This is a genomic window from Trinickia fusca (assembly GCF_003628145.1).
Classification (GTDB): domain Bacteria; phylum Pseudomonadota; class Gammaproteobacteria; order Burkholderiales; family Burkholderiaceae; genus Trinickia; species Trinickia fusca.
The window spans coordinates 228,684-324,732 of the sequence record NZ_RBZV01000005.1 but is presented as its reverse complement, the minus strand read 5'-3'; the positions used below and the strand labels follow the sequence as shown (position 1 = coordinate 324,732).

General features: G+C 62.3%; 86 protein-coding genes and 1 pseudogene (1 of these 87 running past the window's edge). 40 read left to right on the top strand and 47 right to left on the bottom strand.

The annotated features are described in order from the left end of the window. Nucleotides 1-205: 205 nt before the first annotated feature. The 9 genes from D7S89_RS15530 to D7S89_RS15490 all read right to left on the bottom strand — a co-directional run bounded on the left by D7S89_RS15530 (nucleotide 206) and on the right by D7S89_RS15490 (nucleotide 14,870). Nucleotides 206-595: a hypothetical protein gene (locus D7S89_RS15530; RefSeq protein WP_147426669.1), complete on the bottom strand. Its 390-nt coding sequence runs from the start codon at nucleotides 593-595 to the stop codon at nucleotides 206-208. A 419-nt stretch (nucleotides 596-1,014) separates the two neighbouring features. Continuing rightward, nucleotides 1,015-3,189 carry a metallophosphoesterase gene (locus tag D7S89_RS15525; RefSeq protein ID WP_183085215.1) on the bottom strand — a complete coding sequence of 725 codons (2,175 nt, stop codon included), beginning with the start codon at nucleotides 3,187-3,189 and terminating at the stop codon, nucleotides 1,015-1,017. 370 nt (nucleotides 3,190-3,559) lie between these two features. Next, nucleotides 3,560-3,931, bottom strand: a complete 372-nt coding sequence (locus tag D7S89_RS15520) for a HEPN domain-containing protein (RefSeq protein ID WP_121278581.1) — start codon at nucleotides 3,929-3,931, stop codon at nucleotides 3,560-3,562. A 22-nt stretch (nucleotides 3,932-3,953) separates the two neighbouring features. Beyond that, nucleotides 3,954-4,247, bottom strand: coding sequence for a nucleotidyltransferase family protein (locus D7S89_RS15515; RefSeq protein WP_121278580.1), 294 nt, complete (start codon nucleotides 4,245-4,247; stop codon nucleotides 3,954-3,956). Between the two features lie 135 nt (nucleotides 4,248-4,382). After that, nucleotides 4,383-6,821, bottom strand: a complete 2,439-nt coding sequence (locus tag D7S89_RS15510) for a mechanosensitive ion channel domain-containing protein (RefSeq protein ID WP_121278579.1) — start codon at nucleotides 6,819-6,821, stop codon at nucleotides 4,383-4,385. Nucleotides 6,822-6,972: 151 nt separating this feature from the next. Next, complete coding sequence (selD, locus tag D7S89_RS15505; RefSeq protein ID WP_121278578.1) at nucleotides 6,973-8,067, bottom strand: selenide, water dikinase SelD; 1,095 nt, start codon at nucleotides 8,065-8,067, stop codon at nucleotides 6,973-6,975. A 4-nt stretch (nucleotides 8,068-8,071) separates the two neighbouring features. Beyond that, complete coding sequence (locus tag D7S89_RS15500) at nucleotides 8,072-12,937, bottom strand: NAD-glutamate dehydrogenase (protein ID WP_121278577.1); 4,866 nt, start codon at nucleotides 12,935-12,937, stop codon at nucleotides 8,072-8,074. 116 nt (nucleotides 12,938-13,053) lie between these two features. Next, a complete protein-coding gene (locus D7S89_RS15495; RefSeq protein WP_121278576.1) occupies nucleotides 13,054-13,833 on the bottom strand; it encodes an alpha/beta fold hydrolase in 780 nt (259 codons plus the stop codon). Next, nucleotides 13,830-14,870 carry a M14 family zinc carboxypeptidase gene (locus D7S89_RS15490; protein WP_121278575.1) on the bottom strand — a complete coding sequence of 347 codons (1,041 nt, stop codon included), beginning with the start codon at nucleotides 14,868-14,870 and terminating at the stop codon, nucleotides 13,830-13,832. Before D7S89_RS15490 ends, D7S89_RS15495 begins: the two co-directional genes overlap by 4 nt. Before the next feature lie 246 nt (nucleotides 14,871-15,116). Between D7S89_RS15490 and D7S89_RS15485 the strand changes: the two genes are divergently transcribed. From D7S89_RS15485 to D7S89_RS15470, 4 genes are all read left to right on the top strand, one after another. Beyond that, complete coding sequence (locus D7S89_RS15485; RefSeq protein WP_121278574.1) at nucleotides 15,117-15,953, top strand: EamA family transporter; 837 nt, start codon at nucleotides 15,117-15,119, stop codon at nucleotides 15,951-15,953. 184 nt (nucleotides 15,954-16,137) lie between these two features. Continuing rightward, nucleotides 16,138-17,421 (top strand): 4-aminobutyrate--2-oxoglutarate transaminase, encoded by a 1,284-nt coding sequence (gene gabT, locus D7S89_RS15480; RefSeq protein WP_121278573.1) that lies wholly within the window; start codon nucleotides 16,138-16,140, stop codon nucleotides 17,419-17,421. A gap of 42 nt (nucleotides 17,422-17,463) precedes the next feature. Further along, a complete protein-coding gene (locus D7S89_RS15475; protein ID WP_121278572.1) occupies nucleotides 17,464-18,933 on the top strand; it encodes an NAD-dependent succinate-semialdehyde dehydrogenase in 1,470 nt (489 codons plus the stop codon). A 154-nt stretch (nucleotides 18,934-19,087) separates the two neighbouring features. Next, nucleotides 19,088-20,896 carry an ATP-binding response regulator gene (locus D7S89_RS15470; protein ID WP_183085214.1) on the top strand — a complete coding sequence of 603 codons (1,809 nt, stop codon included), beginning with the start codon at nucleotides 19,088-19,090 and terminating at the stop codon, nucleotides 20,894-20,896. Here the strand turns inward: D7S89_RS15470 and D7S89_RS15465 are convergent. After that, nucleotides 20,823-21,455: a response regulator gene (locus tag D7S89_RS15465; protein ID WP_121278570.1), complete on the bottom strand. Its 633-nt coding sequence runs from the start codon at nucleotides 21,453-21,455 to the stop codon at nucleotides 20,823-20,825. The genes D7S89_RS15470 and D7S89_RS15465 overlap by 74 nt on opposite strands. 296 nt (nucleotides 21,456-21,751) lie before the next feature. Here D7S89_RS15465 and D7S89_RS15460 point away from each other — a divergent pair, with 296 nt between their 5' ends. From D7S89_RS15460 to D7S89_RS15450, 3 genes are all read left to right on the top strand, one after another. Continuing rightward, the gene (locus tag D7S89_RS15460) at nucleotides 21,752-22,960 is read left to right on the top strand and encodes a linear amide C-N hydrolase (protein ID WP_121278569.1); all 1,209 of its coding nucleotides are present in this window, start codon (nucleotides 21,752-21,754) and stop codon (nucleotides 22,958-22,960) included. Nucleotides 22,961-23,539: 579 nt separating this feature from the next. Continuing rightward, a complete protein-coding gene (locus tag D7S89_RS15455; RefSeq protein WP_121278568.1) occupies nucleotides 23,540-24,310 on the top strand; it encodes an ABC transporter substrate-binding protein in 771 nt (256 codons plus the stop codon). 188 nt (nucleotides 24,311-24,498) lie between these two features. Further along, the gene (locus tag D7S89_RS15450) at nucleotides 24,499-25,614 is read left to right on the top strand and encodes a succinylglutamate desuccinylase/aspartoacylase family protein (RefSeq protein WP_121278567.1); all 1,116 of its coding nucleotides are present in this window, start codon (nucleotides 24,499-24,501) and stop codon (nucleotides 25,612-25,614) included. Nucleotides 25,615-25,675: 61 nt separating this feature from the next. Here D7S89_RS15450 and D7S89_RS15445 read toward each other — a convergent pair whose 3' ends face one another. Further along, nucleotides 25,676-26,236 carry a DUF4189 domain-containing protein gene (locus D7S89_RS15445; RefSeq protein ID WP_121278566.1) on the bottom strand — a complete coding sequence of 187 codons (561 nt, stop codon included), beginning with the start codon at nucleotides 26,234-26,236 and terminating at the stop codon, nucleotides 25,676-25,678. Between the two features lie 180 nt (nucleotides 26,237-26,416). On the opposite strand from D7S89_RS15445, the gene D7S89_RS28380 reads away from it, so the two are divergent. The 4 genes from D7S89_RS28380 (at nucleotide 26,417) to D7S89_RS15425 (ending at nucleotide 28,137) form a co-directional block, all read left to right on the top strand. Then, entirely contained in the window at nucleotides 26,417-26,791 is a 375-nt protein-coding gene (locus D7S89_RS28380; protein ID WP_281273136.1) for a transposase, read from the top strand. Nucleotides 26,792-26,939: 148 nt separating this feature from the next. Then, the gene (locus D7S89_RS15435; RefSeq protein WP_121278564.1) at nucleotides 26,940-27,194 is read left to right on the top strand and encodes a DUF2866 domain-containing protein; all 255 of its coding nucleotides are present in this window, start codon (nucleotides 26,940-26,942) and stop codon (nucleotides 27,192-27,194) included. A gap of 95 nt (nucleotides 27,195-27,289) precedes the next feature. After that, nucleotides 27,290-27,685 carry a DUF6232 family protein gene (locus D7S89_RS15430; RefSeq protein ID WP_121278563.1) on the top strand — a complete coding sequence of 132 codons (396 nt, stop codon included), beginning with the start codon at nucleotides 27,290-27,292 and terminating at the stop codon, nucleotides 27,683-27,685. A gap of 110 nt (nucleotides 27,686-27,795) precedes the next feature. Further along, a complete protein-coding gene (locus D7S89_RS15425) occupies nucleotides 27,796-28,137 on the top strand; it encodes a hypothetical protein (RefSeq protein WP_147426668.1) in 342 nt (113 codons plus the stop codon). A 51-nt stretch (nucleotides 28,138-28,188) separates the two neighbouring features. Here D7S89_RS15425 and D7S89_RS15420 read toward each other — a convergent pair whose 3' ends face one another. Both D7S89_RS15420 and D7S89_RS15415 read right to left on the bottom strand, forming a co-directional pair. Further along, on the bottom strand, nucleotides 28,189-28,440 hold the full coding sequence (locus D7S89_RS15420; RefSeq protein WP_121278561.1) for a GlsB/YeaQ/YmgE family stress response membrane protein: 252 nt from the start codon (nucleotides 28,438-28,440) through the stop codon (nucleotides 28,189-28,191). Between the two features lie 235 nt (nucleotides 28,441-28,675). After that, nucleotides 28,676-31,129, bottom strand: coding sequence for a glycogen/starch/alpha-glucan phosphorylase (locus tag D7S89_RS15415; RefSeq protein WP_121278560.1), 2,454 nt, complete (start codon nucleotides 31,127-31,129; stop codon nucleotides 28,676-28,678). Nucleotides 31,130-31,472: 343 nt separating this feature from the next. Here D7S89_RS15415 and D7S89_RS15410 point away from each other — a divergent pair, with 343 nt between their 5' ends. Beyond that, nucleotides 31,473-32,954 (top strand): hypothetical protein, encoded by a 1,482-nt coding sequence (locus D7S89_RS15410; protein ID WP_121278559.1) that lies wholly within the window; start codon nucleotides 31,473-31,475, stop codon nucleotides 32,952-32,954. 160 nt (nucleotides 32,955-33,114) lie between these two features. Beyond that, on the top strand, nucleotides 33,115-33,354 hold the full coding sequence (locus tag D7S89_RS15405) for a hypothetical protein (RefSeq protein ID WP_121278616.1): 240 nt from the start codon (nucleotides 33,115-33,117) through the stop codon (nucleotides 33,352-33,354). A gap of 24 nt (nucleotides 33,355-33,378) precedes the next feature. Here the strand turns inward: D7S89_RS15405 and D7S89_RS15400 are convergent, their stop codons facing one another. The 15 genes from D7S89_RS15400 to D7S89_RS15330 all read right to left on the bottom strand — a co-directional run bounded on the left by D7S89_RS15400 (nucleotide 33,379) and on the right by D7S89_RS15330 (nucleotide 46,217). Continuing rightward, nucleotides 33,379-34,011, bottom strand: a complete 633-nt coding sequence (locus D7S89_RS15400; RefSeq protein ID WP_245982936.1) for a peptidoglycan DD-metalloendopeptidase family protein — start codon at nucleotides 34,009-34,011, stop codon at nucleotides 33,379-33,381. A 267-nt stretch (nucleotides 34,012-34,278) separates the two neighbouring features. Next, the gene (locus tag D7S89_RS15395) at nucleotides 34,279-34,620 is read right to left on the bottom strand and encodes a DUF4148 domain-containing protein (RefSeq protein WP_121278558.1); all 342 of its coding nucleotides are present in this window, start codon (nucleotides 34,618-34,620) and stop codon (nucleotides 34,279-34,281) included. Nucleotides 34,621-34,833: 213 nt separating this feature from the next. Then, nucleotides 34,834-36,243, bottom strand: a complete 1,410-nt coding sequence (gndA, locus tag D7S89_RS15390) for an NADP-dependent phosphogluconate dehydrogenase (protein ID WP_121278557.1) — start codon at nucleotides 36,241-36,243, stop codon at nucleotides 34,834-34,836. Nucleotides 36,244-36,307: 64 nt separating this feature from the next. After that, nucleotides 36,308-37,225, bottom strand: coding sequence for an NAD-dependent protein deacetylase (locus tag D7S89_RS15385; RefSeq protein ID WP_121278556.1), 918 nt, complete (start codon nucleotides 37,223-37,225; stop codon nucleotides 36,308-36,310). Nucleotides 37,226-37,401: 176 nt separating this feature from the next. Next, nucleotides 37,402-37,836: a CopD family protein gene (locus D7S89_RS15380; RefSeq protein WP_121278555.1), complete on the bottom strand. Its 435-nt coding sequence runs from the start codon at nucleotides 37,834-37,836 to the stop codon at nucleotides 37,402-37,404. 10 nt (nucleotides 37,837-37,846) lie between these two features. Then, on the bottom strand, nucleotides 37,847-38,179 hold the full coding sequence (locus D7S89_RS15375) for a DUF3817 domain-containing protein (RefSeq protein ID WP_220702158.1): 333 nt from the start codon (nucleotides 38,177-38,179) through the stop codon (nucleotides 37,847-37,849). Then, entirely contained in the window at nucleotides 38,179-38,442 is a 264-nt protein-coding gene (locus D7S89_RS15370; RefSeq protein ID WP_121278554.1) for a hypothetical protein, read from the bottom strand. Before D7S89_RS15370 ends, D7S89_RS15375 begins: the two co-directional genes overlap by 1 nt. 11 nt (nucleotides 38,443-38,453) lie before the next feature. Then, nucleotides 38,454-38,780, bottom strand: a complete 327-nt coding sequence (locus tag D7S89_RS15365) for an ArsR/SmtB family transcription factor (RefSeq protein ID WP_245982934.1) — start codon at nucleotides 38,778-38,780, stop codon at nucleotides 38,454-38,456. Nucleotides 38,781-39,060: 280 nt separating this feature from the next. After that, nucleotides 39,061-39,573: an outer membrane lipoprotein YfiB gene (gene yfiB, locus D7S89_RS15360; protein WP_121278553.1), complete on the bottom strand. Its 513-nt coding sequence runs from the start codon at nucleotides 39,571-39,573 to the stop codon at nucleotides 39,061-39,063. 83 nt (nucleotides 39,574-39,656) lie between these two features. Next, nucleotides 39,657-40,925, bottom strand: coding sequence for a diguanylate cyclase DgcN/YfiN (gene dgcN, locus D7S89_RS15355; RefSeq protein ID WP_121278552.1), 1,269 nt, complete (start codon nucleotides 40,923-40,925; stop codon nucleotides 39,657-39,659). Beyond that, nucleotides 40,922-41,620: a regulatory sequestration protein YfiR gene (gene yfiR, locus D7S89_RS15350; protein ID WP_121278551.1), complete on the bottom strand. Its 699-nt coding sequence runs from the start codon at nucleotides 41,618-41,620 to the stop codon at nucleotides 40,922-40,924. Before yfiR ends, dgcN begins: the two co-directional genes overlap by 4 nt. A gap of 492 nt (nucleotides 41,621-42,112) precedes the next feature. Next, complete coding sequence (locus D7S89_RS15345; protein WP_121278550.1) at nucleotides 42,113-42,586, bottom strand: hypothetical protein; 474 nt, start codon at nucleotides 42,584-42,586, stop codon at nucleotides 42,113-42,115. A gap of 132 nt (nucleotides 42,587-42,718) precedes the next feature. Next, nucleotides 42,719-43,210 carry a hypothetical protein gene (locus D7S89_RS15340; protein ID WP_121278549.1) on the bottom strand — a complete coding sequence of 164 codons (492 nt, stop codon included), beginning with the start codon at nucleotides 43,208-43,210 and terminating at the stop codon, nucleotides 42,719-42,721. Nucleotides 43,211-43,232: 22 nt separating this feature from the next. Then, a complete protein-coding gene (locus D7S89_RS15335) occupies nucleotides 43,233-44,234 on the bottom strand; it encodes a hypothetical protein (RefSeq protein WP_121278548.1) in 1,002 nt (333 codons plus the stop codon). Nucleotides 44,235-44,384: 150 nt separating this feature from the next. Beyond that, nucleotides 44,385-46,217 carry a hypothetical protein gene (locus D7S89_RS15330; RefSeq protein WP_147426667.1) on the bottom strand — a complete coding sequence of 611 codons (1,833 nt, stop codon included), beginning with the start codon at nucleotides 46,215-46,217 and terminating at the stop codon, nucleotides 44,385-44,387. 196 nt (nucleotides 46,218-46,413) lie between these two features. Here D7S89_RS15330 and D7S89_RS15325 point away from each other — a divergent pair, with 196 nt between their 5' ends. The 5 genes from D7S89_RS15325 (at nucleotide 46,414) to D7S89_RS28230 (ending at nucleotide 50,816) form a co-directional block, all read left to right on the top strand. Beyond that, nucleotides 46,414-47,052, top strand: a complete 639-nt coding sequence (locus D7S89_RS15325; protein WP_425470818.1) for a response regulator transcription factor — start codon at nucleotides 46,414-46,416, stop codon at nucleotides 47,050-47,052. After that, a complete protein-coding gene (locus D7S89_RS15320; RefSeq protein ID WP_121278546.1) occupies nucleotides 47,049-48,800 on the top strand; it encodes an ATP-binding response regulator in 1,752 nt (583 codons plus the stop codon). Before D7S89_RS15325 ends, D7S89_RS15320 begins: the two co-directional genes overlap by 4 nt. Nucleotides 48,801-48,950: 150 nt before the next feature. Further along, complete coding sequence (locus D7S89_RS15315; RefSeq protein ID WP_121278545.1) at nucleotides 48,951-49,940, top strand: PHB depolymerase family esterase; 990 nt, start codon at nucleotides 48,951-48,953, stop codon at nucleotides 49,938-49,940. A gap of 91 nt (nucleotides 49,941-50,031) precedes the next feature. Further along, nucleotides 50,032-50,358: a hypothetical protein gene (locus D7S89_RS15310; RefSeq protein WP_147426666.1), complete on the top strand. Its 327-nt coding sequence runs from the start codon at nucleotides 50,032-50,034 to the stop codon at nucleotides 50,356-50,358. Between the two features lie 83 nt (nucleotides 50,359-50,441). Then, the gene (locus D7S89_RS28230) at nucleotides 50,442-50,816 is read left to right on the top strand and encodes a response regulator transcription factor (RefSeq protein ID WP_121278543.1); all 375 of its coding nucleotides are present in this window, start codon (nucleotides 50,442-50,444) and stop codon (nucleotides 50,814-50,816) included. 88 nt (nucleotides 50,817-50,904) lie between these two features. Here the strand turns inward: D7S89_RS28230 and D7S89_RS15300 are convergent, their stop codons facing one another. Beyond that, the gene (locus tag D7S89_RS15300) at nucleotides 50,905-51,285 is read right to left on the bottom strand and encodes a hypothetical protein (protein ID WP_121278542.1); all 381 of its coding nucleotides are present in this window, start codon (nucleotides 51,283-51,285) and stop codon (nucleotides 50,905-50,907) included. Between the two features lie 391 nt (nucleotides 51,286-51,676). On the opposite strand from D7S89_RS15300, the gene D7S89_RS15295 reads away from it, so the two are divergent. Continuing rightward, a complete protein-coding gene (locus D7S89_RS15295) occupies nucleotides 51,677-52,786 on the top strand; it encodes a zinc ribbon domain-containing protein (protein WP_121278541.1) in 1,110 nt (369 codons plus the stop codon). A gap of 210 nt (nucleotides 52,787-52,996) precedes the next feature. Continuing rightward, nucleotides 52,997-54,973: a right-handed parallel beta-helix repeat-containing protein gene (locus tag D7S89_RS15290; RefSeq protein WP_121278540.1), complete on the top strand. Its 1,977-nt coding sequence runs from the start codon at nucleotides 52,997-52,999 to the stop codon at nucleotides 54,971-54,973. Nucleotides 54,974-55,018: 45 nt separating this feature from the next. Here D7S89_RS15290 and D7S89_RS15285 read toward each other — a convergent pair whose 3' ends face one another. The 5 genes and pseudogenes from D7S89_RS15285 to D7S89_RS15265 form a co-directional block, all read right to left on the bottom strand. Then, nucleotides 55,019-55,606, bottom strand: a complete 588-nt coding sequence (locus D7S89_RS15285; protein WP_121278539.1) for a hypothetical protein — start codon at nucleotides 55,604-55,606, stop codon at nucleotides 55,019-55,021. A gap of 31 nt (nucleotides 55,607-55,637) precedes the next feature. Then, nucleotides 55,638-56,213, bottom strand: coding sequence for a cupin domain-containing protein (locus D7S89_RS15280; protein ID WP_183085213.1), 576 nt, complete (start codon nucleotides 56,211-56,213; stop codon nucleotides 55,638-55,640). A gap of 114 nt (nucleotides 56,214-56,327) precedes the next feature. Further along, nucleotides 56,328-56,891 (bottom strand): DUF6891 domain-containing protein, encoded by a 564-nt coding sequence (locus tag D7S89_RS15275; protein ID WP_121278537.1) that lies wholly within the window; start codon nucleotides 56,889-56,891, stop codon nucleotides 56,328-56,330. 76 nt (nucleotides 56,892-56,967) lie between these two features. Further along, nucleotides 56,968-57,471, bottom strand: coding sequence for a GNAT family N-acetyltransferase (locus D7S89_RS15270; protein ID WP_121278536.1), 504 nt, complete (start codon nucleotides 57,469-57,471; stop codon nucleotides 56,968-56,970). Between the two features lie 147 nt (nucleotides 57,472-57,618). Continuing rightward, a pseudogene (locus D7S89_RS15265) lies at nucleotides 57,619-59,043 on the bottom strand (purine-cytosine permease family protein); the annotation flags it as partial. Nucleotides 59,044-59,324: 281 nt separating this feature from the next. Here D7S89_RS15265 and D7S89_RS15260 point away from each other — a divergent pair. Beyond that, entirely contained in the window at nucleotides 59,325-60,572 is a 1,248-nt protein-coding gene (locus D7S89_RS15260) for an RlpA-like double-psi beta-barrel domain-containing protein (RefSeq protein ID WP_147426665.1), read from the top strand. A 94-nt stretch (nucleotides 60,573-60,666) separates the two neighbouring features. Here D7S89_RS15260 and D7S89_RS15255 read toward each other — a convergent pair whose 3' ends face one another. After that, a complete protein-coding gene (locus tag D7S89_RS15255) occupies nucleotides 60,667-62,520 on the bottom strand; it encodes a M24 family metallopeptidase (RefSeq protein ID WP_121278533.1) in 1,854 nt (617 codons plus the stop codon). Nucleotides 62,521-62,783: 263 nt separating this feature from the next. On the opposite strand from D7S89_RS15255, the gene D7S89_RS15250 reads away from it, so the two are divergent. Next, nucleotides 62,784-63,593: a helix-turn-helix domain-containing protein gene (locus D7S89_RS15250; RefSeq protein WP_121278532.1), complete on the top strand. Its 810-nt coding sequence runs from the start codon at nucleotides 62,784-62,786 to the stop codon at nucleotides 63,591-63,593. Nucleotides 63,594-63,655: 62 nt separating this feature from the next. On the opposite strand, the gene D7S89_RS15245 is transcribed toward D7S89_RS15250, so the two are convergent. From D7S89_RS15245 to D7S89_RS15190, 12 genes are all read right to left on the bottom strand, one after another. Beyond that, a complete protein-coding gene (locus D7S89_RS15245) occupies nucleotides 63,656-65,920 on the bottom strand; it encodes a DotA/TraY family protein (protein ID WP_245982932.1) in 2,265 nt (754 codons plus the stop codon). Between the two features lie 49 nt (nucleotides 65,921-65,969). Continuing rightward, nucleotides 65,970-66,509, bottom strand: a complete 540-nt coding sequence (locus tag D7S89_RS15240; RefSeq protein WP_121278531.1) for a hypothetical protein — start codon at nucleotides 66,507-66,509, stop codon at nucleotides 65,970-65,972. Then, entirely contained in the window at nucleotides 66,506-69,556 is a 3,051-nt protein-coding gene (locus D7S89_RS15235; RefSeq protein WP_121278530.1) for a hypothetical protein, read from the bottom strand. The genes D7S89_RS15240 and D7S89_RS15235 overlap by 4 nt, the downstream gene beginning before the upstream one ends. Before the next feature lie 46 nt (nucleotides 69,557-69,602). Beyond that, entirely contained in the window at nucleotides 69,603-70,388 is a 786-nt protein-coding gene (locus D7S89_RS15230) for a hypothetical protein (protein WP_121278529.1), read from the bottom strand. Between the two features lie 25 nt (nucleotides 70,389-70,413). After that, the gene (locus D7S89_RS15225; RefSeq protein ID WP_121278528.1) at nucleotides 70,414-70,989 is read right to left on the bottom strand and encodes a hypothetical protein; all 576 of its coding nucleotides are present in this window, start codon (nucleotides 70,987-70,989) and stop codon (nucleotides 70,414-70,416) included. 15 nt (nucleotides 70,990-71,004) lie between these two features. Then, the gene (traQ, locus tag D7S89_RS15220; protein WP_121278527.1) at nucleotides 71,005-71,538 is read right to left on the bottom strand and encodes a conjugal transfer protein TraQ; all 534 of its coding nucleotides are present in this window, start codon (nucleotides 71,536-71,538) and stop codon (nucleotides 71,005-71,007) included. Next, the gene (locus D7S89_RS15215; protein WP_121278526.1) at nucleotides 71,538-72,812 is read right to left on the bottom strand and encodes a hypothetical protein; all 1,275 of its coding nucleotides are present in this window, start codon (nucleotides 72,810-72,812) and stop codon (nucleotides 71,538-71,540) included. Before D7S89_RS15215 ends, traQ begins: the two co-directional genes overlap by 1 nt. Nucleotides 72,813-72,877: 65 nt before the next feature. Beyond that, on the bottom strand, nucleotides 72,878-74,053 hold the full coding sequence (locus tag D7S89_RS15210; RefSeq protein ID WP_121278525.1) for a DotG/IcmE/VirB10 family type IV secretion system protein: 1,176 nt from the start codon (nucleotides 74,051-74,053) through the stop codon (nucleotides 72,878-72,880). Between the two features lie 2 nt (nucleotides 74,054-74,055). Next, on the bottom strand, nucleotides 74,056-75,045 hold the full coding sequence (locus D7S89_RS15205) for a DotH/IcmK family type IV secretion protein (protein WP_183085212.1): 990 nt from the start codon (nucleotides 75,043-75,045) through the stop codon (nucleotides 74,056-74,058). 10 nt (nucleotides 75,046-75,055) lie between these two features. Continuing rightward, a complete protein-coding gene (locus D7S89_RS15200; RefSeq protein ID WP_121278523.1) occupies nucleotides 75,056-75,316 on the bottom strand; it encodes a hypothetical protein in 261 nt (86 codons plus the stop codon). Between the two features lie 8 nt (nucleotides 75,317-75,324). Next, nucleotides 75,325-76,014 (bottom strand): DotI/IcmL family type IV secretion protein, encoded by a 690-nt coding sequence (locus D7S89_RS15195; RefSeq protein ID WP_183085211.1) that lies wholly within the window; start codon nucleotides 76,012-76,014, stop codon nucleotides 75,325-75,327. Next, nucleotides 76,001-76,366 carry a helix-turn-helix domain-containing protein gene (locus D7S89_RS15190; protein ID WP_121278521.1) on the bottom strand — a complete coding sequence of 122 codons (366 nt, stop codon included), beginning with the start codon at nucleotides 76,364-76,366 and terminating at the stop codon, nucleotides 76,001-76,003. Before D7S89_RS15190 ends, D7S89_RS15195 begins: the two co-directional genes overlap by 14 nt. A 416-nt stretch (nucleotides 76,367-76,782) precedes the next feature. Between D7S89_RS15190 and D7S89_RS15185 the strand changes: the two genes are divergently transcribed. The 18 genes from D7S89_RS15185 to pilV (D7S89_RS15100) form a co-directional block, all read left to right on the top strand. Next, nucleotides 76,783-77,208: a DotD/TraH family lipoprotein gene (locus D7S89_RS15185; protein WP_220702157.1), complete on the top strand. Its 426-nt coding sequence runs from the start codon at nucleotides 76,783-76,785 to the stop codon at nucleotides 77,206-77,208. A gap of 43 nt (nucleotides 77,209-77,251) precedes the next feature. Beyond that, nucleotides 77,252-78,085, top strand: a complete 834-nt coding sequence (locus tag D7S89_RS15180; protein WP_220702156.1) for a type IV secretory system conjugative DNA transfer family protein — start codon at nucleotides 77,252-77,254, stop codon at nucleotides 78,083-78,085. Then, nucleotides 78,082-79,197 (top strand): type IV pilus twitching motility protein PilT, encoded by a 1,116-nt coding sequence (locus D7S89_RS15175; RefSeq protein ID WP_183085209.1) that lies wholly within the window; start codon nucleotides 78,082-78,084, stop codon nucleotides 79,195-79,197. Before D7S89_RS15180 ends, D7S89_RS15175 begins: the two co-directional genes overlap by 4 nt. After that, on the top strand, nucleotides 79,194-79,463 hold the full coding sequence (gene icmT / locus D7S89_RS15170; protein ID WP_121278517.1) for an IcmT/TraK family protein: 270 nt from the start codon (nucleotides 79,194-79,196) through the stop codon (nucleotides 79,461-79,463). Before D7S89_RS15175 ends, icmT begins: the two co-directional genes overlap by 4 nt. Next, nucleotides 79,460-80,257 (top strand): toxin co-regulated pilus biosynthesis Q family protein, encoded by a 798-nt coding sequence (locus tag D7S89_RS27475; protein WP_220702155.1) that lies wholly within the window; start codon nucleotides 79,460-79,462, stop codon nucleotides 80,255-80,257. The genes icmT and D7S89_RS27475 overlap by 4 nt, the downstream gene beginning before the upstream one ends. Further along, a complete protein-coding gene (locus D7S89_RS15160) occupies nucleotides 80,254-81,981 on the top strand; it encodes a secretin N-terminal domain-containing protein (protein ID WP_121278516.1) in 1,728 nt (575 codons plus the stop codon). The genes D7S89_RS27475 and D7S89_RS15160 overlap by 4 nt, the downstream gene beginning before the upstream one ends. Nucleotides 81,982-81,992: 11 nt before the next feature. Then, on the top strand, nucleotides 81,993-82,562 hold the full coding sequence (gene pilP, locus D7S89_RS15155; RefSeq protein ID WP_121278515.1) for a type IV pilus biogenesis protein PilP: 570 nt from the start codon (nucleotides 81,993-81,995) through the stop codon (nucleotides 82,560-82,562). A gap of 1 nt (nucleotide 82,563) precedes the next feature. Continuing rightward, a complete protein-coding gene (pilO2, locus tag D7S89_RS15150; RefSeq protein WP_121278514.1) occupies nucleotides 82,564-83,847 on the top strand; it encodes a type 4b pilus protein PilO2 in 1,284 nt (427 codons plus the stop codon). After that, the gene (locus D7S89_RS15145) at nucleotides 83,847-85,631 is read left to right on the top strand and encodes a GspE/PulE family protein (protein WP_121278513.1); all 1,785 of its coding nucleotides are present in this window, start codon (nucleotides 83,847-83,849) and stop codon (nucleotides 85,629-85,631) included. The genes pilO2 and D7S89_RS15145 overlap by 1 nt, the downstream gene beginning before the upstream one ends. Next, the gene (locus tag D7S89_RS15140) at nucleotides 85,628-86,683 is read left to right on the top strand and encodes a type II secretion system F family protein (protein ID WP_121278512.1); all 1,056 of its coding nucleotides are present in this window, start codon (nucleotides 85,628-85,630) and stop codon (nucleotides 86,681-86,683) included. The genes D7S89_RS15145 and D7S89_RS15140 overlap by 4 nt, the downstream gene beginning before the upstream one ends. A gap of 34 nt (nucleotides 86,684-86,717) precedes the next feature. Then, entirely contained in the window at nucleotides 86,718-87,218 is a 501-nt protein-coding gene (locus D7S89_RS15135; RefSeq protein ID WP_121278511.1) for a type 4 pilus major pilin, read from the top strand. A 76-nt stretch (nucleotides 87,219-87,294) separates the two neighbouring features. Next, nucleotides 87,295-88,284: an ATPase, T2SS/T4P/T4SS family gene (locus D7S89_RS15130; RefSeq protein ID WP_121278510.1), complete on the top strand. Its 990-nt coding sequence runs from the start codon at nucleotides 87,295-87,297 to the stop codon at nucleotides 88,282-88,284. Then, a complete protein-coding gene (locus tag D7S89_RS15125) occupies nucleotides 88,285-88,764 on the top strand; it encodes a hypothetical protein (protein ID WP_121278509.1) in 480 nt (159 codons plus the stop codon). Between the two features lie 62 nt (nucleotides 88,765-88,826). After that, complete coding sequence (gene pilV / locus D7S89_RS15120) at nucleotides 88,827-90,155, top strand: shufflon system plasmid conjugative transfer pilus tip adhesin PilV (protein ID WP_121278508.1); 1,329 nt, start codon at nucleotides 88,827-88,829, stop codon at nucleotides 90,153-90,155. Nucleotides 90,156-90,426: 271 nt separating this feature from the next. Further along, nucleotides 90,427-91,662 carry a shufflon system plasmid conjugative transfer pilus tip adhesin PilV gene (gene pilV, locus D7S89_RS15115; RefSeq protein ID WP_121278507.1) on the top strand — a complete coding sequence of 412 codons (1,236 nt, stop codon included), beginning with the start codon at nucleotides 90,427-90,429 and terminating at the stop codon, nucleotides 91,660-91,662. Between the two features lie 394 nt (nucleotides 91,663-92,056). Beyond that, nucleotides 92,057-93,331 (top strand): shufflon system plasmid conjugative transfer pilus tip adhesin PilV, encoded by a 1,275-nt coding sequence (gene pilV, locus D7S89_RS15110; protein ID WP_121278506.1) that lies wholly within the window; start codon nucleotides 92,057-92,059, stop codon nucleotides 93,329-93,331. Between the two features lie 582 nt (nucleotides 93,332-93,913). After that, nucleotides 93,914-95,230, top strand: a complete 1,317-nt coding sequence (pilV, locus tag D7S89_RS15105; protein ID WP_121278505.1) for a shufflon system plasmid conjugative transfer pilus tip adhesin PilV — start codon at nucleotides 93,914-93,916, stop codon at nucleotides 95,228-95,230. A gap of 305 nt (nucleotides 95,231-95,535) precedes the next feature. Continuing rightward, nucleotides 95,536-96,049 carry the 5' portion of a shufflon system plasmid conjugative transfer pilus tip adhesin PilV gene (gene pilV / locus D7S89_RS15100; RefSeq protein WP_121278504.1) on the top strand. Its footprint extends 695 nt past the window's final position, so the window shows 514 of its 1,209 coding nt (coding positions 1-514); its start codon is at nucleotides 95,536-95,538; its stop codon lies beyond the right edge, outside the window.

The following is a 96,049-nucleotide window of genomic DNA, read 5'->3' as shown; positions in this document are numbered from 1 at the left end:
GTCTCGGTGTAGTAAATCCGCCGTCTTTGTTTCATTTGCAGCACCCCTCAGGCTCGCAAAGCCTTTAGTGTGTTGCATCGACCGGTTGAATCCGCAGTGCGGAACCGACGTTCGAATGGCCGTTCGATAGCATAGTCAAACGCCCGCAGTTGGCCGAAAAAGGACACGTTGGACAGTCTGCGTAGTTCGCGCCGACTAGCCGGAATCAATTCACATCGAGCACTATGATGACGCCGTCGGGGCCTGAGCCTTTCGGCTTGGTAGCTGGATCAAGCGGCAACGCGTCACGACGTACTAAGGAGAGATTGGACGCATCGGCATCGGCATCGGCTTCGGCTTCGGCTGGCCATATCACGGGGGCTTTTGCAGGTATGACGTAAAGACCAGCGTCGGTGCGTGTTCTGGGGTGTAGCTGGGCGACCTCAATATCCAGTCCCTCATACTTCTCCTGCAGGGCTTGGAGGTGTTTGATGTATTCAACAAGTTTCATTTTCATGTCCTGAATAAAGTGCCAGTGAGTAATATCGGGTTTCGCGTGGCGCTGGGTCGCGACTAGGCGGATGCTGAGGATTTTCAATGGCGCAAGCGACTTCAAGGATGACGTTTGTGAACGGGCCGTGCTCGAGCGAGTTCACGAAAAGGGTTGGCCGGCATTCGTCCATCCAGAGTCGACAAAGGCAAGGGTGCACACTTCTGTTTTCTGCGTCGCAGCTACGCCAGTATGGTCTTGATGTGGTGAATAGCCGCTGCAGGATGAGTCGCTCAAAGAAGGACGACCAACGACCGCTGATGTCCGGACTCGGCTAGATGCCTTCAGCCGGGTCCGCCCCTGAACGATCATACAGCTTACGAAAGCAGAGCCATCCGTTGATGGGTTGATTGCCGGCCAGTTCGTCGACCGCCACGGTATTTCGTGCAGCGTGGCGTTACGCGAACGCCGGCTTATGATATTGCGAACTCGCTATATCTATCGATGCCAGCAATTCCATTAGACAGTGAATACACCCTTGCCAATCAGGAAAGGCGGCCAACCAGAGGGAAAGTCTTCGGGGTACCTCTTTTCCATTCCCCGACTTCTGTATCGAGCGTGTAGCGCATCACAGAAATCAAGAGGTCACGTCCGGACGCTCTAAGTACAATCCGATTAAACTGAAGCGGTTGGGAGCCGCGCTCTTTGACGCCGACCCCCGTGCTTCCGCAGCCAACAACCACTAGGCTGTTGGTTCCATCGCCAACCGTCTCTTCGTGACCGTGATGTCGATGACCATGCAGGACAAGTGAGAAGCCACTCTCTAGCAAGCGCTTTTTTACCAACGCCGCGTCAGACATCAACTGATCCTGACCGAGTTGAGCTTCTATGCTGACCACAGGAACTATATGGTGATGAAACAAAGCTACTTTTATCCAGGCCCCATCGCCGCAGCGATCTGCCAGTTCATGGAGCGCATTGTTCAACTGGCTTGCACCTATATATCCGCGGCCATCCCCCTCTTTGATTAGCACAGCCGAATTAAAGGAAACAAAAGCTACTTTTAGCCCACCAAGTTCCAGAGCGAAGACTTCATACATTCGCTCTGGCTCCAGATTTGCCGCAAACTGTTGCCGCCGAACCAGGCTATTCCGGAAGGTTACGTAAGGTTGAAAGCCGATCGACTTTGATTCAGGGTCCGCATTCTGCAGAGCCCAGTTCACGTCATGGTTGCCCGGAACCAAAATTATTTCAGGCACTGAATCTTGCGTGACCCTTTTCTGAATTATCTCATTGACCGCACTGGCAGCCGATTTAAATTCAGAACTCAATCCGCGCTGAGTAATATCACCGGTGAGAGCGAATACGTCGAAATCAAATTTTTCGGTGTTTGCGACTAATTCGAAGCTGCCAGCCAGCTCAATTTTGTCGGCTTGAGGAATACCATCCCTTGCGTGCGGAATGTCCGAGAAATAGTGACCTTGCCCAAAATGAAGATCTGACATATGGATGATCTCCACGCAAGCGCTACTGTCTGCATTTTGTTCGTCCGTCAATGACTCCCGGTCCTTCGTTAGCCGGCGTGGGGTCGCAGCCACATACGCCTGGAACAACGGATCGCTGAAAGCGTAGTGGTGCTCCTTGACCTTTTTCAGTTCTTGCCCGTATGCGTCTTTCTGTAGGTCGGCAACCCAGTAGGATGGATTGGAAACGGCTTCGGCATCTGCCACCGGGTACACGACCGAAGTGTGTACTGTGGGCTTGCAGTGCTGGGCAAACAAGCGCAAGACAGTCTCTCGTTGCGTCGAATGCCCGATTGCTCGTAAGTAACGCTGCTCAAGCCCAGAATCAGCTTTTTTGAGTACAACGTCTGAAAGTGACCTCTGCAGATCACCTAGTTCAATAACTTTGTCCTTGCCATTGAACGCGGACAGCAGGGACGTTCGCCCAATGAGGTGCAGCAGGTAAGGTTGCCCACAAACAAGTCTTACCATGTCAGCTTTGGCGTCGCGAGAATAAACGATCTCATTGGCGATTGATCGTTCGGCCGTGTCGATTACTGTCAATAACTCGCTATTCTGCATTTTTTCTACAGGAAGCTTTCCCGTAGTTAATTGCCGATCGATAGAATTGTGGTCTCGAACCAGTTCGCGCTCAGTAGTCGCAATTCCTGTGATGACGAAAATAATTCCGGGCGGGCAGGCTTTCAACAGCGAGGAGAAACCCTCATGGTGGTCGATTAGTTCAAATTCGTCGATGAAAATTACAAGTCCATGCGATGCAGTTTTAGCTATCGACTTCGCGCGCGCCCAAAAATCAGAAACAAGTTTTGCATCGAGGCTTGGCCCAAGCACATATGAGCCTGGCTCACCGAACTCCAACAAGAGCTTTGAAAATTTCCCGAGTGCCGCGCTGTCTATGATCAATCGATACAGCAACTGATTGATGTTGTTGACAGACTCATCTCGGACCAAGTAGCACGTCACAAAGCTGAATACCTCATCGGCGAGGCCGGAGCCAATGTCTGCAAGGATGCCGACTTCCCCCCCCGCAATGATTTCAAGTTGCTTCGCCAGTGACGACTTGCCAATTCCTCGTGGGCCGTAAATGAAGATATGGTCTCTCGCCAGCAAAAGTTCCGCGCCCTTTTCTAGCTGTTCGCGCCTTCCTGCAAAGCGCTTCGGGTCGGAAATTTCCTTTGCCGGCTGGAATGCGGCCAAGATTTTCTCTCGTGTTATTGTCATCGAACGTGCTCTTGAAGATTATGCTCTGGGTCGTGACGCATTGTACGACAACGTCGTTGCTTAGCCGGGAGCAGCCCGTTCGGAACACGGTGACTACAACCAGTATGCTGTGTGACAATCGTTTCCTTTGGCGATCGCACCGGTCAGTGAAGTCCGTTCATGGCAGAACCCGGCCCGATGAAGAGGGGGCTCGGTAAGCCAACCGCTATGCTGCATGTGGAGCAGCCCCCTCGCCCCCACATACGGCACTATCCCACTATAGTGAGATCGGCGAGGAGCGCCTTTGCTCCCTCGTTACACGGCATCACATCGGGTGAGAATTTCTCTAACCGCAAGCTTGGCCGGCTCAGGGGTGCATGAACGTCGAGCGAATCATGGCGACGAAGGCGTCCGCCTGCTCAACCGCCCAACGGGCGTCTTCGTCGGCAATCGTCTCGCCCGTGTAATCTGCCAACCGGCGCAGTCGCTCTACCTTATTGATAGCGCTGCCAAATTCCGGCGCGACGAGGTTTGTCTTAACCAGCTGCAAACCGAATGCCGCGATCAATCCGCTGTGTTTTCTCAGCGACGATTCGGCCGAGAACGAAACTCCAGCAGCAAGAAGCGCAACATATGCCGCATAGAACATCGCGTAGTAAGCGCGATTACACGCGCCTTCAACGTCACCGCTATCCAACAGCAAATAAGCCGCTGCCAAAGCACGATCGTGCTTTGGCAAGATAAACCCCCTGCTGTCATGCTCATAAGCGAATACCTTCGCGGCGGATGTTTTCGATCAATGCGGGGTTGCTGAAATGCTCGGGGTGCTCCAATTCGTTTTCCCATATGGGCAGCGCTTCGACCAGTACTCCGGTATCGAGCAGCACATCGAATGCGATTCCGGCCAAATCGAGCGCAATGGACGTGCGCGCACCGTGCTCGCCGCGGATCACCACAGCGATGTCCGCGTCGCTATCCGGCCGATGCGTATGGCGCGCACGGCTACCGAAGAGGATCGCCTGACTAACGGCATAGCGGCCCCCGATGCGTTCCATGAACGCTCTCGCAGCTCGAGCCGTTTCGGCATCGACGAAAACAGATTTTCCCATTGCGATCTCGGACTGTCTTGGCGCTTCATGATGACTGACGAGTCTACGCTTGTCTGCCGTAAATGCGTAAGCGCCGATCCATCACCCGTGCGGTGCGTCGGATGCACCCTTACTATTGCTTTCGCCAATCACACCCGGCTGCGCCGCAGCCCCCGCATACGGCACCATCACACTGCGCAACGGATTCGCAATCTCGATCCCCCGTGCGCGAAACGTCTCGAGAATCCGCCGATTGAACTCGCGCTGCACAGGCCAGCGCGACGAATCCCGACATTGAATCTGCCCGACCAGCGCCACCATCGCGCCATCCACCTGATCGACGCCCCAAAAGCTGAAGTCGGACACGATGCCATCCTTGAACTGCGGATCCTCCCGCAGCGCCGCGCCGATCTCCTTCAGCGTCGCGATCGCGCGATCAACGTCCTGCCCATACGCGATTGACACCTTCACCGCCGCATTGCCAAGCCCGCGATTGGTGTTATTGACCGTCGAAACCGAACTGAACGGCACCGTATACAACGAACCATCACTCCCGCGCAAACGCACCGTGCGGATCGACAAATACTCGACGGTCCCCGACACACCCGCCACCGTCACCCAATCACCAACCTGCAACGCGTTCTCCATCAGCAGGAACATGCCGGTGATGAAGTCCTGCACGAGCTTTTGCGAGCCGAAGCCCAGCGCGACGCCGAAGATGCTTGCACCGGCCAGCAACGGCGCGATATTCACGCCGATTTCGCTAAGGCCCGTCAGCCCGACGACGAGCCCGATGCCGATCAGCAGCGTCGTACGGAACATCGGCAGCAGCGTGCGCAGCCGCGCCGCACGCGCGAGATCGCCGGCCGCCGTCCACTTATGAAGGCGCCGCTCGATCGACACGTTGATCGCCTCCCACAGCAGGAGCGCAGCCAACGTCGCGATTGCAATCGTCATGCATGCCGACACGAAGCGACGACCGACGCTCGTCTCAATCAAGCTCTGCCATACGTCGACACCCCACACGCCGAGCACGAAGTTCGCGGCCACGAGCACGATCGCGATCGAGATCAGGCGTCGCAGCAACGGGTAGTAGCGAAGCGCGCGTTGCACGGCAATCGAGCCCTTCTCGCTCTCGTCGTCGTCCGACTTGAAAATGCGTCCAAGCACGCCGAAGGTGACAATACCCGCGAGCCGCGCGCCGATCAGGATGAGCACCGACGTGCCGCCGTGATGCAGCAGCAGGCGATAGCCGTTGCGCACGTCGAGTGCCCACACGAACCACAGCGCGATCACGAAGAACACCGCGATGCCGGCCCACGCATCGGCCAGCCAGTTGACCATGAACGCGAACGGGCGCGAGCCTCCCGCCGAACCGCGCATCCACTCCGCCACAGGGCGGCGGATCTGGAGGATCAGGATCGTCACCATCACGTGGCCGGTCAAGGTAACGAGCTTGACGATGCCGAGGTGGGCATCGGGCGTGAGGCCGAGCGGCACGGGCGTGGCCGCCAGCACGGCGCCGATACCGAGCACCACGGCAAGCCGCACGATCCAACGCATGCCGAAGGCCGCCCATTGATCCGACAGCCGCAACAGACGCAGCCGCGCGGCATTCGGCGCGAACAGGAAGCTGCCCGCGAGGACCACGCCGCGTGCGATTGCATAGATCTCGATCAACGATTCGAGCACACTGGCCTCGGGCGTGCCGTCCTCGGTCAACATCGACATCGCCGTGATCGCGATGCCAACCGTAAGGGCCACTGGCAGCGCACGCAGGAAAACGTGCAGCAGCGAGAACGGCAACCGTTGCAGCAGCGACCAATGGCGCCCCGCATAAGCCGCATTGCGTTGTGCACGCTCTGCGCGTTCGGCGTCGATGTCGACACTGTGCTTCGGCGCTGCTTCGTCGGAATGGTTGGCTGTGGTACTCGCTGCCGCTGCCGCCTCGGCAGCCGCGGTGTCGGTCGCCTCGCTGCGGGCCGCAAGCAGTGCAATGCGCTTCTTGAGCGCGCGAGCCAGCACCGCGCCGACGAACCAAGCCGGAAACAGCACAGCCGGAAGCGTCCAGGCGAGCCGGCTCAACTGCGCGCGGCCCCACGGGCTGTGGATCTCGTAGATCCACCACGCGCGGGCCGAGGGCATGTCGAGCAGCGCAGAGGTCGAGCGGCGCACAGCCGCACCGACTTCGCGCAGGCCGCCGACGACTTGATGCGAAACCTGCGAAGCAAGGCCGTTCGCGGCGATGGCTCCCATGACACCCGAGGCGGCGCTAGCTGGCGTGGCCGCAGCGGCCCCTGAGGCCGGTGGCGCGCTCAACGCCCCAGCGGCGGCGATCGCGCGCAAGGTGTCGGAAAGCTGGGCACGGGCCTTCGGATCGTTGAGCACTTGCAGCGCGCGCCGCGCTTGCTCCGGTGTCAATGCGACGGGAGAAGGATTCGAAGCGGGCGCAGGCGCCGCAGCCCAAGCGGCCTCACGCGTCAAAAATGTCAAAGAAACAAAACAGAGGAACAGCAGACCAGCCAGAATGAGTTTGCGCATAGGACCGTGTAGAAGCGATGCAAAAGACGGAAGGCAAGCGGCCCGCCATGCCATGGCGGCGCCCACCCGATGTCGATATGACTTCGTTCACACGCGAAGGATTCCCTGCACCGGCATCTATACGGCGTCGCGGCCTCGGGGGCTCTACGGCCTAAGCCACCTCGATGCGCGGCTCGCCGGCCGTCATGCGTCCAATCACCGCCGCTTGCAGGAAGCCGTCGGCCCGGAAGCGTGCGAGCACGTCGTCGACGGCCTGCGGCGCGCACGCAACGAGCAATCCGCCCGAAGTCTGCGGATCAGTGAGCAATGCGCGTGCCACGGTCGGCAATGCGTCATCGAGCGTCACGTGCTCGCCATACGAGGCCCAGTTGCGCGCCGACGCACCCGTGACGATACCGCGCTCGGACAGCGCCTGCACGCCGGGCAGCCACGGCAATTGCGCATAGTGCAATCGCACGCCCAGGCTCGCGCCACGCGCAAGCTCCAGCGCATGGCCGAGCAAGCCGAAGCCCGTCACGTCCGTCATCGCATGCACGTCGTCGAGTTCGGCCAGCGCAGTGCCGGTTCGATTGAGCTGGGTCGTCGTCGCGATCATCGCCGCATAGCCGGCCGCATCGAGCTGGTCTTTCTTCAGTGCGGCCGATAGCATGCCGATGCCTAACGGCTTACCGAGCACGAGTACATCGTCGTGTCGTGCCGATGCGTTGCGCTTGACCCGCGACGGATGCGCAACGCCGATCGCCGCCAGTCCGTAGATCGGCTCGACCGAATCGATCGAGTGGCCGCCCGCGATCGGAATGCCGGCCTCGGCACACACATCCTCGCCGCCACGCAGCACTTGTGCGATCGTCTCACGCGGCAACACGCCGATCGGCATCGCGACGAGCGCGAGCGCCAGCAGCGGTCGCGCGCCCATCGCATAGAGGTCGGACAGCGCGTTGGTCGCGGCGATGCGGCCGAAGTCGTACGGATCGTCGACGATGGGCATGAAGAAGTCCGTGGTCGCGACGACGGCCTGCGAGTCGTTGAGCCGGTAGACGGCCGCGTCGTCGGACGTCTCCGTACCGACCAGCAAGTCGGGAAACGGCAACACGCTCCGGCCGGCACGCGCAAGCAGATCGGCCAGCACGCCGGGCGCGATCTTGCAGCCGCAGCCACCGCCATGCGACAAGCTCGTAAGACGTGGCGTCGCCGCGTGCGCACCGATCGCATTGGTCGCGTCGGCGGAAGTCGCTTCGGAATCCATCGCCTTACGCTCGCTCGAGCACCGCCATCTCGCGCACCAAGACGAGCAGCATCGAGAGACTCGCCCCGCCACTCGCACGCTGTTCGGTCAGCAATTGTCCGTAGCGCTCGAGCGGTGCCGTGCGTTTGTCGCGCCACGCGTGCGCGATCGCGTCGACCGTGCTGCCCGCCGACTCCTGCGCGAGCGCGCTGACCGTCAACGCGCGCTTCAAGCGTGCGAACTCGGCCAACGCTGCCGCGCGCGCGAGCAGGTCCCAATGCGTATGCGTCGGCAACGCGGCGGCGCGCTCGGCGATGAAGCCGTAGTTGACCACGGTGCCGAGCGCAAAGTACACGCCGGCGACGAGCTCGATCGGCTGCTCGGTCGTCGCAGCCACTTCGGCGATGTCGAGCAACGCGGCGGAAATGTCGCCGCTCGCCACGCGCATCGCCAGTTGCTCGTCGACGCCGGCCTCCTCCAACGAGCGGCGGCGCTCGGCCAGCGCATCGAGATCGGCGCTCGGCAACAGCTGCGGCAGTTGCGGCGCGAGACGTTCAGCCGCGTCGCGGCAGCGCGCGATGAGCGCGGTCACCCCGTCGCCGCCCGTGCGGTCGACGCCAACCATTTGCAAATGCCGCAAGAACCACAGCGCCGCGCGATCGACGAGCCGCGCGACCTCGACGAACATGCGCGCCTGCACGTCGTCGGCCACGCGGTTATCGAGCGCATCGATGCGGCGCCACACGTCGTCGATATCGAACACGTCCCGCGCCATGATGCATGCGCGCACGATGTCGCTAGGCTTGGCATCCGTCTCTTCCTGCAAGCGATGCACGAAGGTCGATCCCACGCGATTGATCAGCGCGTTGGCCAAATGCGTGGCCAGAATCTCGCGCTTGAGCGGATGGCGCGTGCTGGTATCGGCAAAGCGCGTCTGCAGCGGCTTCGGAAAATAGTCGCGCAGCATGTCGGCCACCAGCAAATCTTCAGGTACGTCCGATTCGAGCAGCTCATCGAACAGCCACATCTTGCTGTACGCGAGCAGCACGGCTCGCTCGGGCGAGGTCAAACCTTGTTTGGCCGCCTGGCGCTCGGCCACCTCTTCGTCGTTGGGCAGGAACTCGATCGTGCGATTCAAGCGGCCCATCCGCTCGAGCGAACGCATGAGCCGCACCTCGGCCTCGAACAGCTCGGGCGCGTAACGTCCCGCGATCGACAGCGCCTGCGTCTGTTGATAGTTGTCGCGCAGCACGAGCTGTCCGACCTCGTCGGTCATCTCGGCCAGCAACGCGTTACGCTGCTTCTCGGTCATCTCGCCGTCGGCCACCACGAGGCCGAGCAGGATCTTGATGTTGACCTCGTGATCGGAGCAATCGACGCCCGCCGAATTGTCGATCGCGTCGGTGTTGATGCGGCCGCCCTTCTGGGCATATTCGATGCGGCCGAGCTGCGTGAGGCCCAGGTTGCCGCCCTCGGCCACCACCTTCACGCGCAGGTCGGCGCCGTTCACGCGCACGCTGTCGCTCGCGCGATCGCCCACTTGCGCATGCGTCTCGCGCGTAGCCTTCACATAGGTGCCGATCCCGCCGTTGTAGAGCAGATCGACGGGCGCAAGCAGGATCGCGCGAATCAACTCGTTGGGCGGCAGCGTGGTCGCATGAATGCCGAGCGCCGCCTGCACGGCAGGCGAGATCGCAATCGTCTTGGCCGTGCGCGGGTACACGCCCCCGCCCGCCGAGATGCACGAGCGATCGTAATCGGCCCAGCTCGAGCGCTCGAGCGCGAACAGGCGCGTGCGCTCCTCGAAGCTCGTCGCAGGATCGGGATCGGGGTCGAGAAAGATATGGCGATGATCGAACGCCGCAACGAGCCGGATATGGCGCGACAGCAGCATGCCGTTGCCGAACACGTCGCCCGACATGTCGCCGATGCCGACGACGGTGAAGTCCATGGTCTGCGTATCGACGCCCATCTCGCGGAAGTGCCGCTTGACCGACTCCCACGCGCCGCGCGCCGTGATGCCCATCTTCTTGTGGTCGTAGCCGACCGAGCCGCCCGACGCGAATGCATCGTCGAGCCAGAAGCCGTAGTCGTGCGAAATCGCGTTGGCGTAGTCGGAGAACGTGGCCGTGCCTTTGTCGGCGGCCACGACGAGATACGGATCGTCAGGGTCGTGACGCACGACTTCGGGGGGCGGTACGATCCCCCCGCTCACGCGATTGTCGGTCACGTCGAGCAACCCGCGCAGGAACGTCTGATAGCACGCGATGCCCTCGCGCATCATCGCTTCGCGCTCGCCGGCGGGCGGCGGATTCTTGACGACAAAGCCGCCCTTGGACCCGACCGGCACGATGACGGTGTTCTTGACCATCTGCGCCTTCATCAGCCCCAGCACCTCCGTGCGGAAATCCTCGCGCCGATCGGACCAGCGCAGGCCACCGCGCGCGACGCGTCCGCCGCGCAGGTGCACGCCTTCGACGCGCGGCGAATAGACCCAGATCTCGAACATCGGCTTGGGCTCGGGCAGCCCTGGCACGAGCGTGGGATCGAGCTTGAACGACAGATACGGCAGCGGCTGCCCGTGCGCGTCGCGACGGAAGTAGTTCGTGCGCACGGTCGCATTGATGACGCCGAGGAATTGCCGAAGGATGCGGTCCTCGTCGAGATTCGGCACGGTGTCGAGCGCCGCTTCGATCTGCTTCAGCAGCGCGTCGGTGCGCGCGGCCTGCGCCGAGCCGACGGCCGGATCGAAGCGCGCGACGAACAGATCGACGAGCCCACGCGCGAGGCCCGGATTGCCGGTGACGGCACGCTCGATGTAGGCGTCGCTGAACGTCGAGCCGACTTGCCGCAGATACTTCGCGTACGCGCGCAGAATCGACACTTCGCGCGCGCCGAGCTGGGCGCGCAGCACGAGCCGGTTGAAGTCGTCGTTCTCGATCTCGCCGGCCCACATGCGCGCGAACGCTTCTTCGAACAGCGCCTTCACGTGCTCGATGTCGAACTCGTCCTCATCGGCGATCTCCAGCCCGAAGTCGTGCACCCATGCCGGCGCCTCGCCTTGCGGCTCGATCAGGTAGGGGCGCTCTTCGTCGACGCGCACGCCGAGGTGCTCGAGCATCGGCAACGAACGCGACAGCGCGATCGACTGGCCCGCGCGATAGACCTTGAACCTGAACGCGCGCGGCCCCGCTTCGATCGGTCGGTACAGGTTCATCGACAGAGGCTTGCCGCCGTAGGCCGCCTCCATGAGCTCGATGTCGCGCACCGCCGTGCGCGCCGCATAGTCCTCGCGATAGCCAGCGGGGAATGACTCGCCGTAGCGTTGCAGCAAGCGATTGCCTTCCTCTTCGCCGAAGCGTTCGAGCAGCGCGTCGGCCAGATCGTCCTGCCAACGCCGCGTGGCCTGCACGAGCCGCGCCTCGAGCTCGCGCGTATCGACTTGCGGCATCTCGCCGGGGCCCGTGCGCACGACGATGTGGATCCGCGCGAGCGGCGACTCCGACAGCAGTGGCGTGAACTCCACGCTCGTGCCGTTGAACGCTCCCGCCAGCAGCTTCGCGATGCGCCGCCGTAGATCGGTGTTGTATTTGTCGCGCGGCACGAACACGAGGCAAGACACGAAGCGCTCGAAGCGGTCGCGCCGCACGAAGAGCCGCGTGCGCTGATGCTCCTGCAGACGCAGCACGCCGAGCGCGATGTCGTAGAGCTCGTCCTGGTTCGCCTGAAACAGCTCGTCGCGCGGATACTGATCGAGCACGGTCACGAGCGATTTGTGCAGATGGCCCTTGGCGAGAAAACCCGCGCGCCGCACGATGTTCGCGCACTTGTGCCGCACGATCGGAATGTCGGCGTTCGAACCCGTGTAGGCCGTCGACGTATAGAGCCCGAGAAAGCGCCGTTCGCCGATCAGCTTGCCGTCGTCGCCGAACAGCTTCACGCTGACGTAATCGAGGTAGCCGGGCCGGTGCACGGTCGCGCGCGAATTGGCCTTCGTGAGGAACAGCGGCATCGGATCGTCGATGATCTCGGTGGCCGCGCGCGGCAGCGGCGTGTAGTCGGCCGCGCCAGGTTCGCGCAGGCTTTCGCGCAGGATGCCGGTGCCGGTGCCCGGCATGCCGCGCAGGGCAAGCGTGCCCTCATGTTTGACGAGCTCGTAGTCGCGTTGCCCAAGGAACGTGAAATGATCGGCGACCATCCATTCGAGAAAGGCTCGGGATTCGGCCGCCTCGGGGCTGCTGTCGCGTGCGCCGATCCGCTTGATCGTCTGCTTGGCGACGTCGATCATCTTTGGCCAGTCCTCGACCGCGGCGCGCACGTCACCGAGCACGCTCGCGATGTGCGCGCGCAATTCGGCCAGGCGTGCCGCGTCGCCACAGCGGTCGACCTCGAAGTGGATGAACGATTCGAGCCGCGCATGCTTGAGTGCGGCGTCATCCGCCGCCGCCGCGGCGCCGCCCGGTTCGATGCGCTCGATGGCGCCGTTCTGGTCGCGCCACACGCGAAACACGGGGTGAATGGCCGAGTGCAGCGTAAAGCCGCAGCGGTTGACCTCCATCGTCACCGAGTCGACGAGAAACGGCATGTCGTCGTTGACGATCTCGACGACGGTGTGATCCGAATGCCAACCATGCTCATCGAGCACCGGGTTATAGACCCGCAACGCTTCGGTGCCGGACACGAACCGCTGCGCGGTCTGCCAGTGCGCCATCGCCGCGCCGTACAGATCGGCAATGCTGCGGCTTTGCAGGTCTTGCGCGTCGACGAGTTCGTAGTATGAGCGCAGGAACGATTCGAGCGGGCCGAATGCGGCTTCGGGCCACCGGCCGCGCGCATAGTCGATGACATCGGCAAGCAGGTGCGCAACGGCTTCTTCGTTCTTCGCAAGCATGGTGTCCTCCGCGATGGGCGGCGATGCGTGATGAGCGGCTCGGTCGTGTGAGCGGCATTATGCGCCGCACCGATCGAGATGACGATGTGCGCCCGCACATAACGGGCTCGCCATGTTCAGCGTCCGTGCTCGGCCTCCCCCGCCAGCACGTCGAAGGACCAGGCAGCCAGCGCATCGGCCAACCAGGCCGGATCGTCGTGCGGCAAGTCGTGTCCGGCCCACGGATGCTCGAGATGCGCGGCGCTCCAGGCGGCCGCGATCTTGCGGGAACAGACGGGATCGACGAGCGCGTCTCGGGTCGACGACACCAGCAGCGTCGGGCAGCGCGGCGGCGTGGCCGCGGCGGCAAAGTGCGCGGCCGCCCATAGCTGCCGGCAGGCATTGGCGCGACTCACGGGCGCGCTGCGATAGATGGCGGCCCAGACGGCCAGATCGGCGTCACGCTGGTCGAGCCGGTTGCAGGTGAGGAGGTGAATGGCGGCTTCGGCGTCGCTCCGGTCTCGCCAGCGCAGCGCCGCGCATAGCAACTCGGGCCACGCGCCCGGGCACAACCGTTCGCGGGCGCTGCAAAACGGCCGCATGCTCGTGTTGATCAGCGCAAGCCGCTCGATCTCATGCGGTGCCTGTTGGGCCCAGGCCGTCGCGACCATCGCCCCGAGCGACATCGCGAGCACGCGAAACGGCGGCGTGTAGCCGCGCGCGCGCACATCGGCCCGTACGAATTCGAGCATCGCCGACACGCTGACGGGCGAGCGCATAGCCTGATGAATACCGCTGCCGGGCAGGTCCAAGCAGACGATCTCGCCTGCGAGGCCGCTCGCGCGCAGGCGCTCGGGCAATTGTGCCCAATGCCGTGCCTCGCGCGTCAAGCCGCGCAGCAAGATCCATGCGCTCATGGGGTGCGGTTCCGATACCAGTACTCGATGGCGCGCGTCATCAATTGTTGTCGCCCGTTTCCTTGCGGCAACCAACGTTGCGAAGCATAGGCGGCGCGCGCGAGAAAGTCGAAGAACGGCGCATGCCGCCGCAGCACGCGCTCGGTACGGTGCGCCTTGATCGGATTGAACATGCCCTCGCGCCGCAGGATCTGCACCGGATTCTTCTTGATCCACAGCCACGAGCCGAGCTCGAGCGTGAGCGGCAGGAAGATCGAAGGTGGCCGGCTGCGGTCGTAGGCGCAATCCCACAGATCGCCGTGCGCGAGATACTGGGTGCTTTGCGGCTCGAACTGATAGCCGTGGTGGGGATGCGCGCTCTCGAACATCGCCTTCAGCGCGAATATCTCCGGCAGATGCGCGATGTGCCTCGTCGACTTCGCGTAAGGAAACCAGACGCTGTCGCGAAAGCCGTAGCCCGAGTGACAATCGAGCGCGATGCTGAGCGGCCGAACGATCAGCTCCCGCTCGACGACGCGCATGAGCGCCGCCGACTCGGGCTCCATCGGCGCGCCGCGCTTGCCGCGATACCAAGGCAGCCACGGGCCGATCCGCTGGCCGCCAGCGAGAAACGGGACATGGCCCTCCGCGTTTTGCGGCGCGTTGCGCATGAGGTCGACGCCGTTCAGATTCGAGCGCCGCAGCGCCCACATGCCGCCGGGATTCACGATCGGCATGAAGACGATCCGGATCGATTGGAGCTGCGCGAGCAGCAGTTCGTCCCATTCCAGGCGGCTCAGCAGCGAGCGCATGTAGTCGAGCAGCAGCTGCGTGCCGATGCGTTCGAGCCCGTGGATGCCGGCAAAGAAGCCGATCGCGGGCGCCTCCGGGTCCGACGAACCGAGCGTCGCGACATAGACCGCGAATGAATGGCCTCGCGCGCTGACATCGCAGACGACATCGATCGTCAGACGCCGGCTGCCGGCGTCGAGAATCGCCTTGAGGTCTTCGTATTCGGCGAACGTGGCCTCGGGCAAGGGGGTGAGGATGGCGGTCATTCGCGATGGGCCCGAACGTCGTCGCGGCACAGCTCCCATGCGTGGCGCGCCGTCGGCAACTCAATCAATATAGGTCGTTTATCGCGCGACGGGCCCCTCATTGAGCCGGCTTTTGCGAACTCCCCCCATCCCGCGTGCGCTGCGCTATGTGCGATGGCACACGCAAGTTTGTCGCAGATTTGTCATATGACTGATGTCCGCGCCTGCCATAATCGCGCGCTCTTTTCATTGTCCTGACACACCCCGATGCAAACGGCCGTCATCGCTCTCGTCCTCGTCTCCGCCCTCATGCATGCGAGCTGGAACGCGTTTCTGCACCTGAGCGGCGATCGCGTGTCGCTACTCGGCGCGATGTCGCTGCCGTACCTCGTCCTGGGCGCGCTGGGTGCGCTGCTGCTGCCGTTGCCGGCCAGCGCGAGCTGGCCTTACATCGTGCTGTCCTCCGCGATCCAAGGCGCTTATTGCTTCGCCCTCGTGCGCGCCTATCGCCACGGCGAGTTCGGCCAGGTCTATCCGATCGCGCGCGGCTTGTCGCCGCTGGTCATCTGCGTGGCCGCGCTGGTGTTTGCAGGCGAAACGCTGCACCCGCTTGCGCTCGGCGGCATCGTGCTCGTCTCGTTCGGCATCGTCTCGCTGGCCTTCAAGCGCGACCTGCGGTTCTCGGCCGAAAGCGTGCCGTATGCGTTGCTGACGGGCCTGCTGATCGCGGGCTACTCCGTCGTCGACGGCATCGGCGTGCGCAAGTCGGGCAACGCGTTCAGCTACGTCAGCTGGGCCTACCTGCTCTGGAACGTGCCGCAGCTCGCGCTCCTGCACCGCCTGCGCGGCGGCTGGAGCGGACTGCTGACCTCGCGCGACGAGACACTGCGCGGGGTGCTGGCCGGCACGCTGGCGCTGGCGGCCTATACGCTCGTCGTGTTCGCATTCCGCTACCTGCCGATCGCGATGGTGTCGGCGCTGCGCGAGCTCAGCTCGATCTTTGCCGTGCTGATCAGCTGGCTGTTCCTGCGCGAAAAGCTGACGGCGCAACGCATCGCCGCCTGCGCGCTCGTGACGCTCGGCACGGTGCTGATCCGCATCTGAGCCCCGGCCGGAGCCCGATTCGGAGCCCCGTCCGAGCCGCGCTTCGCGCGCGAATTGGTTCCCTCGTTTTTGCCGAAATGGCTCTGAATCGAAGAGCCAAAGGTGGCTATAGTCCCCGTACCGGGCGACGCCCCCAAGGCTCGCCGCCCATACGATCGACGAACGGCAACGCGAGGAGAACACCATGACCAATGCCGAACTGCAACAGCGCAAGGACGCCGCCACGCCGCGCGGCGTCGGGGTGATGTGCGACTTTTACGCGGCCCGTGCCGAGAATGCCGAGCTGTGGGATATCGAGGGCCGGCGCTTCATCGACTTCGCAGCCGGCATCGCTGTCGTCAACACCGGTCATCGGCATCCGCGCGTCGTCGCCGCGATCCGCGAGCAGCTCGAACGCTTCACGCACACGGCCTATCAGATCGTCCCGTACGCCTCCTACGTCGAGCTCGCCGAGAAGCTCAATGCGCGCGCGCCGGGCGCGCATCCGAAGAAAACGGCATTCTTCACGACCGGTGCCGAAGCAGTCGAAAACGCCGTCAAGATCGCGCGGGCCGCGACCGGCCGCCCCGGCATCATCGCCTTTTCGGGCGGCTTTCACGGCCGCACGATGATGGGCATGGCGCTCACGGGCAAGGTCGCGCCGTATAAGGTCGGCTTCGGCCCGTTCCCGTCCGACGTGTTCCATGCCCCCTTCCCGAACCCGCTGCACGGCATTTCGACGACCGATTCGCTGCGCGCGGTCGAAACGCTGCTGAAGGCCGACATCGACGCGGCACGTGTGGCCGCCATCATCTTCGAACCTGTGCAGGGCGAAGGCGGCTTCTACCCGGCACCGGCCGAGTTCGTGCACGGCCTGCGGCACCTGTGCGACAAGTACGGCATCCTGTTGATCGCCGACGAGGTGCAGACGGGCTTCGCGCGCACGGGCAAGCTGTTTGCGATGGAGCACTACGAGGTCGCCGCCGATCTGATCACGATGGCGAAAAGCCTGGCTGGCGGCATGCCGTTGGCGGGCGTCGTCGGCCGCGCCGACGTCATGGACGCCGCTGCGCCGGGCGGCCTCGGCGGCACCTACGCGGGTAACCCGCTCGCGCTCGCAGCGGCCCACGCGGTGCTCGACGTGATCGACGAGGAACGGCTGTGCGAGCGTGCGACGCGGCTCGGTAACGCGTTGAAGGCCCGGCTTGCCGCCTTGCAGGCCGACGTGCCGCAGTTGGCCGAGGTACGCGGCCCCGGTGCGATGGTCGCTTGCGAGTTCCTGGTTCCGGGCACGCTCGACCCCGATGCGCGCTTCGCCAAGCGCGTGCAGGCGCGCGCGCTGGAACGCGGCCTGCTGCTGCTCGTGTGTGGCGCCTACGGCAACGTCGTGCGTTTCCTGTTCCCGCTCACGATCGAAGACGCCGTGTTCAACGAAGCACTGGACCTGCTCGAAGAAGCGTTGAAGGAAAGTGTCGGCGCAATGGCGTAAGCTCGGCGGATAGCCAATACCCTATTAGCCGTTGGAGCTCATATGCAGAATCTGGAAACGATCGAACTGATCGACGCATCGCTGCTGCAATCGAAAGCGTTCATCGCCGGCCAGTGGCTCGACGCCGACGACGGCGCGACGTTCGAAGTCCGCAATCCCGCGACGGGCAGCGTGCTCGCCACGGTGCCGAAGATGGGCGCGGTCGAGACGCGCCGCGCCATCGAAGCGGCCGATGCCGCCTGGGCAGCCTGGCGCGCTCAGCCCGCGAAGGCTCGCGCGGCGGTGTTGCGCAAATGGTATGAACTGATGCTCGCGCACGCCGACGACCTCGCCCGCATCATGACGGCCGAGCAAGGCAAGCCGCTCGCCGAAGCCAAGGGCGAGATCCAGTACGCCGCTTCGTTCCTGGAGTGGTTCGGCGAAGAGGCCAAGCGCGTGTACGGCGACACGATTCCGAGCCCGACGCCGGACAAGCGCCTCGTCGTCGTCAAGGAGCCGGTGGGCGTCTGCGTGGCGATCACGCCGTGGAACTTCCCGGCCGCAATGATCACACGCAAGGTCGGGCCCGCGCTGGCAGCCGGCTGCCCGATCGTCGTGAAGCCGGCCGAGGCGACGCCGTTGTCGGCGCTGGCCCTGGCCGTGCTGGCCGAGCGGGCGGGCTTGCCAGCCGGTGTCCTCAGTGTCGTGACGGGTGAGCCGAAGGCGATTGGCGCCGAAATGACGGGCAATCCGCTCGTGCGCAAGCTGTCGTTTACGGGCTCGACGGCCGTGGGCCGGTTGCTGATGTCGCAGTGCGCGCAATCGGTCAAGAAAGTCTCGCTCGAGCTCGGCGGCAACGCGCCGTTCATCGTGTTCGACGATGCCGACCTCGACGCCGCCGTGACGGGTGCGATTGCTTCGAAATACCGCAATAGCGGCCAGACGTGTGTCTGTGCGAACCGCTTCTACGTGCACGAGCGCGTCTACGACGCGTTCGCCGACAAGCTGCGCGCGGCCGTCGAGCAGCTCAAAGTGGGCCGCGGCACCGAGGCCGGCGTCACGCAGGGCCCGCTCATCAACGAAGCAGCCGTGCGCAAGGTCGAAACGCATATCGAAGATGCGCTGGTGAAGGGCGCGCGCGTGGCAACGGGGGGCAAGCGCCACTCGCTCGGCCACAGCTTCTTCGAGCCGACCGTACTGACGGGCGTCACGCCCGCGATGCTCGTGGCCAAGGAGGAGACGTTCGGCCCCGTGGCGCCGCTGTTCAAATTCGCTTCGGACGACGAAGTCGTGCGCCTGGCCAACGATACCGAGTTCGGCTTGGCTGCCTACTTCTACAGTCGCGACATCGGCCGCGTCTGGCGCGTGGCCGAAGCGCTCGAGTACGGCATGGTCGGCATCAACACCGGCATCATCTCGAACGAAGTGGCACCATTCGGCGGCGTCAAGCAATCGGGCATCGGCCGCGAAGGCTCGCATTACGGCATCGATGAATACGTCGTCGTTAAATATCTGTGCATGGGAGTGGGCTGAACCATCTAGAACCTGTCAACATTGACGGGTCTCGCCGTTTGGAACGTGGCTATAGTGGTGTGCATGGATGTCCTCTGCGCGCGCGACGCGGGACACCCCCACCTACTATCTTTCGACCGTTTCCCCCTGCCACTTCCACTGAAAATCGATGAGCTTGGCCGATCGTGTGCGAGCTGAACAGATTGCCGTGCTCTACCGGAATACGCCGCTCGTCGTCGCCGGCAGCGGCGTCACCGCGCTGATCCTCTGCGCATTGTTGTGCTACCGAGGCCACCTTTCGTATACAACGGCCGGCGCCTGGATCGCCGTCATGCTCGTCTCGACGGTGATACGACTGCTGCTCTGGCGAGGCTATGCGCGCGCCACGCCGTCGGTTGGAGATCGGCGCCGATGGGCGCATTGGTTTTCTGTTGGTAGCGGCGTCAATGGGCTGACGTGGGGACTTGGATCCCTGTGGCTCTTTGCACCGGCTCGCTTCGAAGACAATCTGCTGATTCTCTTCGTACTCGGTGCAATGGGGCTCGCCGCGCTCTATTCATTGGGCAGCTACCTGCCGGCGTTTCTGGCCTTCTACACACCTTGTGTGATTCCGCCGCTCATCTGGGTCGGCCTGCAGGGCGACCCTTCATATGGCGGCATTCCCGTGTTCGGTGCCGTTTATCTCGTCTTCATTTTCCTGTTCGCGCGCCGCATGAACGCCACCTTGGTGGAATCGTTGCGGCTACGCTTTGAAAATCTCGACTTGGTAAACGAATTACGTGAACAACGCGACTTGGCCTATCAAGCCAATCTCGCAAAATCGCGATTTCTCGCGTCGGCGAGCCATGACCTACGCCAGCCGATGCACGCGCTCAGCTTGTTCGTCGGGGCGTTGCGAGCTCGCAAGATGGACGACCAAGCGCGGAAAATGGTCGACCACATCGACGACTCCATACAGTCGATGAACGGCCTCTTCACCTCCTTGCTCGATATCTCGCGACTAGACGCCGGTATCGTGCAGCCCCAGCTCGAGACGTTTCCGATCGACCTGCTGCTCGCGCGCCTGCTCCACGAGTTCGCCCCCGAGGCAGCAGAAAAGGGGCTTGTGCTCCGGCTACACCGCTGCTCGCTATCCGTGACGTGCGACCCCATCCTACTGGAGCGCGTATTGCGCAATCTCGTCGCGAACGCAGTACGCTATACCTCGCGCGGCCGGATCGTCATCGGCTGCCGACGCGGCGAGCGCTTGCGGATTGAGGTGTGGGACATGGGACCAGGTATCGCCGACGAACATCGCGAAGTCATCTTCCAGGAGTTCTATCAGATCGAGAACCCGGAGCGCGACCGCAACAAGGGGCTCGGCCTGGGGCTCGCGATCGTCAAGCGCCTGGCAGCCCTCCTCGACGCACCGCTTACCTTGCGTTCGCACCCCGGCAAAGGCTCGTGTTTCTCCGTGTCCGTAACCCGCGCGCAAAACGCGATCACGGTACGCACGCTCGACGTCGAACCCCGGCCCGGCACGTTGGCACCACGGTTAGTGCTGGTCGTGGACGACGAAATCGCCATTCAGACGGCCATGACCACTTTGCTGCAGAGTTGGGGGTTGAGCGTCATCGCCGCCGGCTCAGGCGCGGAAATGCTCGAGCGAACCGCAGATTGCACGGTGCGCCCGAGTCTGATCATCTGCGACTATCGACTGCGCGACGAGGAGCATGGAACCGACGTGATCGAGCGGCTGCAAGCCGAATACAACGAAGACATCCCCGGCGTGCTGATTACCGGCGATACGGCGCCCGACCGGCTGCGGGAAGCACAAGAAAGCGGATTTCTTCTGCTACACAAACCCGTATCCGACGCAAAGCTGCGCGCCGCAATCGACCGCGTGTTCGCTGCATCCGATGACGAACCTGTCATCGCCGCGCCGCCTGATTCGGCGCGGCCAATCCCATCTGCCGCGCTGCATTTGCCGCTTGCGTCCGATTGACGACGTTGAGCAGCTTGAAGATCATCGTGATGTGGACCTTGACCGTTTTTTCCGCCAGGTTGAGCTTGCGGCCGATTTCCTTGTTCGAGAGTCCCTCGCAAACCCAATGCAGCACTTCGAGCTGACGCTCGGTGAGGTGTGCACTTCCCGTCTCGACCGGCCGCGCCTGCAGCATAAGCGGCGGCACATAAACATCGCCGGAAAGAACGAGGCGTAACGCGGACAGAATGGTCTGCGGACTCGCTGATTTCGGTATATAGCCCGACGCGCCGACAGCCAGTGCATGTCGCACGTCTTGCGGCTCTTCCGAGGAAGACACCACGACCAGCGGCATGTGCGAATACTGCTCTGCAAAGGCTTGCATGACCAACATGCCGTCCATGCCCGGCATGTAGAGATCGACGAATACCGCCGCGAGATCGGCATGCGATTCGGCGATCCGCAGTGCCTCGGCTCCATCGCCGGCTTCCAATACGACCGTGCCCACCTCGACTTGACTCAACAAGGCGGCTAAACCGGCACGCAAAGCAGGATGATCGTCCACCACGAGAAGCTTCATCGGCTGCGCCTGATCGGTGAGGAGCTGCGTCGAATTATTTGCGTGCCTGCCTTTTGTGACAAGTGCCAGGACAGGTCTTAGGACCAAGGCTTGAGGCTTCGGTCCGATTTACTACCGCGTGTCTTGTGTCGAAACTGTAAGTGCGGCTTTTGCAAACAACAATAAATCATCGCCGCCATGCCATTCCGAAAAATGAAAAACAGCTAAGCCGATTCGTAGCCGAATGGCCGTATGTAACGCATTTCTGTTCGGCCAAGAATCCTGTACCCGCATTCCTTTGCGCAAGGAGACCTACGATGTGCCAACACATGCTATTCAACGCACCGCTTCATCACGGTCAAGTTGAGCCGAGACTTCATGTCAGCGCACGCGTCATGGAATTGCCCGGCTTCCCGAGCACGACGCTCTATAAAGTGCCGAGGGGGCAGCGGTTTCCGTTAGTCGAGTACCCCATTGTCAATGTCGCCGCGGCGGGCCATACATGGCTGAACCTATATGGTTTTGTGGGCATGGCGCCATCGCGCCCGCAGTTCGATGAGTTCCCGATCTTCGCCGATGGACTCAACGAGGCTGGCCTGTCGTGCGCCGCCCTCTGGTGTCCGGGTACCCGGTATCCGGAACCCGGCAGCGGAAACAATCTCTTCTATGCGGATTTCGTCCCGTGGGCGCTAGGCAGGTTCGCCACGGTAGCCGAGCTCGAGAAGGAGCTCAAGTCCGGTGCGGTCAGGCTATTCGGACCCAAGGCCGACTCCAAGTTCTACATGCCCTTGCACTTTATCTCGGTGGACAGCACTGGAGCCTGCCTGGTTGTCGAATGCATGAATGGCGAAATGCAGGTGTACGGGCAGGAGTATGAGGCGCGACACCATGACGGTCTCGGCGCGACCGTGGCAGGTGCTTTGTCGAACGCGCCAAGCTACGACTGGCATCGCACCAACATCACGTTCTACGGCAACTTCACGCCGTTTAGCGAGGAGACGAGCACGACCAAGATGTACCCGCCCCCCGGCTGCGGACAAGTTGGCCTGCCCGCTGATGCGTCTTCACCCTCGCGATTCGTGCGAGCAGCGTTCTATCAGCAAGCCTTCAGCAGGCTCCCCAAAGATGGCGGCGGATGGCTTCCCGCGCCTCAGCGGACAGCGAGTGTCCCGTTGGGCGGCGAACCCTATTCGCATTCCGTACAGACGCTGGTGAATGTCGCGTTGCAAGCGACTCAGATTGTCATGGGCACACCATACGGCACGTTGCTAAGCGAAACGCCGGAAGGCGGAAGCAAGAAAGTCGGTGTGGGCGACTACTGCAACTGGACTGTCGTCCGTGATCACACGAACAAGACGCTCTATTACACGAGCGCCTTTAACAACCTTCTGCAACGGATCGATCTGAACGGCCTGAAATTCGATGATCGCGCACGGATGCCGGACTTCCCGTCAATTGCCGTGATTCCGCCTGCTCGCAACGAGTGGTATCAGGAAGCGACGGGGGCGTTCGTTCAGCCGAGGTAGAGCCCTTTCCCCGTCAGACTGATACCGATCAATCAGGCGAGTGCGTCGCTCGTCGGGGGCGTTAGGGCTTCCAACATGCGCGTGATGCCATGTGATGCAACTGACGCTCCTCCCATGCGCTGATGTCGATGTCGACATCGACCTTGAAGGTTGCCATGACGGCCGAATTGCATGGCATTTGAACATACGAATACCTGAACGAATGCCGCCGAACTCGGGGCGTGAAGCTCCTGGCCGCTTGTGCTGTGCATTTTGCCTGACCGCTTCGCCCTACCCGCCTCCCCTCCCAGCTCCCCGCTTCGCCAAGCGACGAAGCCTCGCCCCCTTCAACGTCCTTACACTTTAGCGGCAAAACGCATAGCCACGCCTTTGCTTATTTCGAAAAGTTGCATTTGTCTGCCATCCGGTGTTTTACTAGCAGCGCCATTATTTTGGCTTGGTATGCTGCTCGCCGCGCTGCAGGCCCCGCTGGAGGCCCGCCGCAGGTATATAACCATTGCCTCCCCCTCACAGGGAGGCGGCTCCAAAACGGTACAGCCAGCCGCATTGGAGCCGATCGAACCACTCCGAGGAGTCAACGTGAAAAAACTGTTAGCCGCCATGACCATTGCCGCGATCGCCGCTTCGGCCGGTGTCGCGCAAGCGAAAGACTGGAAGCAGATCCGTTTCGGTGTCGATGCGAGCTACGCCCCATTTGAATCGAAAGCCCCCGACGGCAAGCTCGTCGGCTTCGATATCGACCTCGGCAATGAAATCTGTAACCGCCTGAAGGCCAAGTGCGTCTGGGTCGAAAACGACTTCGACGGCATGATCCCGGGCCTGAAGGCGAAGAAGTTCGACGGCGTCCTCTCGTCGATGACGATCACGCCGGAACGCGAAAAGCAGATCGCGTTCTCGAAGCCGCTGTTCGACACGCCGACGGCGCTCGTCGCCAAGAAGGGCTCGGGCCTGCAGCCGACGCCCGAAGCGCTGAAGGGCAAGTCGGTCGGCGTCGAGCAAGGCACGATCCAGGAAACCTACGCCAAGACGAACTGGGAAGCCAAGGGCGTGAAGGTCGTCCCCTACCAGAACCAGGATCAGGTCTATCAGGATCTGCTGTCGGGCCGTCTCGACGCCGCCCTGCAAGACAAGGTGCAGGCCGACATCGGCTTCCTGAAGACGCCGCGCGGCGCGAACTTCCAGCAAGCCGGCAACTCGATCCCGAGCGGCGCCGCCGCCATCGGTCTGCGCAAGGAAGATGCCGACCTGAAGGCCGACATCGACAAGGCCATCGACGGCATGATGAAGGACGGCACCTACAACAAGATCGAAAAGAAGTACTTCGACTTCGACGTCGCGCCGAAGAGCTGAAGCTGATCGTGCGCCGGGCGCAGCCTCGTCTGCGCTCGATCGCCGATGCATCGAGGGCTCCGCTATGCGGAGCCCTTTTGTTTTGCCGGCCTCCCCCTCCCGCGTTTGGCTTTGTATTGTGCACTGCGAGCGACGTACAATCGAAAGCCCTTCTCTGATGTGGCATCGCGCCACGGCGCGCACCTGATATGCACAAACAGACCCATCCGTTGATCTCCCCGGCGCTCGGCACCGAGCGTCACCTGACGAGTTTTCACTACGGCCCTGGCGGCGGGCAGAAGGTCTATATTCAGTCGTCGCTACATGCAGACGAATTGCCGGGCATGCTCGTGATCTGGGCGCTGCGCCGCAAATTCGCGGCGCTGGAGGCGGCCGGCAAGCTGCGCGGCGAGATCGTCCTCGTGCCCGTGCCGAACCCGATCGGCCTGAGCCAGCATGTGCTGGGCCAGATGATCGGCCGCTTCGAGACGAACACGGCCACCAACTTCAATCGCAGCTTCTATGACCTCGCGACGCTCGTGATGCCGCGCATCGACGGCCAGCTGACCGACGATGCGGAGGAAAACCTGCGCGCCGTACGCCTGGCCATGCGCGACGCGCTCGCGGAGCAAACACCGCGCACCGAGCTCGAATCGCAACGTCTTGCGCTTCAGCGCCTGTCGTACGACGCCGACATCGTGCTCGATCTGCATTGCGACTTCGAAGGCGCGATGCACCTCTACACGAATCCCGACATCTGGCCGGACGTCGAGCCGCTTGCCCGCTACCTCGACGCCAAAGCGTCGCTGCTCGCACTCAATTCGATCGGCAATCCGTTCGACGAAATCCACAGCTTCTGCTGGTCGGAACTACGCACGCGCTACGGCGACCGGCATCCGATTCCGAACGGCACGATCTCGGTGACGGTCGAATTGCGCGGCCAGGCCGACGTCACGTATCCGTATGCCGAACACGACTCGCAGGCGATCGTCGAGTACCTCGCGCATCGCGGCATCGTCGACGAACCGCCTGCGCATATGCCACCGCTCGCGTTCCCGGCCACGCCGCTAGCCGGCAGCGAGCCGCTGATCACGCCGATTTCGGGCGTGCTCGTGTACCGCACGCCCCTCGGCATCTGGATCGAGCCGGGGCAGGACATCGCCGACATCATCGATCCGCTGACCGATCGCGTCGTCACGGTGAAGAGCTCGACGGCAGGCGTGCTCTACGCAAGGCATCGCACGCGCTTCGCGACGGCCGGCATGGAAGTCGCCCGCATCGCGGGTGCCAAGCCCTATCGCACAGGCGGCTTGTTGTCGGCTTGAGTCTCCCCTCGCATTACGTCACCCACGCCCGCTTCGTGCGGGCGTTTTCGCTTCTGCGGCTTCATTCGCCGGCCGTCGATCGAAACTCCTCCCAACTGCTATACCCGACCGGTATTCCGGCTTCGTCCACCATACGGCACGAACCGTCGTCGTTGTTGTCAACCGGGTGACCACTCCTGCTGACGCCACAGTCCTGACGCTGTGTTGTGGCCTCAGACGGTTGGGGCCTCGGATTGCCATCCTGATACACGTGGTCGGCGGTGTCCGGGCATCTGCCGAAATGCTCGTTGCAGTACTCGTGAGCGTTATCAATGGCCGTCTGTTGGTCGGAACTCCATCCAACGGCCATATGGCCGTTCGCCAGAAAGACCGCCCAATATGCTGGCGAACTCAACGATTTGATAATCTCGCATTTACCGTGCCCCCCGGCTTGCTTCTCCTTCTCATTGCAAACGCGAAGAGCCGCCTGCTTGGCGGATTCGACGGATTTTTGGCCGCCAACCCATGCGTAACGCACCCCGCCACCCTGTGCTAGTGCAGCGGCTGCGCTCGCGCTGCCGATGTGGCCGACAATCGCGCCCGTCAGGATTGTGGCGGTGACTACTCGGATAGTTCTTTTCATTTTGAATAACTCGCGTTAACTCGTGGCCGATTACAGCCTGATTGGATCACGATCAGCTCTCCCGCTCAACAATAAACACCGCCTCACATCACTCCGAGACTGCGGCAAGCGATAGCGGCACCATGGCGGGAGACACCGAGGCAAGGAGATGCTCGCACGCACTCGGTTCGGGAACCCTTCTTGCCGTTTTTCTTCACACTATCTATAGGACGATCAGTAGAGAGTAAAGCTAAGGTGGTAGCGGCATGCCAAGGTGCTGGCGTTTCGATCGCGGCGATCGCCTTGCGTCATCAGCTCAACGCGAATCTACTTCGGCGCTGGGTAGAACAAGCCGAAGGCAAGGCACCGGGGCGCGCGGTGACTCGTCGGGCACAGAAAGTCGGCGCCCCCGGTATGAGTGGATGCCGTAGGTGGCTCGCGTCTCGAGATCAGGACACCCCGCCTGTCAAAGAAATGGCTGGGCGAGGGATCATGTTGGGTAGCAACGGCACACCTAAATCCTTTTATTTCATGGCGTTACCGTTCTTCGTGGCACACCCCGCAATGCCCCGATAGGCCCTTCGCCTTAAGGTTGGTTTAATTCTGGATCGCCAAGATGGCATCCATACCACCCCTGTTGAGCCGCCGGAGCATCGGCGGCATCTTTTTATCCCTCTCGCGCGGCCGCCGCGTATTCGATGCGGGGCCCGGAACGGAAACGGCCATGATCGAAGATACGGTCTTCAAGCACCTGCGCACGATGCTCAAGCGCGAGCATGCGTTGCCGGTCCAAAGCTGTCGCGTGTCGCAGCCCGTGCAGCGCCCATGGGGCCGCACCTACCGGCTCGTCGAGTGGACAACAGCAACCGATGCGCCTTCGCACCGCTGCGTCGTACCCGCCGAATTCACCGATACGGAAATCGCCCAGCTCGTCGCCACGCACGTGCCGGGGCGGGTGTACGCCGACTTGGCGCGCTAGTCAAACACAGCCGGGCGCGACGTTGAGTCAGGTTTGAGCTCGCCGCGTTGTCTGCTACGCTTGCGAGCCAACCACACCACGCTACTCATTATTCGATGGAAAACACGTTCAACGAGCGCGGCGTCACGATCACGCGCAACGGACTCAGTGCGGGCGGCCAAATTTTTTCGCTGCGCGAAATCCGCGGTCTGCGTACGGTGACGATTCAAAAGAACAAGGTCGTGCCCCTGTGCCTGTCGCTGGGCGGGCTCGCGCTGGCCATCACGGGCGGCGTCATGCGCTCCGGAGCGGCGCTCACGCTCGGTGTGATGCTCGTCGTCGTCGGCGGCCTCGCATGGCTCACGCAGGACGTCACGCACCGGCTCATGATCGGCACGCCCACGGGCGAGCGCGAAGCGATCTCGAGCACGGACCTCGATTTCGTCAAGCGCGTCGAGCAAGCCGTGCAGCGCGCCTGCGAAGCGAACTCCACCAGCTCCGCCGCGCTTTAACGAAAATTTAACTCGGCCACGGGGGCCTTTTTGCACGAGGTTTAGTTCGGCACAGCTACATTGAAAGCGTGCCAACAACCATGCCGGCACAACAGCCGGCATACCTCGCCATGCTAGCCCACCCTTCGCTCGATTTCCCCGTGCGCCGTATGATGCGCGTGGCTCGGGAACGCGTCGCCGAACCGCAACCGCGTATCGCGCTCGTCTCGGTCGACATCGCAGTACCGGCCACCGCGTCGAACGCCGCCCGGCGTGCCTTGCACGAAACGTTCGGCGCCGCGCTGCGTCTTTATGTCGTCACCACCGACAAATCGAGCGATAGCGTCACGTTCCGCATCGAAGTCACCGGGCATACGCTCGACGAAGTGCTGTCCGCCCTCACCCGCGCGCTGCCGGCGGCCACGCTTGGCCGCGCCGGCCGCGGCACGCCACCGAGCCTGCGCCTGACCTGAGTCACGTCGCGGCGCAGCCGGCGCCCAGAGGGCATAGCCAGCGTCTTCCCGCTATGCCCGTTTGATCACCCGCAGAACGAACAGCAGGATAACCGCGCCGATCACTGCCGTGATGATCGAACCGATCCAGCCGTGGCCCAGCGAGATGCCGAGCACACCGGACAACCAGCCGCCGATAAACGCGCCGACGATCCCGACAATGATGTCGACGATCAGGCCGAAGCCTCCGCCTTTGACGAGCAGACCGGCAAGCCAACCGGCGATGGCACCGATGATGAGCCATGCAATCAATCCGTGGGTCATGGGTTCTCCTTGTTTGGATAGGGTGTGGGTGTCGTTGTGCTCCCGCCGAGCTTCTTTTGCCTCGACGTCCAAAATCAGCTGACGGGCAATGCGCAGTGCTTCGTTGCGCGTGCAGCCTCACGCTACTCTACCCGCTCCCGGTTTTCGGATTGTTAATTTTTATTAACCCCCTCGGCCCGGCTCCGGAGTTCTCACGCGCTCCGTCATGAGCGTCGCGCGTAAGACGGCGAAATCGTTACTGCACATCGAGCGGCTTCACGCGCCAAATCTCGTTCGCATACTCGGCGATCGTGCGGTCGGACGAGAAGCGCCCCATGCCGGCCACGTTCTCGATGGCACTGGCCGTCCACGCGCGCGAGTCGCGAAAACGAGCATCGACGGCCTCCTGAGCCTGCGCATAGGCCGCGAAATCGGCGAGCACCATGTAATGGTCGCCCCAGTCGACGAGCGTATGAAAGATGTCGCTGAAGCGGTGGGGATTGCCATTCGAGAAATACCCGCCGCGAATCTGATCGAGTGCAAGCCGCAATGCTTCGTTCTCCTCGTAGATTCTGCGCGGCCGATAGCCCGACGCGCGCAGCTCGACGACTTCCTCGGCCATAAGCCCGAAGATGAACATGTTCTCCCGGCCCACCGCTTCGCAGATCTCGATGTTCGCTCCATCCATCGTGCCGATCGTCAGCGCACCGTTCAGCGCGAGCTTCATGTTGCCCGTGCCCGACGCCTCCGTACCGGCCATCGAAATCTGCTCCGACAAGTCGGCCGCTGGAATCATCAGCTCGGCGAGGCTTACGCCGTAGTTCGGCACGAACACGACCTTGAGACGATCGCCGACAAGCGGATCGTGATTGACCTTCTCGCCGACGTCGCCGATCAACCTGATGATCGTCTTGGCCAGCTTGTACGCCGAAGCCGCCTTGCCGGCGAAGACGACGACACGCGGCACCCAGTCATCTTCGGGATTCGCACGGATGCGGTTGTAGCGCACGATCACATGGAGCACGTTCAGCAGCTGCCGCTTGTATTCGTGGATACGCTTGACCTGTAGATCGAACAGCGCATCGGGATGCACCGTGCAGCCCATGTCGTGTAGCAAGCGCTGTGCAAGACGAATCTTGTTGCGTCGTTTGGCCGCGTGAAACTCGGCTGCGAACGCCGGATCGTCCTTGAGTTCACGCAGCTTGGTCAGTTCGAGCAGATCGGTACGCCAGTGCGTGCCGATACGCGCGTCGATCAACGACGATAGCGGCTGACTCGCCTGTGCAAGCCAGCGCCTCGGCGTGATGCCATTGGTCACATTGGTGAAGCGGTCGGGAAACAGCCGTGCGAAGTCGCTGAAGAACTCGCGCTCCATCAGCTGCGAATGCAGCTTCGAAACACCATTGACTTTCTGGCTCGCCACGATCGCCAGGTGCGCCATGCGTACACGCCGCTGCCCGTATTCGTCGATGAGCGAGACGCGGCGGATGACCTCGATGTCGTGTCCGACCTGCTCGCTGGCCTGCTTGAGGAAGTCCGCGTTGATGTCGAAGATGATCTCGAGGTGACGCGGCAGCAGGCGCGTGAGCAGGTCCACGTCCCACGTCTCGAGCGCTTCCGGCATCAATGTATGGTTCGTGTAGGAAAACACCTGCTGCACCATCTGCCACGCACGGTCCCACGGTACGTGGTGCACATCGACGAGCAGCCGCATCAGCTCGGGTATCGCCAGCACCGGATGCGTGTCGTTCAGATGAATCGCCACCTTCTCGGCGAAACGGCCGAACGTGCTGTGCGTGCGGTGATAGCGGCGAATCAGGTCCTGCATCGTCGCCGATACGAAGAAGTATTCCTGGCGAAGCCGCAGCTCACGGCCAGCCGGCGTCGAATCGTCGGGATAGAGCAGACGCGAGACGTTCTCCGAATGCTCCTTCGCCTCGACGGCCCGGCGATAGTCACCTTGATTGAACGCCGACAGATCGAGCTCCTCGGTCGCGCGCGCCGACCACAATCGCAGCGTGTTCGTGGCGCTCGTGCCATAACCGGGAATCACGGTGTCATATGCCATCGCATTGACGTGCTCGGTCTCGATCCATTCGACATGGCCGTCGCGCTGAATCGTTCGGCCACCGAAATGCACGACGTACTGCACTTCGGGCCGCGGAAACTCCCACGGGTTACCCGCACGCAGCCAATAGTCGGGTGTCTCGACCTGCTCGCCGTCGACGATCTGCTGCCGGAACATGCCGTATTCGTAGCGGATGCCGTAGCCGAAGCCCGGAATCGCGAGCGTCGCCATCGAATCGAGGAAGCATGCCGCCAGACGGCCCAGCCCCCCGTTACCGAGCGCCGCATCGGGCTCGAGCTCGGTCAACGCCCCCATGTCGACGCCGAGACTCGCGAGCGCCTCGTTCATCTGCTCGTAGATGCCGAGCGCGAGCAGCGCGTTCGTGAAGGTACGGCCGATCAGGAACTCCATCGATAGGTAATAGACGCGCTTGACGTCCTGCTCGTACTGCTGGCGCGTCGTCTTCATCCAGCGCGCGACGAGCCGGTCGCGCACTGCCAGGGCCGCGGCATGGAGCCAGTCCTGCGGCCGGGCCGTGACGGCGTCCTTGCCGACGCCGTACATCATACGGTTGGAGATGGAGCGCCGTAGCGCATCGGCGGTGCTGTTGAGTTGGTCGAATTCCAGATCGACGGCTGTCATCGAACCCTCCTGATCGGCGCTGCGGCACGCGCTTTGCGGACGAGGCGCGCCGTGCGCTTGCCGCGAGGAATAGGCAGATTACGCCTTTTCGCTGCGATGCGGCGATGCTCCGTTCGACAGGTGACCGATCGCGGAGATCCGTAGTCGCATCGCCGTGCGTCGCCGGGTACGCCCCGCCGCTCGCGCACGACCCGCCGAGCACTGAAGCTCGCAACATGCTCCGAACTAAGTTCACCCGGTTTCTTCTGCACTACGAATCGCTGGCGCTCGCCGCGAGTACCGGTCCGATAGACTTTTCGAGGCCCTCCCATGGGCTCCGTCCGGTTCAACAAGGAAACGAATAATGGAAAAGAAGCGCCTCGAATCGTTGGCGCGTGGGCATGGGCCCGCGCTTGCGCCCGCCGCTCAGACACGCCGATCGCCGCTGAGAGCCATCGCCTCGACGTTCGCGATCACCATCACCATCGCAAGTGCCACCGGCGCCTACGCGCAAAGCCCGCAGCCGGCCAACGTATTCGTCGACTTCACGGCGCCCGGCGTGGCGACCTCCGCGCTGTCGGTCGGGTCGACCGTTTCCACCTATGCCGATGGCGGCACGAACCTGATCAAAGGCGCTCAGCAGCCGACCTGGCAGCACTACGCAAACGACCTGGGCCCTATCGTCTGGCGCGTCCCGCTGTTCTATCACGGCGGCCAAGTCGGTTCGGCGGCTGGCGGCGTGCATGGCGGCAACGAAGGCGAAGCGTATATCCGCGCGATCAAGGGGATCGGCGGCACGCCGATGATCGCGGTCGGCGGCACCACCAACGACAACGATATTCAAGCCTCTGACGCTGCCGCGCTCGTGCACTACTTCAACGACAACGGCGGCCAGCACGGCGGCCCGATCGACGCGTACATCGTCGGCAACGAGCCCGACAACGGCTTCGGGCTCGATCCGTACTTGTACGGCGGCAACGGCAGCTCGGGCTTTCACGCAATCGTCACGGCCATGCGCGGCGCCACGTCGCGCCCGCTCACGATCGCCGGCCCGGCACTCAATGCCTGGGCCAGTTACAAGTACGCCGACTTCCAGAAGTTCTTCGCGGCGGCCAGCAGCGATGCCGATATCGTCGACTTCCACAAGTACGGCGACGGTCAACCGATCGACAACGTCAACCGCACGGGAGAGTACGAAGACGGCGTGAACTGGGTCTATCAGCAAGTCGCCAACACGTTTGGTTATCGCGCAGGCCAGGTCGCCGTGCAGGTCGGCGAATTCAACTACAACCCAAGTTACGGCGCCCAGTGGCGTGATGCGTTCTACACGTCGCGCAATGTCGTGCACACGGCATCCGTGATCGGCCATGTGCTGCGCGCAGGCGGACGCGCCTATCAGTACTCCGACAACAACGGACCGCTCGGGCTCATCACCGACGGCACGGGCCGAAACGATCAACCCACTGGCCAATTCGTGCGTATGCCGGCCTACTGGGGCATCAGCGCCTGGACGGGCGGCGCCTGGATGCGCCGTTATGGTGCTGTCATGGTGTCGGCGTCGACGAACCTGCCCGACTTCGAGGTGTTCGCGACCGACAGTGCAAAGAAGATCGTCCTCATCAACCGCTCGCCCGATACGGACCGCCATGCCGTGCTCGCGCTGACCGGCAAGCCGGACGGCACTTACTCGACGTGGCAATACGCACGCGGCATGGACCCGGCCGACTTCGCGGCGGGACCGCAGTTTCAGCCGCCCTCGCAGGGTGCGGCCAACGTGCCGTTCAGCGGCGGACACATCGAGGTCGATGTGCCGTGGATGAGCGTGGCGGTGTTGACCGTCGATTGACGGCATGCGTCGATCGACGGCACGCGTCAATTGACAGCGTGAAGTGCATGCGTGGTTCGCGGGAATCATCCCGCACCACGCTGCATGCGGTGGCGACATTCGCGCGAGCGCTTCCCGCATCCTAGTATGAAAGCGTCGACGGCGTCCTATGGAGTCCACCATGAACACGCACACGAATCTGCATACCGTCCTCGGCATGATCCACGCGCAGGAGCTGTTGACGATCTCGCTGATCCGCTCGCTACCGCCCGAGATGCGCCGCAAGCTCGCCGACGAATTCGACGCGCAGGTGACACTTTCCGAGCAATCGCAGATCTTCCCCGTCCACGAACGCGAGACGATCGAAGCGTTCAAGGCTCACATCAGGAAACTGTCGATCCTGCTCGCGTCGCTGTCGTAGTCGGATGCGTCAGAAGCGCGCGCCTCAACCGCCCGAGCGCGGCAGATAGGCTAGCGGATCGACCGGCGTGCCGGCCCGGCGGATTTCGAACTCGACGGTACTGCGTCCGTTCGCATCGGCCCCCATCTGCGCGATGACCTGCCCTTTCTTGACCGTGTCGCCTTCCTTGACGAACGCAGTGCCGTTGTGGGCATACGCCGTCACGAGCGTATCGGTGTGCTTGATGACGATCAGCGAGCGGTAGCGATCGATGGCATTACCCACGTAAATAACGACGCCGTCCGACGCGGCCTTGATCGACTCGTCGGCCCGTCCCGCGATGACGATGCCACGTCCCTCACCGGCTAACGCAACCGATTGCACGTCGCCATAGGCAGGCCACGCGAAGCGATTCGCGGCGTGCGGGCTGACGCTACCCGTTGCACCGGGCGGTACCACCCGCAAGACTTGTCCTGGCAACAGCGACGCCGTCGACGGCAAGCGATTCCATTCGGCGATGTCCTGCGGACGCTGACCGAACCCCGCCGCGACGCTCGCGAGCGTATCGCCGGGATTGACGCGGTAATAGCCGGCGCCCACGCCGCCGCGCTGTGTCGCCGTCGCCGCAGGGGCAGACCCGGGCCCGCCTTGCCACGGCGGGAGCGTGCAGCCGGCCATGAGCATAGCGCCCGTCAGCCCCAGCGCAACAGGAACCCGGATAGCGTCAAATCGCCGACGGGCGGTCATTGCTGTCATTCGCACATTGGACCTCATCGATGCAGGATTAATGCCCAGCATCGCACAACTTGCGGGATCAGCGCAAAACGAAACTGGCTCGCGCCTCCCTAGCGGGAAACCACGAGCCAGTTTCGATTAGTTCGAAGAACTGATTATTTTTCTCAATCTTTCGAATAGCTTTCGCTCACTGCTGTACTGCTCACTTGCTCAACGGCCGTAGTAAAGCGCATTCGTCTCGTCGACGTTCATCGGCTTAGGGGCATCGATACGTGTACCCGATTGAGCCGTACCAGCAGCCGCACCGCCATAGCCGCTCGTGTCGGCCGTCGCGAGCGCGTTGCCTTGCTGCGCATTGACGCGCTGTTGGGCAGCCTGGATGTCATTCGGGTAGTACGGATCGGCCGCCGCCGGGTTGTAGCCCGCCTGTTCGAGCTGGATCAGTTCGTTCTGAACCTGCGCGCGCGTCACGGGTCCGTTCGATTGAGCGAAAGACACGAGCGGAGCGGAGAGAACGGAAGCGGCGACGACTGCATAAACGAGCGATTTCATGAGTGACCTCCGGAACATGGTGGCTTCGCCACAAACACATGTTTGAAGCGATTGAGCAAAGTTTAGTCACTCCACCCCCTAGGGAAAACCACTAATTCGCAAAAATAGTGTTTAGCCTAAGGCAACAATCCCGCAATGCATTCGTAAGATTTTGCTAAAAACGGCGACAATGGCTGCCGCCGTCGGTTCCGTTTCCCACACTGCCCGAAGGCCTTATGCCCAGTCGGCGTGGAAGCTCCCCGGCCGGTCGATGCGTTCGAACGTATGGGCTCCGAAATAATCGCGCTGCGCCTGCACGAGGTTGGCGGGCAAGCGCTCCGAACGGTACGCATCGAAATAGGCAATGGCCGAGGCAAATGCCGGGACGGGCACGCCCGCGGTCACCGCCGCAACCACGACCTCGCGCAACGCGGCTTGATAGTGATGCGCAAGCTCGCTGAAATACGGATCGAGCAGCAGGTTCGCGAGTGCGGGCTCCTTCGCATAGGCATCCGTGATCTTCTGCAAGAAACGCGCGCGGATGATGCAGCCCGCGCGGAAGATCTTCGCGATCGCGCCGAAGTCGAGCTGCCAGCCGTACTCCTCAGAGGCCGCGCGCAACTGCGCGAAACCTTGCGCGTACGAAATGATCTTGCTCAAGTACAGCGCACGCCGCACCGCTTCGACGAACGCGGCACGATCGCCGGCGAACGGCTCGACCTGCGGACCCTTCAACACCTTGCTGGCCGCGACGCGCTGCGTCTTCAGCGACGACAGCACGCGCGCGAACACCGACTCGGTGATGAGCGGCAGCGGCACGCCCAGATCGAGCGCGTTCTGACTCGTCCACTTGCCCGTGCCCTTCTGTGCGGCGCGATCGAGAATCATGTCGACGAGGTCGTTGCCCGTCTCGTCGTCGCGCTTGCCGAAGATCTTCGACGTGATCTCGATCAGATAGCTGTCGAGCTCGCCGGCATTCCATTCGGTGTAGACCTTGCCGAGCGCCTCGTTCGTGAGGCCGGCCACTTGCTTGAGCACGGCATAGCTCTCGGCGATCAGTTGCATGTCACCGTATTCGATGCCGTTGTGGACCATCTTCACGAAGTGGCCGGCGCCGTCGGGGCCGATGTAGGTCACGCACGGCTCGCCGTCCGGTGCCTTCGCCGCGATTTCGGTGAGAATCGGCGCTACGAGCTCATACGCATCGCGCGGGCCACCCGGCATGATCGACGGCCCCTTCAGCGCGCCCTCCTCACCGCCCGACACGCCGGTACCGATGAAATGCAGGCCTGCCTTTGCGAGCTCCTGATTGCGGCGGATCGTGTCGGTGAAGTGCGTATTGCCGCCGTCGATGAGAATGTCGCCCGCGTCGAGCAGCGGCTTGACGGCCGCGATCGTCGCATCCGTGGCCTCACCCGCTTTGACCATCAGCAGAATGCGCCGCGGCTTCTCGAGCGAATCGACGAATTCCTGCAACGTATAGGCCGGCACGAGCCGGCGATCGGGACACTCGGCGAGCAACTCGTCCGTTTTCTCGCGGGTGCGGTTGTAGACGGCCACGGCGTGACCGCGGCTCTCGATGTTCAGCGCAAGGTTGCGGCCCATCACCGCGAGGCCGATTACACCGATGGCTGCTTTGCCCATTGTCGAATTCTCCAAGCAACAGTGCCGCGCCAGTGCTACGCGCGGCATGACGGATCACAATCCGTCAACGATAAGAAAAAGGTGTGGCGACGTGCGCCGCCAGTGCAGTCAACGCCTCGCCGCACGGCGCCTGAACCTTCAGCGCGAGCAGCGCATCGGCGCGCGTACGCCCCAGGTTCACGCAGGCAATCGGCAGCCCCGCTCGCTCGGCCCACACGCAAAAGCGGTATCCGGAATAGACCATCAGCGACGAACCGACGACGAGCATCGCATCGGCTGCCTCGAGCGCCTCGGTAGCCGCTTCGACACGGACACGCGGCACGTTTTCGCCGAAGAACACCACCGACGGCTTCAGCATGCCGCCGCAATGCGGACATGTCGGCACCCGGAACGCATCGAGCGCATGCCATTCGAGGTGCGCATCACCGTCGGCCGATGGTGCAGCCACCGCGTCGACGAGCGCAGGATTGTCGCGTGCGAGCATGTGCTGGATCGTCGTACGCGCATGCTCGGCGCCGCATGCAAGGCAGCCGACGCGGTCGATGCTGCCATGCAGCTCGATCACGTCCGCGCTACCGGCACGTTGATGCAGGCCGTCGACGTTCTGCGTGACGAGCCGCGCAATGCAACCTGTAGCCTCGAGTGCGGCAAGTGCCTGGTGCGCGGCGTTCGGCTCTGCATTTGAGAGCACCGGCCAGCCAACCATACTGCGTGCCCAATAGCGGCGCCGTGCCGCTTCCGAGCCCAAGAACGCCTGCAATTGAATTGGTTGCGCGCGCATCCAGTCGCCGTTCGTGTCGCGATAGCCCGGGATACCCGAGGCCGTGCTCACGCCGGCGCCGGTCAGCACGAACAGTCGCCGGTAACGGCTGACGAAATCGCATAGCGCGGTAATGCTGTCCGCTTGGGCGCCATCCGCGACGGCGGCGCAAGCAGCCGGCGACAGCGTGGGCGACTCGGGCGAAGCAGGCGATTCAGGCATGGTCTTCTGGCGAGCGGTTTCGATGCGGACCGCCGGCGCATCGTGCCGGCGACGACGCGCATTCTACGCCGATCAGCAGCGGTTCGTTCGTGTGTGCGGCGCCGCGGCGTGCCCAATACCGCGGCGCGCTTCGTTCGACAGCATCGTCTTGCACGGATCGCCGAGCGCGCGCTTCATCAGCTGAAGGGTTTGACGATCACGAGAATGGCAATCGCAATAGTGCTCGCGACAATCGCCGCCGGAGAGAGCCGGAGCATGCGAGGCGCTGGGCGGCTATTCTCGCGCCCCAATCGCCGCAGCATGCCCGACAGCATCCCATGCAACGCGGACAAAAAAATGACGAAACAGAGCTTGATGATGAGCCAAGGCGACCGGAACCAATCGCCCTTCAATGCCAGCGCGATCCCGAGCCCCCACACGAGCACCATGGCCGGCGATGTCACGCATCGATCCCAACGTCGCACGGCATCGAGCAGACCGGTTCGCGCTTGCCCATGCGCGATGTCTCCCAATTTCGAAAACGTCGCGACAGTCAACGCCAAGACCAACAGTCCGCCGAGCAACACGAGGACCGCGCCTACATGTAATGCTTTGAGCCAGAGATAAAGCATGTGCCGCCCCTCACGGTGATGTCGACAATGCGGCCTCGCGTCGCGCGAGCCTACGCTCGTTGACGAAAGCGCCGAATGGAATGAACGCGGCGATGACGAGTCCCGCCATTTCCGAACGAGACCAGCTTCCGTCGGAGACGGCTCTCATCAACATCCAAACGTAAAGCAAGAAGGCAAGCCCGTGGATCGGCCCCATGATGCGTGTCGCGATCGGCAGACCGGCCAAGTGTCTCAACGGCACAGCAACGAAGATCAACAGCAACAGCGTGCTTCCTTCCAGCAGCGAAACCCTTCGCATCGATCGCAGCCCAGCAAGCTCCTCGGCGCGCGCTTGCTGACTCATTACTCGACCTCCTTGAGGACCCTTTCGACCGACGCGAGCCGCGCTTCGATTTGCTCCACGATGGAGCGCAGGCCGGCGAGAACGCTCATCGTCTCTTCCTGCCCCTTCACGGCTGTTTCGACCAACGCGCGGTACGCGTCATCGCTTGCGTGCACCAGACGCGCATGGCGAGCGGCCGAGAAGTACTTCGTCGCGAATATGAAGACGCACGTGAGCAGCACGAGCACCGTAACGAGCAAAAAAATCGTCCCTTTATCAGCCATTGCCGTTTCCTTCAGGAGTCGGACTTGCTCGGCGAAGCAGCCAGCGTACGAGCTGCCTCGGCAATGACCGACGGGGTTAACTCAATCTGGAAAGGCACGACCTCGTAATAATTGAGCGCCTTGCCTTCTTCGGAAATTTCGAGCCGGCTCTTGACCAATCCGGCGTCCTCGAGCTTGCGCAGGTGAAGATGCATGAGCGGCCTGCTGATGCCGAGTTCGCGCGCCAACTGACTGACGTACGCACGCCCGTCGACGCTCAGCGCCGACACGATCCGCAAACGGTGCGGATTGGCCAGCGCAGAAATCATCTCCAGCAGTTGATCGCCAGTACTTGTCAACTTGACTCGCCTCCTCCAGTGAAGTCGATTCTATGCGCCGGGCGATAACCCGTCAATTTTTTCTTACGCATGAAATTAAAATTTTTCGACAGCTGATCCGCAGTGAGGAAAACGATGCCGCAGCGCTCGTCTGCTCGCTCGTGCCGCTCATCGCGTCGACGGCGACGATGGATTCGCAAGCACCGATGAATCGGCGCTTGCGAAAGTCGAATGCATTGCGTCAGCTCAAAGGAAGTTCTCACGCACCATGCTGTCGGGAGGGTGGCTTTCGCGCGCTAGCTCAATGCGTCGAGATGACGATCGCCGCGCGGCGGTTCTGCGCACGGCCGGCGGCCGTGTGGTTGTCACCTACCGGTTCGCTCTTGCCTTTCCCAATGGTCTCGACTTGCTCGGCAGCAAGGCCGGTGTCGACGAGTTCGATCGCCACGATCTCGGCACGGCGTTGGGATAACTCGAAGTCATAGGCGTCCGTGCCCTCCCCGTCGCTGTAGCCATAGACGCGCACGCTGGTGAGCCCCACCGACGTCAGCGTGTGGCCGATGCGCTCGACGATCCGGCGGGCTGGGGGCCGGAGGTTGTAGCGGTCGAAGTCGAACAGGATCGGTCCGGTCGAGCCGAACTCGAAACCCTGCTCGGTCTCCTGGAATCCCGCCGACTTGAGTGCCTTGACCTGCGTCTGCGTCAGACCGCGGTAAAGCGGCGGTGTGTTGCAGCCTCCCAGCAGCATGCACAGGAGCAGCGCTCTCCCGATGCCCATTCGCCAGATGTTTGCAGGAACCGAGTGTCCGTTCATCGCCTTCCTCTCGAGCGCGCCCGCTTTGCGCGCATTGTTTCGAATCCTTCCGGTGGCCCCGGCTGCTGGGCCGAGCCATCACGTCAAGCCGGTCCGGCAACCCCTTCGGCAACCTGCCATGAGCCCGGCCGCGCGCGCTTGGCCCGGTACATCGCGGCATCTGCAGCGCGCAGCAAGCCGCTCGCGTCTGACGCATGATCGGGATACAGCGCAACACCGATGCTCACCATGGTGGCCACCGTGCGGCCATCGGACAACACGATCGACGGCGTCATGCTGGACAGTATGTCCTCGGCGATCCAGGCGGCGCTGGACGCTGCGCGCATCGGCGCCAGCATCACGGCGAACTCGTCGCCGCCCAGGCGAGCCACCAGATCGGCCTCGCGCAACTCCGAGCGCAGCCGCGCCGCGATGCCGATCAACACCGCGTCGCCGGCTTCATGGCCGAGGCCGTCGTTGATCTCCTTGAAACGGTCACAGTCGAGATACAGGACGGCGACCCGCTGCCCCGTCACCGCGGCCTCGCCGAGGGCGCGCGTGAGGCGAGCCTCGAACTGCACACGATTGGGCAGGCCAGTGAGGGCGTCGTGGGTTGCCTTGTGTTCGAGCGACGCGTTTTCGTGCCGAAGGTGGTTTTGCCAGTCTTCGAATTCGTCGAGCAAGGCGTTGAAGTCGTCGCCGAGCTGGTTCAGTTCAGCGATTGCCACGGGCTCGACCCGTCGCTCGAACGCGCGCTCGCGCCGCACTGCGTGGGCGACGCCGGCCAGCGCGCGCAGCGGCGCGACGATGTTGCGCAGCACGCGCTTCGAGCTGATATAAGCGCCAAGCACACTGACGGCGAGGCACCCCAGGATGCCGCCGACGCCGCCGAGCAGGAAGCCGAAGAACTGGTGCCCCTGCCCCCGCACTTCGACGTAACCGACGACGATGCCGTCGTGCACCACGCGTACGGTCACAGGCCCAGGCAGCGCAACGTCGGCGACGCCCCGCTCGAGCCTGGCGATTGCACTGCCGGCGGGCAACTGCCATGCCGCGAATGGCCGGCCCCTGCTATCCGTGACGACGATCTCGGCCACGTCCTCTTCTTTGGCGATCAGCCCGATCGCCTCGGTCGCCGCGATGCGGTCGCCGAACACCAGCGCCGCCTCGACCGTATAGCCGAGCGAGCGGGCCAGCAGGTTCAGGTTGTTGCCGGCATAGGCACGCAATGCGATCACGGCGACCACGATCAACGACACCGCGGCCATTGCAACGGCGACGAACGCGAGACGCAGGTGCGCGCGGCGCAACACGTTTTGCAGCGTCGGGCGCGGTGTGCGCGGAGGGGAAACGGGGGGCGCGGGATGGGTCATGGCGTCACCGGCCGCCGCGCTAGATTGAGCACATTCGGATGAACCCGCACGCCGCTACGCTCCACGGCGTCGAGATTGATGTCGAACGTAACGCGTTCGCCATCGACATTGAGGCAGAACATGCTGCCCGCGGTGCAGGACGGGTCGTGTTCCGCGATAGTCAGGACCGGATGGCCGGCCACGGTGGCCCTGACCTGCTGTCGCTCATCGTCGCTCAGGTCGCCGAGATAGACGACTTCGCAGGCTGCGCCGAGGGCGGAATCATCAACGTGGACGCGCTGCACGTCGAGCGGCGTCGAGCCGACCTGCAGCGTGTCGACCAGGTCGTGCGCGTAGTCGGGGCGGCCCGTCACGCACAGGCGCAGGCGGGCGGGCGGCGTCGGCCAATGCGTGAAGCTGATGATGCCCAGCACGACCTGGCGCACGGCGGCGTCGCGTGGTGAAACGGCGGGTTCGGCGCGGCTCGGGGGGGTGACGGCGGGTGCTGTGTTGGCTGGAACAACTGCATTGGCGGGGGTGTCGGCGAGTGCAGCCGGTGCGATGCTCAGCGCACAAGCCACTGCGAGCAAGGCATGGCGAAGCGAGGCCGTCCAGTCAAACCGGCCGGATGTCGCCTGCGCGGCGATCGCCGCCGCGTCTCTTGGCGTCATTGCGGCCGCATGACAGGCAGGCGCCGCGTACAACCTCGCATGCATGATGAAAACACTCGTTGGCGGCGATCCAGGCACTGCATCCTGGCTCCCGCCATTCGCGGGCCGGCGCCGCATCACGCGCTCATCTTAGGCACAACGTCGCGCGATCAACTAGTGGGAAACACCCGCGAGCGTGTTGGAGAGAACGTAGAGCGGGTGTAATGAGCAGCTGTGTTGGTGACCTTGGCACTCACCGTCGAGCGGACTCGATTTTGTCAGTGGATATCAATGGTCGGTAGATACGAATGACATCGACCATCTGATCATTCGACGATGCCGGACCTCAGCCTGGTTATCAGCATAGCGGCCCCACCATCCGATATCGAAAGCCGGAATTGACCACATAGGTCTGTGTATTCCTCCACAGCCAACACCTATTTCCGTATCACGGAAAAGCATAAGGAAGGGAAAGTCGCGTCGGGCGCTAATGTATCTGGATGGTCAGCAGGCTGCCCCTGCTGACCAACGACACAACTCCGAGACTGCGCCAAGTCGTCAGAGCAAATGCTTTCCAATTAACCTCTTCATTAAACTCACCCGTTTAATATCGCCCTCTTCATTCCCAGGTTTTATCGCGCTCAACGCCACCTTCAGCTCCTCCAGGCTGAAGACCTTACTATCGACAAAGTGGAGACACAACATCAAGAAGGCTTCAACCGTTCCGCAACAAATATGTCCGTGAGGTAGGCCCACGGTACTTGCCCCCTCCCCAAAGTACTCGTCTGCCCGGGCATGGAGCGTCGAATGCAACGGCTCCGTATTCATCCAGTGGTCCTCCCAAACGTTCGTCGCATCCTTAAGCTCCTCTAACGCGCTGGCACTATACTTAGACAGCTTCCTCACGGCGCTCAGAAATCCTCTATCCACACCGGATCCGTCGAAATAGTTGATTTTGACTTCTGCTGCGGGCGATTCAGCATATATCGTCATGTAGAATTTTTCGTTCCGAAGAGCATAAACAAGCTTCATATATTCCTCGCATGTGGTTTGATTTTCACTATGCAACGCGACACGATCGCTCAGGGCGTAGTCGACGCGCACGTATTAAAATTAAATTTCCCGATTCTCCTCAGTGGGCCTGGCAACCGGGAAGGCGACGCACTACTTTTCAAAAATGAACTTGGCTGTTTCCTGGTATTCGGCCGGCGTTTGAGCAATCGGCCCGGCCCACACGCAATGTTCGAGATCGAATGGAACGCACTCCGAACGACCGTGCACCTTTCCGATCGGGATGGTGAAATATTTCTCCGGCTCGCCGGCCTTCGTTATGCTGAACGTCTCCTTTTCGTTGTGCATGGAAGCACGCACCTTTTTGATATCTCTCCACTTTACAAATGGAAGACTGAAGATCAGCACATATGGATTGTCGAGGTAACTTAACCCGATCTTTTCCTTTTTGCTATTTTTTCCGTCCCCAACCATGTCGGGAGCGCAAGTGGTGAGGTAAAAACCCTCAGGGTGCTGAACTTCAAATTTAGCCCACTTTTGTGGCTGGCTTATGCGGCATTCCCAGCGTTCAGTCGACTCTCTATTCAATTGATTTTTCGTGATCAAGGCCGCGGACTTTGCATCCGTGTAGTGATAGAAGAACATGATGTTTCCCTTTCCTTTTTCGTCAATTACCGCAATAGTGGGTGGCACCGCTGATCAAGCCGGCGTATTGGCTGCCGGCGTCCAATTCGCCGCCAAACTGCAGCAGCACTTCCTGCAAGTTGCCGGCTCGCCTTGCCGCCGTGGCACCGGCCACCGCAGGTAGTTCGGACTGTTGATCCAACATCGCGTATAAGCTCTCGAGCGAATCGCGCCGGTTTTCGACTGCTTGGCCCAGCGTCGACTGCAGCTTTCCCCAGAACTGCCCGCTCTCATTGAGAAACACGACGATCTTGCGGTGGTCGCCGATTCGCTCTTCGGCTTCCGCACGCATTCTGTTCATGGCCTCGCGCTGCCCCGCCAATTCGCGCTGCATCTGCTGCAGCTGCACGAGGCGTGACCGGTTGTCTTGCAGCGCCCGCGCGCGGTTGTCCAGCATCTCCCGCTTATCACGCAACGAATCGGCGGCGCGCCGCACGTTGCCGACGTCGTCATCGGCCAGCGTGCGGATGCCCAGATACAAGCCGTAGCCCGGGACCCACCAGTACGCTTCCATTTCCTTGATTTTTTGCTGGTGCTCGTCAAGCCGCTGTTGCAGTTGCCCGAGTTCCGCGTTCAGTGCTTCGACTTCCTGCTGGTTGATCTGCATCTGTGTACCGGCGCCGGCCATTTCGGCCTCGAGCTTGTCGATGTCCTGCGATAGGCGTTGCTCTTCCTGATAAAGGTCGCCGACTTCTTTCTCGAGCGACACGACCTTCGACATGCAGCGCTGCTGTTCTGCGTTGGCGTTGGCCTCATAGCCATCGAGCATCGACTTGAACTCCTGGGCGGTGCTGCTCACCGGTTGCAGTGCAGCCTGCGATCCGTCCAGATCGCCGGCTTTGAACAACTCCAGCGATTTGGCCACCTGTGTCACCGCGAAGTCGATCTTGCCGCGGTAGATGCCTTCGGCGTTCGCCGTGGTGACGCAGAGCAGCAGAATCAAGCTGCGCGCGCCGGTTCGAAAATAACGGGCGAGACGATTCATGACCGTTTCCTCAAAAAAGGTATGTGCGTATTGGAGAACGAGAAGGGAAGCCCCGGGCCTCACGCGATCGCAAAGCCGTTTTTTCTGATGAGGCCCTGGGCTCCATAACCTTCTCGAACAAGGGTGATGGGGTGCCAGCGACAGCCGCGCTCAGGCCACAACAGCTGCCTTCGGCTCGTTTTCGGCCTTGATGCTGGCCTGCAGCGCGCTCTTTTCCTTTTCGTTTTCCACGCGGTCCATCTCGGTGTCCTTGAGCAGCGTTTCGCTCATCTCCTTGGCTTTCTTACGCTTCTCCTGGATCGGGAGAGAGGTGGCGAAGTCGCGGTGCACGCGCTTTTGAATCTTCGAGGCTTCGCTGGCGTATTCCTGACAGACCACTTCGATTGCCTTCCATCCAGCGTAGTAGCCGATCACCTCTTGCTTGAAGCGGTCGTTTTGAATGTATGTGCGGCGTTTTTCGGGCGCCATCTTGCTGAAGTACTCGATCTTGTTCTTGAGCCGGTTATCCGCCAATTGCTCGCAAGCGTTCGCCATCTGAGTCCAGAATTGATTGGCCATGCGCAGTACCACCGCCACTTGCTTCAGTGCGCCGATCGCTAGGAACAGGCTTGCTACCGCGATCTCTACATCGTCGATCTCGCCGTTGAAGTTCTTGATCTCGATTGCGTACTTCTCGATGTCGCCGAGCGACTCGGCCTCCATCTGCTGCTTGGCCTCGAGCGACTTGAAGTAAGCCATCTTCTCCTTGCGCAAATCCTCGGCCACTGCAAGGTAGCTCTCGCCGGCCTTGCTCGCGTTGTCGCCGGCTTTGCTGAGCGCCTCGACCGCCGACTGCAGCAGCGCCTGCTTGCTCTTGACGAGTTCGGCCTTGTCGTCAGCCTGCTTCTTCGCGGCATCGGCCGCGGCTTTGGCTTTGCTCGCCTGCTCGCTGGCGTTCTTGGCCTCGGCTTCGGCGCGTTTGGCCGCGGCTTCTTTCTTCGCGAGCTCATCGTCGTCGGTTTCTTTTTCTGCCGAGGCGCGGGCGTTCGCGGCTTGCTCCGTCTTTTCCGCAGCGACTTGGTCAGCGGCGTCTTTCGCTTGCTTCGCGGTGTCGGCGGCTTTTTGCGCCTCCCCGGCCTGCTCCGTGGCGTCTTTGAGTTCGGCCTTGGCATCTTCCTCACGCTTCTCCGCATCGGCCTTGGTCGAATCCTTCGGCGGCGGAGTCGTCGGCAGGATGTTCTTCGCGGTATTGGCCACCGCCAATGCGGGGCCGCCCGTATAAATCGCGGCGAAGGTGCCGAGTCCGGCGCTGATCGGCTGCATCAGCGCGCTCATGAACGTCATCGAGAACGCGCGCGACTCGGCCGTATCGGCTTTCTCCGCCGCTTCGTTGTAGAGCTTTTCGAGCTTCGCCTTCTGTTCGCGCAGGCTCTTGAGCAGGGCGTTGGTTTTCGCCGTGCGAGCGTTCAGGTCGGCCACTTTCCGCTTGAATTCCGCGCTCTTGGCCTGTTGCATCGCCTGCGTCTTCTCCGTGCTGGCGAGGATCTGCACCGCGAAATCGCCAAGCTGATCGAATTCCTTGGCCAGCGCTTCGGCCTTGTTCGCCAACGCGGTGGCGGCTTTGCCGCAATCGCTCAGCGTCTGATACGCAAATTCGGGCTCGTCGTCGAATAGCGCGGTGAACGCATCGACGAGAATGCTTTGAATCTGCTGACTTTGCGCGGCGAAATAGCCAAGATCGACATCGCATTTGCCGCACAGCTTGCCGAATTGGTCGTGCAGTTCCGTCAACGAGGCGGTCAATTCGCCAAATCCCGCCACACCGTTATACGCCAGATAGATGAGGTCTCCCGTGCGGCTCAAGCCGGTCACGAGCTTGTTCAGTTCGATATTCTTGAGCACATTGGCGCGCGCTTGCACTACAGCGCCGGTTTGCGCGCCGGGAACCTGATTCAGGGCATAGCCGGTACTTTCACCTGGCAACATCACAGCGAAATCTGACATGTTGATATCCTTTGAAGAATCTTCCCGTGTGAATTCATTCGCTGCGGATCAGGAAGGGGAATGCCGCGGCGATGGACGTAGTGTTCCGTTTTCGGCCATGCTGCGTAAATAATCCGATGCGCTTATATCTAGTCCATTAGGATTAGCAAAAGCCTTCTTTCTTGCCGCTCGCAGAACGAGCAGCTAACGTTGCGATATGAATAACGAATTGAACAATGTGCGGCACATACGCTTGTTGCTGATCGACGATCACACGCTGTTCCGCACGGGCCTGCGCCTGGTCCTGGCGGACTGTCCGCAAGTGGCCGACATCCTGGAAGCCGGCTCCGTGCTGGAAGCCGTGCACGAGCACGGCAATACGCCCGTGGATGTGATCTTGTTGGACATTCAAATGCCGGGCCTGAATGGACTGGATGGCGTCAAGGTGTTGCAGCGCTACTTTCGCGCGGCGCGCATTCTCGTCGTGTCGGGCAGTTCGGAGCCGTCCCAGGTCATTGGCGTGCCCGGCGTGGCGGGCTATCTGCCGAAGTCCGCGACGGCACAGGAAATCGAAGAGGCCATCGCGCGCTGCCTGCGCGGCGAATGTTCGTTTCCACAGCAGAGCTCGCCTGACGCGCCGCCTCCTCCGAAAAGCGGCTTGACGCCGCGGCAATTGGAGGTGCTGGGGCAGCTCTGCCTCGGTCAATCGAACAAGGTGATCGCACACCACCTGGGCCTGTCGGAAAACACGGTGCGCGTGCACGTCGCCGCGATCCTCGATTACTTCGGCGTATACAGCCGTACCGAAGCGGTTCTGGAAGCTCAGCGCCGCGGCCTCGTCAGGAATACACCATGAGCCTGCTGTTACCGTTACCGCGCTTCGATCAGCCGCGCCTCCTCGCGGCGCAAATGGAACTCATCGACCACAGCTTCGGCATCGGCATGCTCGGCAGTTTTCTTGCGTCGGTGCTGTTGAGTGCCGGCATCATCTTTTCGACGGGCAGAATCGAGATCCTCTGGTGGTCGGCAACCATGGGGGCGGCCTGCGCGCTGGCGCATTTCGGACGGTTCTATTTGCCTGCACGCACCAGCGAGGAGCACGCCACACGGTATGCCAAATGGATGACGGCGCACTTGACCGGCATCGGCACGCTTTGGGGCCTGGCCGGCTGGCTGTATCTGGATTTGAGCTCGGTGATCGGCACGATCTGCCTGCTCGCGCTGATAGCCGGCATGAGCGCCGCAGCGTTGGCCATCTTCTCGCCATGCCTGCCCGTCGCCGTGGGATTCTTCCTGCCTACGATCGTGCCGGTGTGGAGCGTGTTCCTGGGCACGCGCGACATGCGCTATCTGCCGATGTTTCTCGGTGTACCGCTGTATCTGATCGTGCTATTGGTGTTCGCGCACAACTATGCGCGAGTGGCGCGCCGTTCGATCGGATTGCGTTTTGAAAATCGCGAACTGGTGGCGCAGTTGCGTGCGCAGACTCAGCGTGCCGAAGAAGCGAACCGCGCCAAGTCTGTCTTCCTCGCCTCTGCCAGCCACGACTTGCGTCAGCCGCTGCATGCGCTGGGCTTATTCGCCGTGTCGCTTGGGCGTACTCCTCTCAGTGACAAGCAGCGCGAGTTGCTGGCACATATCGAGGCGTCGTCGGGCGCCGCGCGCGAGATGCTCAATACGCTGTTGGATTTTTCGAAGCTCGAGGCCGGCGTCGTGAAGGCACAGCCTTGCGCATTTCGTTTGCAGCCGATACTGCGCAAGCTGGAAAACGAATTTGCGCCGCTGGCGGACGCCAAGCGACTCGTGTACCGGACGCACGACACGACCGCTGTTGTCTATGCCGATGCCAACCTCGTGGAGTTGATCCTGCGCAACCTGATCGCCAATGCGATCCGTTACACCGAGAGCGGCGGCGTGCTCGTCGCATGCCGGCGTCGCGACGGCCAAGGGGTGTTGGAGGTGTGGGATACCGGCATCGGTATCCCGCCCGAACAACATCGCGAGATCTTCCTCGAGTTCCATCAGTTGGGCAATCCGGAGCGTGACCGTCGCAAGGGACTGGGCTTGGGGCTCGCGATCGCCGGAGGCCTGGCCCAAACGATGGGCTTGCAGGTCACGCTGGCTTCGCAACCCGGCCGCGGCTCTGTGTTCCGGCTGGCGGTGCCGCTAACGGCGCACCCCGACGAGCCAGGGTCAACCGTCGTCGAACCGGTGCGGCCCGGTGGATTTGCCGGACTGCGGGTGCTCGTCATCGACGACGATTACTCGGTGCAAACGGCGATGCGGGAGCTGTTGACGAGTTGGGGTTGCCACTGCGTAACAGCCGAATCGGAGCAGGAGGCCGTTGCCGCCCTGGCGCCCTGGGTGCCAGATCTCATGATCGTCGATTATCGGCTCCGTGGCCACCGCACAGGGCAGCAGGCTTTGGAGGCCGTTAACGCGTATCTCGGGCTCAGCGTACCGGCCATCGTCATGACCGGCGATACAGCGCCGAACCGTCTGCGCGACGCGCAGACGAGCGGCGCTGCGTTACTGCACAAGCCGGTCGAAGCCGAGATGCTGCGTATGACGATGCTGAAATTGATACGGTCCTCTTGCCATTGAATCAACCATCCGTGGCTGCCCCATGGCTTTTGGAGCAGCCTATGATGAAGGAAGCCATCCAAAAACCAGAAATCGCCGGACGGCGGTAAGCGTTCTTCGTAGGCCGTTTCCATAAACGCATTGAACAATTGGATCTCGACGAGGGAAACCATGCCGAAACGTCGCCTTGCCCATACCGCAGCGCTCGCCTGCGCGCTCGTGCCGCTCATCGCGCTCATCTCCTCCGCCGTCGCCAATGCAGCAGGCGGCGGCATCCCTGCGCCAGCCTGCTCGACAACCGGTACGCCGCCGCTCGAAACGGTCGAGCCGGTCACGGAGCGGCCAGCTTGCAAAGACGGTCAGGTGCTGTCGTTCGATCAAGCCGGCGTAACGCGCTACGCCTGCCTCAACCTGCCGCCGCACGCCGACGCCAGTGCCGCCAAATGGCCGATGATCGTGTATCTGCACGGTTCGATGACCAATCCCGACAGCCTATATCGCTCCGGCCGCGCGCTGTTTGCGTTGAGCCACGATTACCCGTTGTCGACACGCGCTGACACCAAGGGATTCATCTTGCTGGCGCCCGAAGGCCGGCGCGCCAAGGCATGGGCATCGGACGGCCCGCATACGGGAACGGGCTTTCACTGGGACGAGTGGCAGCGCGACCCGTCGAAAAATCTCGACGTACAAGCGATCGACCACTTCGTCGATCAAGTGGTGGCGATGGGCCAGGTCGATGCGAAGCAGATCTACGTGTTCGGCTGGAGCAACGGTGCGGATATGGCGGTGCTGTACGGCGCATGGCGCGCCGAGCGCATCGCGGCGGTGGGCCAATATGCGGGCGCCGATCCATGGCAGCGCACGCCCTGCCCCGTGGACATGCCATCGGGCAGGCAAGTGCCGCTCGTCTTGCTGCGAAACATGTGCGACGCCTTCGCCAAGTGCAGTGACACGAATAGTTGGAGCGACACGCTGGAGAAGCAAAACTGGCCGTTGCGGCGCGTCGATCTGACATTGGGCGGCAAGAACGCGGGACCGAATGCGCAATGCGTTGAATCGTGCGGGAAAGCGCGCGGCCTGTACGAGCACATCCGTTGGCCGGAGAAGGCGGTGCTGGCCAATCAGATGCTCGAATTCTTCAAGGCGCATCCGTTGCCTTAAGGGCTTGATGCACCAGCGGCTGACGCCGCATTCTCAGCGGCATGACATCGTAGCAAGAGATCCCCATCCATAACCTGCCTGGAGGGTTCAAATGAATCTTGAAAATTTGAAAGCACAATTGGCCAAGATGAACCTGGCCCCCAAGTCGCTTTCTCTGGCTTACGCTTTAGCCGTCTGCATTGGCGGGCTAGGCCTACAGCAACTATACCTTGGCAAGTACAAATCGTGGCTCTGGCGCTTTGGTCTCGGCTGGCTAGTGATCGCTCTCGCAATAGTTGTCAAAGCCGACAGCTTGCACGTTTTCGGGCCTGTGTGGTTTCTTGCTCTCATCTGGCTTTTCTTGAACGTCGTGACGGACTGGCTTACGTTGTGGCGGCAAGTCTTAAAGGTCAATGAAAGAATCAATCAAGCCAAATAAAACAGAACAGCAATTCGACCACTCATCAACGAAGACACTTATCCGAACGGGGCACGACATGAGTCGGTAAGCCGAACAGGATCATGCAAACTCTTGACGACGAGGAAGAGTCCACTGCCGCCACCATCGCAGTGGAGGCTGTCGGTCCACGTGCGCTTGCGGTGGATCTCTCACCGCGTGAGAACGAGGTGCTTGCCCTTATCGCCAAGGGATTCTCACTCAAGGAGTCCGCAAAGCTAATGGAGGTCTCGCGCCACACGGTCGTGACCTTCGTGCGGCGGTTGTACCTTAAGCTGGACGTACACTCGAAGTCCGAAGCAATCTTCGAAGCACACCAGCTCGGGCTACTTGAACTGGAACGCATTGCCCCCGCCGCTCGCGCGCGCCCCACGTCCTCGGCGTCCGCAGCCCCAAAGGCAAGCATCCGACACGCCGCCCCAGCCGTTCCGACTCGATAACGTGATGGCAAAGACGCAGCAGCTTGCAGCGGGGGCGGGCATTTGGCAGATCACCATGTTCGGCGCATCGGGTGCACGCCTACTCACATCAACAGGTCTGGCTCAGTCGTGTCCAGATGCTAACCGTGTAGTAGCCGCCGCTTAGGTTCTGCGACGGCCAGCTCTCATTGAAGCCCGTCATGAGGTCGTCGCTCACTACGTTGGCGACGTCCGCGCCGACACCCACTCCCCCTGCTTCAGCCTCGCGTGACATCACGTAGGCCCCGGATTGTGATAGCGCCCAATAACCGCTCCAACCTCCTGAGCGAAAAGTGCCGTCGACGTTCAGGCAGATCTGCACGGTGTTGATGTAGGTGCCCTTGACGAAGTCGTAGTGCTTGACTTGCCAACTGCCGACCGGGGAAGCGACTGCACTGCCGCCAGCGGCGAGGCTCACAACAGCAGCAATAACCGTAATGGCTTTTTTCATGCTGTTTCTCCTGGGTTGGTCAGATGATGTGAATCGCGGATTGAAGCTCCACGAGGCGACGGTCGTCGCGGCACGCGACGCCGTCGCCGCGCCGCGTTCGGCGCTGGCGTGATCTTTCCGTGCAGTGCCCTCCCCGTCTGTCGCACAAACGTGCGACGCTGGCGGTTTGATACTCGCTTTGCGTATCGCCACGTTTGACGGGAACGAGCGTTACGGTAACGATATGAACGTTGCAGGCCGCGCCGCCACCTATGTGATGTTTGTGAAATGAAATCCCCAGCGACTGTTGGCGGAATCCGCGGCGGAGTGTAGGCGAGACGACTGCAAAGGTTCGTGCCACAAGGAGCCACGGCTCGCCAATTCATCGCAAACCAAACCGAGCATAAAGTTCATGACGACCAGCCAAGCCTATTCGCGCCCTGCACGCTTGTTGCAAATCGCCTCATGGGTGATCGCAATCGCGTTCGCCGTCTTTCTGAACATGTTGGGCAGCCTCGTCATACGCGATTTGATGTACGCGCCCCGGGGCGGGCCGCCGACCGTCGAGCAATTCGCCGACAGTAAAACCGACGAGCCGTTGAAGGCCACCCAGCGCGAGCTCGAGCGCGAACGTGCAGCGCTCGCGGACAAGGCGGAAGCGATCGGCATCGCCCGCATGCGCGCCGCGCAAAACTACAACGGGGCGAAAGAGAGCTTTCGAAATTGGGTCACCACGCGCACCGCAACTGGCGATTACAGTCAGGACCCCGCCATCGTCGCGCGTACGAAAAGGCTCGATGAACTGCAGTCGGCGGTCGTCGACTGGCAGCGGCAGCAAGATGCGCTCAACGACCAGCAACGCGCGTTGCAAGTGCGCACCATGGCGGTAGACCAGCAACTGGCCGCATCGCAGGAAACCGCCGAAAAGCGCTTCGAGCAAGCGAGCCGACGCTACGAACTGACCGTCTTCGCATGGCGGCTCGCCGTCACGCTGCCGATCCTGCTCGTAGCGGTATGGCTCTTCCTTCGATTCCGCAGAGCCCGCTATTGGCCGTTCGTCTACGGCTTCGGGCTCTTCGCGCTGTCGGCATTCTTCGTCGAGCTCGTGCCCTATCTGCCGAATTTTGGTGGCTATGTGCGCGTGCTCGTCGGCATCGCACTCACGGCATTCGCCGGAATCTACGTGCTGCGCGCGTTTCAGCGCTACGTCGAGCGCAAGCGCGAGGAAATGCAGCAAAGCCAGGTTGAGCGCGCACGCTCCGTGGCGTACGACAAAGCGCTCGGCGCCTTTCAGAAAAAGCTTTGCCCTTCGTGCGACAAATCCTGGAGCTTAGGCGGTGACAGCGCCAGCTTCTGTATCCACTGCGGCCTCAAGTTGTTCGAGGTTTGCGAGTGCGGCGGCCGCAATTTTTCGTTCTTCCCGTTTTGCAGTTGCTGCGGCAAGCCGGTACGGCGCGCCGGCGACGCCAATGCTGAACCACCTGCTCCGCTTGGAGACGCGGCAGGCAGCACAGGCCCATAGAACCGGGGATCGTCGTGGCACTGCTCGAAGCGCATCTCGGGACATTAAAAGTTCATGGGCATGGCCACGAATCGTTAGGGCTTGCGCAGCGCAAATCGCCGGGAAATACCAATGAGGCGGATTCTAACGCTGCTCACCTGGATGGCAATTTCAACAATTGCCAATACTGCAATCTCAGTATAATTCCGCCACCAAATTTCGGGGGGCGGCATGGGCAACATCAGAAAGTTGACTGTAGTGCTTTTTGCAATATTGGCCTTGAACGTTTCGGGGGCATTCGCGCGAGACATCTATGTTTCCCCCAGCGGCTCCGACAATGCGGACGGCGGCCAGCAAACCCCCATTGCATCCCTCGGAAAGGCCAAATCGATGGTGCGGCAATTGCTGCGCACGCCGACGTTTAACGAGGACATTCACGTCAAGCTCGGTAACGGCGTTTATTTTCTCGATGGGCCGCTCGTCTTCACGAACGACGACTCCGGCACAGCCCAGACACACATCTACTATGAAAATGTACCCGGTACGCAGCCGCGGATTGTGGGTGGATTGACCACGAAACTGAACTGGCAGCAATCCTCGAATAATGTGTGGGTAGCCGCCATCAACCCCTACAATTACCTGGCGGCGTATGACAGAAACGGCGCGCGTGTCGCCAATCCGGTTTTTCGGGATCTGTATGTCAATCGCGTGCCCGCCGTCCGGGCGCGTTACCCGAAATTGACCGGCGATCTTAACGCCTCCTATCCGAAGACACTCGCTTGGAATACAGGTGGAAAATTTCCGCTGATTGCTCGCTATGCCGGAGCGACGGATCTCGCCGCAGTCGTGCAGAAATCGTATCTGTCGCAGGGGCCGGACTGCACGAATGCGAGCAAGCGACATCCGGTCGAATTCGTCAGCCAGCAGCAATGGACTCAAAACGTCGTCCGTATCGGCGGCTTTGACACCGGGACGTTCGGAGGCCAGCCCCATATCTCTCTGTACCCCTGCGGCGCCGAAAAAAGCGCACTTGATCAAGGCAATGGTGCGGAGACGAAGATTTCCCAATCACCCTACCACCTGGAAAATTCGCTCGATTTCCTGACTGCCGAAAATGAGTGGTACTTCGATGCGGAAGCGTCGAAGCTGTACTACATGCCGCCACAAGGCTCGGATCCGAACAGCATGGAATTCATGATTCCGACGCTCGAGACATTGATCGGCATCAAGGGGCGCTCCGCCAGTCAACCGGTCATGAATTTGACGTTCTCGGGCCTGACGTTCGAAAACACGACGTTTTATGACCCGGCAACCTACGGATATGTGAATCAACAGGCCAGTATGTATGCACGGAACGGCGTACACGTCAGGCAACCGGCCGCGGTAAGCGTCAGCAACGCAAGCAGCATCATTTTCTCGAACGACACGTTCCAGAATCTCGGAGCGGAAGGCCTGCAATTCCTCGATGCCACGGCCAATGACAGCGTGACCGCGAGCGTCTTTCATGACATCGGAGGAACGTGCCTGAGCCTCGGTGGTGGCGATCAGGGAGAGGCCTCGTCGACTTCGGCGCCGCTATCTGCCCTGATGTCGGATCACGATACGGTTTCGAACAATCGGATCTGGTCCTGCGGGAGTCGGTATGCAGGCTCCGTTGGCATTTTCGCCCTATTCGCTAAGAATCTCACGGTATCTGGCAATTACCTACGCCATCTTCCCTACACGGGCATCAGCGTCGGCTGGGGTTGGAACAATGGCGATGTTGGCATGCGCGCCAATACCGTCATGAACAATCAAATATTTGATTACATGCGCCTGCTTTACGACGGCGGGGCCATTTATACCCAGGGAATTCAACCCTCTACCGAAATTGGCGGGAACCGGATCGGGTTGATGCTGCCGTCGGGGCTTTATCAGGGGTATCCGCCGGCCGGGATATATCTGGACCAGGGAAGCGACTACATCACGGTGAGAGGAAACAGGATGCGAATGGTGTTCCCCATCGACGGCAACATGAATTCGCTCATCAAAATCAATGCTTGCGTCGCAGGCCACAATTGGGTGACCGACAATATGGTGACGAATAGCAACGTCAACTGGTCCGGAGTGGACGATCCCGGCAGCTGGGGCAACGCCGACTGGGCAACGATCTATGCTGCTCCGAGTGGTGCTTGTAACGTAAAGAGGAGTAGCACACCGCTGCGATGAGGCTCGAGCCGTTCACGCAAAGTGCGTGAACGGCTGTTGCTCAAACTAGTTCACACGTTGATTGGGGTCGGGTATCCCCTCGTGGCGACAAATCTCTTTGACCAGCGCATTCAACAGTGCTCGCTCGTCGCTTACCTCATCGACAAATGGCACGACCCAAGCGCAGCCCGACAGTTCAAAGTGATCTCTCCAATGTTGCGCTACGCGCAGTTCGGCAAGACTGAGCGAAGAAGAGCCGCCCATATCGGCATGCCCTCCCCCAATAGACTCTCCAACCTCGAACAGCTTCTCTCTGAACGGGTAGAGCCACACACCATATACATGATGCGAAGGATGCTGTGACGTGGGCGCTTGGTTCTTGTAACTGACCCTGAGAACTTGATTCTGCAGAGTTCGACCTTCAATCGCTCTGGATTTCACATACAGATAGTCGGCATCGAGCGAGCGATCGCCTGGCCAGACTACTCGGCCCTCGTTGAAAGTGAGATTCTTGAGTTTCTGCGGGTAGGCAAGCTCAGGCCAGCCCTTCTCGATGCGAGCAATGGACGCGTCAAACAGCCGAAACTCTTTCCTCTCGAACTCGAGCACGAGCTGATAAGTCTCGTTGGGGATGACGTTAACAAGAGATGGCATCTGGTTGATGGTTTGCCTAGGTCCAAATACGTCAACGCTTGTCGCCTTCGCTTCCTGCCCCCGACTTTTCTCCCGCGGCAACAGCGAATGGTTGAGCTAGCGCCAACACTTTCGGCCTGCTCGGTTCCCCATCCATATACGGCGCCTCCGTCAACCGACCGACTGTTTTGAGGCTCCGAATCATCACCTTGCCGCTATCCGGATAGGTACAGACCTCGTGTGGATCGTTTAGCCCAACGGCAAAGTAAACAAGATCTTCGTCGAACGGATTCGCCAATTGGTGAGCGACGCCGGTTCCGGCTGGGCATGAGATGCAGTCACCGGCGCGGATTTCCTGCATCGTATCGCCGTAACGGAAGACACCTCGGCCAGACAGCACGAAAAAAATCTCGTCCTCGCGCGCGTGGGAGTGAAAAGGACAGACGGTGCGTCCCGGCGGCACTCGTGACAGATTGGCGCCAAGACGACCAGGGGTGGCATCGAGGGCCGGCGTTAGCGGCTTCCATGCGCCACCCCAATGATCGCCCTCCATCTGTTCGACTTCCTTGATGCTGTCAACGTTGACGACAAGTGGGGGCGTTGCTGCGCGTGCAGGATCTTTTTCCATGCTCATCTCTGTTGGTTATCGATATCGCCTTCGAAGACTATCGCCGAGACGATGTTTTTGCGGAGCCATAAGAGCCCCCAGTGAACGCCCCTGGCCAGGCCACTGCCCCCGTCACTATCTGGACTCCTGACGCTTCTTCCAGTCCAGCTCCGGCAGGCTGATCCGAGTATTGACCGTGCCGTCCCAAACCACCTTGAAGCCCGCCTCCCGCAGATCGTCCACGATCACGCGTGCGGCAGCAAGGCTGTTGGCCTCGGTGGTATCAAGCGACCCAAAGGCAAGCATCAGGCCATGCCCCGCAATGGCGCGCTCGACATCCTGACCGTGGTAGAAGCAGAAGGCCTGATATTCCCCCGGCGGCGCGGCAGCGATCGCTTCACTGACGTCCGAGAAGCCGTCCGACATGGTATAGCCCGCGTTGTGTAGTGCGCAGATACCTTTCTCGTGCAGTACGTCAAATACCTGGTTTAGCCGGTCATAGTCCGTCGTAGCCGGCCATGTCGCCTCAGCTTCCGCCTTCTTCTCGAACTCCGGATCGATGAGATCGCGCAGTAGTTCTTCGTCGCACTCGTCGTCCAACACATCCTCGAGCATCTCGTGGACGAGCTCGCTCGTATAGAAGCCCGACCAAACCCAGTTCTTGATGCATTGCAAGACATATTGTTCGTTTTCGTTCATCACGTCTTTCCCGCAAAGAGACTCAGGTTGCCGTTCGGATATCTTCAACCCATCGCCAAGCTGAATGGTGGCCTTCCTACAACGCCTTGTACATGTGCTCCTCGTCGTAGAATTGCCCGTCGACCCGCAGTGCACGGGGTTCTACGCCAAAAACGACGAAGCCTTGCGAGGCGTAAAGGCGCTTTGCTGCAAGATTCTCGGCGTTCACACACAGCTGGAGCTGGGCACAGCCCCATTTCTCCGATGCGTGTTCGGCTACCGCGTGCAAGAGATTCTGCGCGATACCCTTTCCACGATGCGCTGGGTCAACGAAGACGCCCCAGATCGTGGCTTTGTGACTGACCTTCATGAGGGGCAGGCGACGCAGACCGGTTATTCCAACGAGCGCATCGGAAGCAAACGCTCCAAATACGATTTGCGCATCCGTCGACGCAATTCGACCCGCTACTTCGTCGATTGATCGGCCGTTTTCTTCCTCGTGCGTAGGCCATATCGCTGTCGGTGACGTCTTGGTCGCCAATAAACGCAGGGCTTTGAAGCGCTCTGCATCAGCAGCATTCAGCGGGCGGATTGTAATCATGGGCTAAAAGTAAGATATTCAGACGCTCACGATAACGCAGAAGCCAGCGACTTGCAGATAGGTGACCGCCCCATCCTAGCCACTCTTTGCCTCTGAATCGGCTACCCCGACTACGGTGGCCCGATCGGTTCCAGGCTCCCTTGTGCCCACGCTCGCAGCCTCGGGCACAATCAGCCGCTCCGGCATGCGCACACGACGTGCGCGAGCACCAACGTAATAGAGGAGCGCGGGCACCACGAGCCCGACGATCCACGAAATGTCGGTGCCGCCCAATGCGTCTACGAGCGGCCCGGTGTAAAAGCTCGTCGCGATGAACGGCATCTGCACGAGCACACCAACCACGTAGACGCTCAGGCCGAGCCAATTCCAACGGCCATAGCGCCCGTTCGGATCAAACAGCGCGGGGATGTCGTAGCGCTCCTTCGTCACGCAGTAATAGTCGACGAGATTGATCGCACTCCATGGCGTAAAGAACGCGAGCAGGAACAGGATGAACGCCGAGAAGTGCTTCAGAAACCCATGCCGGCCAGCCAGTGCGAGCCACGCGACGATCACGACCACGCAGACGATGCTGATCACCCGCGCGCGATTCGACACACGCTCGCGCCCCGTCAGGCCCGTGGCAATCGTCGCGATCGACATCACGCTGCCATAGGCATTCAGTGTCGTCACGGTGAGCTTGCCGAGCGCGATCGCGAAATACAGTGCGGCAGCAGTCGCGCCGCTCGCACCGAGCCCGACGACGTACGCCACCTCGTGCCCCGCGAATGCCTTGCCGGCGAGCGCGCTGGCGAGCACGCCGAACGTCATCGAAGCTTGCGAGCCGATGATCGAGCCAAGCCCCACCGCCCAGAACGTACGGCTTGCGCTGACGGTGCGCGGCAAGTAGCGCGAGTAGTCGGCCACGTACGGCCCATAGGCAATCTGCCACGATGCCGATAGCGAGATCGCCAGCAGAAAGTTGGCTAGCGAGAAATGACGGTCGGCGAGCAACGCACCGATGTCGTGGCCGCTCAGCAAGCGCGCGAACAGATACGCGAAGGCCAGTACGCCAACCACGCTCGTCACGCGCCCCAGCGCATGAATCGTGCGATAGCCGAACACGGTCAACACGACGACGATCGCCGCGAACAACACGATGCTGCCGGCCGCATCGATGCCGGTCAGCTCGGCGATCGCCTGCCCGGCCAGCACCGCGCCGCTTGCCGAGAAGCCCACGTACATCAGGCACACGAGCACGAGCGGCACGATCGCGCCGAACACACCGAACTGCACGCGGCTCGAGATCATTTGCGGCAAACCAAGCCGCGGCCCCTGCGCGCCGTGCAGCGCCATCACGGCACCGCCGAGCAGTTGACCGATCGAGAGGCCGACGAGCGACCAGAACACGTCGCCGCCGAGCACGACGGCCAACGCGCCCGTGACGATCGCCGTGATTTGCAGATTCGCGCCGAGCCACAGCGTGAACTGGCTTGCCAACCGGCCATGACGTTCTGTATCAGGGATGTAGTCGATCGTGCGGCGTTCCGCGAGCGAGCGGGCCGGGTGCGGGGCGGCTGAACGATTCGTCATCGGAGGCAGGCACGGCGCACAAGCCGCGCATCGGTGGCAGATCGCACAAACATACTGCCGTGGGTATTGGCACGCAAGACGCAAAATTCTACGAAAAGCCGTAGTGAGCAATGAAATCAAAGCCGCGAAAATGGATCGTGCCTGCCCTCATCGCCGACTTGCCGAGCTCCAGCAATCGGACCTGCTTGGAATGGCGGCAGCATGCCGAATGACGATTCGCCGCGGCCTTTTGACAATGGCGTTGCGTCTACTTTAAAAGTAGTCCACATCGAGAGAAACAAATGAATCTTGGCGCGTACTCCCCCTTTCGAATTCCCAGGCAAATACTGGCAATACTGCTCCTATGCTGTTGCGCGATAGCCGGCTGCGGCGGTGGTGGAAATGCGGCGGAAGGGGGAGCCGCGATCGCAAAAAGCGCCGTTGGAACAGGCGGTGCAGCGTGCAATACCAGCTATACCGACTGGACCATCAACGCTCCGACAACCTGTACCGGCCAAACCATCACCGTGACGGGCGTCCTGACCATCGCCGACGGCGGATGCCTGACGTTGACGAACTCGACTTTGGTGTTCTCACCGGCCGCCGAAGATACGGGATCGTTCGTGATCCAAGGGAACGGGTGTTTGAACGTCGCTAACAGCACGCTGAAATCCGGCGACGACAAGCAGTGGAATCTGACGGTCAAGAACACGGGTTCCGTGTCATTTACGCAGTCGTCTCTGGCGACGAATCAAAGCGGCATGCGGTTCTACGACAACTCGAAACTGATCGCCGACAACTCGGATGTCGAAGAAGTACAGGTCCACGATAGCGCATCGCTGACCCTCCAGAACAATGCCTCCGCTTATATCGTCGCCTTCTTCACGGGCTCCGGTTCGGCAAGTTTCCCCAACGGGGAGTTCAACGCCGGAAATGGCGTGACCAGGACAATTTCCATTCCGACCGGCGATACCACGACGGGTTCGATTTCGCTCTCGAACGCCAATATCAACGGCTTCCAGCTGGATTTGCAGGATACCTACAACCTGTCGATCGCCAACGCCAACGGCGTGGTGCTCTCGCTTCACCTCACCGACTACGTGAACAACAATTTCACGAGCAATATCACCTCGACTGCCCCGACTTCAGGCACTGTCGATTTTTCTGCCTCGAGCAACCCGAAGTTCACATGGAACAACGCCCAGATTTCGATGCTCAATCTCTACCTGGACGGCGCGAGCAACCTTACCTGGAACGGCACGACGACCATGAACGAGGTGAATACCCTCGGCTCCTCGTCCCTGACGTTGAACTCGAATGTCAGCCTCTGGGCCAACCTCGCGCAAAGTTATGAATCATCGAAAATGACGCTCAACTCGGTCACGCTGCTGGAAGATGATTCGACGCATCCGTCGTTCACCGCGACGGATAACTCCGTCATTACCGCCAACAACACCGTGGCGCCTGCGCGCACCGCCCTCTATCAAACGGCCCCCGGCCAAATCTTGATCAACGGCGGTAGCGGCTGGCCATCCGTGCAGCAGCAGTGATCGGTAGGGCTCGGGTGATCTCGACACGGGACTTTCCGCTTCATGCCGGTCAAGATCACCCGCCAGGCCCCAAGGTTCGGGGCCTATCCGCGCATCAAAGCAACGGACATTGTGTCACCTGCGTACCGCGCGCGACACACTGCTGCTCGTAATCGCGCAAGTACGCACGCTCGGCATCGTCGAGCAAGTCGAGATCGATGAGGTCCCAGTCGTAGCCGACCGTCACGACATTCTCGAAACGCATCTTGCCGGGCTCGTCGTCACGATGAATGACGACGATGTTCTCGATGCGCACGCCCCCCTTGCCCTGCTCGTAAATGCCAGGCTCGACCGAGACCACCGCGTTCGGCACGAGCCCGTACTTCGAGCCCAGCGCGAACCGCACGCCGCCTTCATGGACGTGAATGCCGACACCATGCCCCGTGCCGTGGTTGTAGTCGTAGCCGCGCGCACGGCATATGTCGCGCACCTGCCCATCGACTTCGTCGCCGTTCATGTCCGCAGGAAAGCGCGTAACGAGGCCTTTGATGCAGGCCTTCAGCGCGATCGTATAGATCTCGCGCTGCCAAGGCTGCGCCTGCGTGTCCGACTGTGTGCGGCGCAGCACGACGCGCGTGCAATCGGTCGCAAAGCCGCCTTCGTAATAAGCGCCGCTATCGAGCAGCACGAGTTCGCCTTCGGTCAGCTCGACCTCGGGACTTGCCTCGGCGTAATGGGCGAGCGCACTGTTCGCGCCGTTTGCGGCAATCGTCGTAAACGTGAGGCCGAGTGCCCCACGCGCGCCATATTCGTCGTTGATCTTGCGCGACAGGTCGTACTCCGAGTGACGCACGCCCGGCTCGCCGCCCTTGGCCCAGCGCATCGTTACAGCGATCGCGTCGGAGCTGCGCGCAAACGCGTCGCGGAATTGGTCCAGCACCTCGGGCGTCTTGGCTACGCGCATCGCTTCGACAGGGCTGAAATGCGTATGCTGCGCCGCAGGCCATACCCCACGCACGATGTCCGGCACCGCGCAGTTGACTACGTCGGCGCTATAGCAGACGTGCTTCACCCCGAAGCGCACGAGGAATTGCTCCAGGCCCACCAGATCGTTGCGGAACACGCGCAACCGCGGGTAATCGAGCTCGACAGGGCTGCGCTCGCAGCCCTCGGGCAAGAACAGCGCAACGTCATCGCCGACCACGAACAGATAGCCCAGGTGCGACGATGCATTCGGAATGTGATAGCCACGGCTGTTCAGCAGATACGACAGATCATCGGCTGCACACGAAACGAAACAAACAGCGCTCTGCCCTGCGTTCAGGTTCAAGTGTGCGTTCAGTCGAGCATTCAGCGTCGCAAGATTGCCTTCGACCGTCGTGCCCGTGATGGCCTTCGATAGCCCGAAGATCGGGCGGTCGACCTGCCAGCCCGGCAGCTCGATAGCGCGATCGACCTCGCGAGCGTTGAGGCTCGTCCACACGAACGCAGCCTCCGCCGTACCCGCGATCAGCTGGTCGCGTTGCGCGACGCTCATCCGCAGCGCGTCGTAGCCGATGGTGCGCAATGCCGAGCCGTAGCGAACCAGCCACTGCGTGAGCGCAGACCAGATCCCCACGCCCAAGCCGAGCTTCTCGACAGACACGTAAGCCGGATCGCATTGCGTTTCGGCTTGCAGGTGATAGCGTCCGTCGACGAACAGCACGAACTGCGGCAGCGCCAGCCGCTCGGCCGTCGCGCGCGACAGGAAGAGGCCGGAGCCGGCCGACCCGTCGAACGCCGAAAGCGCATAGCGCTGACTATTCCTGCGCGGCACGTATTCGGAGATGAATTCGTCCTGCGACGTAACGAGGCAGGCATCGAGCTGCAATCGATCGAGCAGCGCCGACATGCCCGCATGTGTGTGCGCTACCGACGTGTCATAGGAAGGAAGGCTGGAGAAGCTGTACTTCAGTCGATCGGTCGTCATCGGATCACCTGTGGTCGACGACCATGCGCACGCAGAAATCCGCCCGCCTGCTGCACACGGTCCGTTGCATTATTCAGTCAAAAACTACCGCCGGCCATTTTTTTCGTCAAGCTAAAATTTACGTGACACTAAAATTTTAGGGCAATGCCGACTCCAGAACGGGTACGCTGTACCGCACGGTACAATGCGCCGCATCGTCGTCGGGACGCCATCTGCGTCCCGCTACCGGCTCGCCCACGAGGCAGCCGTCTCCAAGGGGACACATGGATTCGGATTCGGACATCAATCGCATTGGTCAGCGCATTCGGCGCTTGCGCCGCGAATCGAAAATGACGCTGCTCGAAGTCGCGACGGCATCGAATCTCTCAGTCGGCTTTCTGTCGCAAGTCGAACGCAATCTGACGGGCATCTCGATCTCGTCGCTTGCGAACGTCGCCAAAGCGCTCGACGTACCGCTCGGTGCGCTGCTCGAACATCCGCGCCAGGAACACCCGGATTCTCACGAAGGCCGCCGCGAGTCGTACGCGGTCGGGCCGATGCGCCAGCATTACGAACGCCTTTCGACGACGTTCGAAGGCAGCCTGCTCAATGCCGTCAAAGTAGTGATGATGGAGGGCTACAGCTCGGAGTGGGTCGCGCACGGCGGCGACGAATTCGTCTACGTCTTGTCGGGACAGCTGCGCTATACGCTCGGCAAGAAAGACTATCTGCTCTCGGCCGGCGATTCGCTGCATTTCAACGCGCAGCGGCGTCATCGCGTCATGAACGTCGGCGCCGGGCCGGCCGAAGTCATCGCCGTGGGTACGCTGCAGTTGTTCGACGACGAGCACCTGGCGTTCGCGTCGCTGAGCGGCAAGACCAAGGCGCCTGCCAAAGCAACGCGTGCCGCCCGCGCGGCGCCACACGAGGAGCTGGCGACACCGACCAAGCAGGCGAAACCGGGCACGGCAAAGCGCGTAACCAAGAGCGCGACGAAAAGCACCACGAAGGGCATCGAAAAACGCGCTACCAAGCCCCGTACCAAGACTGCGAGTCTCAAGCCCGCCCAAAAAGCAAAGCGCGCGGGGACATGACGTCCGCCGCGCGCCTCGTTTGACGCGGGTGCCCGCGCCTCGCGCAGGCACCGCACACAACCTCAATGCCCGCTGATCGCGCCCCCCTTCGCGGCGCCGGCCGCGGAGCTGCCCGGGCCGTGGACGGGCGGTTTGCCACCCGATCGCATCTGGCTCGCATCGCCGCGGCCTTGGCTGGCACTGCTGTCGAAGCCGCTCCGCACCTTGTCCTCGAAACCTGTGCCTGCCCCGGCCATATGCGCCCCGATCCACGAAAACACGTTGTCGGGAATCACATGGATCAGGCTGAATGCTGTGTTGCACAGCGTCTGGCACATGCCTACGTACAGCACCACGAAGCCGATGATCATCACGATGCCCCGTGTCGAGCTGTACTGAGCGTTCTCCATCGCCACCCAGAACATCGAGTTGAGCAGCATGCCGAGCACGACGACGCTCGCGCCAGCCAACAGGAAACCAAACACCATGAACACCGGCCGCAACATCACGTTGAGCAGGAACACGTAGCCGTGCTGCGTGCGCTGCCCGAGCCCATCGCCGTCGCCGTCGAGGTGTGTCATCGCCCACAATGGGGACGCGACCATCGCCTCCGCCACCACCATGAACCACGAGATCACGCCGCTGAACCAGACGATGAACGGCAGCATCGGCATGTAGATCGACAACATCACGCCGAAGAAGAACAGCGAGATGACGATGGCGACGACGAACGGCTGCAGCGCACTGAGCGTGGGACCTTGGTCCGGCTTCGACGCCGCCTTCTGACCGATCATGCCCGATATGCCAGCCGTGAGCTTGCCGAGATCGGATGCATCGGACCCCGTGCTGGCGTAAGTAGCCAGCATCGAGCCGCCCGCATCGATGATGTCGTCGCCGACGCTCTTCATCGCCATCAACGGATTCAACGGCAGGCCGCCATTCGCGCCCTGGCCGCTTGCCATCAGCACCATCAAATCCTGCACGAGCTTTTTGCCCGGAAAGGTCCGCGCCAGGACGGATTGCGGATCGTTCATGCCTGAAGACAGATTGCCGATCGCCCTGGCCGTCGACATCGAGCCATCGGCCGGCGTCGTCGACGCATCCTCGTCTATCTGCTGCGCGTAGCTGGCCATCACGCTGCGATACAGCTGCGGGTACGGCAGGTTCGCAGGATCGGTGCCGGTCACGGCCGTGGCAACGGCAGCGGCCAACTCCGCGAGCTGCGTGTTCGCCTGCGCAAACGATTGGTACCACGAGCCGAGCATGATCCACCCGTCGCGCGTCAGATTGGCCTCGATCGTGTGAGCCATCGCGGCGAACGCGCTATTTTCGTTGCTGAGCTCGGTCTGGATCTGCTGCTGATAGGCTTGTGCCGCGTTGTCGATCGTGGTCTGCGGATCGGGCGGGCGCGTCTGGCTGTTCACCGCGGAGACGTAGGTCTGTGCCGCGCTCGCAAGCGTCGCCTGCATCGTGGCAAGCGCGTTCTGCTGCGCGGTGAGCAACGACGCCTGCATCCCGCTCATATCGTTCGAGTAGGCGTTGAGGCCTGACATCGACGTCGTGCTCGACGACGCCCCATCGGCTGCATTCGCATTGATCTCGGCGCCGCCGCACGACAAGCCGTTGCCGTTCGTCAGCACGACCCTGCTGCCGCTCGAGTTGGCAGTGAATATCTCGGCCTGGACGTTGTCGGCGTTGACGCTCGCATCGGCAGGCAGATTCATGACGGCCTGGTTGGCCGAGGCCGCGCACAGGTTCGCCTCGAACAGCGAGCGCGACAGCGCCGTCACCTCGGGCACGATCGGCATCGCCACGAGCGAGCCGCCGCTCGTCAAGACACTGATCGACGCCGACATCGCGAGGTTCGCGATGCCTACGCCCATCATCGTGCCCCACAGCATGATGATCTGTGCGCCGCAATAGCCGCCGAACATCGGCACGAGCCCGGTGAAGCCCACGCCCATGCGGATGATGAACCACGGCGAAGACTTCTTCTGCCCGAGGAATTCGCCGTCCTGCCCGGTGGCGATCATCGCCGAACCGAAGTGATACATCGCCCATATCACGCCGACCGCGAGAATGCACGAGTTCAGCACCAGGAACACCTGCGAGATGAGGCCGCCCGAGGTCGCCCCGCCCGCCGTGCCGCCGCCCGAGAGCGGGTTCGTCGCGATGGCGCCGTAGATGAGCTGCAGGGCCGACATCGATTTGTCGGTGCCCGTCGAGGCCGCACTAGTGATGCTCGAAATCGATTGTGTCGACATCGTTTGGGCAAGTGCCATGCCCGACACGGCGAAGCCCCCCAGCAACGCGACGATGGCGCGCGCCCTTGCTGCGATTCTGTTCATGCGGTCTACGTCCGTTTGGTTAGCGATACGAAGGAATGCAAGCCGCGCCTCAAAGTGCCAGGTGCGGGTCGAGCAGCCGCTTGACCGCCCCGCCGACGGCGAAGAACTGCCCATAGCCGCCGAGCGGTGCATCGGGGAACGCCCGACCCTGCTCGATCTGCCAGAGCCGATGCTCGAACTTGAGCACGAACATCAAGCAGAACGCGACGAACAGCAAACCGAGGAACATGCCGAAGTAGTTGCGCCCCAAGCCACTGCCGAGCACGAAGCTCACGCTCACGAACGCAATGGCCATCGAGAGCTGCTTGCGTCGCACGCACGAACGCTCGATGGCCTCGAGCGGCAACGCATCGGCAGAACGCGAGGACAGCGCCTCGCTGAACGTTCGGGTGCGCGGATTCGTGCGTTGGGCGACGAGCTCGCGGTGCTGATCGACGATCGTGCGCATACCCGTAGCGGCCGTCTCCTTCATCGACGCCACCGCCTTGACGACCGAATACCCGGGAATCAGATAAAGGCCCGAGCGCGCGACGCGCGCCGCCTTGCCCGGTTTGTCCGGTGCCTGCTGCGCCGTTTCCTTTTCGCTCATGTCGCCAGCTCCGCTCTTTCGAGGCCGTACTTGACGACCAATTCGTTCACGACGGTATCGATGATGTTGTCGTCGTCGCGCCCGCCCTGTTCGACCTGACGGCTTTCCAGGTATTGCGCCGCCGTGCCGCTCGGGAATTCCTTTGCCAGAATGCGGCGTGCCTTGGCCGGCGAGGTGCGTTTGTATAGCCGCCGCCGCAGCCCCACGTCTTTGGCAGTCGTCGAGAACGCCCACAGTTCGATCGCGCCGGGCGCGTTGTGCAGCACCTGCGTGACCACGCCGCTCTTCGTCTGGTGCCAGACGAGAAACTTGCCGGCGCCGCGCACGTCGCGTTGCAACGCCGCCATCGCGGAGTTCGACAGGCCGAACATCTTTTGTGCCTCGGCACGCGAGCTCGGACTGCCCGCGTTCATGATGTAGGCCGAGAACGCCGACTCGGTGATCGACTCGCCGTCGGTTTCGAAATCGGCCATGAACTGGCTCGCCAGCGACACGCGGATGCCGTGCTTACGGCCCTCACGCCGATCGAGCGACAGCAGGCGTCGGAACGATTTCTTGCCGGCCGTACGGTGCACTTCGTCGACGCAGATCGCCTTCATCTCGTCCTTGATGTCCTCGTAGCGCACGCGATGCGCTTCGTGATAGAGCGGCGGCGCGAGATCGGCGATGCTCTCGGGCAGATAGTACTGGCGCGCCGCGATCTGCCGCGCGAACACGTACATGATTTCGGCGCGCTTCTCGCCGTCCTCGCCCGCACCGCGTGTCACCTCTTCGAGGTCGAGCGCAACGACACGCGATTGCTCATTGAGCTCGAAACGCGTATGCGATGCGATGATCGGAAAATCGCGCAGCGCCGAGGTGATGACCATGCGCATCGCGTCGATCAGCGTCATGCCGTTGTCGACGCGCGCCTTCGAGTCTTCTTTCGGCTCGAACACGCTGCGGATGCGCTCGGCGCCCAGCGATTCGATCAGGTCGGACAGGACGGGCACCGCGAAACGCTGCGCCAGGCGTGCTGGACGTGTGTGGCCGCGCGCAGTCAGATGATCGGTGACATCCCACCACGACGTGTATTCGTCGGCGACGAAGCCCGTCTGCGCGAGCGCCTCGTCGACGAACGGATCGACCGTCGGCTCGTAGCGCTTCTCCGAGCCACGCGTCGCATAGCGATCGTAGACTTCGTCGACGACCATGCCTGCGAGCTCCGAGGAGTTCGCGTATGGCAGCTTCTGTCCTACCGGTGTAGCGAGCGCGGTCAGCAGCGAAATCAGGAACTCGCGGTCGAACGCGGTCGGCCTGCGGCAACCCGGCAGCGTATCGAACGGATTGATCGAATATTCGCCCGTGTTGCGCAGACGAATGTAGATGGCTTCGTGCTTGCGATCGTCGGGCAGCGCGTTCTGGATCAGCTCGATGAGACCGCTCGAACTCACCCCCACGTCGATGATCGTGATCAGCGGCAGACGCTTGAGGCCCGGCGACAGAATCGCGCCGAGGTTCAGCGTATTGAGCCACACGGATTTACCCGAGCCCATGATGGCCCAGATCAGATCGATCCACGCGGTCTGCAGTGACGAATTCGGCTGGAACGGATACACCTTGCCGTCGAGCGTGCGCAGCAGAATCGAGCCGCCCGCGAACCAGGGCGAGGCCGCGCGCTGGATCGGGAACAGGCGCACGAGATCGCTGAGCGGCGGAATCATGCGCGGCGCGACGGACTTGTCGGTGAAGGCCGGCACCGTCGACGCAAGGCCTTGAATGGGATCGCCCGTATCGGTGCTGACCTGCGCGACGCCCCAGCCTTGCATCGCGCTCACGAGCGCCGAGAGGCGGTCTTCACAGGTCTTCTTGTCGGGCCCCCACGTGGCGGCGGTGATACGGACCGACACGTTGCATTCGCCGTCACGCTGCGCCTGCTCGAGTGCGTCGAACGAGCGCTTGATCGCCTTGTTCGTGCCGCCCATGAAGCCGATCACGCTGACGGCCAGATTCTTGAGCTTGGCCGATTCGAGCCCGCCCGGCTCGATCGTGAACTTGATGCGCCAGGGGATTTCCTTGCCGACCCGGTTGAACAGCATCATGAAGTCGTGCACTTCCTGCGGCCCGACCTCCATGTACGCCGAGCTGTGATATTCGCCGTTGACGTAGACGAAGTCGCCCTCGGTGCGGATCTTGCCCGAGCACATCTGCTCGGAAAGCTTCGGCAGGTACAAGCCCGAGATCGAATCGTTCCGCGTCTTGCGCGGCGTGAAGCGATCGCCGGGCAGCACGGGGCGCCACTTGTAATCGGTGCGGCGGCGATCGTATGCCTGCCGGATCGCGCGCACGGCGTCGTGCGTCGACATGCGCTCGACGTGCAGCTTCGCATGCACGAAATCGCGCTCCATCGCGTCGACGAACGTTTCATGCCGGCTCAGCAGGCCCTTCAGGATCGCCGTAACCGACTGCGCTTCGAGCATCGGCTGGACCTTGTGCTCTTTCATGCGCAGCCGGTGCGTTTCCATTTCGCGCTTGAGCTCGTCTGCCGACATCGACGACAGGTGCGTGTACAACATCACGTAGCACGACTCGTGCGAGCACAGCGAAGCCACGCGTTCGCAACGGTCGTCGAGCATGTCCTTGAGGTCGAGCCCCACGCGCTCGCACGTGTCGTACGACGGCTGCATGAGGCTGCGCACCTTATGGCGAATCATGTCGGGATCGCGCTCGAACGAGATCTCGACCGAATGACCCGCCTTCTGGAAAAACGAGGTCATGGCACGCCGCAGATCGTCGGTGATCTGCTCGAATTCGACCTCGCCGACCACGTCCATCGAGCCCGTCAGCTCGAAGATCGTCAGCATCGCGCACTGGCGCGTGATCAGGATGTAAGGCCGCGCGCCCTTCGGGTCCATTGCCGCCATCTGCTTGGCCCGCGGATCGTCCGGGTCCAGCCCGATGGCGGTTTCGAGCTGGCAATAAGCGGGCAGATCGGCGCCCAGCGCATGGCTCGAAATCCAGGCAATCAGGGCTTCGACGTTCTCGAGAAGGGTGCTTACGACACTCATGAATGGATCTCCGACACTTAGGTTCGACGCTGGGCGACATCGAGCGCTAGCGGCCCGAACGCGCGCGTTCGTACAGGTGTTTCCAGGTCGCGATCGGAAGCGACCGGTAGGTTTCGTCTATCCACCGCCGCACGTACTGTGCAAAGCGCGCGGGACGGTACAGCAGCGCCAGCGAGGCGAACGCGCCGACACGCTTGTCCGAATCCTCTTCGTGCAGCGCGTGCAAGGCCGTGGCGAAATCGGAGGGGTTGGCGCTGCCCCAGGCCGACGTCACCAACTGCGAACGGCTCGCCAGATGTTGAAGCAGCGCACGCGCGTCGGCCTTCTCGGCGTCGCTGCCGATTTCGAGCACGACCGCGATCGTCCGCTGCAAGTGATTGAGTTCGGCTTGCGGCATGCCTTCGAGCTGAACGAAGATGCCGTGTTTATCCGCGCCGATCTGGCCGAGGTGCTGGGTGCCGTGACACAGCGGATCGGCGACCTCGAGATTGTCGTCGCGAGAGTCGGCGTGGTTGTCGTTACGGTGATGCAGCTCCGTGTGCTGCGAACGAAAGCCGCAGAAGACGCAGCGATAGCCGCCTGCCGCCATGCGCGCCTGACGTTTTTGCGCATAGTCGGCATCGTCGGGTTCCAGGCGCTCGTCGTCCTGCCGCCAGACTTTGCGCTTGACGGAAAAGACGATGTCGCGGCAGCGGCGCGCGCCGAAGTTCGCGCCGAGCGCGCGATCGGGGGAGGCGAGCCCCGATCGTGCGTCGTCGCTCGAGCCCCCGGTCTCGCGCGCCGAGGACGCGTCCCCGACGCGACCGGTGCTCGAATCGAACGGTGAAGCCATGTTCGGGTCTCGCGAAAGGCCAGCCTCAGTGGGCGCTGGCCGGCATCGCGTCCATGTTGCTCGAGCTGGCGCCCATCGAGCCGGCAGCCGAGTTCATGATGTAGCCGATCATGCCCAGTGCGGGGCCGCCGAGACCGTAGCCGAAGATCGAGCCCGTCGTCACTTGCTGGTCGCCCTTGGACTTCTTGATGCCGTTGTTCACGCCGATGCCCGTGCTGACGATGCCGCCGCCGTAGAACGCGTAGATGATCATGTTGTAGACCGCGCCCATGTCGTTCTTGAGGCTCGTCGCCATGCCGCCGAGCGTGCTGCCGTTCGACTGCGCATTGGCGACGCCCGAGAACACGAGGCTCGTGACGGCGAACAGCATCAGCGCCGTGAAGGCCAGATGCTTGTTCGACAGACGCGTGGCGGCCGGCAGCGAAGCGTGCCAGAGCGCGGTGGCGACCATGATCACCGCGGCGATCGCCAGCGGCGGATTGATGACCATCAGGCGTCCGATGCCGGCCAGCACCATCGCGCCGACGATGAACGTGCGCGCGTGCTCGGTCGCATACAGATGCAGGCGTGCGAACGGGTTGATCAGAATTGCTTGAGGCATGGTGTGGTTGCTCCGTCAAAAGAGTGGATTGATGCCGAGTGTTCCTTGAAAAGCCGCGAGCGTGCCGTTGATGTTGACAAGCGCCGCGCCCCCCAGGATGTGAATGAAACCTTTCCAGGCGTAGTCTTCGTAACCCCCTCCTCCGCCCCCGCTGGAGGCTTTCCGTAACATCGTCCAGCCCTTCAGGGCGTACCACCACCCGAACGTCGAGATGATCGTCAGAATCGCGGTGATCGCAGGCGCAAAGGCGCCCGTTTGTGCGAGGTTCGCGTAGGAGATCACGTCGCCATAGGTGGTGTCCGATTGCCCCATGGAGCCGAGCGTGCTGTCCATCACGCCCGAGAAATTGACGATCAGCGCGCCGATGAAGAACGACGCGAAGATGCTCTGCCCCGAGATGTCCGTGCCCGGCGACGCCGATTTCTTGATCGCCTTTTGCAAGGCGCTCCCGCAATAGAAGATGCCGATGCCGACAGCCAGCACTTGTGCGAGCGCACGAAACGCGACGATGTCGGCCGCAATGCTCGTGACGATGCTGATCAGGTCCATTACTGGATCACCCCTGCGGTCGTATCGATTCGATAGTTGTCCGGATCGATCTTGATGACTTCCGCACGGCCGATCTTGTCGCCGACGGCAACGACCTGCTGCTTGCCGGTCTGCTCGTCTTCGATCCAGCCCTGCCCCGGTACGACCTGCTTGATGTGGTAGCCGACCAGCACCTCGACGCGCGCATGCTTGCCACGCGCGGCGTGGCGCGGGTGATGACGGTTCGCCGCCCCTTTCGCCGTACGCGGTGCCGACGCTGCATCCGCGCCGGATGCAGCCTGAATCATGGCGCTACCGCTCGCGTTCGTATTCGCATTGGCGTCCGAGCTTGCGCTCGCACTCGCACCGCTTGCCGCATCGGTGCCGGATGCCGCGTTCGCATCACTCGCAGCTGCAACCGTGTTCGTGTTCGCACGAAGATGCGTGTGCGCAATGCGCGTCGCATGCTTGCCGGCATGCCGCTGCGTTTTCTCGTGATGCCCGCGCGCGGCCTTCAATTCGGCTTGCAGCTTCGCGATCTCGAGGTCCTTCGGATCGGATGCGGCATTCGCACCGCCGATCGCAGCCGGTGTCGCGGCGGCTGGCTGCGCGCTTGCCGCCTCCCCCACGTTGGCGCTCGAGGCAGGGGCATTGGCATCGGCCGACGCCATCATGCCGGTCGCGCTCGTCGGCACGGCCGCCGGTGCGGCAGCCTGCGACGTCGACACCCCGGTTGGCGCAGCAGGCGTCTGTGCGGCATCGAAGACGGACGGCGGCGAACTTGTCGTCGCAGCACCCGGAGTCGCCGCAGGTTGCGCCGTAGCGCCATTGATTGCGCCTGAGGCCGTCGGCTGCAAACCACCCACAGCCGGACCCGCCACGAATGCGTTCGACGCCGACGGGTTCATCGCGGCCGGCAGCGGCGGAGGCGTAGCCGGACCGTGCGCCAGCATGCCGCCTTGCGGCAGCGGCGGCACGCCCGTCGCAGGATTGCCACCCGTGCCCGTATCGATCGCATCGGCCGACGCGTTCATGTTGTTGTTCGCCGCGCTCTGGTGCTTCGCGCCGAAGAAGTATTGATAGCCCACGCCGAGCACGACGAATACCGCCATCCCGCCGGCGATCAGCAGCAGCTTGGGCACGGCCTTCTTCGGCACCTGAACCTGCGTTTGCTCCTTGCCGAATTCGCCATACTCGTCAGCGCCCGCATAATCGGCTGCGCCGAAGTGAGGCTCGTGCGGCTCTTCATGTGCCTCCACGTCAAGCACGTTCGAGAAGTGGTCCTGTTCGCTCATTTGTCGTTGCTCGCATAGTGCGTATCGCACGTATTATACGTAAACATCGAAGCGCGCCAATGCCCTTATTGGAAGATCACGTCGGATTTGAAAAGGATCAGCAACGGCGTATTCATCTCCACGCGTCCGGTCACCGGTGGCACCGCGTTCACCTCGCGCTGAATCATGCCCTGCACACCGGTCATGCCCCCCGACACCGCGGCGCCTTCGAGCTGGCGCGCCGACGGATTCGGGTTTTGCGCGATGGTCGTGCCGCCAAGCGCGTTCTGCGTGACGGTCGAGCCTGCGTTGCTGTAGACGCTGCCCGCGGCGCTCAGCGCCCCGAGCAACGCCGGCACCGCCACACGCGCGATCACGTGGTGATCGAGGTCGGCCGGCAGCGCGTTGCTCAGCGTCGACTCGTTCAATGCGACCGCATTGATCGGGATCGTCCTGCCGCCACATTGCATCGACGTGAACGAAGCCGTCACGGCCTCTCCTGTCAGCTTGCCGTTGCCCATCAATTCGCCGCCCTTACAGGGCCCTTGGTCGAGCACTGCCAGCACATCCGACGGCGCATCGGTATCGATGGCGTTTTCAAGGTGGGCGTAGAACTTGTCGCTCGCATGAATCAGCGCCACTTTGCTTGCCTGTTGCTGCGCCGCAGCCACCGCTTGCGCCGCGCTGGTCGCCGCCGTCATCGATGCCGCCGCCGCTTGCGCCTCCTTTTGCAGCCCCAGGACCTCCTGCGATTGCGGCGCCCGATCCCATTGATTGACGAGCTGCTGAACCTGCATGCCCACCCCTTGGGTCGGCGACGGCAGCGACGGCAATGGCAACGGCGAGATCTGTCCGCCTTGCGGCTGCCCCGGAAGCGGTGCCGCCTGCGTCGGAACCATGCCGCTCGGATGCTGGAAGTCGACCTTCTGCGCCGCCGGATCGCCGCGCTGCTCGAGCACCTGCTCGATCTGCGCGTTGCGGTCGGAGAACGCCGGGATGAACGTCGCGCCGGTCTTCTGCGCTTGCGCGAGCCCTTCCTGATTGGCCTTGTTCAGCGTTTGCGTGTAATGCGGCGTTTCCGGCGAAGGCGTGCCGCCTTGCGCCGAGACGGAGGGAATGTCCATCTCGTTCGCCTTGTCGGGTCGATGCTTCATGGCGACGAATGCAACGCCAACGCTGGCCGCCGCCACGACCGTAATCGCGGCAATCACCTTCGCATTGCGCAAGAAGCCGGGGTGCAGCTTTCGCTCTTGCTCGGCCATCGTTACTCCAGGTCCAGAATGATGTTGTGACTGACGCCGTTCTCGCTGACGGTCACGACCGGCGTCGTGGGAATGTCGTAGACATGCGTGCCGTCAGCGCCCGTCACCGCGCCGTAATAAGCGGGGTCGCTCAGAAAGAGGTTCGTGCGCAGCAGGATGTGCTCGCCGATCTGCCATGCGCTCATGCCCGACGGCCCGTTTTCGATGCGGATGCGTTTGGCCTCCGGAGTCCCGGTGCCGTCGAGAATGGCCTGCATGCTGTCGCCGGGCAAATCGATGGCCGGCGTCGCCATCGCGGGCGCCGTGGCATTGGGGCCGCGACGCGGAATGCGGATGTCCTGGCGATAGTCGGTCTCGCGCTGCCCCGCGATCATCTTCACGACGATCGGAAACGACAGGCCCTTCAGGAACACGGCCACGTCCCCTTCCACATACGTACCCGCCGCCGTGATCGTGATCGTCGGCACGCCCGGCACGGGCCGCAACACTTCGAAGCGGCCCTTCGCCATGTTGTCGACTTCGGTGATGTCCCACGGCGCGCCCGCGCTGTCGATGAACGTGACGGCCGAGCCGAGGTCGCTCACGCGCACGATCGGCGGCGGCGCCCCTGGCGACAAGTCCACCGTCTGCACCGAATAGACCGGCTTGGGCGGGCGCGTAGGGTTCGCCGACGCCGCGCGCTTGGCGTCGTCGATGCGCTTGCGCAATGCGCGGATCTGCGGCCCCGTAAGCGGCGTAACGAGGTCGACGGCGGCGTCGAAATTGGCGTTCGACTGTTGCGCCAACGGCGGCAAAGGCTGCGGCGCGTTCGGGTTGGCATACACACCTTGCCGCGTTGCCCCTTGCGCACCGCCACCGGCCGCCGCCCCATAGGCGTCGCCGGCGCCCCCGTTGGCAGCCATGTTGGTGGGGCGCGCCATCTGCGCCGCCGCGATGTGAGTCAGGCCAAGCAGCGCGATGGCCAGTACCGGTCTCGTGAGCGAACGGCTCATCAGCATCACCTCAGAACGGGCTACCCGTCACCACGGCATACATCCGGCGCGTGTCCATGATGCCCGTCAGCCAGTCCTGCGCACGACGATTCGGCGCACTCTGCCAGAGCTCCTCGAGTTCCTTGCGCGTGGCAATGAACGGGTCGATCAGTTCGAACTCATGATGCCAATCGGTGCCCTCAACACTAGCCAAAGGATGCGTGCCCTCTTTGTCCTTCGATGCTTCGGCTATCTCGATCGCCGTCGGAAGGGGTTTGAAGCCGTCAGTCATGCCGTCACCTAGTTGTTTTGACCGTTGCCAATAATCTGAAGTGCTGTCGTCGAAATCCCCTTCGGGTTGTCGACAGTCGGGACGCGCTGAATGTGCGTTTCGATGATGAAGCTGTAGGAGCGCCGCTCCGTCTGGTTCACCAGCGTGATCGAAATAGGCTGCTGCACCGTCCACTTGTAGCCGCGCGGATCGCGGGCATCGACGGCCGAGATCACGCCTGCCCCGGTAGCGACGGCCGACGACACGAGCCGCGCTTCACGAATCTTCGTGAGCAGGTTGCTCTTGTCGAACGCCGTCATCAGCGCGTGAAAGCCTTCGTCGGTGTAGCAGTCGTGCAGTGACTGGAGCTTGGTGCGCATCTGGTCGGCGACGAAGTCGAGCGAGAACGAGCGGGTCACACAGTTCTGCGCGAACTGCACCACTTCCTCGGGCGACACGAGCGGCTCGGAAAGCGGAGCCAGACGCATGATTCGGCCGTCGGCTGTCACGGCGAAATAAACCGGCGGTACGTTTCTCGTCATCAGCACCACATTGGCCGTCACCGAAACCAGCAATGCAATGCCGAGAATCAGATTGGTGCCCAGCAATTTCGGCCAACTGAATTTATAGAGGAACGTCTCGGTCAATAGCCTGACAGCCGGATGGACCTCGAATACGCCGCGCGAAGCCTGACTGGGTTGAGCATTAGGCGAAGCCATGGTCTTCCACTCCGGCTTGATAACGCTGCGGATAAAGCAAATGTATTTCGCGGATGCCCTGCTCGGCGAATTCGGCATGCAATGCCTTGGTCTGCTCGAGCAGACGGCGCGCGCTTTCGAGCGATTCGGCTCGCGTGGGCGTAGTAGCGCGCTGCGGAACACGCACGCACTCGGCGCTGGTCAGCACCCGGACCAGCCGTGCGGCAATCTCGGCACTCGGTGTCGCGCCCTGTTCGACCCTCGTCAGATACGAACGCGAGATCCGGGCCTGCTCGCAGATCTTGTTCGTATCCAGATTGTTGGCTATTCGATACGCTTTGAGCAGCGTAAGTGGCTTTGGTCTTGTGCTCATATCCCCGTACGCGTTTCTATATCGTTATAACGGTACGCAATTATTCTTACTAATTTTTTTCCTGTCAAGCAATTTCAGACAGTCAAGCTGAGTTGCACTTTGTTACCTGTTTGTCGAACCTCTGCAATCCCGCTTATTCCGACTTCCGACCCCAATAGAAAGCCCCGTCATATCGGCATTCGCGGCAATTTCAACATGACGACGAACACCCTCACCTCGATCGCCGCCCCTCGATTCATGTCGCGATCGCCGCATCGCAGATCGTCGTCAATAGTACGTATGATGAACTGTATACGCAACACAGTTGCCTTTTAAATGTTTCGTATGATAGCCTTGATACGAAATACTCGACGTCACGCACAAGCATCGCGTCGATTCGGACAGACAGAGCTTTCCATATGCGATCGACATACGTTTTGACTGCGGCCTTGATCTCCTGCCTCGCTGGCTGCGTGACGCAGCCGGCGCCCGTCGACGAAACGGGCCACAAGCTCGATGGCCAACTCGACGACTCGGCGCGGCGCATCGACGCGCTGCTGGTCGACATTTCGCGTGCCGGCGGCATTTCGGCGGTCGTGCCCAAAAGCGGCACCGTGCTCGTCTCGGGCGAGTTCATGACCGTGCAGTGGCGCGGCGATGCGCCCGAGGTTCTGCGCAAGATCGCCGAAGCGAAGGGATTGCAGTTCTCCGTCAGCGGCCGTGCCGTGCCGCTCCCGGTGTCGATCGACGCGACCAACACGAGCTTCGTGCAGGTGCTCGAGAACATCGGCACGCAATTGGGCGGACGCGCCGACGTGGTGTTGAAGGCCGATGCGCTGGAGCTTCGCTACCGTGCGCTCTGAACGGCCAGCCTTGCGCACCGTCTGTGCGGCGGCGTGGTGCGGCGTGCTCATCGCTGCAGCGCCCGCTCGCGTGTTGGGTGCCGAGCACGACACGTCGGGTTTCTCCGTCGACGACATCGCCAACCTCTCGGTCGACACGATGCCGGTCGCTGCGGCGATCTCGCCGATTCGTGCCAACGAGCTGCGCGAGCTCGCCTTGCCGCTCGGCAGTCATCGCGGGCTGGCCGATCGCTCGGCCATTCTGATCGCCGAACTCGAAGCGCGCGCCGCGAGGCTCGACACGTTGTACCGCTTCGGCGCGCTGGTCACGAAGAACGGCGTGCTGCCGCCCGTCATCACCGAAGCGCGTGACGCCATCGAGGCCACGACCGACCAGGTTCGCCGCGCCGACGCCATGTACAAGATCATCGTGCCCGCACGGTTCGTGACCTTGCCGCCCACCTGGCGCGACTACCTGTTCATCGGGCTTCGCATCAAGCCGCAGGTCGACGCATTGCCATTCTCGGGAATGCTCCCCAAGACCACGGCCGAGCGCGCCTACTGGAAGGACCAGGTCATGCTCGGCTATGCGCAGGGCCAGGCGCTGGCCGATCAGATCCTCGAAACGAATCTTGCAAGACTGAATCGCGATTACACGGGAATGCTGCGCTACTCCGAATTGCTCAACAAAGGAATGGTCTCCGAACCGGAAGTGGCCGTCGCGCCGCGCGTCGTGTCGGGCGACCGCAATCACATCGACGTCGGCGACACGCTCTATCGCGTGACCGATCACGGCGGCTTCGTCACCGATCCGTCGAAATGGCAAGCCGTGATCGCTGCCCCATCCGCCCCGCAAGGCGCGTCGATAGGTCCGGCCACCTCGGGGAGCAAGCGATGATCGAAGCACCGCAACCGTTCAAGCTCGAGGCCAACTTCGGCGCCAACGAGCTCCAAGCCTTTCTCGCCTACTGCGCCGAAGTGGGCTCGTCCGACATCGTCTTTCAGACGGGCGACGTCGTATGGGGCGAAATCAAGGGCCGTCAGATTCCGTTGACCGAGCGCACGATCAAGGACGGCGAGATCAAGACGATGCTCGCGGTGTCGTTCGGCAGTGAGCTGATCGGCGTGATCAAAGGCGGCAACGATGCCGACCGCCCGTATCGCTTCGTCATCGAGCGCGATACGAGCCGCTACCGGGTCAACATCGCGGGCGCGCAGATCGGCGACGCCGAGGACGGCCTGTCGATCACGATGCGGACGATTCCCGAGACGCCGCCCACGCTCGAGGCGCTGAAGTTGCCCGCGGGCATCCTCGAGAACTTGTTCCAGCCGCGCGGCCTCGTGCTCATCTGCGGCCCGACCGGCTCGGGCAAGACGACGCTGATGTCGTCGTTCTACGCAGACGTCTCCGAGAACAACGGCGACGCGAAGATCCTGCTCTACGAAGACCCGATCGAATTTCTGTTCACGAAGGTCAAGAACTGCGGCCCGAAGATCCGGCAGATGCAGATCGGCCGCCACATCCCGAGCTTCGCACGCGGCATTCGCAACGCGATGCGCTGCAAGCCGACCCTCATCGGCATCGGCGAGGCGCGTGATGCCGAAACGATCGGCGCGCTCGTCGAAGCCGCGCTGACGGGCCACGGCGCGTACGGGACGATGCATACCGAGAGCGTCTCCGAAACGATCAGTCGCGCGATTCAAGTGTTTCCGGCCGATCAGCATTCGGCGATCGCCTCGAAGATCCTCGGCTCGCTGCGGCTCATCGTCGTGCAGATTCTGGTGCCCACGCTCGACGGCAATCGGGTGGCCGTGCGCGAGTACCTGTACTTCGACAGCGATACCAAACGCCAGATGAGCGACATGCCCTACACGCAATGGGGTGCGTTCCTGCGCAAGGTCGTCGCCGAGAGGAAGCAAGACATGGCGCATGGCCTGCGCGAGTTGCGCGATGCGGGGCTCATCGACGAGAAGGCCTACCGTCGCTACGCGGGGGAATCGAACGAATGAAAGTGCGTCGCTCAATCTGGCGCGATGCGTCGCTGACGCCGCGCATTCTCGGCATCGATGCACGCGGCTATTTCCCGATCCTGATCGCGCTTTACTTTCCGCGCATCTGGACATTTGCCGCGGCCCTCCTCGCGATCGTCGGCTTCTACCTGATGGAACGCAAGGGCTACACGCTGCCCGTGCTGTTGCGCGCCATTCGCCACACGCTGCGCGGCACGGCGATCCACGGGCGCGCCTGGTGGCATCACCGGAGATACTACGAATGAAAAGGTGCGACATGCACAACATCAAGATCGTTGCCGCACTGTCGGCCCTTGGGCTCGGCCTCGTGTGCGCCCCGGCCGCGCGAGCAGGCTTCATCAACGAAACGCCGCCGCCCGCCGCGCCGAGCCCGGTTGCCACGGCCGACGACTCGACCGACATCGCCGTCAAGCCGCTCGCCGAGCCGGCGCCGACTCCGGTGCCGGTCAGAAAGATCACGCAAGTCGGTTTTCGGCCTTCCGACATCGAGATACCGCGCGGCAAGGGGCATGACATCGCCCTGGCGGACATGTTGCCCGTCATCGTGCCGCATACGTTCCGCATCGAATTCAACGACGTCGATCGCGACCAGACCGGTGCATGGAGCGGTGGGCTGCCGTGGGACATCGTGCTTGCGAATGCCATCGCACCGCTTACCAGCGTGGCCGTGACGATCGATTGGGACCATCACCTCGTCTCGCTGCACCGCATGCCCGGCATGGCCACGCGCGTGACGAGCCACAAGACCGATGCGCCTGATCCGCAATCGAGTGCCGACACGGCCGTGTCGTTCGCGCTCGTCGGCGGCCAATCGCTCGAAACGCAGCTGTCGGGCTGGGCCAAGCAAGCGGGCTGGGCCATCACATGGAATACGCCCGACGACTGGGTCGTGCCGCACGACTACGCCTACGGCACCGACTTCCAGAGCGCCGTCGAAAAAGTCTTCACGCAAATGGCCGAAGACGGTGCCGACGTGCGTGCGGACATCTGGAAGGGGAATCACTCAGTCGTCGTCGATAAAGCAGGAGTCATGGAATGACGCGTTCATTGCCCTACGTCACCGCCACCGCTGCTGCGACGGCGATTCTGTTCATGCTTGCCGGTTGCGGCGTGCAGCAAGTGAACCGCGAGCAAGCGTCCCTCGATGCGCAAGCGCGTTCGAACTACGACAACGTCCGTGCCACCCGCCCCGTGGTCGCCGTACACGAAGGCGCGTGGCTGCTCGGCGAGAAAATCCGCGCGAGCAAGCCGCAACCCGAGGTGTACGACAAGCGCGTCGTCTTCAAGGACAGCGAATCGGCCACGCTGCGCGACATCGCCGCCTGGATCGCCGAAAACGTCGGCGTGCAGGCGGTCATCGATGCCTCCGTGCAAACATCGAGCGCCACCAACATGGCAACGGGCTCACCGGCGTCAGGCTCGCTTTCGCTGCCCTCGCCGGATGCAGCGGGCGGCACGATGCGTCTGCCCAACCTGCCGCCCGCCGCCATGGCCTCGTTTCCCACGGTAGGCGCAGGCGGTAGCAGTGCGCGCGATGGACAGGTGTTCGAGCCGCCGCGCCCGCCGCTGCGCTACGTGGGATCGTTCAAAGGCTTTCTCGACGTCGTCGATGCGCATTACGGCGTCTGGTCGCGCTATCAGGACGGCACCGTCACGTTCTTCAAGACCGAGACGCGCAGCTTCACGCTGCCCAGCATCGCCGACATCGCGAGCATGAACGGCTCGATCTCGACCGGCGATTCGAGCGGCTCGCAATCATCGCAAGGGCCCGGCGGCGGCTCGTCGACGGCCAGTTCGGCACAGACGAGCACGGGCGGCTCCAGCAACTCCGGCACGGGTGGACAGACGATCACGCTCGGCGTGCAGGTCAGTCCGTGGGAAACCCTCGAGAAGACTGCCGCCGCCGTTGCCGGCCCCGGCGCGCAAGTGGTGGCCGACAAGAACCTCGGCGTGCTGACGATCACGGGCACGCCACCGCAATGCGACCGCGTCGATGGCTGGGTCAAGAGCCTCGAAGCGATGTTCGGCAAGCAAGTGGCGATCGACGTGCACGTCTATCAGGTGCAACTCACGCAAGAGGACAACTACGGCCTGAACTTCACGCTCGCCTACAAGACAGCGGGCGGCCATACCGGCTTCAAGGTCTCCGGCGCGGCGCCGCCGACGGTCATGAGCAGTTCCGCGCCGATGACCTTCGGCGCCAACATCCTGAGCGGCACGCTCAACGGCACGAATGCAGCCGTGCAGGCGCTGTCGACGCTCGGTAACGTGTCGCAGCTGATCTCGCGCTCGGGCATCACGCAAAACGGCAAGCTGCTCGCGCTGCAGGCGGCCAAGCAGCAGAGCTACGTGTCGTCGACGCAGAGCACGCAGACGGCCAGCGTCGGCTCGTCCACGACGATGCAGACGGCCACGCTGGTACCCGGCTTCACGAGCAGCTTCCTGCCGAAGGTCATCGACGGCCGCATCCTCATCGACTTCGACATGACGTTGTCGGATCTGCTGAACCTGCAGACGTTCACGTCGGGTTCGGGCTCGGGCCAGTCGAGCGTGCAGCTGCCGACGATGCAGGTCACACGCTTCGAACAGAGCGTGAGCCTGAAGCCTGGCGAAACGCTCGTGCTGACAGGCATGCGTCAGCAGTCGACGAACAGCACGAACAACGGTGTCGGCAGCCCCTACATGCCCCTGCTCGGCGGCGGTATCGACGCGCAGCGCGCCGACAGCGTCATCGCCGTCGTCATCACGGCGCGCCTGCTGTAACGGAGTACGTCATGCATATGCACAAGCACAAGCCAAAGAACCCGACCATCGCATCGCTGATCGCTCTCACCGCGACGGCGTTCGCCATCCCTTGCGCGTTCGCGCAGGACGATGCATCCGCGCAAGCAGCGCCGCCCGCCAAGCCCGCCGTCACGGCAACCGCTTCGTCGATGTCGCCTGCCGACGAGCTCGCTGACCTGCAAGCGCAGATCATGATTCTCGAAGCCAAAGCGAAGATCGCCAAGCTGCGCGTCGAAATCGACACGGCAGGCGCCCCGCCGCAAGCGATGCAAGCCCCCGGTATGGGCATGCCCGTGATGCCGCCGATGAGCATGAACATGGCGCCGTCCGCGAGCCCGTCGGCGCCAGGTGCGGCGGCCGCGACCCACGGCGCCGGCGGCATGCAGGTCGTCTCGATCAGCTGCTTCGACAACCACTGCAACGCGATGCTCAGCGTGGACGGCCACAACGTGGCAGTCCGCCAGGGCGACACGATCGATGGCGGCTGGAAGGTCACGGGCATCACCGACTCGAGCATCACGCTCGCGCGCGGCAAGCAGGTTCACGTGCTGAGGAGTTGACGTGGCCGCCATCCTGACTCTGCCCGGCGTCAAGGGCGTCTTCGCGGCGGGGCTCTCCTGGCGGCACGAGGATTCCGTGCCGAAAGCGAAGGAACTGCGCGCGCTGTCGCTGGAGAAAGGCCGTTGGGGCCTCGTGCGCAAGACGATGACGGGCTCCGTGCAAGTCGGCTTCTGCGAGCCGATTCCGGGCGTGAGCGCGCCCTCCAAGCTCAAGTCGCTCGCGACGATCGTCGCCGAGCAGCGCCCACAGCCGTGGATGGGGCTCTACAAGCTCGACGACGACCGCTACTGGTACATCGCGGTACGCGACGGCCAGGAAGTCATTCCTGAAGGCGACCAGGTCGGCAAGCTCGAAGACCTGCTGCGCGTGCGCGAGCAGCACCTGACGCTCGGCGACTGGGAAGAGGCGGAAGGAACTGTCGACGACCTCGCCGAAATGGCGCTGTCGACCTCGAAGCACCTCGTGCTGCGCGATCTGCAAAGCCGGCCATGGGTGCCGATCGCCGTGACGTGTTCGTTCATGGCCGCGCTCGGTGCAGCGGGACTGGCCGCGTGGATGTATCACGAGCGCGAGGTCGAAGAGCAGCGGCAGGCCGCGCTCGCGCGACAACGCGCCATCGCAGCGGCCCTGCAGGCGCGCCACGACGCGCAGTCGCGCATCTTGCCGTGGACCCAGGAGCCGATGCCGTCGGCCGGCCTCGACGTCTGTCGCCAGGCCTGGAGCACCCAGCAGCTCGCCGTCGCGGGCTGGATGCTGTCGGGCTGGCACTGCGCGATCCAGATGCACGGCGTGTCGGTCAGCGCCGATTGGAAGCGTGCGGGCGGCTCGGCCGAACAGGCACCCGGCATGCTGTCCGCGGACGCGGACCACGCGGTCTCCACACGCGACTTCCCCTTGACGTTTGCGCAACCCGACACGCGTGCGCAGGTGGAGCAGGCGGCCCGGCGCGCAATCTGGACGCTCGCACAAACGTACGGCCTCGATCTCACGCTGAGCACGACGCCGCCCAAGCCCATGCTGCCCGGCGACAACGCCGCCAAGCCGGCGCCCGATCCCTGGTCGACCTGGCCCGCCAAGCTGGTGCTCAAGACACCGCCGTGGATGGGCATGGGCACTGCGTTCGACGCGATTCCCGGTCTGCGTGTCGAATCGCTCGACTGGAACGCCTCGACCCAGCTATGGGCCGCGTCGGCCACGTTGTATGCGTTGCCGGCGGGTGCCCAAGCCATCGCGGCCGAAGCGATACACAGACCGAATGCGGTCAACTCTCGAGGAGCCTTGTGATGCGACTTTCCGAACGATTTCGCAAAACGACCTTCGTGGCCGAATCGAATGCCGATGCTCGCCTGGCGAACCCGTCGCTGGTCGCCGACGAACCGGCGCCGTTGCCGCTGCCGCCCGTGGGGTTGCAGCCGCACGTCGTCTATCGCGCGACGATGGGTCGCCGCTTCGGCCGCGTCGCGCTCGACCTCGGCCTGCTCAACCAGCATCAGCTGAGCCGCCTGCTCAACGTGCAGGAGAAAGCCGGCGGCCGCATCGGCGATCTCGCGATCCGCTCGGGCACGCTCACCCAAGAGCAAGTCCAGCAGATTCTCGATGCGCAATCGCTCGAAATCCACGTCGACGCACGGCATGCGGCCACCCCGCCCTTCCTCACGTGGCTCGGCGACTTGTCGCGCAAAGGGGTCGTGCCGAAGGTGCACAAGGTCTCCGCGCAGGATCTCGAAGCGCTGCGCCAGAGCCAGGCCGGCCGCGGTGCCCAGGACGAAGCGGACTTGATGACGCTGAGCCTGGCACGCCGCATCTTCACCGACAGCGCGGCGATGGGCGCCAGCGACATGTGCGTACTCGTGCGCGAGAAATATGCCGAGGTGCAGATCCGCCTGAAGGGCGATTACAAGGTCGCCAAGAACTTCACGATGCGGCGCGAGGAAGGCGATGCGCTCGTGCGCGCGATGTACACGGGCCTCGCGACGGTCAAGCAATCGACGTATAACCCGCGCGCGTTCCAGGATGCGCAAATCCACGGCGACGTGCTGCACGACACCGGGCTCTCGAGCGTTCGTATCATCCGCGGCCCGATGTATCCCGTCGAAGCCGGGTGCAGCTTCATGGTCGCGCGTCTGCAATACGGTCCGCAAAACGATACGGGGCCGGCCGCGGCCCGGCCGATCGATCTGCGCGCGCCGTCACGGCCCGAGGGCGATTTCGAAGTCGCGGGCCTTACCCCGTTGCAGATCGAGCTGTGCGAACGTCTGGTACGACTGCCGATGGGCATCGTGATCGTGACGGGGCCGACCGGCAGCGGCAAGACGACGACGCTGTTCAAGCTCATGAAGTATCAGGCGCAGATCTTCCCCGAAGCGCGCCAGATCACCATCGAAGACCCGCCCGAATATCCGCAGCCGTGGGCCATTGCGCTGTCCGCCAACGGCGAAGACTTCCGCGACATGGTGCGCATGACGCTGCGGATGGACCCCGACATCCTGCTGCTCGGCGAAATCCGCGCGGCCGACGAAGCCGTAGCCGCGTTGCAAGCCGCGATGACGGGCCACTTCGTCTGGACCACGCTGCACGTGACCGACGCCTACAAGTCGATTCCACGGCTCGAGATGCTCGACCGCGAGCGCCTGGCGCGCGCGCAGATCTGCGACCACGAACTGATCGTCGGCATGATCGCGCAACGCGTCGTGCCGGTGCTGTGCCCCGATTGCAGCGTGCCGCTGCTCGACACGCCCGATGCCTTGCCCGCCTACATGGTGAAGGCGCTCGCGACCTGGGGCGACCTGTCGAAGGTGCGCGTGCGCGGCTGCGGCTGCGAGACCTGCCACGGCGACAAGATCCGCGGTCGTCAGGCCGTGGCCGAGGTCGTCATCACCGATGAAGCGTTCATGAGCGACTTCCTGACGCACGGCCTGCTGGTGGCCCGCCGCAATCATCGCCGCAAGGAAGGCGCAGACAAGTCGATGCTCGCCAACGCGATCGACCTCGCACTGGCCGGCAGGGTCGATCCGCTCGACGTGCATCGCAACGTTCACAAACTCGAAGCAAAGATGGAGGAACTATGACCGCCGGTTTGTCATGGAGCCTGCGCAAACGGCTGTACGAACAGGCGTCGAGCCAGATCGACAACGGCCGCACGCTCACCGAAATCCTCGAAGACTTCCGTGACCGCCTGAGCCGGCGCGGCCGCAAGCGGTCGGCCGAGGCCGCACACCGCGTCTGGCGCAAGGTCATCGACGGCGAGACGTTGATGCGCGCACTGGCCGACAACCTGACCGACCTCGAGCGCAGCGTGCTGGCCTCGGGCGAGAAAACGGGCCAGCTCGCCAACGCGATGCGTCTCGTGCTCGACGTGCGAGAACGCACGGGCCGCATACGCCGCAAGCTGCAGGCGAGCCTCTTCGCGCCGGTGATGTACCTGTTCGCCCTGTACGCCGTGCTGTTCGTGATCGGCTACTACATCGTGCCGCAGTTCACGGCCGCGGTGCCCGTGCGGAAATGGACTGGCTGGGCGTATGCGCTGTATGCGATGGGACAGATCGCGGTCGGCTGGCAGGCGCCGGTCATTCTCGGGCTGTTCGTCGCCTCGTGTCTGCTGACGTGGTGGGCGCTGCCGCGCTGGACCGGTCAGCAAGCCGTGCCGGGCCGTGCGCTGTTCGACAAGTACGTGATGGCCTTCTCGGTCTATCGCGAGATCCTCGGCTTCGCGTGGCTGCTGTCGTTCGCGGCGCTGCTGCGCGCGGGCGTGCCCGACACCGAAGCGCTCGCAGGACAAATCCTCACGTCGTCGCCGTGGCAGGCGTCGCGTCTGCGGCCCATCTACGGTGGGCTCAAGAACGGCTTGAAGATGGATGCCGCGATGCGTCGGTCCGGCTACGAGTTTCCGTCGCTGGACCTCATCGACGAAATCGGCGCGTACGTGGGCTACCCCGACTTCCCCGACAAGATCGAGGTCGTCGCGCGCCAATACGCGGAGACGCTCGAGCGGCAGCTGATGTTCAAGGGCTTACTGATCTCGGCTGTGTTTTCAGGGCTCATGTTCTTTGCGTTCTTCGTGCTGCAGCTCGGCACCAACGCGATTGCTTCGATCCTCGCTTCGTCGATGGGTTCTCTCTGACCACTGTTTTTCTTTGACTTCATAGGAGTTCGATATGGATGGGATTTTAGGTCGCGTCGTCGCGATCGTGCTGGGCCTGCTCGCGCTTGCAGGGGTCGGCCTCGCCGGCTACAAAGCGTTCGCCACCAACAAGAGCAGCACCGTGGTGACGGACATGACACAGGTCGCCACGAATGCCCGCGCGCAGTTCTCGCAGAACAACAATGGCTATACGAACTTCACGACGGCCAATGCGACGCCGCTCGTAAACGCGGGCATCATCCCCGGCGACATGGTGCGCGCCGGCGGCATCTTCGATGCCTGGGGCAATGCGGTCCAGTTCGCCCCAGTCGCGGGGAATACCGAAGGCCAGATCACGTTCGGCGGCGGCGGGTCCGAGACGGTCGAGCAGTGCTCGCACGTCCTCACCAGCTTGACGGACTACGTCTCGCTGGTGGTGAACGGCACGACCTTCTCGCAGGCCAACCAGCCCGACGCGGTGTCCGCCGCGAACGCTTGCGCCGGTACGCCCAAGATCATCCTCACGTTCCAGTAACCGCACCGCACGACGACGCGCGCCGCTCGTGTGCGCGCCGTTGCTTCAAGACGCTTCACGCATCACGACACGCTCGATGGCATACGACGAATCATTGGTAGGAGTCGCGCTGAAGGACCTGCCCTTCTCGGATCTCTATCTCGAACCGGACGGCGCATGGTTCAAGACGAGCCCCAGCGACAAGGAGCGGCGCTCGCTCGTCGATCTTTCGCTCGACGAATCGCTGGCGCTGCGTCGCCGTCTGCAGGAACACCGCACAGGGCTCGACTTTCGTGCCGACTGGGAAGGCATCGGGCTGCGCGTGCAGCGCATCGAAACGCTGGAAGGCGACGTCTACATCTGCCGCCGCCTGCTCGATCGCCCCATCGAATACAGTCGGCTCGGCTACCCGCCGCGGCTGCTCGACGCGATGCTCTCCGATGCATTCGCCAAAGGCGGCCTCGTGCTGTGGACGGGCGCCACCGGCGACGGCAAATCGATGAGCCAGGCCTCGTGGATGCTCGAGCGCTTGAAGCGCTTCGGCGGCACGGCCTGCACCGTCGAGAACCCCGTCGAAATCGTGCTGCAAGGACGGCATGGGTCGGGTTCGGTCGTCGGTACCTGCTATCAGACTGAAGTGCACAACGACAGCGAGTTCGGCACCACCATTCATCGGCTGCTGCGTGCGGCACCGAACCTCATCATGCTCGGCGAGATCCGGACGCGCGAAGCCGCCGCACAAGCCGTACTCGCGGGCACGAGCGGACACCTCGTTTCGTCGACACTGCACGCGAACGACGTGCAGACGGCACTCGAGCGGATGAAGAACATGGTGCGCGAGTCGGGACTCGACGTGAGCTTTCTCGCCGATGCCCTGTGCGCCGTCATTCACCAGAGCATGCGGATGGCCAGCTACGGCGGCTCGGAGCGTCGCGTGATCACGGTCACGCCGCTCGTCATCGCGGGCGCGACCAACGAAACGGCCATTCGCGCGACGCTGCGCAAAGGCGACTTCTCGCAGCTGTCGTCGGAAATCGATCGTCAGCGCCGCATCGTGAGCGCGACCGTCGAATCGGGGCGCATCTAAATGGCCTTCTTCGCCCTGCCCGTCATGGTCGTGTTGTTCTTCATCGGCGTCGCGGCGCAGATGAACCAGCTCGCGTTGGCCGTGGCCGGCGCAGGCAAGCCGGGCCAGATGGAGAACTTCGAGATCGTGTCGGCGCAGCGCGTCGAAGCGTTCGCGGCCGCGTGTCTCGACACGGCCATCGCCTCGCCGGGCGCGATCAGCGCGTCGCTGACGGTCGCAATGCCGACCGGCGCGACCACGCCGGTCGGTGCCGTGTGCATGACGACGCCCGCGGCAGGCGGCGCCCGCAACGTGTACGCCTACGCGCCCGTCGTCGGCGGCGCGGCGGGACAGATGATGACGGACACCCAACGCAGCGCGGCCTGGTATCGCGTGCAGAGCCAGGGCCAGGCGGTCAACGTCCAATTCGGGGACGTGTCTGCCGTGCCGGCTTCGCTTCCGGTCGGCGCGTTGCTCGAGTGGGTACAGGTCACGCCTTGAGGAGCCAAACTTTCGATGACCACACGTTTCTTCCAATCACAGTGCGATGAGGACTTAGCAAAATGGATGCGATTCTCGGCTACATGGTGGCACTCACACTATCGATGATCGGCGTCGCAGGCTTTACGACTTGGGCCAGGCTCGGCGTCACGAACGTGCAAACCGCTGCCACCGCGAGCCAGATGCTCACGTTCGACAAAGCGGCACAGCAATATGTGCAGGACAATGGCACGGCGATCGCCGGCGCGGCGACATCGAACGCCCCTGTCACCGTCACGACGGCCATGCTCGCGGCCGCAGGCTACTTGCCCAACGGCTTCGCCCCCACCAATGCATTCGGCCAGACATGGGAGCTGCAAGTCTTGCAGCCGGCGCCCGGCCAGTTGCAATCGCTCGTCACCTCGCAAGGCGGCACACCGATCTCCAATACCCGGCAACTCGCGCAGATCGCCGCGCAGGCCGGTGCCCAAGGCGGCTTCGTGCCCTACGCCAATCAAGCTGGCGATGGGTCGATGACGCCCGTCAACGCCAACGGCGCATACGGCGGATGGAAGCTACCGCTCGCCAACTATACGAACCCCGGCAGCGGACACCTCGCCTCGCTGCTGACCTTCACCAACGTTCAATCGAACAACGGCTATCTGTACCGCGTGGCCATCGCGGGGCACCCCGAGCTCAATACCATGCAGACCGCGTTGAACATGGGGGCGCAAGACATCAATAGCGCAAACAACGTCAACGCGACGACCGTCAACGCCACCAACGTCAATGCCCACGGCGTCGACGTTCAAAACCCTGGCGGCACGCCGGTCGTCACCGTCGGCAACAACAAGCTCATCGGCCTGGGCTCACAAGCCGTTCTGCAAGCCGATGGTGGCACGGTGCTGACCAACTCTACCGGGTCCGCCTATGCCCCGCTGACCGCCGGCAGCATCGGCGCGAACGGCGACATCACGTCTTCCGGCAACATCACTGCGTCCGGTAACGTCACGGCTTCCGGCAACGTCAACGCCAACTACGTGCAGCCGAATGGCGTTGCGACGGTTGGACAACCGTGCGCGCCGAACGGTCTCATCGCAACGTCGGGCAGCGGGCCGCTCTTCTGTCAGTCGAACGTGTGGGGGACCAGCATGGCATCGGCGTCCACGCGCGTTGTCTATAGCACCTTCGGAAATATCATCAACCCGGACGGCAACTATCCCGACGCGGGGTACGCCTCCTGCAACGCGAACGAAATTGTGATCAGCGGCGGCGGCAACTGCCAGGATGGGACCATCGCCTGGCTGCATTCGTCCATGCCTTCGGGTAACGGCTGGTATGCCAACTGTTTTGGCTCCAACCATGTCGACAACCCGGCTCAAGCCTACGCCGTCTGCCTCCAGGTCCACTGATGCGGTTATCAACCGGACTTGGCCAACCTATCGGGGGGCACGTACTTCAAGCCGACGCCCACCCCATCGCCATTCGCTCGTCCGTCGAATGGCCGTTGCTTCCAGCCAAGCATTGCTCCGAAGCGGCTTGATACCTGGCGCTCGCCGCCTGCCCGCGCTCCACCTTTCCTCCTTGCTTCGAATCGGCCGCCGATAGCGGCCGTGCGCAGCTTAGTGCTTCGGCGCAATGCTCGCCGAAGCGAAGGTCGCTCTCTCAGAGGAAAGAAAAGCAATGGATGCAATTCTTGGGTACATCATGGCGCTCACGCTTTCGATGATCGGGGTAGCAGGGTTCACCACCTGGGCCAGGTCCGGTGTCGCAAACGTGCAAACGGCCGCCACGGCCAGTCAGATGATGACGTTCGATAAGGCTGCCCAGCAGTACGTGCAGGACAACGGCACGACCATCGCCACCATCGCTACGGCCACTTCTCCCGTCACCGTCACATCCGCGATGCTGATCGCTGCCGGGTATCTGCCCAACGGCTTCTCCCCCAGCAACGTCTTCGGACAAACGTGGCAACTGCAAGTGCTGCAGCCTTTGGCAGGACAACTGCAATCGCTCGTTACCTCGCAAGGCGGTGCACCGATCTCCAATACCCGGCAGCTCGTGCAGATCGCCGCACAAGCCGGCGCGCAAGGTGGTTTCGTGCCCTACGCCAATCAAGCCGGCGATGCGTCGATGACTCCCGCCAACGCGAACGGTGCTTACGGTGGATGGAGACTGCCGCTCGCCAACTACACGAACCCCGGTAGCGGACACCTCGCCTCGTTACTCGCCTTCACGAACGTGCAGTCGAACAACGCCTATCTGTATCGCGTCGCCGTGGCGGGGCACCCCGAGCTCAACACGATGCAGACCGCGCTGAACATGGGCGCACAAGACATCGATAGTGCGAACAACGTCAACGCGACGAACGTCAATGCCCAAGGGGTCGACGTTCAGAATCCCAACGGTATGCCTACCGTCACGGTCGGCAACAGCAGGCTCATCGGCGTCGGTTCGCAAGCCGTCCTGCAAGCCGACGGCGGCACCGCGCTGACCAACACTGCCGGGTCCGCCTACGCCCCGCTCAACTCGGGCGATATCACGTCCAATGGTACAGTCGCCGGAAATTACCTCCAGCCCAATGGCGCTGTCACCGTCGGCCAGTCATGCGCCCCGGACGGCTCGATTGCCAAGTCGGGCAACGTGCCGGTGTTTTGCCAGGCTGGGGTATGGTCGTTGGCCGCTACCTTCCAGGATATCGCGACCACGGCAGCTGCGGTTGATGCCGCCTGCGTAGCCAACGGCGACCCGAATCCACCGGGGTACGACTACGCCGCATGGTCGATCACATGCGGCCACCGCTTTTGCTATTCGCAGAACTTTAGGTTCGGCGTCGTTACCGAGGTGCAAGGCATCAACGGGAATCACCCCTGGGGCACGGGTGGAAATGGGTTGACGGTCGTTTCTTGCTCCAAGTAAGTCCACACCACGGCTGATTTCAGCACCTCGGAAGAGGTACCGGCCTCCCCAACACACTCAGGCAAGCGTGACCGATTCTTCGAAACGCAATAAGCCTGTCAGCTGACGCAAAGTCAACCTGATCGATGCTGCGTTACACGCATCGATCAGGATCTTCACAGTCGCCGCGTATCGCCACTCACGCGCGGCGGACTCCCCTCACTGCATCTCATCGTCACGAATAGCTGACGCGTGAGAGCGAGTTAAAAAAACCGCTTTGTATTTTGTATCGATGTATCGATACATTATTTAAATCGACTGATCGAGCCACCGTCCACGGCGGCACGGTCATCGACCTTCTGTCTCCGCAAGAGACTTTTCGTCATAGACGTCACTCAACTTAAGGAAAGAAACAATGGACGCGATTCTTGGATACATCGTCGCGCTTACGCTTTCGATGATCGGGGTAGCAGGCTTTACTACCTGGGCCAGGCTTGGCGTAGCGAACGTACAAACGGCAGCCACTGCCGGTCAAATGCTGACGTTCGATAAAGCCGCTCAGCAGTACGTGCAGGACAACGGCTCGACCATCGCCGCGCTCGCGACAGCCACTTCTCCTGTCACCGTCACGCCTGCGATGCTGATAGCCGCCGGGTATCTCCCCAACGGCTTCTCCCCCAGCAACGTCTTCGGGCAGACCTGGCAACTGCAAGTGCTGCAGCCTGCGGCAGGACAACTGCAATCGCTCGTCACCTCGCAAGGCGGCACACCGATCTCCAACGCCCGACAACTCGTGCAGATCGCCGCCCAAGCCGGCGCCCAAGGTGGCTTCGTGCCTTACGCCAATCAAGCCGGCGATGCGTCGATGACTCCCGCTAACGCCAACGGTGCCTATGGAGGATGGCGTATCGCACTGACGAACTACGCGAACCCCGGCAGCGGACACCTCGCCTCGCTGCTTGCGTTCACCAACGTGCAATCGAACAACGCCTATCTATATCGCGTTGCCGTCGCAGGACACCCCGAGCTCAACACCATGCAAACGGCGTTGAATATGGGGGCACACGACATCGATAGCGCAAACAACGTCAACGCGACAACCGTCAACGCCAACAACGTCAATGCCCAAGGCGTCGACGTTCAGAACCCCGGCGGTACGCCCACCGTCACGATCGGCAACAGCAAGCTCATCGGCGTCGGTTCACAAGCCGTCCTGCAAGCGGATGGCGGCACGGTATTGACCAACTCAACGGGATCCGCCTATGCACCGCTGACCGCCGGCAGCATCGCCGCGAACGGCGACGTCTCCTCTTCTGGCAACATCACGGCGTCCGGCGACGTCACCGCTTCCGGCAATGTCAACGCCAATTACGTGCAGCCAAATGGGGGGGCAGCATCCGGTCAACCCTGCCCGACCAACGGCATGATCGGCAACTCGGGTAATGGCCCTCTGTTTTGCCAATCGCATATCTGGAAACAGGCCGGTTCGACAGGGGGGCAATACGTCCTTCGCAAATACTGGCCAAGCGGCATACTGATCCCAGGTTATCAAGAATACTGCCAACCTAACCCCATCACAGGCAACTGCAGTTGCCCTGGCGGAACGGCAGACTTTGGGTACATGACGGGCCAATCCTACGCATACAGCCCATGGGACTCGTATTATGAGACTCACTTCTGCATAAGCTGATCGGTTCACCCATGGAATAAAAACGCGCTCTGCGAGTGAGGCCTTTGTGTTGCCGGCATTCCTAGCTCATGCGGCACATTCTCTTTCTCGCAGAGACAATAACAGGCAGGCAATCACGCTCATCCTGATCGGCCTCGATCGGTTAATCGGCCGATCAGGATTTTTGCGCACCAATCAAATTTCTCTTCTCTTATATTGCCGTCACTTTCCCTTCGTCTATTCGATTAGCGATCCGAATATACTGACATCATCATTTCCCGACAAAGGCTCCTCCAATTTAAGCATCGATGACGGAACGCATGCCTCAGCGCGTTGTTGACTCAACGCCGCCCGCGAAGCTCCGTTTGAGCTGGCGTTTCCGATAGCGTCCCCCTCCTCGCTCACGTACCCGTCTCGTGCCCCGGTGTCGGACATTTCGTCCGCCCGCTAAGCCCACCTTTATGCGGCACGCTCGCGCGCCCCCTCCGTTCTCTCTCTTGCAAGACGCCGCTACGCGCACAGGGTCGCGCGCGGCCGCATCAATTCCTGTTTTGGCGCAGAAGGCGCTGAAGCGAACTCGTTCAATCACAAGGAAAGAAAACAATGGACGCAATTCTTGGATACATCGTGGCGCTCACGCTATCGATGATCGGGGTAGCAGGCTTTACCACCTGGGCCAGGCTCGGCGTGGCGAACGTGCAAACCGCCGCCACGGCCAGCCAGATGCTGACATTCGATAAGGCTGCCCAGCAGTACGTGCAGGACAATGGCTCGACCATCGCCGCGCTCGCCACAGCCACCGCTCCCGTCACCGTCACCCCGGCCATGCTGATCGCTGCCGGCTACCTGCCCAACGGCTTCTCCCCCAGCAACGTCTTCGGACAGATTTGGCAATTGCAGGTGCTCCAGCCTTCGGCAGGACAACTACAGTCGCTCGTCACCTCGCAAGGCGGCACGCCGATCTCGAACACCCGGCAACTCGTGCAGATCGCCGCACAAGCCGGCGCGCAAGGTGGCTTCGTGCCTTACGCCAATCAAGCCGGCGATGCATCGATGAGCCCGGCCAACGCCAACGGTGCTTACGGTGGATGGAAACTGCCGCTCGCCAACTACACGAACCCTGGCAGCGGGCATCTTGCTTCGCTGCTCGCCTTCACGAACGTGCAGTCGAACAACGCCTATCTGTACCGCGTCGCCGTCGCAGGCCACCCCGAGCTCAACACCATGCAAACGGCGTTGAACATGGGCACACACGACATCGACAGTGCGAACAATGTCAACGCGACGACCGTCAACGCCACCAACGTGAATGCTCAAGGCGTCGACGTTCAGAACGCCAGTGGCGCTCCTACGGTCACAATAGGCAATACCAAGCTGGCAGGCGTGGGCTCACAAGCCGTCTTGCAAGCGGACGGCGGCACCGTGCTGACCAACTCTGCCGGCAGTGCCTACGCCCCGCTTACCGCAGGCAACGTCATGGCGAACGGTGACGTCGACGCCAACGGCAACGTCAATGCGAGCTACCTTCAGCCGACCGGCGGCGCGGTAGCTGGTCAGCCTTGCCAGAAGCCCGGCATGATCGCCAACTCGGGCACCGGCCCTCTGTTTTGCCAATCGGGCATGTGGAGAAGCTTGTCGACAAATTCGATGGTGGTATCTGGATCACCAGCTTATGGCGATTCGTCGAGTGGTCCTTACACCTCTGTTGCTGCATGCCCGAGTGGCTATAACCTCACAGGCGGTGGATATCAGTTGACGAACTATGCGCCGAATAGTGGGTTCAATGCTGATGGAAACGCCCCGGATGTGAGCATGCCGTATTTCGATCCGGCGCAGGGGCGCTATACAGGCTGGCTTGTGCACCCGGGAGGATTCCCGGGGTACTCGCAATTCGTTCCCTATGCCGTCTGCTCCGGCTAGCGGTAAGCGATACCTCGACGCCTTGTCCTTTGGCGATGAACTGAAGTAGCCCTGATCGATGCCTCAATGCATCGGACGCGTCGATCAGGACAGTCACCTCTCCTTTCTCGAGCACGCCGTCGCGCGCTCTCCTCGTTCTCGTTGGAAGTCACACGCGTGCAACTGCACATCATGTGCGAAATGCGTTAGACAATTCGTTCTGTATTTCGTATCAATACAACGATACATTTTTATTAGTTCGTGAACACGCGTCTCGTCAGGAGATGTCGTTATCGCAGATTCACCCTCAACCAAAGGAGAAAACAATGGATGCAATTCTTGGGTACATCGTGGCGCTCACGCTGTCGATGATCGGGGTAGCAGGCTTCACCACCTGGGCCAGGCTCGGCGTAGCGAACGTGCAAACGGCAGCTACCGCCGGCCAGATGCTCACGTTCGATAAAGCAGCACAGCAGTATGTGCAGGACAACGGCTCGACCATCGCCGCGCTCGCGACAGCCACCGCGCCCGTCACCGTCACCCCGGCCATGCTGATCGCTGCCGGCTATCTGCCCAACGGCTTCTCCCCCAGCAATGTCTTCGGACAGACTTGGCAGCTGCAGGTACTCCAGCCTTCGGCAGGACAACTGCAATCGCTCGTTACCTCGCAAGGCGGCACGCCGATCTCGAATACTCGGCAGCTCGTTCAGATCGCCGCGCAAGCCGGTGCACAAGGCGGCTTCGTGCCTTACACCAATCAAGCCGGCGATGCGTCGATGACTCCCGCCAACGCCAATGGTGCCTATGGAGGATGGCGTATGGCGCTGACGAACTACGCGA

Bases quoted from the DNA above. Each gene is read 5' to 3' on its own strand.
- D7S89_RS15160 (WP_121278516.1), top strand. From the start codon at position 80,254: ATGACGCGTTCATTGCCCTACGTCACCGCCACCGCTGCTGCGACGGCG.
- D7S89_RS15490 (WP_121278575.1), bottom strand. From the start codon at position 14,870: ATGACCGCCATCCTCACCCCCTTGCCCGAGGCCACGTTCGCCGAATAC.
- D7S89_RS15295 (WP_121278541.1), top strand. From the start codon at position 51,677: ATGACGACCAGCCAAGCCTATTCGCGCCCTGCACGCTTGTTGCAAATC.
- D7S89_RS15485 (WP_121278574.1), top strand. From the start codon at position 15,117: ATGCAAACGGCCGTCATCGCTCTCGTCCTCGTCTCCGCCCTCATGCAT.
- pilV (WP_121278508.1), top strand. From the start codon at position 88,827: ATGGATGCGATTCTCGGCTACATGGTGGCACTCACACTATCGATGATC.
- traQ (WP_121278527.1), bottom strand. From the start codon at position 71,538: ATGGACCTGATCAGCATCGTCACGAGCATTGCGGCCGACATCGTCGCG.
- pilV (WP_121278507.1), top strand. From the start codon at position 90,427: ATGGATGCAATTCTTGGGTACATCATGGCGCTCACGCTTTCGATGATC.
- D7S89_RS15385 (WP_121278556.1), bottom strand. From the start codon at position 37,225: ATGCCTGAATCGCCTGCTTCGCCCGAGTCGCCCACGCTGTCGCCGGCT.
- D7S89_RS15125 (WP_121278509.1), top strand. From the start codon at position 88,285: ATGGCCTTCTTCGCCCTGCCCGTCATGGTCGTGTTGTTCTTCATCGGC.
- D7S89_RS15375 (WP_220702158.1), bottom strand. From the start codon at position 38,179: ATGAGTCAGCAAGCGCGCGCCGAGGAGCTTGCTGGGCTGCGATCGATG.
- D7S89_RS15205 (WP_183085212.1), bottom strand. From the start codon at position 75,045: ATGAGCCGTTCGCTCACGAGACCGGTACTGGCCATCGCGCTGCTTGGC.
- D7S89_RS15260 (WP_147426665.1), top strand. From the start codon at position 59,325: ATGAATCTTGGCGCGTACTCCCCCTTTCGAATTCCCAGGCAAATACTG.
- D7S89_RS15275 (WP_121278537.1), bottom strand. From the start codon at position 56,891: ATGAACGAAAACGAACAATATGTCTTGCAATGCATCAAGAACTGGGTT.
- D7S89_RS15290 (WP_121278540.1), top strand. From the start codon at position 52,997: ATGGGCAACATCAGAAAGTTGACTGTAGTGCTTTTTGCAATATTGGCC.
- D7S89_RS15410 (WP_121278559.1), top strand. From the start codon at position 31,473: ATGGAAAAGAAGCGCCTCGAATCGTTGGCGCGTGGGCATGGGCCCGCG.
- D7S89_RS15495 (WP_121278576.1), bottom strand. From the start codon at position 13,833: ATGAGCGCATGGATCTTGCTGCGCGGCTTGACGCGCGAGGCACGGCAT.
- D7S89_RS15500 (WP_121278577.1), bottom strand. From the start codon at position 12,937: ATGCTTGCGAAGAACGAAGAAGCCGTTGCGCACCTGCTTGCCGATGTC.
- D7S89_RS15515 (WP_121278580.1), bottom strand. From the start codon at position 4,247: ATGGAACGCATCGGGGGCCGCTATGCCGTTAGTCAGGCGATCCTCTTC.
- yfiR (WP_121278551.1), bottom strand. From the start codon at position 41,620: ATGCATGCGAGGTTGTACGCGGCGCCTGCCTGTCATGCGGCCGCAATG.
- D7S89_RS15140 (WP_121278512.1), top strand. From the start codon at position 85,628: ATGACCGCCGGTTTGTCATGGAGCCTGCGCAAACGGCTGTACGAACAG.
- pilV (WP_121278505.1), top strand. From the start codon at position 93,914: ATGGACGCAATTCTTGGATACATCGTGGCGCTCACGCTATCGATGATC.
- D7S89_RS15285 (WP_121278539.1), bottom strand. From the start codon at position 55,606: ATGCCATCTCTTGTTAACGTCATCCCCAACGAGACTTATCAGCTCGTG.
- dgcN (WP_121278552.1), bottom strand. From the start codon at position 40,925: ATGACCCATCCCGCGCCCCCCGTTTCCCCTCCGCGCACACCGCGCCCG.
- D7S89_RS15340 (WP_121278549.1), bottom strand. From the start codon at position 43,210: ATGTTCTTCTATCACTACACGGATGCAAAGTCCGCGGCCTTGATCACG.
- D7S89_RS15270 (WP_121278536.1), bottom strand. From the start codon at position 57,471: ATGATTACAATCCGCCCGCTGAATGCTGCTGATGCAGAGCGCTTCAAA.
- D7S89_RS15445 (WP_121278566.1), bottom strand. From the start codon at position 26,236: ATGAAAAGAACTATCCGAGTAGTCACCGCCACAATCCTGACGGGCGCG.
- D7S89_RS15175 (WP_183085209.1), top strand. From the start codon at position 78,082: ATGATCGAAGCACCGCAACCGTTCAAGCTCGAGGCCAACTTCGGCGCC.
- D7S89_RS15395 (WP_121278558.1), bottom strand. From the start codon at position 34,620: ATGAAATCGCTCGTTTATGCAGTCGTCGCCGCTTCCGTTCTCTCCGCT.
- pilP (WP_121278515.1), top strand. From the start codon at position 81,993: ATGCATATGCACAAGCACAAGCCAAAGAACCCGACCATCGCATCGCTG.
- gabT (WP_121278573.1), top strand. From the start codon at position 16,138: ATGACCAATGCCGAACTGCAACAGCGCAAGGACGCCGCCACGCCGCGC.
- D7S89_RS15225 (WP_121278528.1), bottom strand. From the start codon at position 70,989: ATGCCTCAAGCAATTCTGATCAACCCGTTCGCACGCCTGCATCTGTAT.
- D7S89_RS15130 (WP_121278510.1), top strand. From the start codon at position 87,295: ATGGCATACGACGAATCATTGGTAGGAGTCGCGCTGAAGGACCTGCCC.
- D7S89_RS15400 (WP_245982936.1), bottom strand. From the start codon at position 34,011: ATGGCCGGCTGCACGCTCCCGCCGTGGCAAGGCGGGCCCGGGTCTGCC.
- D7S89_RS15380 (WP_121278555.1), bottom strand. From the start codon at position 37,836: ATGCTTTATCTCTGGCTCAAAGCATTACATGTAGGCGCGGTCCTCGTG.
- D7S89_RS15425 (WP_147426668.1), top strand. From the start codon at position 27,796: ATGCTAGCCCACCCTTCGCTCGATTTCCCCGTGCGCCGTATGATGCGC.
- D7S89_RS15315 (WP_121278545.1), top strand. From the start codon at position 48,951: ATGCCGAAACGTCGCCTTGCCCATACCGCAGCGCTCGCCTGCGCGCTC.
- D7S89_RS15325 (WP_425470818.1), top strand. From the start codon at position 46,414: ATGAATAACGAATTGAACAATGTGCGGCACATACGCTTGTTGCTGATC.
- D7S89_RS15430 (WP_121278563.1), top strand. From the start codon at position 27,290: ATGGAAAACACGTTCAACGAGCGCGGCGTCACGATCACGCGCAACGGA.
- D7S89_RS15345 (WP_121278550.1), bottom strand. From the start codon at position 42,586: ATGAAGCTTGTTTATGCTCTTCGGAACGAAAAATTCTACATGACGATA.
- D7S89_RS15335 (WP_121278548.1), bottom strand. From the start codon at position 44,234: ATGAATCGTCTCGCCCGTTATTTTCGAACCGGCGCGCGCAGCTTGATT.
- D7S89_RS15235 (WP_121278530.1), bottom strand. From the start codon at position 69,556: ATGAGTGTCGTAAGCACCCTTCTCGAGAACGTCGAAGCCCTGATTGCC.
- D7S89_RS15250 (WP_121278532.1), top strand. From the start codon at position 62,784: ATGGATTCGGATTCGGACATCAATCGCATTGGTCAGCGCATTCGGCGC.
- D7S89_RS27475 (WP_220702155.1), top strand. From the start codon at position 79,460: ATGAAAAGGTGCGACATGCACAACATCAAGATCGTTGCCGCACTGTCG.
- D7S89_RS15255 (WP_121278533.1), bottom strand. From the start codon at position 62,520: ATGACGACCGATCGACTGAAGTACAGCTTCTCCAGCCTTCCTTCCTAT.
- D7S89_RS15405 (WP_121278616.1), top strand. From the start codon at position 33,115: ATGAACACGCACACGAATCTGCATACCGTCCTCGGCATGATCCACGCG.
- D7S89_RS15420 (WP_121278561.1), bottom strand. From the start codon at position 28,440: ATGACCCACGGATTGATTGCATGGCTCATCATCGGTGCCATCGCCGGT.
- D7S89_RS15310 (WP_147426666.1), top strand. From the start codon at position 50,032: ATGAATCTTGAAAATTTGAAAGCACAATTGGCCAAGATGAACCTGGCC.
- pilV (WP_121278506.1), top strand. From the start codon at position 92,057: ATGGACGCGATTCTTGGATACATCGTCGCGCTTACGCTTTCGATGATC.
- D7S89_RS15460 (WP_121278569.1), top strand. From the start codon at position 21,752: ATGTGCCAACACATGCTATTCAACGCACCGCTTCATCACGGTCAAGTT.
- D7S89_RS15475 (WP_121278572.1), top strand. From the start codon at position 17,464: ATGCAGAATCTGGAAACGATCGAACTGATCGACGCATCGCTGCTGCAA.
- D7S89_RS15300 (WP_121278542.1), bottom strand. From the start codon at position 51,285: ATGAAAAAAGCCATTACGGTTATTGCTGCTGTTGTGAGCCTCGCCGCT.
- D7S89_RS15245 (WP_245982932.1), bottom strand. From the start codon at position 65,920: ATGAACAGAATCGCAGCAAGGGCGCGCGCCATCGTCGCGTTGCTGGGG.
- D7S89_RS15195 (WP_183085211.1), bottom strand. From the start codon at position 76,014: ATGGCTTCGCCTAATGCTCAACCCAGTCAGGCTTCGCGCGGCGTATTC.
- D7S89_RS28230 (WP_121278543.1), top strand. From the start codon at position 50,442: ATGCAAACTCTTGACGACGAGGAAGAGTCCACTGCCGCCACCATCGCA.
- selD (WP_121278578.1), bottom strand. From the start codon at position 8,067: ATGGATTCCGAAGCGACTTCCGCCGACGCGACCAATGCGATCGGTGCG.
- D7S89_RS15370 (WP_121278554.1), bottom strand. From the start codon at position 38,442: ATGGCTGATAAAGGGACGATTTTTTTGCTCGTTACGGTGCTCGTGCTG.
- D7S89_RS15200 (WP_121278523.1), bottom strand. From the start codon at position 75,316: ATGACTGACGGCTTCAAACCCCTTCCGACGGCGATCGAGATAGCCGAA.
- D7S89_RS15320 (WP_121278546.1), top strand. From the start codon at position 47,049: ATGAGCCTGCTGTTACCGTTACCGCGCTTCGATCAGCCGCGCCTCCTC.
- D7S89_RS15330 (WP_147426667.1), bottom strand. From the start codon at position 46,217: ATGTCAGATTTCGCTGTGATGTTGCCAGGTGAAAGTACCGGCTATGCC.
- D7S89_RS15435 (WP_121278564.1), top strand. From the start codon at position 26,940: ATGATCGAAGATACGGTCTTCAAGCACCTGCGCACGATGCTCAAGCGC.
- D7S89_RS15190 (WP_121278521.1), bottom strand. From the start codon at position 76,366: ATGAGCACAAGACCAAAGCCACTTACGCTGCTCAAAGCGTATCGAATA.
- D7S89_RS15465 (WP_121278570.1), bottom strand. From the start codon at position 21,455: ATGAAGCTTCTCGTGGTGGACGATCATCCTGCTTTGCGTGCCGGTTTA.
- D7S89_RS15450 (WP_121278567.1), top strand. From the start codon at position 24,499: ATGCACAAACAGACCCATCCGTTGATCTCCCCGGCGCTCGGCACCGAG.
- D7S89_RS15415 (WP_121278560.1), bottom strand. From the start codon at position 31,129: ATGACAGCCGTCGATCTGGAATTCGACCAACTCAACAGCACCGCCGAT.
- D7S89_RS15230 (WP_121278529.1), bottom strand. From the start codon at position 70,388: ATGGCTTCACCGTTCGATTCGAGCACCGGTCGCGTCGGGGACGCGTCC.
- gndA (WP_121278557.1), bottom strand. From the start codon at position 36,243: ATGGGCAAAGCAGCCATCGGTGTAATCGGCCTCGCGGTGATGGGCCGC.
- D7S89_RS15135 (WP_121278511.1), top strand. From the start codon at position 86,718: ATGGATGGGATTTTAGGTCGCGTCGTCGCGATCGTGCTGGGCCTGCTC.
- yfiB (WP_121278553.1), bottom strand. From the start codon at position 39,573: ATGAACGGACACTCGGTTCCTGCAAACATCTGGCGAATGGGCATCGGG.
- D7S89_RS15280 (WP_183085213.1), bottom strand. From the start codon at position 56,213: ATGGAAAAAGATCCTGCACGCGCAGCAACGCCCCCACTTGTCGTCAAC.
- D7S89_RS15240 (WP_121278531.1), bottom strand. From the start codon at position 66,509: ATGAGCGAAAAGGAAACGGCGCAGCAGGCACCGGACAAACCGGGCAAG.
- D7S89_RS15215 (WP_121278526.1), bottom strand. From the start codon at position 72,812: ATGAGCGAACAGGACCACTTCTCGAACGTGCTTGACGTGGAGGCACAT.
- icmT (WP_121278517.1), top strand. From the start codon at position 79,194: ATGAAAGTGCGTCGCTCAATCTGGCGCGATGCGTCGCTGACGCCGCGC.
- D7S89_RS15210 (WP_121278525.1), bottom strand. From the start codon at position 74,053: ATGGCCGAGCAAGAGCGAAAGCTGCACCCCGGCTTCTTGCGCAATGCG.
- D7S89_RS15510 (WP_121278579.1), bottom strand. From the start codon at position 6,821: ATGCGCAAACTCATTCTGGCTGGTCTGCTGTTCCTCTGTTTTGTTTCT.
- D7S89_RS15145 (WP_121278513.1), top strand. From the start codon at position 83,847: ATGCGACTTTCCGAACGATTTCGCAAAACGACCTTCGTGGCCGAATCG.